Raw genomic sequence first — 115,343 nt, forward strand, 5'->3', positions numbered from 1 at the left:
TGGTCGGTGCGCTGGCGCGCGTGGCCGGCGGCGTGATTTCCGACAAACTGGGCGGCGCCCGTGTCACGTTATGGTCGTTCCTGCTGATGATAGGCGCCGTGCTGGGCGTGCTGTACTTCATGCCGCAAAGTGGCGCGGGTGGCAGCTTCAGCGGCTTCTTCTGGATGTTCATGCTGCTGTTTGCCGGCACGGGTATCGGCAATGCGTCGACCTTCCGCATGATCCCCGTGATCTTCTTGACGGAACACCAGCGTGCGGCGGCCGGCAAGGGCAAGGCGGCGCAGGAGCAGGCCATCGTTGACGCCAACAAGGAAGGAGCGGCTGTCCTGGGCTTCACCTCGGCCGTGGCCGCGTATGGCGCCTTCTTCATCCCGAAAAGCTATGGCACGTCGATTGCGCTGACGGGCAGCCCCGACGCGGCCCTGTGGTGCTTCATCGGCTTCTATGTCAGCTGCATCGCCATCACCTGGTGGTGCTATGCGCGCAAGAATGCGCCGATGCCTTGCTAGTTAGAACGCCTGGCAAGTCGTTCTTGCCAGGCGTTCAGGAAATGAGAGTATGTGATGGAAGAACTGGAAAAATTCGTCAACGGCTTCAGCCTGTTTCAGCAGCAGTATTTCAGCGAGCCGCAAACCTTGTACGACAGCCTGCGCGACGGACAGCGTCCCTCGACCTTGCTGATCGGCTGCTGCGATTCGCGCGTCGACCCCATGCTGCTGACGGGCAGCGACCCGGGCGACATGTTCGTCGTGCGCAATATCGCCAACCTGGTGCCGCCGTGCACGCCCGATGCGCCGCCCGGCGTCAGCTCGGCCATCGAGTTTGCCGTCTGCAAGCTCGAAGTGGCCAGGGTCATCGTGCTAGGACATGCGCGCTGCGGCGGCATCCGCGCGCTGCTGGAACCGCAGCCGCGCGCGGAAGGCCAGGAAACGGACTTCGTGGGACAGTGGATGCGCATCGCCGAACCGGTGGCGCAGCGTGTGCGGCGCGAGCTGGCGCACCGCTCGTCGGCAGAGCAGCACCACGCGTGCGAGCTGGCCAGCATCCTGCAGTCGCTGGACAACCTGCTCACCTACCCATGGCTCAAGCGCAGGGTGGAGCAGGGGGTGTTGAAATTGCACGGATGGTATTTCGACATCGACAGCGGGGCGCTGATGGCGTATTCGGCGCGCCAGCAGCAGTTTTTGCCGCTGGTCTGTCCGATCGAACGGGCGCGCCATTTGCATGAGCGCCCGTGGCCGGATTCAGCTAAAACGTAACAAATCCCCGCTGCGGTCAAACGCCAGCAGGCTGTCGATGCGGCCTTGCTCGATGGCCGTCACCATGGCGCGCAGGGGCGCCTCGCATTCCTGCGCGGCGGGCGGTTGGCCGTCCTGGCCAGCCAGTCCTGCCACGAAGACCACGTCCCAGTGCGTCTGCATCTGTTTCGATTCCTCTTTCAATGTCTCGAAGCTGTCCAGTTCCTCGGGCAGCTTGTCGGCGCACATCACGGGCGTGAGGGACTTGCCCTGGCCGCCAGGCTGGGCCTGCGCCTGGGTAAAGGTGAACAGCAGGCGTTGCGGCTGCTCCTGGTCGCGGGCGCTGCGCAGCAGGCTGGCGTAATCGGTAATCGACATGGTGCTCTTTCTCTGTGTTGAACGATGACGACAGGTATACCGCAGCACGGTCGCGGCGCCCATAGGCAATAGTGACTATCCGGGTGACTACGCGTCTATGCATTCCTGGTGCCGGAAACCGACTTCTTGCCAATACCGCCGGGCAGGGCGCATCGATAGACTGTTTGTATCGACGCTTGAGCCATCCTGCTTGCAGCGTTTTTATGACCTGGCGCCGCTCCTGCGGCGCATGTGTGGAGGTAGCATGAGTCACTTTCTGGACCGTCTTAAATTTTTTAGCAAGCCCGCCGAGCCGTTCTCGAACGGCCATGGCACCGTGGTCGATGAAGACCGCACCTGGGAAAACGCCTACCGCCAGCGCTGGCAGCACGACAAGATCGTGCGTTCCACGCATGGCGTGAACTGTACCGGCTCGTGCAGCTGGAAGGTGTATGTCAAGAATGGCCTGATCACCTGGGAAACCCAGCAAACCGATTACCCGCGCACGCGGCCCGACCTGCCCAACCACGAGCCGCGCGGCTGTCCGCGCGGCGCCAGCTATTCCTGGTACGTGTATTCGGCGCAGCGCGTGAAATACCCGATGGTGCGCGGCCGCCTGATGGAAATGTGGCGCGAAGCGCGCAAGACCATGGATCCCGTCACGGCCTGGGACTGGATCAGCCAGGACCCCGTGCGCTCGCAGCAGTACAAGTCCATCCGTGGCCTGGGCGGCTTCGTGCGCGCCACCTGGGAAGAATCGAATGAAATCATCGCCGCCGCGAATGCGCTGACGATCAAGAAATACGGCCCGGACCGCATCGTCGGCTTCTCGCCGATTCCCGCCATGTCCATGGTCAGCTATGCCTCCGGCACGCGCTACCTGTCGCTGATCGGCGGCGTGGCCCTGAGTTTCTATGACTGGTACTGCGATTTGCCGCCAGCCAGTCCGCAAGTGTGGGGCGAGCAGACGGACGTGCCGGAATCGGCCGACTGGTACAACTCGACCTATCTGATGGTGTGGGGCTCGAACGTGCCGATGACGCGCACGCCGGATGCCCACTTCTACACGGAAGTGCGCTACAAGGGCACGAAAACCGTGGCCATCTCGCCCGATTACGGCGAAATGGTGAAGTTCGGCGACATCTGGCTGGCGCCGAAACAGGGCACGGACGCCGCGCTGGCGCTGGCCATGGGCCACGTGATCCTCAAGGAATTCCACTCGGAAGGGCAGAGCGCCTACTTCCGCGAGTATGCGCGCCAGTACACGGACTTCCCCATGCTGGTCCTGCTCAAGGAGCATAACGGCACCCTGGTGCCCGATTACTTCCTGCGCGCTTCGCACCTGGACAACAACCTCGACGAAACCAACAATCCGGAATGGAAAACCCTGGTCATCGACGAAACCACGGGTGCGATTACCGCGCCGGCCGGCTCCATCGGCTTCCGCTGGGGCGAATCGGGCAAGTGGAACCTGGAACAGAAGGCCGGCGGCAGCGGCGTGCCCATCGTGCCGATGCTGTCCATGATCAACGACAGCGACGCCGTCACGGAGGTGGGTTTCGCCTACTTCGGCGGCAAGGATGCGTCCGACATGCTGCTGCGCAAGGTGCCGGTGAAAACCATCCGCCTGGCCGACGGCACGACGGGCCTGGTCACCACCGTGTTCGACCTGACCCTGGCCAACTACGGCATTGACCGCGGCCTGGGCGGCGAGAACGTGGCGGAAAGCTATGACGACGACGTGCCCTACACGCCGGCATGGCAGGAAAAGCACACGGGTGTGAAACGCGCCGACGTCATCACCGTGGCGCGTCAGTTCGCGCAAAACGCGGACCAGACGCGCGGCAAGAGCATGGTCATCGTGGGCGCCGGCCTGAATCACTGGTACCACATGGACATGACCTACCGCGGCATCATCAACATGCTGATGATGTGCGGCTGTATCGGCCAGTCGGGCGGCGGCTGGGCGCATTACGTGGGCCAGGAAAAACTGCGTCCGCAAACTGGCTGGACGCCTTTGGCCTTCGCCCAGGACTGGGTGCGCCCGATGCGCCAGATGAACGGCACCTCGTTCTTCTATGCCCACACGAGCCAATGGCGCCATGAAAAGCTGGAAACGGGCGACATCGCCTCGCCATCGGCGGCCGGCGGCACGGGCGACCTGACCCTGCTCGACTACAACGCCAAGGCCGAGCGCATGGGCTGGCTGCCATCGGCGCCGCAGCTGCAAACCAATCCGCTGGAAGTGGCCAAGGCCGCGAAGGCGGCAGGGCAGGCGCCGGCCGCGTATGCGCTCGACCAGATCAAGGCGGGCCAGCTGCAGTTCTCGTGCGACGATCCGGACAATCCGGCCAACTTCCCGCGCAATATGTTCGTCTGGCGCTCGAACATCCTCGGCAGCTCGGGCAAGGGCCATGAGTACTTCCTGAAATACCTGCTCGGCACGCAGAATGGCTTGCTCAGCGACGAAGACGACTGCATCACGCCGAAACAGGTGAAAGTGCGTCCCGCCGCCGAAGGCAAGCTCGATCTGCTGGTGGTGCTGGACTTCCGCATGTCGACCACCTGCCTGTATGGCGACGTGGTGCTGCCGACGGCCACCTGGTATGAAAAAGATGACTTGAACACGTCGGACATGCATCCGTTCATCCACCCGCTGTCCGAAGCCGTGCAGCCCTTGTGGCAATCGAAGTCGGACTGGGAGATATACAAGGGCATCGCCGAGAAATTCTCGGAAATCGGCGGCGAACTGCTGGGCACCCAGCAAGACATCATCCTCACGCCGCTGATGCACGACACGCCGGGCGAACTGGGCCAGCCTTTCGATCCCAAGGACTGGCGTGCCGGCGAATGCGACGCCATCCCCGGCAAGACCATGCCGAACATGACGGTGGTCGAGCGCAATTACCGCGACGTCTACAAGAAATTCACCTCGATCGGCCCGCTGCTGGAAAGCATCGGCAATGGAGGCAAGGGCATTTCCTGGAAAACGGGCCATGAAGTCGACGTGCTGCGCGGCATCAACCGCACGGTGCTCGAAGAGGGCGTGTCGAAGGGCCAGCCGCGCCTCGATACGGCCATCGATGCGGCCGAGATGATCCTGTCGCTGGCGCCCGAGACGAATGGCCACGTGGCCGTGAAAGCCTGGGCCGCGCTGTCGGCCATCACGGGACGCGAGCATACGCACCTGGCGCTGCCGCGCGAGCATGACAGCATCCGCTTCCGCGACGTGCAGGCGCAGCCGCGCAAGATCATTTCCTCGCCCACCTGGTCGGGCCTGGAAAGCGAAGAAGTCAGCTACACGGCCGGCTATACCAACGTGCATGAACTGATCCCATGGCGCACTCTGACGGGCCGCCAGCAGTTCTACCAGGATCACCTTTGGATGCGCGACTTCGGCGAAGGGCTGTGCGTGTACAAGCCGGCCATCAACACGAAGACGACGGAAGCGCTGCTGGGCACCAAGCCGAACGGCAACAAGGAACTGGCGCTGAACTTTTTGACGCCGCACCAGAAGTGGGGCATCCACTCCACGTATTCGGACAACCTGCGCATGCTGACCCTGTCGCGCGGCGGACCGCACGTGTGGCTGTCCGAGACCGACGCGAAGACGGCCGGCATCGTCGACAACGACTGGATCGAAGTGTTCAACGTGAACGGCAGCCTGACGGCGCGTGCCATCGTCAGCCAGCGCATTCCGGCCGGCATGACGATGATGTACCACGCCCAGGAAAAGATCATCAATGTGCCGGGCGCGGAGATGACGGGCAAGCGGGGCGGCATCCATAACTCGGTGACGCGCGCCGTGCCCAAGCCGACGCACATGATCGGCGGCTACGCCCAGCTGGCGTACGGCTTCAATTACTACGGCACGGTGGGCTCCAACCGCGATGAATTCGTATTGGTGCGCAAGATGAACAAGGTTGACTGGCTCGAAGGCCCGTTGCAGGAAGAAGGAGCATAGTATGAAAATCAGAGCGCAAATCGGCATGGTGCTGAACCTGGACAAGTGCATCGGCTGCCACACCTGTTCCGTCACGTGCAAGAACGTGTGGACCAGCCGCGACGGCGTCGAGTACGCATGGTTCAACAACGTCGAAACCAAGCCAGGCATCGGCTATCCGAAGCAGTGGGAAAACCAGGACAAGTGGAACGGCGGCTGGCGCCGCACGGACTCTGGCAAGATCGAGCCGCGCCAGGGCAGCCGTTTAAAGATTCTGGCGAATATCTTCGCCAATCCGAACCTGCCCGCCATCGACGAGTACTACGAGCCGTTCACCTACGACTACGAGCACCTGCAAAGCGCGCCGCTGTCGCAGACGCCGCCGACGGCCCGTCCGATCTCCGTGCTGACCGGGAAAAAGATGGAGAAAATCGAGTGGGGTCCGAACTGGGAAGATGACCTGGGCGGCGAGTTCGCGCAGCGCAGCAAGGACAAACTGTTCGACAACATGCAGAAGGAGATGTACGGTACCTTCGAAAACACTTTCATGATGTATCTGCCGCGCCTGTGCGAGCATTGCCTCAATCCGACGTGCGTGGCGTCTTGCCCGTCCGGCTCCGTGTACAAGCGCGAAGACGACGGTATCGTGCTGATCGACCAGGACAAGTGCCGCGGCTGGCGCATGTGCATCTCCGGTTGCCCGTACAAGAAGATTTACTACAACTGGTCGTCCGGCAAGGCGGAGAAGTGCACCTTCTGCTTCCCCCGCATCGAAGCGGGCCAGCCTACCGTGTGCTCGGAAACGTGCGTGGGCCGCATCCGCTACCTGGGCGTGCTGCTGTACGACGCCGACAAGATCGAGGCTGCCGCCTCCGTGCCGCAAGAGCAGGACCTGTACCAGGCGCAGCTCGACCTGTTCCTCGACCCGCACGACCCGGCCATCATCGCCGAGGCGCGCCGCCAGGGCATCCCTGACCTTTGGCTGGAAGCGGCCGTCAAGTCGCCCGTCTACAAGATGGCCGTCGAGTGGAAGGTGGCGTTCCCGCTGCATCCCGAGTACCGCACCTTGCCGATGGTGTGGTACGTGCCGCCGCTGTCGCCGATCCAGGCGGCCGCCGAATCGGGCAAGCTGGGCGTGAACGGCATGCTGCCGGACACGCAAAGCCTGCGCATTCCCGTGCAGTACCTGGCCAATCTGCTGACGGCCGGCGACCAGCCGCCCATCGTCTCGGCGCTGGACCGCATGCTGGCCATGCGTGCCTACATGCGCAGCAAGACGGTCGAGAAGGTGGAGAACCTCACGGTTCTGAAACAGGTGGGCCTCACCAAGGCGCAGGTGGAGGACATGTACCACATCATGGCCATCGCCAATTACGAAGACCGCTTCGTCATCCCCAGCAGCCACAAGGAAATGGCCGAGGACAGCTTCAACGAGAAGGGTTCGTGCGGCTTCAGCTTCGGCAATGGCTGCTCGGACGGCACCAGCGAACCGACCTTGTTCGGCAAGAAAAAACACGGTTCGGCCATCTTCATGCAGATGCCGAAGTCGCGCAAAACGGCGCCCGGCGCTTAAGGAGCTCATATGGAACACGCTATGCATCACTACCAAGTCCTTTCTCGCCTGCTGCTGTATCCCGAGCCAGAACTGATCGCGCACCTGCCGCAGCTCGACGCTGCGCTGGCGGGCGTGCCGGAGCAGCACGCGCTGCTGCGGCCCTTGCTGGCGCACCTGGAAAGCAGCAGCCTGATCGACCTGCAGCAGCAGTACGTGGCCACGTTCGACCGCAATCCCTCGCACTCGCTGCACCTGTTCGAGCATATCCACGGCGAATCGCGCGACCGGGGCCAGGCCATGGTCGACCTGATGGAGGAATACAAGCGCCACGGCCTGCAGATGGTGGGCGACGACTTGCCCGACTTCGTGCCGCTGTTCCTGGAATTTCTGGCGCAGCTCGACGAGGAAGCTTCGGCGCCGCTGCTGGGCGACGCCGTCCACGTGCTGGCGCACGTCGGCCGCAAGCTGACGGCCAATGGCAGTCCGTATGCGCCCGTCTTCACGGTGCTCGAACGCCTGAGCCCCGTGGCGGCCGAAATGCTGGCCGAGCCGCCCGTGCGCGACATGGATGAAGCGCTGGAAACCTTCGGGCCCGGTGCGGACGGCGTCGAGCCCTTGCTGCGCCAAGGTCTGGGCCAGGTTCCGGGCGGCGTCCATCCCGTGCATTTTCACCCGCAGCCGCGGCACGCCGCTTGAATCGCGTCCGCATGAGGAGAATACATCATGAGTAATTACTTGCATCAATTTGTGTATGGCATTTATCCATACATCGCGCTGGCCATCTTTTTCCTGGGCAGCCTGATCCGCTTCGACCGCGAGCAATACACGTGGAAGTCCGATTCCAGCCAGCTGCTGCACCGCGGCAGCCTGCGCCTGGGCAATATCCTGTTCCACATCGGCATCATCGGCCTGCTGTTCGGCCATGCTGCCGGCTTGCTGACCCCCGTCTGGGTGTGGGATACGCTGGGCGTGTCGCACAGCCTGAAGCAGGGCGTGGCCATGGCGGCCGGCGGCGTGATGGGCGGCCTGTGCCTGGCCGGCATCCTGATCCTGCTGGCGCGCCGCTTCGGCAATGCACGGCTGCGCGCCGTCACCACGGCCGGCGACAAGCTGGTGATGGTGTGGATCTTGCTGACCTTGCTGCTGGGCCTGTCGTCGATCTTCGTGTCGGCTTCGCACATGGATGGCCACATGATGGTCTTGCTGATGAACTGGGCGCAGCACATCGTGACCTTGCGCGGCGACGCCGCCAGCTTCATCGTCGATGCGCCGCTGGTGTTCAAGCTGCACCTGTTCATGGGCATGTCGCTGTTCGTCATCTTCCCGTTCACCCGCCTGGTGCACGTGTGGAGCGGCTTCGGCGCCATCGGGTACCTGGGCCGTGCTTACCAGCTGGTACGCCGCCGTTAATAAAGGAGCTAGATCATGGGAATTTCCGTCAATGGCATCGATATCGACGATGCCGACATCGCGCAGGAACTGCCGCATCACGACGGCGCCGGCAATCCGCTGAAACAGGCCGTGCATGAACTGGTGCTGCGCCGGCTGCTGCTGGACGAGGCCGAACGCCTCGGCGTGCAGGGCGGCAGTATGGACGACCGGGTCGAGGCGCTGTTTGCGCAGGAAGTGCGCGTGCCGCCCGCCGACGATGCGGCTTGCCGCACCTTTTATGCGCAGCGCCCGCAGCTGTTCCGCAGCGGGGCGCTGGTCGAGGCGCGCCACATCCTGTTCCAGGTGACGCCGGAGGCGCCGTTGGAGCTGGTGCGCACGACGGCGCAAGCCGTGCTCGAGGCCATCAAACTGGCGCCCGAGCGCTTCGGCGAACTGGCGGCGCAGTATTCGAACTGCCCGTCCGGCGCCTTGGGCGGCAACCTGGGCCAGCTGTCGCCGGGCCAGAGCGTACCGGAGTTCGACGCGCTGCTGTTCCGCCTGGAAGCGGGGGCGCTGGCCGCGCACTTGCTGGAAACGCGCTTCGGCTACCACATCGTGCAAGTGCTGCGCCGCGTCGAAGGCCAGGCCATCCCGTACGAAGCGGTGCAGGCGCAGATTGCCGACCGCCTGTCGCGGGCCGCGTGGCAGCGCGCCGTGCACCAGTACCTGCACTTGCTGGTGGGGCGCGCGGAGATTGCGGGCATCGAGCTCGAAGGCACAGCCAGTCCGTTGCTGCAATAGTCCGGAAGGCGTAGGCCGCTAGGCCTTCTGGGGCACAGCCAGATCGTGTCCCAGCCTTTACAATCACGAAAGAATCAGGAGTAGCGTCATGGGTAGCGTCAAGTTGCAGGACCGTTTTGGCCGTTCGATCGATTATGTGCGGCTGTCCGTCACCGACCGCTGCGATTTGCGCTGCAGTTATTGCATGCCCAAGGGCTTTCGCGGCTTCGAGGAGCCGAAGGACTGGCTGACGTTCGACGAGATCGAGCGCCTGCTGGGTATTTTTGTGCGCCTTGGCACGCGCCGCGTGCGCCTGACGGGCGGCGAACCCCTGTTGCGGCGCAACCTGCCGGAACTGGCGCAGCGGCTGACGGCGCTGCCTGGCCTGCAGGACTTGTCGCTGTCGACGAATGCCACCCAATTGGGCAAGCACGCCGTGGCCCTGCGTGCGGCGGGCGTGGACCGTATCAACGTCAGCCTCGATTCGCTGGACCGCGCCTGCATGCAGCAGATCACAGGGCGCGACAGCCTGCAGCCGATTTTAGATGGTCTGATGGCGGGCAAGGCGGCCGGCTTCGACCCGATCAAGATCAATATGGTGGCCATGCGCGGCGTCAATGACGGCCAGATCGAGGCCATGGCGGCCTTTTGCATCGAGCAGCAGTTCATCCTGCGCCTGATCGAAGCCATGCCGATGGGCAGCACGGGCCGCAATGCCAGCTACATGCCGCTGGGCCCTGTGCGCGAGCGCCTGGCGGCCCGCTTTGGCCTGGTGCCGCAGGCGCAAGAACTAGGTGGCGGGCCGGCGCGCTACATGGCGACAGCCGATGGACGCTCGAGCATCGGCTTCATCACGCCGATGTCGCAGCATTTCTGCGCCACCTGCAACCGGGTGCGCCTGTCCGTCGATGGTACCCTGTACCTGTGCCTGGGCCAGGAAGAGAAATTCGCCCTTGGCCCCATGCTGCGCGGCGGGGCCACGGATGCGGAGATCGAAGCGGCGATCCGCGCTGCCATTGAACTCAAGCCGCAGCAGCATGATTTCAATACGCAGCCGGACAAGATAGTGCGCTTCATGGCGCAGACCGGTGGATGAATGGCGGTGTCAATACTGGGGTCAGACCCGCCGGGGAAATACGTCCCAGTGGGCCGTATTTCGATCTGCGGGGACTGACCCCGGATCTTGGCTTGTGGGTGGAATGATGTCGCTGACTTGACGGCATAGGAGCCACAAACAGGCATTTATTAGGGGCGGTATGAAATTCAAGGCGATGTTTTCCTCCTGGCAGAAACTGTCGACCAAGATCGTCGGCGCGCTGCTGCTCATGCTGGTGCTGGCCCTGAGCGCCATCGGCTGCACCCTGTTCCTGTCGTGGCAGCTCGAAGGCAGTTCGGCCGCCATCAACGAGACGGGCCGGCTGCGCATGCAGACCTACCGCCTGACCCTCTTGCTTGCCAGCGACGCCCGCGAACAGGCGCGCCAGCAGGTGCTGCTGATCGACGAGACCCTGGCCAAGATCGGCCACGGCGACCCGCAGCGCCCCCTGTTCCTGCCCCCCAGTACGGCCATCAAGTCGGAATTCGAGCGCATCGGCACTGCCTGGCGCGGCGCCTTGCGTCCGGCCGCCCTGGCCGCCGATTCCAGCGCGCGCGCGCGCCAGTTCGAGCATGACGCCGACACCTTCGTCGGCCAGGTCGATCAATTGGTGCGCCTGATCGAGCACGATAGCGAACAGCGCACCTTCTGGCTGCGCGCCTCGCAGCTGATCCTCGTCGGCATGGCCGTCATCGGCACGGTCAGCATGATTTACCTGATGTTCATGCTCATCATCGAACCGGTCACGCGGCTGCGCCTGGGCATGCAGCGCATGAAGGAGCGCGATTTCAGCGTGCGCCTGGCGGTGGAAAGCAATGACGAATTCGGCCAGCTGGCCAGTGGCTTCAACCAGATGGCCGACCGCCTGCAGGCGCTGTACGGCAACCTGGAAGAGGGCGTGCGCAGCAAGACGGCCACCCTCGAATACCGCAACCGCGAACTGGCGCTGCTGTACGAAAGCGCCGCTTTCCTCCAGCGCCCGCAGCCTCTGGAAGACATTTGCGGCGGCTTCATGCAGCGCATCGTCGACTATTTCGAGGCCGATGGCTCCACCGTGCGCGTGCTCGACGCCGAGCGCGGCAACCTGCACATGGTGGTGCACCACGGCCTGTCCGAGGAACTGGTGGCGTCCGAGCATTGCCTGAAGGTGGGCGATTGCCTGTGCGGCACGGCTGTCGAAATGAAGGTGGCGAAGGTGCACGACATGCGCCGCATCGACAAGGCGCACGAACTGCGCTGCCACCGCGAGGGCTTTGCCACCGTCTCCGTCTTCCATATCCACGCGCATGAACAGCACCTGGGCTTCTTCAACCTGCATTTCCGCCACGCGCGCGTGTTTTCCGCTCGCGAACTGGCCTTGCTGGAAACCCTGGGCCAGCTGCTGGGCATCGCCCTGGAAAACCTGCGCCTGGCCGCGCGCGAACGCGAAATGGCCATCTCGGAAGAGCGCAACCTGGTGGCGCAAGGCCTGCACGACAGCATCGCGCAAAGCCTCAATTTCCTCAACCTGCAAGTGCAGATGCTCGACGACTCCGTGCGCAACGCCCGTTTCGACGAGGTGGCGGGCATCGTGCCGGCCCTGCATGCGGGCGTGAAGGAAAGCTACGAGGACGTGCGCGAATTGCTGGCCAACTTCCGCAGCCGCCTGATGGAAGACGATTTGATCGGCTCCCTGCGCGCTGCGATCGACAAGTTCCGCCGCCAGACGGGCATCGAGGCCGAGCTGCTGGCCGACGTCGACGGCGCGCCATTCCCCCGCGAGCAGCAATTGCAGTTATTATTCATCGTGCAGGAAGCGCTGTCGAACATCCGCAAGCACGCCCAGGCCAGCCACGTCGAGGTGCGCCTGGCCGATCACCAGGACTTTACCTTGACGATCAGCGACAATGGCGTCGGCTTCGATGCCGCCGCCGTACTGGAAAAGGGCGACAGCCATGTCGGCATCCATATCATGCGCGAGCGCGCGCAGCGCATCGACGCCACGTTCGACGTGCACGCCTGTCCCGGCGGCGGCACGACCGTCGAACTGCACCTGTCGCGCGCGCAGCGCCGCGCCGCCTGAGTAACTACCTGAAAGTATAAAAAAATGGAGACACCCGAGAAACCGATCACCGTCATGCTGGTGGACGACCACGCGCTGTTCCGCAGCGGCATACGCTCGCTGCTGCAGCGGCATACGGACTTTTCCGTCGTGGGCGAGGCGGCCGATGGCGTGGAAGGCATCAAGCGCGCCATCCAGCTGCAGCCCGACGTGGTGCTGCTGGACCTGAACATGGCCGGCATGTCCGGCGTGGAAGCGCTGCAGCTGATGCAGCACGACTGTCCCGACACGGCCATCGTCATGCTGACCGTGTCGGAAGACGCGGAAGACCTGGCCACGGCCCTGCGCGCGGGCGCCTGCGGCTACCTGATCAAGAATATCGACGCCGACTACCTGGTGCGCGCCATCCGCCGCGCTGCCGCCGGCGAAGTCGTCATCGCCGAAGCCATGACGGGCAAGCTGGTGGCGCAGCTGCAGGCGGGCACGCGGCGCCAGGAGCCCGTGTCGGAACTCGACAAGCTCACGCCGCGCGAAAAGGAAATCATCGACTGCCTGTCGCGCGGCGAGAGCAACAAGGGCATCGCCCGCACCCTCGACCTGGCCGAAAGCACGGTCAAGATCCACGTGCAGAACGTGCTGAAAAAACTCAACCTCACCAGCCGCGTGCAGGCGGCCGTGTACGCGGTCGAGCACCGCCAGGGCAAGTAGCCGGGCAGTTGGGGGCTGGCCCGCCGGGTCGGCCCCCATGCCCGCTTCCATCTATTTCGCTAGTTCTTTTTGCCGATAGGCGTTCTCGCGCTTTTAAAGTAGTATATTGAATATATCTTTAAAAGAGAGCCCATCATGGCCATCACCCCGATCAGCGAACCATCTTCTTCTCCCGCCGCCTCCGGCGCGGCGCCCTGGCATGCCGGCCACGCCGTCTGGCAGCTGGGTTTCCGCCCGTTCTACCTGCTGGCGGCCGTGTTTGCGGCCGTCAGCATTCCCCTGTGGCTGGCCAGCTATTTCGGCGTGCTTGCGGGCGGTCTGCAGGTGGGACTGGGCTGGCATATGCACGAGATGGTGTTCGGCTTCGCGCTGGCCGTCGTCGTTGGTTTCCTCTACACGGCGGGGCGCAACTGGACGGGCTTGCCCACGCCGCACGGCGCCCAGCTGATGGCGCTGGCGGCGTTGTGGCTGGCGGGGCGTATCGCCATGCTGTGCGGCCCCGGCGTGCTGCCGGCGCTGGTCGAGTGGCTGTTCCTGCCGCTGGCCGCCTGGCCCCTGTATCTGGTGCTGCGCCGCTCGGGCAATACGCGCAACCTGTTCCTGGTCGGCTTGCTGGCCTTGCTGGCGCTGGCCAATGGCCTGTTCCACGCGGCAGTGCTGGGCTGGCTGACGTTATCCGTATTCGTGCCCGTGCAGGCGGCCATTTTCATCATCGTGCTGATCGAATCGGTGATCGGCGCGCGCGTGATCCCCATGTTTACCCGCAATGGCGCACCCGGCAGTACGCCTGTGGCCAGTCCGCAGCGGGCCTTGATCGCCGTGGCCTGCATGGCGGCCGCCGCCATCGCCTGGCTGGCTGGCGCGTCCGCCTGGCTGACGGCGCCGCTGGCTTTCTGCGCTGCCGGCGTCTCGCTGGCCAATCTGCTGGCCTGGCAGCCGCAGCGCACGCTGCGCGTGCCCTTGCTATGGATTTTGCACCTGTCGTACGCGTGGATCGGCATCGGCTTCGCGCTGCTGGCGGCCGCCAGCCTGGGCCTGCTGCCGGCCAGCGCCGCGTTTCACGCGCTGGCGGTGGGCTCGATGGCGGGATTGATCATCGGCATGATGACGCGCACCACGCTGGGCCACACGGGCCGTCCTTTGAAGGGCGGCCGGGCGGAAGCGGCGATGTACTGGCTGATCCAGCTGGGCGCGCTGGCGCGCCTGCTGGCCGCCGTCGGCCCTGCCGCGCTGGCCCTGCCGCTGCTGCTGGCGGCCGGGGCGTGCTGGTCGCTGGCCTTTGGCCTGTATGCGTGCGTGTATGCGCCGTACCTGTGGCGCGCCAGGGTGGACGGCCGCGAAGGGTAGGCCGGTATCAGAAAGGACGCCAGAACAGCAGTTTTCTTATCCCCAGCAGCGGCTCCCCGCACGCGATTTCATGTTGACAGGTTTGTCATCGGCACGGGCGGCTGGCCGGGCGGCGTCTGTGCCGTGAATGCGGCGACGGCCTCGATGGCCTGCGCCAGCGCCTGTTCCAGTGCATCGAGGGCAGCGGCCGCATCGTCGCCCGCGTGCAGCATCTGTTCAGCTTGCTGGGCCGCATGCAGGGTGGCGGGCAGGGCCAGGCTGCCGGCCACGCCCGCCAGCTTGTGCGCCAGCGCGGCGGCGTCGCCGCGCGCATCGGCCGCCAGCAGCGCGCGCATGGCGCCCACCGTGTCGCTATAGGTGACGCCAAAGCGCGACAGGTGCTGGCGGTAGGGCGCTTCATCGCGCCACTGCGCCATCGCCTGCGCCACGTCGATCGCGGGCGCCGCGCCGCTCGCCTGCGACGGCGTCGCCTCCCCGGCCGCGGCCGGCGGCAGGGCTGGCAGCCCTTGCGCGTGGCGCCGGTGCGCGCGCGCGATCAGGGCGATGGTCTGCGGCACGTCGAACGGTTTGCTGATGAAATGGTTCACGCCCGCTTCCAGTGCCGCCGTGCGCTGTGTCTGGAACGCGCCGGCTGTCAGCGCCACCACGGGCAAGTCCTGGAACTGCGGCAACTGGCGCAGCGCGCGCGTCGCCTGCAAGCCATCCATGACGGGCATCTGCACATCCATCAGCACGATGTCGACGTCGGCGGGGTGGGCCAGCAGCCAGTCCAGCGCCTGCTGGCCATCGCAGGCGAACGAGGGCACGGCCCCCTGGTCGCACAGGATATGCTTGACCACGTCGCGGTTGATCTCGCTGTCGTCGACTACCAGCACGCGCACGCCGGCCAGCTGGCGTTCTTCCAGCGCAACAAGACTGGCGTCCAGGCCGGCGGCCCTGGCGCGCTGCTGGCGCGCTTCCATCGTCGCGTTGTACAGGCTGGACGCGGTCACCGGTTCGTTGAGGATGGCATCGGCGGCATGGACCGGGTCGGTACTTCGCCGCGCCGGCGCTGTCGCTGGCGCGCCGCTGGCTGCCAGGATGACGACGGGGCAGGCCTGCGGCGGCAAATACTCGCGCAGCGCGCGCGCCGTGGTTTCGCCATCCATGTCCGGCATGCGCGCTGCCAGCAGGATGACGCCGGGCCGCGCGTCCTCGGCGCAGGCCAGCGCATGATCGAGTGCCGCCTGGCCGCCGGATACGGCATGCACGCTCCAGCCCAGGCCTTGCGCCACGGCGGCCACGGCGGCGCGCGTGTCTGCCTTGCCGTCGGCCAGCAAGACGGACATTCCCTGCATGTCGGGCGGGGACGGGGCTTTGGTTGGCATCAGTTGCAGCGGCACCGTGAAACTGAACGCGCTGCCTTGGCCCAGGCCGCTTGTCAGGCGCAGGGAGCCGCCCATCAGGCGTACCAGCTGGCGGCAGATGGTCAGGCCCAGGCCGGTGCCGCCGAAGCGGCGCGTGGTGGAAGTGTCGGCCTGGGCGAAGGCGGAAAAGATCGCCTCCTGCACGTCGGGGGCGATGCCGATGCCCGTGTCGCGCACGCAAAAGCGCAGCACCGCGGCGTCGCCTTCGCGGCTTTCCAGTGCGCTCGTCAGCTCGACCGTGCCCTGCGTGGTGAACTTGATGGCATTGCTGGTCAGGTTGACCAGCACTTGCTCCAGCCGCAGCGCGTCGCCCATCACCTGGTCGACGCCATCGGGCAGCGGCCCGATCCGCACCTCGATCGGCTTGTCATGCGCGGCCACGCCCATGCTGGCGGCGATCTTCTCGATCACCTCGGCCAGGCGGAACGGCGCCTGTTCGATGGTCATGTGGCCCGCCTCGATTTTCGACACGTCGAGCACGTCGTTGATGATGCCCAGCAGGGACTGGCCGGCGGCGCGGATCTTGCGCGCCATCGGCAGCGCTTCGCCATCGAAGCCGTCCCTTTCCAGCAGCCAGGCCATGCCGAGGATGGCGTTGAGCGGCGAGCGGATTTCATGGCTCATGTTGGCGAGGAATTCCGCCTTGCTGCGGTTGGCCGCTTCGGCCGCGTCGCGCGCCAGCAGCATGGCCTCTTCGGCCTGCTTTTGCGCGGAAATATCCTGGGCAAAGATCAGGGTGGCCGGTCCATCCTTGAGCAGCACGCGCGTGGTGGTCTTGAACATGGGCACGGGCAGCCCCTGCTTGCCCAGGCCGACGGCCTCGAACACCTGTTCGCTGGGCGAGTCCGCCTCGATCAGCGCTTCGTTGGCGGCCAGCGCCGCCAGCGATGGCGCGGCAATCATGGCGGACCAGGGCAGGCCGTTCAGATTATCTTCCAGCGTGTAGCCGTGCAGCCTGCGGTAGCGGGGATTCGAGTAGATGAAGCGGCCGTGGCGCAGGATGGCGATGGCCACGGGCGCATCTTCGATCAAGGTGCGAAAGCGCGTTTCGCTGTCGGACACGGCCTGCATGGCCTGGCGCTCCCTTTCCTGTTCCGCATGCCAGGCGGCTTGCTGCCGCCGCCGCCGCTGGCTCCAGAACAGCAGGCTGGCACCGGCCAGCGCCAGCATGGCAAAGGAGAGAATGTAGCCGAGTGCCTGGCGCCGCAGCGGGGCGGCGATGGCCGCTTCTTCGCGGCTCAGGCCGATGAAGAGGGCGCGGTCCATGTGCAGGGCCGGCGGGGCGATGGTGGCCATCGCCATGACGCGGGGAGCGGTGCGGGCGCCGGCGCCGGCAATCTCGACGCCGCTCAGCACGCCCGCCTGATAGCCGCTGTCGCGAAAGCGCCGCAGGAAGCTGCCGGGGACGTCCATATTGCCGCCATTGGCAGTCCTGGCCGGATAGTTCAGGAACTGCCGGCCGTCGGCATGCAGCACCACGGCCCAGACGTCGGCGGCATACATGGCGGTGCGGAACTTGGCCGTGAAGTATTCGCGGTCGAAGGTGGCCACCACCACGCCGGCAAAGCGGCCTTGCCTGTCCTGTACCATGCGCGACGCCGTGATGACCAGGTCCCCCTTGAAGGAGTGGAAGGGCGCCGAGATGTACAGCATGCGCGCATCCGGGGCGTCGCGCGCCGTCTGGAAGTAGCCGCGGCGCGAAAAATCCTGGCCGGCCAGTTCCGGAATGTTGGTGGCGATCGGCTTGCCTTGCGCATCAATGACCAGCACGGTGCGCACGCCGGGCATGGCGTCGACCAGTGCGGCCAGGCGCCGGGGCAGGGCTTGCCCGGCATCGGGTGCGGCGCCGGCAGCCAGATAGTCGCGGATCACGCCGCCGAGCACCAGGTTGGTCGCCGCCAGGTCGACTTCGATATTTTTTGCCAGCAGCGCCGTCAGCACGCTGAGGCGCTCGCGTTCGGCCTCGTCATGGCGCGTGGCTTCGGCCAGATGCGCATAGGCGAGGGCGGCAGCGACGATGAGCAGCCCGAGAAGTAAAAACAGCCATTCGATCCATTGTCTGCGCACTGCCGCCGCATCTGTGTGATAGGTCATGTGGCGATGCTATACCCGATATGCACGGAGAACAACTTTTGCGCACAACTATGCATGCGATAGTGTGGTCAATTTGCCTTCGCCGCCATCGCGCGGGCCGTACCGCCCAGCGGCAAGCGCAGGCGGAAGACGGCGCCCTGGCCCGGCGCGGAGGTCACGCCGATGCTGCCGCCCATCAGCGTGACGAGCTGGCGCGCGATGGCCAGGCCCATGCCGGCGCCGTCATGGGCGCGGCTTGGCGAGTCGTCGGCCTGCGAGAATTTGTCGAAGATGATCCCCTGCTGCGCCAGGGCGATGCCGATGCCCGTATCGCGCACCTCGATCTGCAGGTCCGCGCCGCTGTGCATGACGTGCACGTCGACCCGCCCCGCGGCCGTGTAGCGGATGGCGTTATCTAACAGGATATCGAGCACGCGCACCAGACGGACGCGGTCGCAATCGATGCTGGGCGGCGTGGCGGGCGCGATCTGCGCGGCCAGCTGCAAGCCCTTGCGCGCCGCGCGCGGACGGTGCGGCGCCAGGGCCAGGTCCAGCAGCTGCTCCAACGGCGCGGCGCTTGACTCCAGCCGTACCTGGTCGTGCTCGAGCGCGCTCAATTCCATCGCCGCCTCGACCATGGCCAGCAGCTGGCGGCCGCTGTCCTGTATCGTTTGCGCGCAGGCGGCCTGTTCCGGCTCGCGCAGCTGCTCCAGCAGCAGCTCGGAGAAACCGAGGATGCCATTCAGGGGGGTGCGCAGTTCATGCGACATGTTCGACAGGAAGCGCGACTTGGCTTCGCTGGCGGCGATGGCCCTGGCGCGGCTGTCGACCAGGCGGCCGATCAGCAGCACCAGCGCGGCCCACGACAGCACGATCAGCGCGCTCGTGATGGCCGCCATCAGCAAAGCCTGGTTGCGGCGCGAGACGTAGTCGGCCAGTACCGTGTCGCGGTCCAGCCCGACCAGCATGTAGAGCGGGTAGCCGGCCAGTTTTTCGAACGCATACAGGCGCAGGGTGCCGTCGACGGGACTGCGCTCGGTGAAGCTGCCCCGCGCTTTACCTTGCATCAAGGAAAATACCTTGCTGTCGCCGATATCCTGGCCGATGCTGTTGACGGCGCCGACCCGGCGCGCGCGCACCACGCCGTCGCTGCCGACGAGCGTGAGGGAGCTGTTCTCTCCCAGGTCGACTTCGTCGTATAGGCGGGTAAAGTAATACGGGTCCATCGAGACCACCACCACGCCCTTGAATCGGCCATCGGCATGGTTGATGCGGCGGGTCATCTGGATCGACCATTTTTTCGACACGCGGCCCAGTACCGGCTTGCTGATATACAGTTCTCCGCTGTCGCGCTGCATGTGTACCCGGATGTGCTCGCGGTCGGCCAGGTTGGTCGGCTGGAAGGGGCGGCTCGACAGTACCGTGTCGCCCTGTTCGTCGACGATGGTAAACAGGTTGTACAGGGGGCCGGGATTGAGACCTTGCTGCAGATCCGCCACGATGTCGAGGCGGCCGCCCAGCGCCTGGTAGCGGCTGCGCAAATACGTGGCCGCCTGGTCCGCCGCTTCGATTGTGCGGATCGCGTGCTCGTCGAAGACGCGCGCCATGCTGCGCGCATCGCGCCCGGCGCCGGCGATGGCGGCGTCACTGGCATGCCGCAGTTGCAGCACGGTGATGCTCCACAGCCCCGCCAGCAGGAGCGCCATGAAGAGCGACAGCAGGGTGCGCGTATCCATGCGCTCCCAGGCCATCGCCTTCCAGTATCTGTGCTGTCGCATGTCGCCTCCGCAAGGTGTGCCAGGTGTGCCAGGTCTGCCGCCATGGGCGGACGTCAGGGGGCGCCGGCGCGTCGATTTATCAATTATAGTAACTATAATTGATTTTATCGAATAAATCGATTTTATGTGGAAAGTGTTGTATTTGGTTCCAGCCAGCGCTCGACCATCGCGCGCAGCTGGGCGGCCGTGAACGGTTTGGACAGATAATCGTCCATGCCGGCCGCCGCGCAGCGCTGCCGGTCATCTTCGGTGGCGCCGGCCGTGAGGGCGATGACGGGCAGGTGCGGCGCGCCGCTGGCCGCTTCGCGGGCGCGCAGGGCCTGGCACGCCTGGTAACCGTCCATGACGGGCATCATGCAGTCCATCAGGACCAGGTCGTATTGCTGTTCGGCCAGGGCTTGCAGGCCCAGCGCGCCGTTCTCCGCCGTGTCGATGCTGTAGCCGCGGCCGCCCAGCTGCAGGCACACCAGCTGGCGGTTCAGCGCCGTATCCTCGACCAGCAGGATACGCGCCCCTGGTGCCGATGCCTGCGCCGGCGCCGGGGCAGGCGCAGGCGCGGAGGGCGTCGCTATCTCTGGTGCCGGCGCCTGGGCCGCCATGCAGGGGATGCGCACGGTGAAGCGGGAACCGGCGCCAGGCGCGCTGCTGCAGAAAATCTCGCCGCCCAGCAGGGTCACCAGGTGCTTGCAGATGGACAGGCCCAGCCCCGTGCCGCCGTAGGCGCCGCTGATGCTGTCGTCGGCCTGGCAAAACGGCTCGAAGATGCGGCTCAGTTGCTGCCCCGTCATGCCGATGCCCTGGTCGCTGACCATGGCGACGAGGCAGGCGCTGGCGCCGTCCGGCGTGGCCGGTTCCAGCTGCAGGCGCACGGTGACGCTGCCGGAGGGAGTGAACTTGATGGCATTGCTGAGCAGGTTGCCGAGGATTTGCGCGAGGCGCGTGCGGTCCGAGCAAATCAGCTGCGGCAAGCTGTTGCCGACTTCGCTGGCAAGGCGCAACTGCTTGCCGTCCGCTTGCGGGCGGTGCAGCGCCAGCACGTCATCGAGCAGCAGGCGCGGGTCGAAGTCGCGCAGCTCGATGCCCATCTGGCCTGCCTCGACCTTGGACAGGTCGAGGATGTCGTTCAGGATGCGCATCAGATGCTGCACGCCATCGCCGATGTGCTGCGCATGCTGCCGCTGCGACGTGTCGAGCGCGGTGTCCTGCAGCAGTTCGGCCATGCCGGCGATGCCGGCCATCGGCGTGCGGATCTCGTGGCTCATGACGGCCAGGAAGCGCGACTTGGCGGCATTCGCCGCTTCTGCGCGCGTTTGCAGCGCCAGCGCCATGGCCGCGTCGCGCTCCTGGCGCCGCAGCAGGGCCATAATCAGCGCGATGGCCCCGGCCAGCACGAGCAGACTGACCACGGCCGCACCGCCCATGGTGCGCAGCATGCGCCGCCAGCCCGCCAGGTAGACCTCGTCCGTCACGGTCACGTTGATGGCCAGCGGATAGTCGCGCACCAGCCGTATGCCGGCCAGGCGATCGACCGCGCGTCCCTGCTCGGCCGCGCGCGGCGTGTCCACCTGCAGCACGCCGTCAGTCTTGCCCTGTTCCAGCAGGCGGTAGGTGCTGCCTGTCAGGTTGCGCTTGCCCATCATGGCGGGCACGGCCGGCCAGCGGGCCAGCAGCGTGTAGTCGCTGCGATACAGGGAAAAGGCCGTGTGTTCGCCGATGCTGGTGCTCTGGAAGAATTTGCTGAAGAAGTCGCACGACAGGCCGACCAGCACCACGCCCAGGAAGTGGCCGTCCGGCCCGCTGATGCGCCGGCTGATGTAGAAGGTCCAGGCGCCATTGCCCTTGTTCTGCACGGGCGCGCTGACATGCATGCCGCCGTGCGGGTGGCGCCGGTGATATTCGAAGTAGTCGCGCTCGTCGAGGCGGATGGACGGCGCGGGAAAGGCGCGGCTGAAGGCCAGTACCGTGGCATCGCTGCCGACGATGGACACCACATCGACTTGCGGCACGCCGCCGATCTTGTGCCGCAGCATCTGCTGCGTGGCCTGGGTGCCGACGGCGGCGGCCAGCGCTTGCGCGTCTGCGGGAGCGACGGCCTCGATCTCCTTGCTGACGCTGTCGAGTACCAGGCTGGCCGCCGTCATGCTCTGCGCCGTGTTTTCCGCCAGCAGCAGCGACAGGTTGGACAGGTCCTGTTTCCAGTCGTCGACGGCTTCGCGGTGCAGCAGCACGCCGGAGACGACGATGCGCAGCGCCAGCAGGCCCACCAGCACCAGACCCACGATAGCGGCCGTGGTGCGCGGCCGATAGCGGTGCACCAGGCGCAGGATGGCCTGGCGCGTGCTCATGCCTGCGCGCCCGTGTATTCCAGCATGCTGCGGCGTACTTCCTGCTCCACTGCGCCGACCAGCACCGCCGTTTCGGCCAGCCAGCCGGTTGCCGCCACGCCCTGGTGGCGCACCAGCTGCTCGAGTTCCGCCAGGCGCGCCACGAGGGCGCTGGCGCCCAGCAGGGCCACGGTGCCGCGCAAGGTATGGCAGCTATGCACGATGGCTTGCGCCGCGCCGCCGCGCACGGCCTGCTCGACGCGCGCAAACATGGCTGGCGCCGTGTCGAGGTAGGTCTGCGACAGGGCGCGGAACATCTCCAGGTCGTGGCCGGTGGCCTGGAACAGCACGGCGGGATCGATGTGGCGATAGGCTGGCAAGGCGGCTCCGGAGCGAGAAGGGAAGCGGTGGCGGGTCAGGCGGCCAGGCTGTTGCGCCGCGCATGGCCGGCGCAGCAGGCGCGCAGATAGCCGCGCAGCTCGTCGTAATTGACGGGCTTGGCAAAGAACACCACGCCGGGGGGCACGCCGCCCCGTTCTTCCAGTTCCTCCGGCGTCAGGCTCGACAGCATGGCGATATGCATGTCCGCCAGCAGCGGGTCGGCCAGGATAGTGCGGATCACCTCGTAGCCGTCGATGCCTTCCATGATGATGTCGGCCAGCAGGATGTCCGGCTGGTCGCGGGCGATTTCCATCAGCGCCTGATAGCCGTTCTCGCAGAAGCGCAGGTCCGCCTGCAAGCCCCATGAGCCGATCTGTTTTTCATACAGCGCGCGTTCGATCGGATTGTCTTCGATCACCAGGATGGAGGGCGGGCGGCCCGATGGGGCGGGGCGGCTGGCCCGTGCCGCGCGCTGGTCCTGGCCTGGCTGGCCGGGATTGCCCTTGTAAGCCTCGACGGCCGCAAGGGGAATGCGCCGGTGGCCGCCCTTGGTCTTCCAGGCTTCGATCACGCCGGCCTCGACCAGTTGTTGCACCGATGTGACCGAGATGCCGAGGATTTCGGCGGCCTTTTGGGTAGTGCAAACGTCTGCAGTGTGCATGATGGGCTTTATAGTCGCGGATGAAGTTGAAGGGAATGATACGCAATCGCGCTCAAAAAATCAATTTCAACGAATTAGATGAATTCACTAAAAACCTGGGCAGCGGCGGGACGGACTCGCGTGCGCGCGCGGCAAGTGGTGGCATGGGCTGGCGGTTCCAGTATCTCGCGCCATTCGCTCCACTCGGCGTTGCTGTGGCGTAGCAGGGTTTCCATGCGTTCCTCATCCAGGCCCAGTACCCGCGCGGCGGCCAGGGCCGGCCCGCGCGGTCCCACGCCGTTGCGCAGTATCAGGTCGCCGAAGCTGCTGGCCAGGTTCAGCAGCCAGGCCAGGTCCGTCATGCGCCCGGCCCGTCCGAAACCGGGCGGCGCGGCATGGCAGAGTACGGCGTCGCACAGGATGTCCGGCATGCCCCAGCCGCGCATGAGCATGGCCGACAGCGCCAGCTGGTGGTGGCCGAAGCGCCGCGACTCGGTGCACAGCAGCCGGGCCCTGGCGGCGTTGCCGTGCTGGCCCAGCAACTGTCCATATTCCTGCGGATGCAAGGTGGCCAGGGCCAGTTGGCCGCAGTTGGCCAGCAAGCCGCAACTGTACAGCTCATCGGCCGGCGCCAGCTGCAGCGCGTCGCCTGCCACGCGGGCCGCGCACGCCATGGCCAGCGAGTGCGACCAGTAGCGCTGCGCGTCGAAATGCGCGCACGTGGCCGCCGGCAGGACCGGGTTGGCGAATGCCTGGCGCAGGGCGGGCAAGCCGATGGCCGCCAGCATCGCCGCGTTGACTGCCGCATGCCTGCGCTCGCCCTGTGGCACGGACGCATTCGCCAGGCCGATGACCTTGCCGGTCAGGGCCGGATCGCAGCCCAGTTGTTCCGCCAGCTCATCGAGCGATACCCGCTGCTGGCACAGGGCCGCCAGCCAGTGGCACCGCCCGGCGGGCGAAGGCAGGATAGCGCCGCCGAGCAGGCGCGCCAGGTCGATGTGCGCGCTCATGGCCGGCTCCCGATGTCGCTGTGGTCATCGGCCTGCGCCACGCCGGCCGTTTGCAGGGCTGTGACCGCCTGCGACAGCGCATCGAGCGCCACCAGCAGTTCCGCATGCAGGCGGCGCAGCGCGCCGATATCGTTGCCAAAGCCCGCATGCACGGCCTGGCGTGCCAGCGCCTGCAAGGGGAGCAGGCCCATGGCGTGGCTGCCGTCGAGAATTTCCTGCGCCAGCACGCGCGCCGGGGCGGCCCGCTCGCAGCGCAGCGCATGGGCGATGCCGGCCAGGCGGTCGCGCGTCTCTGCCACGAACAGGGCCAGAATCTCGCCCTGCAGGCGCCGGTCATAGCCGAACATCGCATCCAGGCGGGCCGCGTCGAATGGCGGCGTGTCCGGCGCCTTGGGTGCTGGTGGCGGCGGTGCGCTGCCGGTTCCCTTGGCCGGTGGGGCCGCCTTGCGCACTTGCAGCAGCGCATGCAAATCGGCCGGCGCCGCGTGGCCAGCCTGGCGCCAGCGGGTGCGGCGCCAGAGCAGGGCGGCCAGCAGCAACAGCAGGCCTGCCAGCGCCAGCGCCGGGCGCATCAGCGTGAGGTCTTCGCAGCGAAGGAATGGGTGAATGGCGAGGAAGGCGTTCATGGCAATGCTCCAGTGCGGTCTATGCAAGTGATTCGGCGTGATGGCGGATCTAAAATGCTTGGCTTGGATGTTTTTTTCATTCTACGACAATAATTTGTTTTATTCGAGAAATTTGTTGTTTATTTATTTTATTTAATGTTCTTTATCAAAAGCCGTATGATTGTGGCGGGCTGGGCGGGCAGGTCGTGTATAAAAAGCCACACGGCATGTAGCGGACGTTCTGGCGTGTGGCACGCTTTGCCAATTAGTGAAAAAATGCAATTTCCTTGACCGCCATCAACTACGGTGCGCAGGCGCGTGCCGCCGACTGACTCTTGTAAAGGAGCATCATGACTGCCTCTGCCCGGCCTGGACCCTTGCTTGTCATCACCGCAGTCATCTTCATCTTGCTGGGCCTGGCGCTTGCCGGCGGCGGCGCCTGGCTCGTCAGCCTGGGCGGTTCCTGGTATTACGTCGTGGCCGGCATCGGCATGCTCATCGCGGGCGCGCTCGTGTGGAAGGGGCGGCGCAGCGCCCAGCTGTTTCTTGCGCTGCTGCTGTTCGCCACCCTGATCTGGTCCGTCATCGAAGTGAAGTTCGACTGGTGGCAATTGCTGCCGCGTCTCGACATCTGGTTCGCCGCCGCCGTCTGGCTGCTGCTGCCGTTCATTGACCGCCGCCTCGATCCGCCGTTGACGGCCGGGGCGAAACCGCGCGACGCGGGCAAGAGCGCCCTGGCCGCCGCCGTGGTGCTGACGGCCGCCGTGGGCGTGTTCTCGCTGTTCCAGGATTACACTACCTTGCACGGCGAAGTGCCGGCCGAAAACATGGCGGCCGCGCCGCAAGGCGATTTCGCGCCCGGCGTGGCGCCCAACGACTGGGCCGCGTATGGCCGCTCCGGCTATGGCGACCGCTACGCGCCGGCCGCGCAGATCACGCCGGCCAACGCCGCGCAGCTGAAACAGGCGTGGGTGTACCACACGGGCGACTTCAAGGGCCCGAACGACCCGCACGAGATCGCCAACGAAGTCACCCCCCTGAAAGTGAACGGCATGCTGTACCTGTGCACGCCGCATAGCATCGTCATCGCGCTGGACCCGGACACGGGCAAGGAGATCTGGCGCCACGATCCGAAGATCAACCGCGACGCGTCCAGCTACCAGCACATGATTTGCCGTGGCGTGGCGTACTGGGACGTCAACGCGGGCCGCGCCAAGGGCGACCCGGCCCCCGAAGCGGCCGGCATGGAATGCCCGCGCCGCATCCTGGCGCCCACCATGGATGCAACCCTGATCGCCGTGAATGCCGATACGGGGGCAGCCTGCAAGAGCTTTGGCGAAAACGGCGTGATTGGCCTGTACCACGGCATGGGCATGAAGAAGCGGGGCTTTTTGATGCCGACGTCGCCGCCGGCCGTGGCGCAAAACGTGGTGGTGATGGCTGCCAGCGTGACCGATAATTTTTCCACGGAAGAGCCGTCGGGCGTGATCCGCGGCTACCATCCCGTGACCGGCAAGCTGATGTGGAACTGGGATGCCTCGAACCCCGACGACACGGCGCCGATTGCCGACGGCAAGACCTACACCAACAATTCACCGAATTCCTGGGGCGTGTCCAGCGTGGATGAAAAGCTGGGCATGGTGTACATTCCGATGGGCAATGAAACGCCCGACACGTGGGGCGGCAACCGCAATCCCCATGGCGAGAAATACAATAGCGCCATCGTCGCGCTGGACCTGGCGACGGGCAAGGTGCGCTGGGTCTATCAGACCGTGCACCACGATATCTGGGACATGGATATCGGCGGCCAGCCCACCCTGGTCGACATCGACACGCCAAAAGGCAGAGTTCCGTCCGTGGTCGCCACGACCAAGCGGGGCGATATCTACGTGATCGACCGGCGCGATGGCAGCCTGGTCGTGCCGGCGCCGGAAAAACCCGTGCCGACGGCCAACGCGGCTCCCGGCGACCGTTTGTCGCCCACGCAGCCATTCTCGGCCCTCACTTTCTTGCCCGAGAAACACATCAGTGAAACGGATATGTGGGGCACGACGCCGTTCGATCAGCTGGCGTGCCGCATCATCTTCCGCCAGCACCGCTACGAAGGCCCGTTCACGCCGCAAACGGTGGCAGAAGGCAAGATCAAGGGCGCCATCATCTCGCCGGGCCCGCTCGGCATCTTCGAGTGGGGCGGGGCGGCCGTCGATCCGGGCCGGCAATTGCTGCTGGTGAACCCCGACTACATGGGCTTCCTGGAACGGCTGGTGCCGCGCGCGCAAGCCAATGCGAAGGGCGGCACGGGTTCGGAAATGGGTTTGCAACCGCAGACGGGCGTGCCGTTTGCCGTGGAAATCAAGCCCTTCCTGTCGCCGCTGGGCTTCCCATGCCAGGCGCCTCCGTGGGGCTATATCGCCGCCGTCGACTTGCGCACCATGAAAAAAGTGTGGATGCACAAGAACGGCACCACGCGCGACAGCGCTCCCGTGCCCATCGCCTTGCCGCTGGGCGTGCCGAGCCTGGGCGGCATCAGCACCACGGGCGGCGGCGTGGCCTTCCTCAGCAGCACGCTCGACTACTACATCCGCGGCTACGACGTGCGCAATGGCAAAACCGTGTGGAAAGCCCGCCTGCCGGCCGGCGGCCAGGCCACGCCAATGAGTTACGTGTCAGACAAGACGGGCAAGCAATATGTGGTGGTGATGGCCGGCGGCCACGGTTCGCTGGGCACGAAGATGGGCGATAGCCTGGTGGCGTTTGCCTTGCCGGAAGGAGCGCAAGAGAAGAAAAAGTAGGAAGGGCCGGGCAGATTAGCGGGCGTTAGCCCGCATTGTCCAACGAGGGGCTGCCGCCAGACCGGGGCAGCCCTTTCTTATTGCGCCGCCAATCCCAGCTTCAAGCCCACCAGCTTGCCCGGCGCAGCCTCCGTTTTTTCCGGCGCGCCGGCGCTGACCCTGGCCGCCGGCGTGCCGTCCTGTTGCAGGGCTGCCAGGATGGCCGCGCTGCGCTGGGTGCCCAGCTTGCTCAAGGCGTCGGCAGGCAAGGGCTGCTTGGCTTCCAGCTGCTCACGCAAGCCGTTGTAGAAAGCGCCCGTGTCGGCCACTTGCGGTTCTCCCTCGATCAGCTTGCCCAGGCGTTGCAAGACGGGGATTCTTGCCGGAGCCGGAGTGGAGGCGGCCGCCGCAGGCGCAGCCGACTCCGCCGCCTTCTTCTGCTTGTCCAGCTCGGCCTTGCCGAAGCGTTCGCCGTACAGCTCGCGCAGGGCGCCCCGTATCTTGCGTTCGCCCAGGTTCAACGGCCCCGGTTCTTCGCCCGCTTCGAGCTTGATGCCGGCCTTGGCGGCGACGGCGCGGCGCACGGCCTGGGCGCGCAGGGCGGCCGCATCCGTGTCGCTGTACTGGCCTGGCACGGCCAGTTTCAGCTGTTCGCGCTTGGCGAGGATTTGCGCCACCTGCTTGAGCTTTTCCCGCTCGGGCGGCAGCAGCACGGCGCTGCCCGGGTCAAAATCGATGGCTTCGAGCTTGTCGGCGCTGATGCCCAGCAAGTTGCCCAGCGCGCGGAACGGTGCCGTGACGATCTTCGTCAGCACATTGCCCACGGCTTTCCAGATCAGGGCGCCGTAGCTGAATTGCGGGTCGTTCATGTCGCCCGACACGGGCAAACCCAGGTCGATGCGTCCATCCGAGTCCTTGAGGATGGCCAGCGCCAGTTCCAGGGGCAGCTTCAAGGCGTCCGGACTGTCGATGCGCTCGCCCAAGGTCAGCTTGTCGAGCACGATCTGGTTGGTGCCGTCGAGCTGTCGGTTGCGCACCTTGTATTGCAAGTCCAGCGAAATCTTGCCTTCAGCCACCTTGTAGCCGGCGAATTTCATCGTGTACGGCGAGGCGGAGACCATGTCGACATTCTTGAAGACCACGTTCAAGTCCGTGTTGTCGGTCGGCGCAAACGGATTGAGTTGGCCACGCACGCGGGCCAGGCCGAATTCGTCGATGCGGCCATTGAGTTCGATCTGGCTGCGCGCATCGCGCTTCGTCGACAGGCCCGTGACGACGCCATTGAGTTCATAGATCTTGGCGGCGAACTGGGGCCGCAAGCTCAGGTCGGCAAAGTCCAGCTTGGCATTTTGCAGGCGCACGCGGCGCACGCGCACGGGAAAGGCGGCGTCGGCTGTTGTTGGCGTCGCCGTGGTCGCTGGTGCGGCAGCTGGCTCGGGCGCCTTGACCAGCAAGCGCTGGGCGTTCAGGCTGCGGTCGTTTTCGATGATCAGCTGGGCGTTCGGTTCCACCACGCGCAGTTCGGGAATGTCGACGAAGTCGGGACCCACGCTGGCCGTCAGCTTGTCGGCGCGCACGCTTTTCCACGAGGCGAAGCGCTTGCCATCCGTTTCATTGAGCACGAGGCCGGCGATATCCACGCCGCCCTCATAGCGTACCTTGGGCGCTTTCGGCGCGCCGCCACCCGTCGTCAGGCGGCCGCTGCCGGAGAGCGTGCCGCCCGCCAGCTTCAGCTTCACATGCTGCGCCAGCAAGGGTTGCACGGGGGCCAGGGTCAGCTGTTTCAAGTTCAGCTGCGCATCGACGGCGGCCGTGCCCGGCACGAACTTGCCATTCGCCGTCAATAGTCCACCTTCGCGCAGGCCCACGCCCAGCTCGAACGGCAGCGCCTGTTTCATGTCGTTGCTGACGTCGTGCAGGGACAATCTGGCATCCTGCAGATTGCCCTTGATGCCAGTGCCCGCATCGTCGAAACGGGCGTCGAACTTGCTCAGCTCCACCTTGTCTATCTTGGTGGACCAGGGCGCGGAAGGTGCTTCCCTGGCCGTGTCGGCCTTGTTGGAGGCAAACACGGGCAGCTTTTGCGCAATCGCAAACTCTCCCTGGCGGTTGCGCGCCAGGTCGATCTGCGCGCCGCTGGCCGTCACGGCGCCCAGGTGCACGGTATGCGCCGCCAGGTCGATCTTGCCGTCTGTAAATCCCAATTGGGCCAGCTTGAACGGCGTTTGCACACCCCGCTGCATGGCCAGGTCCGCCAGGCTGAAATGCGTGCCGTCGATCACGGTGGCCATGCCCGCTGGACCTTGCTGCAAGCCCAGTTGCAGCTGCAGTTGCAACTGTTTCGCGCTCAGTTGCAAAGCCGGCGAGACGGTTTCATCGATGGCGGACACGTCCACATTGGCCAGCGCCAGCTGATGCAAGTCCACTTTCCACTTGCCAGGCTTGGCTGGTGCGGATGCTGCCGGTGCTGCCGGTGCGGGCTTGCCCGGCAGCATCAGGTTCGCCACGTCGATCTCGCCGCGGCTGTCGCGGCGCACGGCCACCTTGCCGCCGTACAGATTGATTTTTTCCACCGTGACGCTCTGGCGCGCCAGGTCCACGTTCACGCCGGCGATGCCCAGCGTGTCTAGCGAGGTAAACGGTGCATCTTTGCCATCTTGCCCCAGCGCCAGGTCGCGCAAGGCCAGGCCCGCGCCTGTGACCGTGGCTTGCAGCGTGCCGTCGGCATAGGAAAAGGCGTAGGGCAGGCGCGCCGACAACTTGCCACTCGTCACCGTGGCGCGCGTATACGCTTTCAGATAGGCGGCCAGGCCGGGCAGGGACGCGTCGTTCAGTATCAGTTCGCCTTCGCCACGGATGGGGCTGAGCGAGGCCGTGCCGCGCCAGTGCAGCTTGCCGCCGCGCGCCGCGTCCGCGCTGAGGCTGTAGCTGCCGTTGGCGTCGGGCAGGGTCGAGATATTGTCGAGCGTAAAGTTGATCGGCGTGAAGTTGTCCGCATAGCCCGCTTTCTGGTCTTGCCAATCCACTTTGCCTTGTTCCAGCGCAAAGTGGGCAATGACGAGGCGCGGCATGCCGCCGTCGCTCTTTTCCGGGTGCTTGCGTTGCCAGGTGGCCAGCACTTCAGCCAGGTTGAACTTGCCGTCCGGCGTGATCGTCAGCTGCGCCTGCGGCGCCGTGATGCGGATTTCCGCCAGGCTCCAGGCGCGGCGCACGATGGATTTCCATTCCAGCTGCACGGCCAGGGCGCCGATCGACAGCAACGGCGCACCGCTCTTGCCATCCGCGCTGGCCGCTTCCTTGAAAGCGATCTGGTCCGCTTCCAGGCGCAGGGTAAACGGGTTGAAGCGCACGTCGGCGATGCTGGCCTGGCGCGCCAGTTCCTTTTCAGCAAATTTGGGTAGCTGGTGCTTGATGACGTAGGGCACCAGCCAGAAGCCGGCCGCGCTGTAGGCGGCCAGGGCGCAGCCTGTGCCAACGGCCCAGCGCTGCCAGCGTTTCCAGCGAAATGTTTTCGTCTGCACGCTTTTGTTGTCGATTGTGTTCACGAACTGACCTTTAATATCTTGTTGGGCGGCGCACTGTGCGCGCCGTGACTGTCAGTATGCCTCTTTGCGGCCTCGTCTGCAAAATCCAAACGTGTTCAAGTGATAACAGGCGCCCCGGTGACCTTGTTTCTTCTGCAAAACTCTCACAAAGTCACTTTTTCTTGATAATGATTCTCATTACCGGTATCATGGCCGCTAACCGTAAGTTCCCATCTGCACATATTGAAAGCCTGAATTCATGCCTGTCGTCTCTCCCCGCACCCGCTTGCTTCCCGTCGCCGCAGCCCTGTCGCTGGCCTTCGCTTCCCACGCCGCGCTGGCGGTCAATGCGGCCGGTGGCCAGGACGACCTGACGGCTGGCGATGAGAAAGTCATGCAAGCCGTGCAGGTAACGGGCGCGCGCGCGCAAGGTCTGGTGCCGCTCACCACGGAGGCGGGCAGCTTTCGTGGCGCCAGCATCATGGACGTGCCGTCGACCGTCAACGTGATCACGCGCGAATTGCTGGAGCAGCAAGCCGTGTCCGGCCTGTACGATGCCGTGCGCAATACGGCCGGCGTGACGCGCCAGCAAAACGGCGGCGAAACGTGGGATCAATTGGTGATACGCGGCATCGCCGTGGAAAACCGCACGAATTACCGGCTCAACGGTTCCATGCCCATCATGAACTTTTCGCAAGTGCCCATGGAAAACAAGGAGCGGGTGGAAGTGCTGAAGGGCGCCTCGGCCCTGTACTACGGTTTTACTTCGCCGGCTGGCGTCGTCAATTTCGTCACCAAGCGGGCCGGCAGCCAGCCTGTCAGCAGCATGGGCTTGAGTCTCGACGACCGTGGCAGTTTTGTTGCGAACGTCGACCTGGGCCGCCGCTTCGGCGCGCAGCAGGAGTTCGGCGTGCGCGTGAACGCGGCCGGCGGCACCCTGGGTTCCTATCTCGATAACGTGGGCAACGGCAACCGCCGCTTCCTCTCCACGGCGCTCGACTGGCGTGTGACGAACAAACTGCTGCTGAAGGCGGACCTGGAGTACGAGCGCCGCCGGGTGACGGAGCAGGCGGGCGTGGCCTTGCCCACCGCCGTGAAAGGCGTGATCAGCCTGCCGCGCGCCGTCGATCCGCGCCAGCTGATCGGCCCCGACTGGTCGGCTTTCGAAGCGCAAACGAAAAACGCGCAATTGCGCGCCGACTACGCCATCGCGGATGGCTGGGCCTTGACGCTGGAAGCGGGCCACGCGGAAACGGCGCGCGACCGCCGCCTGGCCATCTTTCGCCTGAACAACGCGGCCGCGCTGGCCACGGGCGCGGGCCGCATCACGGGCAATATCCAGCACAGCGTGATGGCGTCGGACTTGCTGCGCGCGGAACTGGCCGGCAATTTCAACACGGGTTTCATCGCCCACGAACTGACCCTGGGCGCGTCGCGCACGGACAAGTCGCAAGATGCTATTTATCAGAGCAACTATACGATTGCCTCGCAAAACCTGTACAACCCTGTGCCTGTGACGAATGTCGTGTTCGGTCCCAAGCCGAGCACGCCCACGACGGCCGCGCTCGACACGCGCGACACGGGCCTGTATGCGCTCGACCGCATGGTCTTCAGCCCGCAATGGCAAAGCGTCCTCGGCGTGCGCCGCAGCAGTTACCAGAGCGACCAGGGCGCCAGCCACTACGACGTCAGCAAGACCACGCCGATGGCGGCATTGATCTACAAGGCCACGCCCGAGCTGTCGTTCTACGCATCCACGGCGCGGGGGCTGGAAGAGGGCGAAACGGGCCCGACGGGCACGCTCAACCAGGGCGTCAAGATGGCGCCAGGTGTGAGCAAGCAGAAAGAATTGGGCGCGCGCTGGCTGACGCCGGGCGGCACCTTGCTCTCCGCCGCGCTGTTCGACATCACGCGCCCCGGCTATTACACCAACGCCAGCAATGTGTTCACGTCGGAGGGCGAGCAGCGCTACCGCGGCCTGGAACTGTCGACGCAGGGGACGCTGACGCGCCAGCTGACGTGGCAGACGTCGGCCCAGTTCCTCGATCCAAGCTTTGCGCACATCAACGCCGACTACAACGGCAAGGCGCCGGAAAACGCGTCGAAACGCACGGCCAGCGCCTTCCTCGCCTATGCCTTCGATGGCGTGCCGGGCCTGTCCGTCAACGGCGGCGCGTATTACTACAGCGCCCGTCCCGTCAACGACCTGAACCAGGCCTTCCTCGGCGGCGTGAGCCTGTTCAGCGCGGGCGCCCGCTATGCGAGCCGGGTGCTGGACAAGGCCGTCGTGTGGCAGCTGAACGTGGAAAATGCGGCCGACAAGCGCTATTGGGCTGGCGCCGGCACGCGCCTGGCTTCCGGCGCGCCGCGCGCCATCAAGCTGTCGATGAAGGTGGATTTGTAAGAACGCCTATCAAAACCTACTGCGCGTCGTAATTTGCGGCCTGCGATGCTCACTGGCTCGGCGCCCCCGTACCTTCGTACAGTTGCGCTTCTTGAGCCAACGGGGGCGCCGAGCCTTCCTTCCGCTCGCTACGGTTTTGTCAGGCGTTGTAAGTCAGGTTTGACCTGCGCCCTGTGCGCAGGGTGCTTGCCCTGATACAATGTTGCCATGTTCATCAGCAAAGGCAAGGCCGGCATCGTCCTGTGGATCGCGTGTATCGCCATCTTCCTGGCCGCGCTCGCCCCTACGGTGTCGCGCGCGCTGACGGTCGCCAGCGGCCTGGCCGTGCCCAGCCTGGAAATCTGTTCGGTGGCGGGCGGCATGACCATGCTGCCGGCAACACTCGCCACGGACGCGCCCGATACCTCCAAGGGCAGCATGCGCATGGGCGATTGCCCGTGCTGCAGCATGCATGCGGCCACCCTCGATATTCCCCCAACGACCCTCGTGCTCGCTTCCGGAGAAATCCTCACGGGCTTGCTGCCGCTGCTGTTCTACCAATCCGCCACGCCGCTGTTCGCCTGGACGCCCGTCCAGCCACGCGGGCCGCCCGTCACTTTCTGATCTGTCCCTTTGCCTGAACGGCCTTGCGCCGCGCGTCACTGTGCTGCGCTGGCGTCCGTTCGTCTTACCCATACAGAATCTGAAAGCAGCACCATGAAACATTTACCGTTATTGATTTCCCTCGCCATCGCCATGCCCGCCGTGGCGCAAACCCGTAGTGAAGAGGTTTTACCCGAGATGAAAGTCATCGTCGCGGGCCTCAAGCAAGGCTACCGGCCCGCCGCCGACACGGCACTGATGCTCAGCAGCACGCCCGGCTACAGCGTGGCGGCCGGTGGCGGCGTGTCCGGCTTGCCGGTAGTGAACGGTTTTGCCGATGACCGCATCAAGATTCGCATCGACGGCATGGAACTGACATCGGCCTGCGCCAATCACATGAATGCGCCGCTGTCCTATATTGATCCGCAACAAGTGCAGCGCATCAAGCTGATCGCGGGCGTGACACAAGTCAGCGCGGGCGGCGACAGCATCGGCGGCACCATCGAGGTGCAATCGAACGCGCCCGTGTTTGCCCAGCCCGGCGCGGGCTTGCTGACGCAAGGCAGCTTTGCCGTCTCGGGACGCAGCGTCAACAACAGCGTGGCGACCAGCGTGAACGCCTCGGCCGCCAGCGACACCTTGAGCGTCGGCTACAGCGGCGCCTACACGCGGGGCCACAGCTATGAAGATGGCCATGGCAACAAGGTGCTGGCCAGCATGGTTGAAAGCATCAACCAGTCCATCGTGCTGGCGGCCAGGCGCGATGGCCAGCAGCTGACCCTGCGCGCCGGCGTGCAGCACATCCCGTACCAGGGTTTTCCGAACCAGTACATGGACATGACGGACAACCACGGCCAGTTCGCCAATCTCGCTTATCAGGGCACATTTGCCTGGGGCGTGCTGGACGCGCGTGCCTACTGGCAACAGACGGACCACGAGATGGGCTTCTTCAGCAGCGAGCGGAAGGGCTCGATGCCGATGATTACGAATGGACGCAATACGGGCTATGCGCTGATGGCCAGCTTGCCGACCGCCGTGGGCGAGTTGCGCCTGGGCCAGGAGTGGCATGGTTTCCGTCTCGACGATTACTGGCCGGCCGTGCCCGGTTCCATGATGATGGGGCCGCGCACCTATCTGAACATCAATGACGGCAAGCGCGACCGCATGGTGCTGTTTGGCGAGCTGGAAACGCGCCATGATGCGCGCTGGACGAGCGTGCTGGGCGTGCGCGGCGAATCCGTGCGCATGGAGACGGGCGACGTGCAATCGTACGGCACCAACATGATGAACATGCCGGACCTGATGGCCGCCAGGACCTTCAATGCGCGCAGCCGCAACCAGCGCGACACGAACATCGATGCCTCGGCGCAAGCGACCTTCACGCCGGATGCGGCCAGCAGCTATGAATTTGCGCTGGCGCGCAAGGTGCGTTCGCCCAACCTGTACGAGCGCTATTCGTGGGGCCGCGGCTCGATGGCCATGACCATGACCAACTGGTTTGGCGACGGCAACGGCTATGTGGGCGATATCGACTTGAAACCCGAGACGGCTTACACGGCGGCCTTCACGGCCGACTGGCATGGCGGCGGCGAGGAGGGCTGGTTCGTGCGCGTCAATCCCTACTACAGCAAGGTCGACAATTACATCGATGTCGATGTGCTGGCGCCTTTCCACCCGTACATGAAAATGGGCGCGAACGGCAACTTGCTGCGCTTTGCCAACCACGACGCCAAGCTGTATGGCGCCAATCTGGCGTGGCAGTTGCCTTTGGTGCGCAGCGCGCGCTGGGGGCGCTTCATGGCCATGGGCAACGCGGCATACACGCGGGGCAAGCGCAGCGACGGCGGCGACCTGTACCGCATGATGCCGTTCAACGCCTTGCTGGCCGTCGAGCACAAGCTGGGCGCCTGGAGCAGCCGCATCGAAACGAAGATTGTTGCCCGCAAGGACAAGGTCGATGCGCGCCGCTTCGAACCCGAGACGGGCGGCTATGCCCTCGTCAACCTGCGCAGCAGTGTAGCGCTGGGCAAGATGGCCAGCCTGAGCGCGGGCGTGAGCAACCTGTTCAACCGCGCATATGCGGACCCGCTCGGTGGCGTGTACCTGTCGGGCTTGAAATCGAACGGCGGGACGCTGCAAGCCTTGCCGGCCGAGGGCAGGTCGATTGATCTGGGGCTGCAGCTGACATTCTAAGGCTGGCGGTCAGACATGGCGCCTTTCAGCTGCCGCTGCGGGAGGTGGAAGGCGCCTGCTGGAAACACAGCATCGGCGATAGCCATGTGCTTGCGACGATGTGCGCATGTTTCTTCGAGTATCCAGCCCCCAGGTAATCCGGCACAAAGCCTTCAGTTTCCGCCTCCACTCTTTTTTCGCCGTGCCCCCGTCAGGACGCGCAGCGCGGTGTCGATCGGCACCTTGTTCTTGGCCAGATAGGCGGCGGCCGTGGCGGTATCGAGCATTTCCTGAAAAATAATGCCGACCTCGACCTTTTGGGCCGTCAAATCGTCCTGTCTTGCACAGTCGACGATGTCCATATCCACAGCAGTGACCTTCTCATTCTTGGAGCGCATTTTTACCTCAGTAGAAAAGAGAAAAAATGTCTCCTTTTATTTGCCTTAAAGATAACTTATTTTTGTGACTTTGTGGAAATTTTTCTTTAATCGATAGTGCATTCAAGAATTAAATTTAGCTATGGGCCAAGGTCAGTGCCTGGAGATGAATACGGCATACATGACTTGCCGTCATGCAGTGCCTGATCAACCATCCTTTGCCAGCGGCGCCCGGATGCGGTCTAATCATGGCTTGTTCCTTGACGAGGTTGCCATGCTGCCCACTCCCGCCATCGCCGCGCTGCGCGAAAAATTTCCCCTGATTACAGAACTGATGGCCTTGCAGCCCTTGAGCTGGTTCAATCCCCGCATCGCGCCAGCGGCCGAGGCCTTGAACGACGTGGGCTTGACGGCGGACGACGTGGCGGACGCCGGCGCGCGCCTGGCGCGTTTTGCCCCATATCTGGCCAAGGCTTTCCCGGAAACGCAGGCCAGCGGCGGCGTCATCGAGTCGCCCGTCGTGCCGCTGCCGGCCATGCAGGCGGCGCTGGGTTTGGCGTCAGGCATGACGAGCGGTCAGCTGTGGCTCAAGCAGGACAGCCATTTGCCCATTTCCGGCTCGATCAAGGCGCGCGGCGGCATCTATGAAGTGCTGAAACACGCGGAAATGCTGGCATTGGATGCCGGTCTGCTGAAGGCGGGCGATGATTACAGCCTGCTGGCCAGCGACGCCGTGCGGGCCTTCTTTGGCCAGTATGCGATCGCCGTCGGCTCTACGGGCAATCTGGGCTTGTCGATCGGCATCATGAGCGCGCGCCTGGGCTTTCGCGCCACCGTGCATATGTCGGCTGATGCGCGGCAGTGGAAGAAGGACACATTGCGCAGCCACGGCGTGACGGTGGTCGAGTACGCGACCGACTACAGCGTGGCCGTGGAAGCGGGGCGCAGGCAGGCGCAGAGCGACCCCACTTGCCACTTCGTCGACGATGAAAACTCGCACGATCTGTTTCTCGGCTACGCGGTGGCGGGCCAGCGCCTGCAAGCCCAGTTCAAGGCAAACGGCGTCAAGGTGGATGCGGATCATCCCTTGTTCGTGTACTTGCCGTGCGGCGTCGGTGGCGGCCCAGGCGGCGTGGCCTTCGGCCTGAAACTGGCCTTTGGCGACCATGTCCACTGCGTCTTTGTCGAGCCGACCCATTCGCCATGCATGCTGCTGGGCGTGTACACGGGCTTGCATGATGGCATCAGCGTGCAGGAAATCGGCATCGACAACCTCACGGCCGCCGATGGCCTGGCCGTGGGACGCCCGTCCGGCTTTGTCGGGCGCGCCATGCAGCGGCTGATCGACGGCTACGCTACCGTCAGCGATGAAGAACTGTACCGTTTGCTGGCAATGCTGGAGCAAACGGAGCAGTTGCGCCTGGAACCGTCCGCCGTGGCCGGTTTCGCGGGCATCGCCCCCGTGCTGGCCGCGCCGCAATATCAGCCGCACCTGGATACGGCCACGCACCTGGTGTGGGGCACGGGCGGCAGCATGGTTCCCGAGGCGGAAATGGCCGCCTACGTGGCGCGTGGCCGCGCGCTGCTGGCAGCCGGAGCCGTTTGATGCCGGCCGGCGCGCCGATCAGGGCTACGCTGACGGCCAGCCAGTTCGCCAATCTGCACACTTTTCTCGTGGCGGCGCGCCACGCCAGTTTCGCGCTGGCGGCGCAGGAACTGGCGCTCACGCCCAGCGCCGTCAGCCACCGCATCGCCCGGCTGGAGTCGAGCCTGGGCCGGCGCCTGTTCGAACGATTGACACGGCAAGTCAAGCTGACGGCCGACGGCGAACGCATCTTCGCCGCCCTGCAAATTGGCTGGGATGGCTTGCACGCGGCCATAGCCGTTGGAGACACGCTGGCGGGCGGCGTCAGCGTACATGCGCGGCCCTCGGTGGCGCAATGCTGGCTGGTGCCGCGCCTGGCAGGCTTCGCTGCGCAGTATCCGGACGTGTCGATCGATTTGCGCGTAGGCAATGATAGCGTGGACTTTCGCGCCGGCCAGGTCGAGCTGGCCTTGCACTATGGCGATGGCAACTTTCCCGGCCTGGCCTCGCGCAAGCTGATGGATGAATGGCTGGCGCCCGTCTGCAGCCGGCAATATGCACGCGACCACGGCTTGCTGGAGATGCCACACAATTTGTCAGGCGCGACGCTGCTGCACGACACGCTGGCCTGGCCCGCCTGCGCGCCCGATGCCGAGTGGCGACTGTGGCTGGACGGGCAGGTGCCAGAGGTGAGTCTGCCCGCGCGCAGCCTGCGTTTCGACCGCGCCGACCTGTGCGCGCAGGCCGCCATCCACCACGCGGGCGTGGCCATGGGCCGGCGCCAGCTGGTGCAGCCGTGGGTCGACAGCGGCCAGCTGGTCTTGCCGTTTGGCGGGTTTGCGCTGGCCAGCCCACAGGCGTATTACCTCGTGCATGCCGCCCGGCCACTGCCGGCGAGAGTGCAGGCGCTGCTGGACTGGCTGATGGGGCAGGCAATTTGATACACTGCGCCCCTTATTCAAGAACGCGCACGAAGGAAGCATCATGCACGCACCATCCCCACTGACCTTCACCGCGCCGCAGGAATTGCGCACGGCTGCGCTCGCCTGCCTGCTGGAACCGGACCCGGCGACCAAGGTGGCGATGGTGGCGGCCATGGCCGAGGCGCAGCTTTCTCTCGATGCGCAAGCGCCTTTGGCGCCGACCGGCGCCGTGCCGGGGCGTCCCGAGCGCCCGGAACTGGTGCCGCCGCGCCTGGTGGGACGGCGGTCGATGATCACGCTGGAAGGGCGCGCCATGCTGGTCCACGCGCTCGCGCATATCGAGTTCAATGCCATGAATCTGGCGCTCGACGCCCTGTGGCGCTTCCCGGACCTGCCGGCCGAGTACTACACGGACTGGCTGCGCGTGGCGAAAGAGGAAGCCACGCACTTCGCCATGCTGCAGGCGCACCTGCAGGTGCTGGGCCACACGTATGGCGACTTCCCCGGCCACGACAGCCTGTGGGAAATGGTCGACAAGACGCGCGGCGACGTGCTGGCGCGCATGGCGCTGGTGCCGCGCACGCTGGAAGCGCGGGGGCTGGACGCGATTCCGCCGCTGCGCGCCAAGCTGGCGCAGGCGGGAGACATGGCCGCCGCCGCCATTCTCGACATCATCCTGCGCGATGAAGTGGGGCATGTGGAAATCGGCAACCGCTGGTATGGCTATCTGTGCGATCAGAGGGGCCTGGAATTGCGCGCCACCTATGCCGAGCTGGCGCTGCGCTACGAAGCGCCCACCTTGCGCGGCCCGTTCAACCTGGAAGCGCGGCGCCGGGCGGGGTTTTCGGAGCTGGAACTGGCCGATTTGCCCGCCTGAATCTGTCGCGGCGTCACGGATGGGCCGTGATGCTGATGTGCCAGTGGCTCAGGTGTCCCGTTTCGATATGCACTTTGATCGGCTTGGTCCAGGCCCCCGCGCCGGGGATCTTGTCGGCAGGATCGGCGGAAAAACGCCCGTCGACGAGGGCCAGCTTGATGAAGCTGGGGCCGATGTAGATGACGCGCGTGCTGGCCAGCGCCGCTTCCTGGGCCAGCATGGCCCGGTTCGCCGTGATCCACGCCTGCAGGGCCGCCAGTTTCGGCTTTTGCGCGGGGTTGGCCACCACTTCCGCCTTCGCGTCGTTGATCAGCTTGTGAATGGCGGCGCCATCGTTCTGGCCGCCCAGCGCGTCCGTGTAGCCGCCCGCGCCGTCCGCGTAGCGCAAGTCGATCTGCTGGCCATCGCTGTGGCCGCTGTGGCCGAGGATGGAGCGGCCCGTTGCCGTCTGCGTCACGTGCTGGCCGCTGATGTCGTCGAAACGATAAGCCTTGCCCGCCAGCCAGGCGATGGCCAGGCGCGTGGCCCACGAATCGCCGCCCGCGTCGCGCGTGCCGTAGCGCCGCGCCGCCAGCGCCGCCTCATTGTTGGCCAGATACAGGGGGATGTAGGCCGTGCTGCCCTTGAACTCCACTTGCCCCCCTTCGGCCGGATCGGAGCTGGCGTCGGCATTGTCGACGCGGCCTTTCAGGCGCACCGCGACGACGGCCTTCTGGTCGATGGCGCCGGCAAGGGCGGGCAGCACCAGGCTGGGGAATTTCACTGTGCCGGCAGTCTTGGTATTGGTCTGGGACAATAGATTCTCCGTGCTGAAGGCGGGATCGCCGCCGCCCGACGAAATGCCGATGTTGACTTCCGTAATGGTCGCCGCCGCCGGCGTGTAGTGCAGTTCCAGCGGCAAGGTGTGCGTGGCCGTGGCCGTTCCTTGCGACACGGACACATACGGCCCCGGCACATTGCCCGTCAGCTTGATCGGCTGCAGCACGGGATGGGCGGCTTTGTTCGGCGAGAGGAATTTTGCCAGTGTCACCTTCAAGCCTTTGCACGCGAGGCTCAGCTCCACCGTCGTCAAGGTCGCCAGGGCGCTGTCGCCGATATTCGTGGCGCTGACATTGCCACCCAGACTCAACGCCCCAGCCTGGGTTTGCTTGCTGACGTCGACGCACTCTGTCCTGACGATGGTGCCCTGCGTGAAGTGCGTCTGGTTGACGGCGCCCGTGGCGGCCAGGTTGACCCCGGGCAATCCGGTCACGGCATACGACCAGGTATCGTTGTACTGGCTTTGCGCCGTCGTATAGGTGGGATACTCGGCTGTGCTGACGGTGATTTTCACGCCCACGTTGTTCGTGCCTTTGGGCACCATGAAGGCGACGGGCGACGTGATGGTCTGGTTTTGCGCGGCCGCCATGGCCGTGAAAGTCTTGCTGCCCTCGTCATCGTGCGGCGTGACGTCGCCCGAGTCGATGCCATGGCGCACGCCATCGGCATCCACATACTGAAACAGTTCCTGGCCCGGCAGTTCGCGCATGCGCTGCAGCACCCTGGCAAGGCGCCGGTCGCTCAGGCGGATGTCGTGGCGCACGCCGCTCTTGCCCTTGAAGTGAAAGGCCACGGCGCTGCCGTCGACCTGCACGTGGCGCGTGCGCAGGGTGGTCAGGCCGAACGACTTGTTCGTGCGCGCGTATTCCTCGTTGCCGATGCGCATCATCGTCAATTCCAGCAGGTGCACGATGGTGGCCAGCACTTTTTCACGCGGCAAGCCCGGCAACTGCATGCCGCGCGCGACGGCGGCGCGGATGGCGGGCAGGGCGCGGCCAAAGCTGAGCATGCGCTCATATTTCACGTCGTCGCGCACCAGGCGCCAGCGCGCATGGTAGCGGTATTGCTTGCGTCCGCGCGCGTCGCGTCCCGTCGCCTGCAGGTGGCCGTTGGCGTGCGGACAAATCCACACGTCCGTCCAGGCCGGCGGAATGGCCAGTGCCTTGATGCGCGTCAAGGCACTGGCATCGCGCAGGATCAGCCCGTCGGCGTCGCGGTAGCGGAACTTGCCGGGCCGGCCCAGGCGGGCGATGCCGCTTTGATGGTCGCCCGTGTAGCGCAGGCCGGCGGCGCGGGCCGTGGTGGTGGCAGATATTTCCATGGTGATAGCTTACCTTGCAGGCCGCGCACCCGGCGCGCCGTTATGCTAAGGTGCGCATTCGTAACGCCGCGCGCGGCAGACAGGAGCAGCAGATGTTTGGCAGAAAAAAGAATCTGGAACAAGACCACGCCCCCCAGACCGACAAGCAGTATGAAAAGAAATACACGGAAGACAGCTTCTGGGACAAGGTCGTCAAGTTCGCCAAGACGGCGGGACGCGAAGTCATCGAAAAAGCCCTGTGGCTGTACTACGCGGCGCAGCAGCCGAACACCCCGCTGTGGGCCAAGACGGCCATCTATGGCGCGCTCGGCTATTTCATTTCACCCATCGATGCCGTGCCCGACATCACGCCCGTGATCGGCTATGCGGACGACCTGGCCGTGCTGGCGGCAGCCGTCGCCACGGTCGCCACCTACATCACGGCCGAGGTCAAGGAACGCGCCGCCGAGAAACTGCGCGGCTGGTTCGGCGCCTAGCCCTGCTTGACAGCGGGTGCGCCGCTGCCGCCATGGGCCAGCAGGCGCCGCACGACTTCTTTCTGGAATGAACGAAATTCCTTGTCGGCGCTGACGTTGGCGAAGGCCAGCACGGCCGTCCTGCTGGCGCGGTCGACGCAGACGACGGACGCGGCGCCCGGGTCGCCGCCGCCGTGCGTGGCCAGCGGCTTGCCGTCGACGTCGCGCAGCAGCCAGACCAGGGCCTGGCGCACGGACGCATCGGCGGGCGAAACGGGAGCCGCTTGCGGGGCGAAAAACAATTGCAAGGTGGCGTCTTGCAGGTAGCGGTGGCCCTCGACCCGGCCGCCATTGCTGAAGATGGCCAGGAAACGGGCAAAGTCATGTGCCGAGCTGCGCAGCAGGCCGGCCGGCCAGTCCGGATAACCGACGGGCGGCAGCGCTTGCAGGCCCGGCTCCTTGTGCGCATACGGCTGGGCCACGACGGCGCGCCGCGGCAAGCCGGCCAGGCTCCAGGCCGTGCTGTCCATGCCCAGCGGTTCGAACAGGTGCTCGTGCGTGTAGGCGTCGAGGCCATCGGGGTTCAAGCGGCCCACCAGATAGCCGAGCAGGGCGATGCCCACATTGCTGTAGCGCCATTCCGTGCCGGGCCGGGATGCAAACGACAGGTCCGCGTCATACCAGGCGCCGCCGCGCGACAGGTAACCCTTGACGAAGTCGCGCAGCGGTAATCGCGGGTCGCCCTGCACGGCAAATGCCGTCGTCTTTTCGTACACGGCATCGGAAATGCCCGAGGTGTGGCTGAGCAAATGGCGAAAGGTGATGGGCACGTCGGGAAACTTCGGATGCATGAGAGGGAAGTCCAGGTAGGCCGCCACCTTGTCGTCGAGCTGGAAGGCGCCCTGTTCCAGCAGCATCATGACGGCCGTGGCCGTGACGAGCTTGCTGACGGAGGCGACATGGAACACCGTGCCGGCATCGGCTTTCTTGCCAGCCTGGATGTCGGCCCAGCCATAGCCGCGCGCGAAAATGGTTTGCTCGCCGCGCACCACGGCCACGCTCATGCCCGGCGTTTCCGTGCGGGCCAGGCCTTCGCGCATGAAGCCGTCAAATGCCGTTTCCCACGCCAGCCTGGCAGGATCGGTGGCGCAGCCCGTTTGCAGCAGGGCCAGTGAGACGCCCAGTCCCAGCACGCTTCTTCGTTTCATTGCTTCTCTCTTTTGCCATTTTTAATGATCTTAACAATATTTTCGTCCGCCATCGGGGCAATTGACAAAACATTGCTGTGTAGCAATGATAAAAGGGGCTGGCCGGCCTATTTGCGCCAGTAGCGTTCCAGCAAGGGTTTGACTGTCAGGCCGTGCGCGACGATGGAGAGGATGACGACGACCACGGTGATGTCGGCCAGTTCGCGCGCCAGGCCGCGCGGCAATCCATGCGCGATGGCATAGCTGAGGTAGTACAGCGAGCCGATGCCGCGCACGCCGAACCAGGCGGCCAGTCCCCGCAGGCGCACGCTGGTGCCCGACGCCAGCAAACCGAGCATCACGCTGGCCGGACGCGCCACCAGCAGCAGGAACAGCGCCACGCTCCACGCCTGCCAGCGCCAGGCGGCTGCCGTGACGGCGCCGCCCAGCAACAGCACCAGGGTCAGTTCGGACAGGCGTTCCAGGTGTTCCTTGAAGACGAGCGATTCGCCGCTGACGGTCAGCGGCACCTCGCTGTCGTGCGGCTTGGCGGCGGAAACGGCATGGGTTTCCTCAGCCTGCAGCAAGCCTTGCCGGTCTTTTGGCGCACCGGCCAGCCGCAGTTCCGTCTGGCGCAAGGCCACGCCGGCAAAGAACACGGCCAGGAAGCCCCACGCGTGCAGCCAGGTGGCCACGCCATACACGAGGGCGATCAAGCCCAGGGCCGCCAGGTCGTCCAGCATGGCGTGTTTCGGCTCCTTGGCGCGCACTTGCCAGCCCAGCCACGCCAGCAGCGCACCGCCGGCCGCGCCCAAGGCGATGGCGCCCGCGCTGGCCCAAAGTAAATCGCGCCACAGCCAGGTGGCGCCATGCGGCCCCAGTTCATGCAGACCCAGCAAGCCCAGGCCCAGCATGACGAAAGGAAAGCCGCTGCCATCGTTCATGCCCGCTTCGCTGGTCAACATGAAGCGCAATGGCTCGCTGTCGCCCGCATGGCGCAGCTGCACGTCGGTGGCCAGCACGGGGTCGGTGGGCGCGAGGATGGCGCCCAGCAGCACGCCCGCGCCCAGGGGCAGGCCCAGCACCCAGTAGGCGAAGGCGGCCACCAGGGCCACGGAAATGGCCATCGACAGCCACGCCAGGCGCAGCGACGGCAGCCAGCGCGCCAGGCTGAAGGGCACGGGCATCTTGACGCCGGCGGAAAACAGGGAGATGAGGACGGCGATTTCCGTCAGGGTTTCCAGCAGCGGCGCCTGCCGCACCAGGTCGAAAGCAAACAGGCCGAGGAACATGGGCCCCAGCAGCAGGCCCACGCCCAGGTAAGCCATGGCCGACGTCAAGGGCAGGCGCGCGATGCGGTCGGCGCCCAGGCCGCGCGCCAGCATCAGGCAGCCGATCAGGATGAACCAGGCGGTGGTGTTCATGCGGCCCATTGTAGCGGCGCGCGGACAAGGGCAGCGCGCCGCAGGTTTTATGCCTTCTCGAACGCCACGCTGTCGTTCTGCGCCTGCATGGCGCGCACTTCGATCGGGTCGTGCGTGGAGCGCAAGCGGGGCAGGCTGTGCGGGTAGTGGGCGGTGATGAAGGCCAGCATCTGCTCGCGCACGATGCAGCGCAGCTCGAAGGCCGTGCCGGAATCCTGCGCACTGATGAGAAAGCGCACGCGCACGGCCCGCTCGTTCGAATCCGTCGCCTGCACCGTGCAGACGCGGCCATCCCATTGGGTGGCGGATGCGCAGATACGCGTCAGTTCCGCGCGCAGCGGCTCGATCGGGATGCTGAAGTCCAGCCACAGAAAGACCGTGCCCAGGATGTCCGAGGAGGTATGCGTCCAGTTCTCGAACGGATTTTCAATGAACCACTGCAACGGCACGATCAGGCGCCGCTCATCCCACACGCGCACGACCACGTAGGTGCCCTTGATTTCCTCGACCGTGCCCCATTCCCCATTGACGATCAGCACGTCGTCGATGCGGATGGGTTGAGAAAACGCAATTTGCAGCCCTGCAATGAAATTGCCGAGCACGGGGCGGGCGGCGATACCGGCCACCAGGCCCGCCACGCCGGCCGAAGCGAGCAGGCTGGCGCCGATCTGCCGCGCGCCGGGCAAGGTCAGCAGCACGAAGGACAGGCCCAGGATGACGACGATGGCGTGCGCGCTGCGCGTCAGCACGCGTGCCTGGGTGATGCGGCGCCGCGCGCGCAGGTTGTCGGCCGCGTCGACGGGATTGATCTGGGAAATCGTGATGGAAAGCGACTCGATGCATTGCATGGACAGCCAGGTCAGCGCGATGATCAGCGCCACGCTGGTGACATGCGACATGGCAACGAGGCCCGGCGTGTCGTCGGGCGCGCCAGCCAGCACCATGCGCAGGCCGAAGACGATCAGGCACAGCTGGCTGGCGCGGAAGGCCACGCGCGCGAGGTTGCTGGTGAACGGGTGGCCATTGGCCAGTTTTTTCAGCAAGCTGATGCCGACCCGGTGTACGACGATGGCGACCACGGTGACGAGCAGGGCGGAAACGAGCACGGTCAGCGCCGAGCGCAGCGGGCCTCCCATCAGCGAGTGAAACGTGCTGAGATCCATAGGCGAAAACTCCTTGAAATGGGTGAGATGGATGTTGGAAGCGGCTATTTTACGGGTAGATGGCGTCGCGGGGACGTGCGTTGCCGAACGGATAAGACCTGCATCGAGGTAGATACTGGCGTAAATTGCTGCGCCGCGTCATGCCACGTTGACGTTTCACTACGAAAAGCAAACGCGCGTCGCCGCATTGGAAACATAGCCATACTTGCCATGCTTTTTGTTTTTGCAAAGGAAACCGATGATAGTACGATCACTGCGAATGTCCTTGCGCTTCATCCTGCCACTGGCCCTCATGCTGGGATTGTTTGCCTATATTGTGGTACCCCTGTTGGACAATATTACCTTGCGCTGGTATGTGCGCGACCTCGACAGCCGGGCGGAATTGCTCGCTGGAACCCTCCGGCCCTCGCTCACCGACTACCTGCCCGAAAAAGATGCCACCCGCATCGGCGAACTGTTCCAGGGCGCCACGCGCGACGAACGCCTGATCGCCATCGGCTTTTGCGACAACGCGGGCCACTTGCTCTACCAGTCCGCGCAATACCCGGCCTCCATCGGCTGCTGGAGCACGCCTTCCACGGGTGGCTTGTACAAATCGCTGGCGCAATTGCCGCAAGGGCAAGTCCACATCAGCGAAACGCCCGTCATGCAGGATGCGTCCCAGCTGGGCCGGCTGGTGCTGGTGCAGGACATGAGCTTTGTCGAACGCCGCAATACCGATACCAAGCGCTTCATCTTTGCCTTCCTGGCCGTGCTGGCCGTGCTGATTTCCCTGATGACCGTGTTCGTGGCCCACCTGAGCTGGCGCGGCTGGCTGTCGGCCGTGAAAGATATCTTGCGCGGCGAATTGCTGCCCCGCAGCGTCACGGCCGTCCAGGCTGCGGATGCGCCGGCCGCCGCGCCCGCGCCGCCGCCGGAAATGCAGCCGCTGATCGGCGACTTGCGCGAATTGCTGCAGGAATATCACCTGGAGCGCCAAAGCGATAGCGGCTGGTCGTCCGACTGGACGCCGGACAAGCTGCGCGCCTTGCTCGAAGCGGACTTGCAGGGCGACCAGGTGCTGGTGGTGTCGAACCGCGAACCGTATATCCACACCAGAACGGAAGATGGGATCACGGTGCAGCGCCCGGCCAGCGGCCTGGTGACGGCCGTGGAAGCGGTGATGCGCGCCTGCTCCGGCACGTGGATCGCGCATGGGGCCGGTTCCGCCGACCGCGAAACGGTGGATAAACTCGACCATGTTCCCGTGCCGCCCGACAACCCCAGCTACACCTTGCGCCGCGTATGGCTGACGCAAGAGGAAGAGCAGGGCTACTATTATGGCTTCGCCAATGAAGGCATGTGGCCGCTGTGCCATATCGCCCACGTGCGCCCCGTCTTCCGCTCGTCCGACTGGGAGCAGTATGTAAAAGTCAATCGCCGCTTCGCCGACGCCGTGATCGCCGAGGCGAAGACGGACAATCCCGTCGTGCTGGTGCAGGATTACCACTTTGCCTTGCTGCCGCGCATGGTGCGCGAAGCGTTGCCGAAGGCGACCATTATCACTTTCTGGCATATCCCCTGGCCGAACTCGGAATCGTTCGGCATTTGCCCCTGGCGCGAAGAAATCCTCGACGGCTTGCTGGGCAGCACGATTCTGGGCTTCCACACGCCGTTCCACCGCAAGAATTTTCTGGAAACGGTGGACCGCTACCTGGAAACCCGTATCGAGCCAGAGGCTTCCACGATTTCGTATGGCGGCGAGATGACGCAGGTCGAGGATTACCCGATTTCCATCGCCTGGCCCGAGGATAATCCCGAGCAGCCCGACGTGGCGACGTGCCGCGCGCAAATCCGTGCCGAGCTGGGCGTGGCGCCCGACCACTTGCTGGGCATTGGCGTCGACCGCCTCGACTACACGAAAGGCATCGTCGAGCGCTTCCAGGCAGTCGAGCGCATGCTGGAACAGCAGCCTGGCATGGTCGGCAGTTTTACCTTCGTGCAAATTGCCGCCCCCAGCCGCGCGTCGCTGGATGAATATCAAAGTTTTGACGCCAGGGTGCGTAAGATGGTCGAGCGCATCAACCGCCGCTTCGGCAGCGGCAGCTATGTGCCCATCCTGCTGAAAGCGGAACACCATGGACAGGACGATTTGCAGCGCTATTTCCGCGCCTCCGAAGTGTGTATGGTGACAAGCTTGCATGACGGCATGAATCTGGTGGCCAAGGAATTCATTGCCGCCCGCGACGACGAGCTGGGCGTGCTGGTGCTGTCACAGTTCACGGGCGCCGCGCGCGAACTGCACGAAGCGCTGATCATCAATCCGTACCACATCGAGCAGGGCGCCGACGCCCTGTACCGCGCCCTCGTGATGCCGCCCGTGGAGCAGCGCGAGCGCATGAAGAGCATGCGCGCCCGTGTGAAACATTTCAATGTCTACCGCTGGGCCGGGCGCATGCTGCTGGACGCGGCTCGCTTGCGCCAGCGCGACAAGGTCATGACCAAGATCGACGCCCACAGCCGCATCAAGCGGCGCAAGGGGATCTGATGACAGATATGCCTGACGATAGCGCGGCCCTGTTGCAACTGCTGAGTACGCCCGGCAGCGCCGTTTTCCTCGACTTCGACGGCACCCTGGTCGACCTGGCGCCCACGCCCGATGGCGTGCGCCTGGAACCGGGCGTGATCGAAGCGCTGGCGCTGCTGGCCGAGCGCCACGGCGGCGCGCTGGCCCTCATTTCCGGCCGTCCCGTGGCCCAGATCGACGCCATGCTGGCGCCCTTGAGCCTGCCGGTTGCTGGCGTGCATGGCGTGGAGCGGCGCGGCGCCGATGGCAGTTTCAGCGTGGCGGCCACGCCCGACGTGTCACCCGTGCTGGCGCGCGCCAGGGCGCTGGCGGCGATGCACCCCGGTTTGCTGGTGGAGCAGAAGCGGGGCGCCGTGGCCCTGCATTACCGGCTGGCGCCCGAACTTGAGCAATTGTGCTTGCAGGAAATGACGGCAGCCGTGCAAGCGTGCCCGGGGGTGTTGCTGTTGCATGGAAAAATGGTGCTGGAAGCCAAGCCAGCCGCCACGGACAAGGGTGGCGCCATCGCCGCCTTCATGCGCGAAAGCCCGTTTGCCGGCCGCCGGCCCGTGTTCGCGGGCGACGATACCACCGACGAGGCAGGCTTTGCCTTTGTACAACAAGTTGGCGGGCAGGGCGTGAAAGTGGGCAAGGGCCCCAGCGCCGCCACCCTGCGCCTGGCCAGCCCGGACGCCTTGCGCGCCGCGCTGCTGGCCGCTTCCGTATCCCCCTTCAAGGAGTAGCCGATGAGCATATCCAAGGAACAAGCCTATGACACGCCCAGCGGCGCCGCCGCTTCGCTGGCCGCTTCCGCCACCGCGGCGGCCAGTGCATCGGCACCCGCCACGCCCATCCAGGCTAGCCTCAACTGCGGCGTGGTGGGCAATTGCGCCTTCAGCGCCCTGATCGACCAGGCAGGCCAGGTCGTCTGGTCTTGCCTGCCCCGTTTCGATGGCGATCCCGTCTTCAACAGCCTGCTGGACGCGACGGAAAACGGTAGCGTGTGGGGCATCGACATCGAAAACCATGCGCGCAGCGAGCAATTCTACGAGCCGAACACGGCCGTACTGCGCACGCGCCTGTATGACACCGAAGGGCGCGGCGTGGAAATCACGGATTTCGCGCCCCGTTTCCTCAGCCGCGACCGCATGTTCCGCCCGCTGATGCTGATCCGCCGGGTGCGGCCGCTCGATCACGCCGTGCGCATCCGCGTGCGCCTGCGTCCCCGCTACGACTGGGGCAGGCTGGCGCCGCAGATCACGCAGGGCAGCCACCACATCCGCTACGTGGGGCCGGAACAGACCTTGCGCCTGAACACGGATGTGTCACTCAACCATGTGCTGAGCGAAACGTACTTCGTGCTGGGCGGCACGGCCAACTTCCTGCTGGGCCCCGATGAAACCCTGGCCGGCGGCATCGACGAGACGGCGCGCATCTTCGAAAAGGAAACCATCAACTATTGGCGCACCTACACGCGCCGCCTGGCCGTGCCGCTGGAATGGCAGGACGTGGTGATCCGCGCGGCCATCACCCTGAAACTGTCGCTGTATGAAGACACGGGCGCCATCATCGCCGCCATGACCACCAGCATCCCGGAAGCGCCCGGTAGCAGCCGCAACTGGGATTACCGCTATTGCTGGCTGCGCGACGCCTTCTTCGTCGTGCGGGCATTGAACAGCCTGTCGGAAGTGGGCACGATGGAAGAGTATCTGCGCTGGCTGACGAACATCGTCGCCCGCTCGAAAGGCGGCCACATCCAGCCCCTGTACGGCATCGGCCTGGAAGAGCAGTTGCCGGAATCGACGCTCGACCATCTGCCCGGCTACCGGGGCAACGGCCCCGTGCGCGTCGGCAACCAGGCGCAGGAACACTTCCAGCACGATGTGTACGGCAACATTGTATTAGGCGCCGCGCAGGCTTTCCTCGACCACCGCCTGTTCCACCGGGCGGGAAAAGCCGAGTTTGCCGCGCTGGAAGCCGTGGGCGACCAGGCCTTCAGGCTGCACGCGGAGCCGGACGCGGGCATGTGGGAGCTGCGCACGCGGGCGCGTGTCCACACCTCGTCCATGCTGATGAGCTGGGCCGCCTGCGACCGCCTGGCCAAGGTCGCGCATAAGCTGGGCTTGCCGGACCGGGCCGACCACTGGAACAGCCGCGCCGTGCTGATCCGCGAGAGATTGCTGCGCGAAGCGTGGAGCGAGGAGCGCCAGGCCTTCGCGGAAAGCCTGGGCGGGCGCGACCTCGATGCGTCCGTCTTGCTGATGGCGGAAGTCAACTTCATCGACCCCATGGACCCGCGTTTCATCGCCACCGTCGATGCGCTCGAAGCATCGCTGTGCGACGGCCCCTACATGCGCCGCTACGAAGCCCCCGACGATTTCGGCAAGCCGGAAACAGCCTTCAACATCTGCACCTTCTGGCGCATCGACGCCCTGGCGCGCATTGGCAGGAAGGACGAAGCGCGCAAGATCTTCGAAACGATGTTGATGGCGCGCAACCACCTGGGCTTGCTGTCGGAAGACACGCACCCCGTGACGGGGGAGATGTGGGGCAATTTTCCGCAGACTTACTCTATGGTCGGCTTGATCAACTGTGCTGTGCGGTTGTCGGCGCCTTGGGATAGTGCTATTTAAGTGCGGGCCTGGATCGCGGGCCTGAGAAAATGTCCATGGCTGCGTTGCTTGGGCTTGCCGTACATTCGTACTGTCTGCGCCCGCGCGCCTTGCCCTGGGCATTTTTCAGGCCCGCTGGGCCCGGGGAGCCCGGGTTTCTGACTCGGGCCTTGGTTTGCTTTGCCATTGTTTAGATATCAAGTCGAAATTTTTGGTAAAGCAGGCTCGCGGCGCCCATACAGCCTGCACTCCGCCGCCAGCGCCAGCAGGGTGATTTGCTGGTGCGAGCCGTTGTGGGCGTCCAGCGGCAGCAGTTCGATGCGCGAGCTGAAGGCACGGACCCGGCCGGGCAGCAGGCTGAGAACTGCTCGCAAGAACAATCTAAGTTTTCTGCTACACCACGTTACAGTGCTGACCAAGCAGGCTAATACTCCTCTAGATCACATGGGTGCTGTATACTTTGCCTTAGATCGAGCTAGTTCAACACTGTAACAAACTGATTGTATGAACCATGAAAACTAGATCCACACCTTTGCGCACGAGCGTTAAGCAAGTTGGCTCTCAGCCAATTTTCGCTTTATCTCCAAACACGACAGATGCCCTCGACATATATGCGCGCACAAAAAGAAAACAGCGCGATACGACAACTTGGTTCTCAATGTGCATGAGGGCACCAGCGGCTGCTGTATTTTTTAAAGGTTCGTGCGACAGTGTAGTTTTCAGGCTCACGGCCTGTGACGTAATTGCGGAGGCATACCACGAGCTGCGAACTGGGATTGAAGTTGAAATAATTAGCCCTTCCATGGTCTACAAAGTGCGAGAGCGAGCTAACTCGTTGCTTAACGAACTTCCTACGGCGCAATATCTTCCCCCAACCGCAGCGACATCTGATTTTCTGTCAGGATTGCAAGCATTATGTATCTACGCGCCGCCGATCTTCGTTCCGACCAATCGATCAGGAGACCCTACCAGACGTTCTCTCACGCTCACACTAGCAAAAAAATTCGCGAAAGCTTTTAGTTCAGTACCGGTCGATTACGTGCACTATCTTATTACCATAGCTTGGCCCACGGTAAGCCTTAGTGCAACGCGACGTGTACTTACGTCCGAGGTAACAGAGAAGATAAAGCGGCAGTGCGAGATTGATAGAAAGGCTGAGAGTACTGCTCGTACGCACACGCACTTGACCCTACTGGCTGCGAGTAGTACAAGGCGAATCATTTTCCCTGAGAATGCAGATGAAATCGAGAACCTCGAAGAGCAAATTGGTCGAATTAAGCGAGGGCTGCGGCGCTTTTCAACAGATGCGTCGTCCCTCAGGGCAATGCTTGAAATCGTCAGCGACATCCAAGACCCAAGTTTGGCCTCAGGACTTAAGGCAGTTTTAAGTACCCAACTCAAAGAGTATGTGGCGTAAGGGTTGGACTAGCGCAAATCATGTGTTTTCAATGATTTTGCGCTAGAGCGCGAATTCATTCAAACGTTATGTAACTGCGCTAGGGCCTGCTGCAGCATAAAATCTATCGGTATTCTCCATTCAACTGCCCACATAGCATAGATTGGAGAATAGTCATGAGCATCATAGTCAAGCGTAGTACCTCATCTGATTTTACAAAACCGAGAAGCAACATGCGCGCCATTACAGTCATTGGCCGCAGTGCTTTGAAACGGATCACCATGTGGGCTTACAACCATGGATGGTTGTCATTGTCTTTAACTCAATGGATATTTGATAATTTTTCGATTCATTCTACCTAATCGATGAACAATTGTATGCCGATTTCGCTACATACCCGCGATTTTGGTGTGATCATGAATGTGGCGACGGTGGTAAGCGTTCTCCCAACACCGTCTGTACGTAGCAATTTCAATCCAAAAAGTATTACCCATTACTTTTTGGTGGGAGCTAATATGAGTGCTGTTGGCGGGCCAAAACCCCGCCAGATGTGGAAGGCGACCATTTAAGTGGTCACGATGCACGATGCACGATGAGCGTCCCTGCGCTGGTCTATACCGAAAAAAAGCGGCCTTGGTTCGTGAGACGTACGTTGCCGACGATGGCAGTTTCAACGTACGGTCCGTTGGAGCGTAAAGCAGACTGCTGAGCCGTTTGGCTTTTCGAACGGTATAGTTTAAGCTGGTCGCGTGGGTGGAAGCCGTCCCGATCGAAGCCATCGCCAGCGCCATCAATTTTGCGGTTGGCCTGACGACGATTGTCGATGTCCATTCCAATCGCCGTCAGGCCAACCGCGCGTGCTTAATGAATGCGACAATTGTCGGCTTCTGACGTGCAGTCACCTAATTCATGATCTTCCGGAACTTGACGCCGATGACGCGCACATTATCGGGAATGAATCCGGTGATTTGACCAGTGTCGTTGCGGACGAATCGCAATAGTTCGGTATCGGCTCTAAATGCATCGGCAAACAGCGGCACCATTTGTGATTCCGGGGAGCGCTCGGGCTGCGTGAACAGGGCGCCGTCCTTGACCACAATCTTCCAAGTGGTGCCGATTTCGTCGCTTACATAAGTTCCCGTAAAGTCGGCAAATTTGTCGCGATTGGCGATTACAGGCGATACCTTGATAAATTCACCAGGTTCGCCGACTTCCGTCACAAACTGCATGCGTTGGCCGTCGTCGGCGAAGCGGAGTTGGGTAGAGCTGTCCTTAAACTGGAATAGATTAATTCCAAGTGCGCTTATTTCGCTGCGGCTGCGCTCGCTTCGGACATACCAGAACTTTCCGTCCTTCTCTTCAATTCGCCGAATATTCTGGTTAAACCGTTCCACATATGTGCCGACGAACCTGTCGCTAGCGGCATGTGTGACAGGCATTGCAGGCGTAGTTGATATAGCCGTCTTGCGGGGCGTGAAGTCGAGTTGTTCGCCCAGGTACAAGTGCGTCACTTTGCGTGATAAATCGGGTGTCTCGGGATTGGTGTTATTGCATAAGACAATAACCGAAAACATCTTCTGAGGAACACGGAAGAATTCGGCGCTGTAGCCGGCAGTGTTGCCACCGTGAAATACAACGTTTTGCCCGCCAAAACGGTTCACGAACAGTCCGGCCGCATAGTCAAGTTCAGTGCCGTCATTACGCTTGCCCTTGCTCTGCAACTGATCGACCATCCATTTTCCACCCACCACCGGCTGATAGAAATTACGGTCCCACTTGGCCAAGTCGGCGACCGTGGACAGGACGCTCGACGACCCAACAAATTCCCAGTTCGTCATGAAGACGGAAGAGCCACGTTCTGGAGTGGTTTTATACGCCGTGGCCAGATGCGGCACAACGGCATCAAAATGATCTGCAATACGGGTCTGATCCATGCCAAGCGGCGCGAAGATCCTCTCTTGCGCGAATTGCGCGAATGACTTGCCGCTGATCCGTTCGACGATACGGGCTAGGAGAAAATAGTTGGTGTTGCTATACATGAAGTGACTACCGGGAGCGAAATTGAGCGCGCGCTGGCGGATAATGAGTGCCAAGGCATCGTCTTCCGATCGGTAGTCGACTTCTCGTATGCCAGTGCCCATCGTCATCAGCACCGTAAAATCACGCAAACCGCTGGTTTGATGCAGCAGATCACGTAGCGTGATTTTCTGGCCGTAGTCTGGAATCTCGGGCAATATCGTGCGCAGATCATCGTCCATGCTTAGCTTTCCATCCTTCACCAGCAGTAGTATTGCTGCTGCTGTGAACTGTTTGGACGTCGACCCGATGTCGAAGACAGTGCGCTGCGGGTCGATCGCGATCTCGTGTTCGAGGTTGGCCAATCCATAGCCGCGCATGTAGACAGTTTCGCCTTCGCGAACGACGCCCAGCGCACAACCGGGCGAACCGGGCTTTGTGTAGGCATCAAAAAGCGCATCAACTTTATTTTCTAGCGTCGTCTGATTGGCTTGCAAGTGCATGCCGGCGTTCGCTGAGCCTAGCAAAATTGAAGCAGCAATAAAACCGGAAACGGCTCTGCGCATTGTATCTTCCTAAAATGGCAAGCCCTACTTAGTGGCCGGGCTTGATGGCTACTCCATTATGCACGGGCCTGCGCCAGCAATGCGCATCCGGGCGATCATCTAAGTGATGGGCCACCACCGCCTTAAGCAGCGTGCGGACTTCTTTGATGATGGCACCACCTCGCCGGGAAGCGACATGTTGTTCAAGCAGGCTTAATCTGCTGGAGGCAATTCCAGGGCAGTAGCTCGCCAACCCGGTTGACGGGGTAGTCGGCGATATGCGTCAGCACATGGCGCAACCAAGCTTCGGGGTCGACCCCGTTCAGCTTGGCTGTACCAATCAGCGAGTAGATGGTGGCCGCACGTTCGCCGCCGCTGTCGGCGCCGGCGAACAGGTAGTTGCGCCGGCCGATGGCGATACCGCGCAACGCCCGTTCGGCGGCCGAGTTATCGATCTCGATGGCGCCGTTGTCGCAGTAGCGCGTCAGCGCCGGCCACAGGTTCAGCGCATACAGGATGGCCGCCGCCGTGTCCGACTTGCGGGACAGCTTTTCCAGAGACGTGCGTAGCCAGCGCTCCAGGTCATCGAGCAAGGGGCATGCTTCTGTCTGCCGCACTGACTTGCGCTGGTCCGGCGGTTTGCCACGGATTTCGGCTTCGATCAGATACAGCTCGGCGATGCGCCGCAGCGCTTCGGTTGTCAGCGGCGATGGCCGTGCTGCATGCAGGTCGTGGAACTTGCGCCGCGCGTGCGCCCAGCAGGCTGCCTCGTGGATATCGCCGTTTTCGTACAGCGCGTTGAAGCCGGCGTAGGCATCGGCTTGCAACACGCCCTTGAACTGGGCCAAGTGGCTTTGCGGGTGGATGCCCTTGCGATCCGGCGAGTAGGCGAACCACACCGCCGGCGGCGTGTTGTCGCCAGCTGGCCGATCATCACGCACGTAGGTCCACAGCCGCCCGGTTTTGGTTTTGCCGTTGCCAGGCGCGAGCACTGGTACTGGCGTGTCATCGGCATGCAGTTTGGCGCCAGCCAGTACGTGTTGACGGATCGCTTCGACCAGCGGGCGCAGCAGCGCACTGGCAGCGCCGACCCAGCTGGCCAGCAGAGCCCGGTCCAGCTCGACACCCTCGCGTGCGTAGATCACCGACTGCCGGTACAACGGCAGGTGATCCGCGAACTTGGCCACCAGTACGTGCGCCAGCAGGCCGGGAGCGGCGATGCCGCGCGCAATCGGCCGGCTTGGGGCAGGCGCCTGCACGATGGCGTCGCAGCAGCCGCAGGCCAGTTTCGGGCGCACGTGGCGGATCACGCGGAAGCTGGCCGGCACGAACTCGAGTTGCTCAGCCACGTCCTCGCCCAGTTGATGCAGCTTGCCGCCGCAGGACGGGCAGGCTTCATCGGGAGGCAGGTAGCGCTGTTCATCACGCGGCAGATGCTCGGGCAAAGGCTTGCGTGCCGCCCGTTTGCGCGGCGCCTGGTCTGCTGCCGGCATCTCCCGTTCGGCCTCGGCGTCGTCGGCCTGCAAGTCTTCAAGCTGCAACTCCAGTTGTTCGATCTGGTGATCGAGTTTTTCGGACTTGCGGCCGAATTGCATACGCCGCAGCTTGGCAATTTGCAGTTTCAGATGCTCGATCTCGGCGGCGCGGGTATTCAACTGCGCTTTCAAGCCCGCCACTTCGACCTCACGCGCCCACAGCAATGCCTTCAGGGCATCAATGTCGTTGGGCAGATCGGCAGGGTTGAGCATGGACCGAGTTTACGCGAGGTACGCGACGTTTACAAGGCCGCTGTCGGGCGCCAGGTGCGTTCTGGCCGACGCCAGTCTATGCCTTCGAGCAGCATCGACAGCTGTGCCTGCGTCAGTGCGACACTGCCATCGGCAGCCTGCGGCCAGACGAAGCGGCCGCGCTCAAGCCGCTTGGACAGCAGGCACAGGCCATCACCACTCCACCATAGCATCTTGAGCATGTCGCCGCGCCGCCCCCGAAACACGAACACGTGGCCGCTGAACGGGTCTTCGGCCAGCGCCGCCTGCACCTTGACGGCCAGTCCGTTCATGCCTGCACGCATATCGGTGACGCCGGCTGCCAGCCATATCCTGGTACCTGCTGGCAAGCCGATCATGGCAGCAGTCGCGCCAGCAACAGTGTCAGCGTCGCCGCGTCGACCTGGCCCTCCAGGCGCAGCTGGGCGTGGCCCACGCTGAGCACGATAACGCCGGGTACGGTGCTGGCGACCGGTGCACTTGCGGGCAAGGTGTCGAGCACTGTGACGGCCACCAGCTGGCTTGGCGCATTGCCACCGGCAAGCGCCCCGTCACCGAAACGCTTGCGCCAACTGAACAACTGATTGGTATTGATCTTGAGCTCACGGGCGATCAGCGAAACGGAGGCGCCATCGACCTGCGTACGTGCCACAGCGGCACGCTTGAATTCATCGCTGTGACGGCGATACGGCCCGCGTTTCGCCCTGGTTGTAACTGGTTGAATTATTGTGTCCATAAATAAATTTGTGGACACAATCAATTTGTGTCCCAAATTCAATCATGACATCGTGCGGTGCCCAAGGGTAGACGGCGGTGGGCCGACGCTTACCGACGGTGTCAGGTCCGGCATTCTGACACGACCTCGGCTTTAACTATACCGAATAAGTTGCTCAGTCACTGCGCGATCCTTCCGGCTGCGGGGTAGACTGCAACTGCCATGCTTGCTTCGCTTGGGGGCTAAGGTGCGCGCCTAAGTATACAGATGAAATTATTGTGAATACAGTTCCAAAACCCTTCATCAGCGATTTGACCTCGTTCAGCCACTCACTTGGCTGGCTCCCTGCGCCCATACAACCTGCACTCCGCCGCCAGCGCCAGCAAATTCGGGTCGCGCTCGCGGCTGCTGAGCATCAGCAGGGTGATCTGCTGGTGCGAGCCGTAGCGCGCGTCGAGCGGAATCAGTTCGATGCGCGAGCTGAAGGCGCGCACGCGGCCGGGCAGCAGGCTGTAGCCGATGCCGCCGCTCACCAGGTTGATCAGCGAGAAGATGTCGCCCACGCGCATGGCCGTGTCGGGCACGAAGCCGGCCAGCTCAAACGCATGGTTGAAGCTTTGCGAGGTGACGAATCCTTCGTTGAGGGTGACGAATTTGTCGTTGCGCAACTGCTGCAAGTCCACTGATGCCGCGCCCGCATAGGGCGAGGACAGCGGCGCGGCCAGGTAGATGTCGTCCTGGAACAGGGGCACGGCCACCAGCCCGGCATGCTGTTCTTCCTCCTGCACGCCGGCGATGATGGCGTCCAGTCTGCCATCAGCCAGGCTTTGCAGCAGTTCGCGGTTCGATCCCAGCGTCAGGTCGATGTCGAGACCCGGCCGGCGCAGCTTCAGGGCGATCACCAGTTGCGGGATGCAGTGCAGGGTCAATGAATACAGCGAGCCGATCTTCAGCCGCGCGGGGTTGATGCCCGACATTTCGCGCACCTTGCGCACGCCTTCCTCGCACTCGGCCAGCGCGCGCCGGGCCGATTCGGCAAAGGTATAGGCCGCATGCAGGGGGATCAGGCTGCGTCCTTCTCGCTTGAACAGGGGGCAGCGCAAGCCGTCTTCCAGCGAGTGCAGGGCGCGGTGCACGCTGACCGTGCTCTGGCCCAGCGCATCGGCCACCCGCGCCAGGTTGTTCAATTCCATAAAGCTGAGAAACACTTCCAGCTTTTTCAGGGTAATTTCTTCGTTGATGGCCATGATCACCGTGATTATCGTGAGTTCATTAACTTCAGAGTAATGAACATGTTAGCAGCTTGATTGTCGCGGCTGCGTTTTCGCTCTATCGTCTGGCTTCGATAGCTCACTTCGGAGGCAGGATGTCAACCGTCACAGACGCGCAGCCGCAGCGGAAACAATGGGACACGCGGCGCACCGAAAAGCGCCGCCGGCTCGACGCCGTGCGCCAGTACGCCAGCGGCCCCGTGCTGCAACAGCGCGACATGGTCGCCGTGCTCGAAGCCTTGCTCGCGCCGGGCGACCGCGTCGTCCTCGAAGGCAACAACCAGAAGCAGGCGGATTTCCTCGCCCGTATGCTGACCCAGGTTAACCCTGACAAGATCAATCATTTGCACCTGATCATGCCCAGCGTCAGCCTGCCCGAACACCTGGACCTGTTCGAGCGGGGCATCGCCCGCAAGCTCGATTTTTCGTTTGCCGGCACGCAAAGCCTGCGCATCGCGCAGTTCCTGCAGGATGGCTTGCTGGAAGTGGGCGCCATCCACACGTATATCGAACTGTATGCGCGCCTGTTCGTCGACCTCACGCCCAACGTCGTCATGGTGGCCGGCTACATGGCCGACCGCCACGGCAATCTATACACGGGCCCCAGCACCGAGGACACGCCCACTTTGGTCGAATCGGCCGCCTTCCGCGACGGCATCGTCATCGCGCAGGTGAACCAGATCGTCGACGACGTCAGCGACTTGCCACGCGTCGACGTGCCCGGCTCGTGGATCGATTTCGTGGTGCAGTCCGACAAACCGTTCTTCATCGAGCCGCTGTTTACCCGCGACCCGCGCGTGATCAAGCCCGTGCACGTGCTGATGGCCATGATGGCGATCCGCGGCGTGTATGAAAAACACCAGGTGCAGTCGCTCAATCACGGCATCGGCTTTAATACGGCCGCCATCGAGCTGATTTTGCCCACCTATGGCGAGCAGCTGGGCTTGAAGGGCAAGATTTGCCGCAACTGGGTGCTCAACCCCCATCCGACCCTGATACCGGCCATCGAGACGGGCTGGGTCGAGAGCGTGCACTGCTTCGGCGCGGAGCTGGGCATGGAGGGCTATGCGGCCGCGCGGCCCGACGTGTTTTTCACGGGCCGCGACGGCTCGATGCGCTCGAACCGCGCCCTGTGCCAGCTGGCGGGCCAGTATGCTGTCGACCTGTTCATCGGCGCCACCTTGCAGATGGATGGCCTGGGCAATTCGTCGACCGTGACGAATGGCCGCCTGGCCGGTTTCGGCGGCGCGCCCAACATGGGCCACGATCCGCACGGCCGGCGCCACCCGACGCCGGCCTGGCTGGACCTGATCGAGACGGACGACCCGTTGGCGCGCGGTAGAAAACTGGTGGTGCAGATGGTCGAGACGTTCCAGGACGGCGGCCAGCCGACCATCGTCGAATCGCTCGACGCCGTGGCCGTGGGGCAGGCCAGCGGCATGCCGCTGGCGCCCGTGATGATCTACGGCGACGACGTCACGCACGTGCTGACGGAGGAGGGCATCGCCTATCTGTACAAGGCCCGTTCGTTTGAGGAGCGCAAGGCCATGCTGGCGGCGGTGGCGGGCGTGACGCCCATCGGCCTGCGCCACGACCCGAAAACGACGGCCAAGCTGCGCGCCGATGGCCTGATCGCGCTGCCCGAGGATATCGGCGTGCAGCGGGGCGCGGCGAACCGCTCGCTGCTGGCGGCGAAAAGCATTGCCGACCTGGTCGAATGGTCCGACGGCCTGTATCAACCCCCCGCCAAATTCAGGAGCTGGTAATGACGACAATGATGATGACGACAGTGCCGGTGCGGCAGCGCTGCGCCGCGCTGGCGCGGCAAGTGCTGCAGGCCCTGCTCGATGAAGTGACCCTGACGCCGAAACCGGGCCTGGTCGATTTGCGCAGCCGTGGCGCCCACGCGGACTTGAACTGGGCCCTGATGTGCCATTCGGCCTGCGTGCTGGAGCCTGCGTTTCAAGCCATGGCCGACGCTGGCGCGCAGAGTGAAGATGACGACCTGCTGCGCCAGCGCATCGGCGCCATCGGCCGCGATGGCGAGGCGCGGATGCTGGCAGCCACGGGCGGCGTGAACACGCACCGTGGTGCCATCTGGGCGCTGGGCCTGCTGGTGACGGCGGCGGCGCAGCAGGACGCGCGCGGCGCATCGCTGGCGCCGCAAGCCGTGGCGGGCCGGGCCGGCGCGCTGGCCCGTTTGCACGACCGGGGCGCGCCTGGCGTCACCGGCAACAAGGGCGAGCTGGCGTGCCGCCAGTATCAGGTCGATGGCGCACGGGGCCAGGCCCGCGCCGGCTTTCCCCTTGTGACGGGAGCCGGCTTGCCCGCTTTGCACGCCTCGCGGGCGCGCGGCGACAAGGAAACGACGGCGCGCCTGAACGCCTTGCTGGCGATTGTCAGCCGGCTGGACGACACCTGCGTGCTGTCGCGAGGCGGCGAGGCGGCTTTGCTGGCGCTGCAAACGGGGGCGGCGCGGGTGCTGGCGGCCGGCGGCGCGGCCACTTCCGCCGGGTCGCAGGCGCTGCTGGCGTTGGAAGCGGTGGCGCTGGCGCGCGGCGTGTCGCCGGGCGGCGCGGCCGACCTGCTGGCGGCCACCCTGTTCCTCGATCGATTGACAGAAGGAGAATCGCATGGAAACGCGTGACTATACATTCCCGGCCGGGCCGCCGGCGTCTAGGCGCGCCCTGGCCGGCGTGGTCGGCTCGGGCGACCTGGAAGTGCTGCTGCAGCCGGGCGACGATGGCGTGACCCGCATTGTCGTGAACACGTCCGTCGACGGCAAGGGCGCCGTGTGGGATGCGCTGTTGCAGCGCGTGTTCGGCGGCGCGCCGCTGCCGGCGGCGACCATCGTCATCAACGATTGCGGCGCCACGCCGGGCGTGGTGCGCATGCGCATCGAGCAAGCCTACGAAGAATTACAAGCGGGGAGGGCGGCATGAGTACCTTGACGGAATTACTCGAGCGCGACAGCTTCATCGAACGGGGGGCGCGCAGCCGGGCCAGGGCCTTGCTGGACGCAGGCAGCATGCGCGAACTGCTCGACCCGTTCTGCGGCATCGCTTCGCCCTGGCTGCCGCAGCAGGGCGTCACGGCGCAGGCTGACGACGGCGTGGTCGTGGCTAAGGGCCTGTTCGACGGCCAGCCGACCGTGGTGCTGGCCATCGAGGGTGCCTACCAGGGCGGCAGCATGGGCGAAGTGGGCGGCGCGAAGATCGCCGGCGCGCTGGAACTGGCGGCGCGCGATAACCGCCAGGGCGTGCCGACACGGGCCGTGATCCTGTTCGAGACGGGCGGCGTGCGTCTGCAGGAAGCCAACCTGGGTCTGGCAGCGATTGCCGACATCCATGCCGCCATCGTCGATCTGCGCCGCTACCAGCCCGTGATCGGCATCACCGCCGGCACGGTCGGCTGCTATGGCGGCATGTCGATCGCGGCAGGCTTGTGCAGCTATTTTGTCGTCACGCGCGAGGCACGATTGGGCCTCAACGGCCCCGCCGTGATCGAGCAGGAAGCCGGCGTGGACGAATTCGACTCGCGCAACAAACCGTTCATCTGGAGCCTGACGGGCGGCGAACAGCGTTTTAAGAGCGGCCTGGCCGACGCCTATGTGGCAGACGACACGGCGCAGATGCGCGCCGCCGTGGCCGCATTGTTCGCACGCGGCGTGCCGGCGCAGCACCGCAGCAGCCAGGCAGACGTCTTCCTTGCCCGCCTGGCGCAAGTGGACGCCGGCCCGCAAGCCACGCCGGAAGCCGTGCGCGCCATCTACAGCAAAGGAACCGCAGCATGAACGCCATCACCGAGACGAGCCGCGGCGCCATCTGGCTGGCGGCCCTGACGAACCACACCACACCATTGGACGGCTATCCCGTTTCCGTGCGCGTGGTGGACGCGCCATTGGCGGGCGAAGCGGCGCGCTACCTGGCCGTGCTGCCCGACCCGGACAACCGTTTTGCGCGCGCCCGCACGGGCGAAATCGGCCTGGTCGAGGCATGGCAACTGGCGCGCGCCGTGCAGCAGGTGGTTCTCGACGACCGTGACTTGGCGGTGAAACGGCCCATCGTCGCCGTCATCGATGTGGCCAGCCAGGCGTATGGCCGGCGCGAAGAAGCGTACGGCATCCACCAGGCGCTGGCCGGCGCGGCGGGGGCCTATGCCGAGGCTCGGCTGGCCGGCCATCCCGTCATCGGCCTGATCGTCGGCAAGGCCATGTCGGGCGCATTTCTCGCCCACGGCTACCAGGCCAACCGCCTGATCGCGCTCGACGATCCGCAAGTGATGGTGCATGCGATGGGCAAGGCGTCGGCGGCGCGCATTACCGTGCGCACGGTGGCAGCGCTCGAAGCGCTGGCGGCGACGATTCCACCGATGGCTTATGACATCGGTAATTACGCGACCCTGGGCTTGCTGTGGCAGACCTTGACGGTGGCACGGGCCGATGCGCCGTCAAACGAGGACGTGATGCAGGTGGCGGCCAGCCTGGGGGCGGCGTTGAACGATATCCGCGCCGATCCTGAACAGGGTCTGGCTAGCCGCCTGGGCGCGCCGCATCGCCAGGCGTCGGCCAGGGTCAGGGAAGTGCTGGCGCAGCAGTGGTAACTGAAACACAAGCGATGAAAGAGCGCCGTCATGCCGGACATCTTTGAGAAAATCGCCATTCACCACGGCCTCGCGGCCTGGGTGCCGGGCGTGGTGGTGGCCTGATGCACGGTCCCCGCGCGCATGATTTGCTGTGGGCGTCCGGTCTGCCGGGAGAGAGTCCCATGCCCGCCTGGCTTGACGCGGCCTGGCTGCAAGCGGCGCCATTGGTGGTGCGGCGCGCCAGCACGGCGCCCGGGCGCATCCCCGTGGGCTTGCGCGGCCTGCTGCGCAGCGAGCGGCATGGGTTTGACATAGATGCTGCCGCCGTCGTGCGCTACGTGACGCCGGAAATGCTGGCGCACGCGCCGCTGTCTGGATTCTCCTGCGCCGCGCTCGACGCGCTGCGGCAGGTGGCGCCCCTGCTTGACGCCACGGGCTGGGCCTGGGGCCCGACGGGCGGCGTGGGTTTCGCCCTGGCCAGCGGCTTGCCCGTGCTGCGCGCCGACAGCGACCTCGATCTGGTGCTGCGCATCGCCGCGCCACCGGACGCCGCGCAGGCGGAAGCCTTGTGTGCCATCGCTGCGAGCGTCACGGCGTGCCGGCTGGACTTGCAGATCGACACGGGCCTCGGCGGCTTTGCGTATGCCGAGTGGGCGGCGTGCCGGGGCAGGGTCTTGCTGAAGACGGATCACGGCCCCGTGCTGGCGGCCACGCCATGGGAGCGTGCATGAGCGTGCTATTTACCTTCCCCGGCCAGGGCGCCCAGACTCCGGGCATGCTGCATGCGCTGCCGGACGACGCGGCTGTGGCGGCGGCTTTGGCCGAAGCGGCGGGCGTGCTGGGCCACGATCCTTTGGCGCTGGACACGGCTTGCGCGCTGGCGTCGACACGGGCCGTGCAACTGTGCTTGCTGATCGCCGGCGTGGCGATGGCGCGCTCGCTGGCGGCGCGCGGCGCGACCCCCGACATGGTGGCCGGCTTTTCCATCGGCGAGTATGCGGCTGCCGTCGTCGCCGGCGCGCTCGATTATGCGGATGCCGTGCGCCTCGTGGCGCGCCGCGGGCAATTGATGGAACAGGCGTATCCCACCGGTTACGGCATGGCGGCCATCGTCGGGCTTGATCTGGCGCAACTCGAACCGCTGCTGGCGCAAGTGCACGGCGCCGCCACGCCTGTGTACATCGCCAACCTGAACGCGCCGCGTCAGTTTGCCATTGCCGGCAGCGAGCCCGCCCTGCAAGCCGTGATGGCCCTGGCCCTGGCGCACGGCGCCAGCAAGGCCAGGCGCCTGGCCGTCAGCGTGCCATCGCATTGCCCATTGATGGAGGCTGCCGCGGGCGGCATGGCCGCCGCTTTCGAGGGCGTGGCCCTACGCCGGCCATCGCTCGTCTATCTGAGCAGCAGCGCGGCGCGCGCGCTGTTCGACCCGGCCCGCATCCGCGACAGCCTGGCTGCCAACATGGCCCAGCGCGTACAGTGGAGCAGTACCGTGCGCCTGGCGTGGGAGCGGGGCGCCCGCCTGGCGCTGGAAATGCCGCCCGGCAGCGTCCTCACGCGGCTGACGGCGCCCGACTTCACGGACGGCGTGGCCATCTGCTGCGACGGCAGCCGGGGAGACAGCCTGTTGGCGCTGGTACAGCGCGAGCGAAACGGCGCCGTGCCTTAAAGCCTGGCGCTCAAGCCAATCTGGAATCCACGGCCCGGCAAGGGCGCGATGTATTTGAGTGGGGAATTGTGCGGCCTGGCATCGTCATCGAGCAGGTTGGTGCCGCTGATGAACACGTCGATGCCTGCGAACGGCGAGTTCGGCACCTGCAGTGCGCGACTCACTTGGAAGTTCAGCATGGTGTAGCCGTCGAGCGGCACTTCCTCGCTGACGCTTTTGCCCAGATATTTCTGCTTGGCGTACCAGGTGCTGGACAGCCTGGCCTTCCACCCCATGTTTTCCCACAGCACATTTGCGCCATAGCGGTTGGTGGGCATGTTGGGCAGATACGCGCCATCGTTGTGCGCGCGCAGCTTGTCGGGATGGTCCGCCTTGTTCTTGACCAGGTCGGCAAATGCGGAGAGGTTCAGCTTGCCGTAATTGCCAAGCTGGACGACCTGGGAGGCGTCGATCTCGAATCCCTTGACCGTCGTATCGGTCTGCTTCCAATATTTCAAGGGCAGGCGATTGGCCATCTGGGCCCCAGAGTGGCCAAGGTAGAGATAGTTCTCGTACTGCATGACATAACCCGTCGCCGACATGGTAAAGCCGCGATGGCCGAACAGGGCGGTGAGTTCGGTATTCCTGGCACGCTCGGCCTTCAAGTCCTGGTTGCCTTCTTCCTGGGTCATGATCGAATAGTGGCGGTTGCTCGCATACAACTCATTGACGTCGGGTGCCCTTTCCGAGGAGGCATAGCGCAGCTTCGCACCGAAAAGCTGGCCCAGTTTGGCCGAGGCCCCCAGGCTATAGCTGTTCAGGCTGAACGATTTGTCCTCGAGTTTGGAATTGCTCGCATTGCGCGACGTCTTGAATCCGCTCTTGCGGATCTCGTGCTCCACTTTTTCATGGCGAAAGCCGGCATCGAAGGTGGCCCAGTCGAAGTCGAGGCTCTCCTTGACGAACAGTGCGCGGCTGGCCGTGCTCGCATCAGGCAGGTACAGCTGCGAGCCGCTGCCAGCGATATCCCTGGCTTTATGGCTGAGGCCAAGCAAGCCGCTCAATGGCCCTGCGCGCCGGTGTGCCAGCAGGAGCTCGGCTTGATTGGTGTCGAATTGGTAGTCATTCGCCTTGGCCGCACCGAGGCGCTCTCCCGACGCATTGCTCAAGCGGGACACGCGCAGTTGCGCGCTTTCAAGATAGGCAAGGGGATCGCGAAGATGGGCTTCCAGCGCATATTTATCCTGCTGTATCACCACGCCGACGGGCAGTCCCGCGTCATAATTCGAACCGAAAGACTTGTTTTCCATGGAAAAACCCGGCACGCCATACTCGCTATTCTTGCTATCGAGGCTGACGGCCACGTAGCCGCGATCGAAAAAGTAGGTGCTGCCGACGGCAAAGTGGGAATTGCTGGCATAGCTGTTGCCCAGAGTGCCGTGGTAATCGGGGGTCACGTCCTTGTTGATCTTGTTCTGGGTCGTCGATGGCGTACCGGGCACGTAAGCGGGGTTGGCCGGATTGACGTAGGTCTTGCGCTGCCAGACGGAGGTCGGCTGATTGGTATAGAAGGAAAAATCACCGTCCGCCCAGTCCGGATTTTCCTTCATGAACTGGTCGATAAATGGTTGCGAAGCCTTGTTGTAGACTTGCTGGATCCTCGCTTCTTTCTGGCAACTGTCGGCCAGGAAGGTATTCACGCCGCCCTTCAAGGGGAACAGCTGGCTGTTGCACACGCCGGCCTTGCTGTTGCCGGGAATGTCGTAATGCCCGATCTTCTGGAAGGACATTTGCAGATTCGTCGAGAAGTGCTGGCCATCGTTGAAGTTCATGCGCAAGCCTTGCGCATTGGCATCGTTGAAGCCCTTGCGCAGGATCAGTTCCAGGTACTTCTCCTTGGCCTCCATCTTCCTGGAAATGAGGCCGGAATCGACGTCGACGCTGCCGCCAATCGCATTGCCGCCGAAACGCACGGCGTCCGACGATTTGTTGACGGTGACGCTGCGCGCAAACAGGGGATCGAACGGGATATTGATGTCGCCGCTGAGCGCATTCATGCCGAGGATGGACTGACCATCTTCGAGGATCTGCACGCGGCTGCCGCTCAGGCTGCGAATCACCGGGGCACCCGCATTCGGACCAAAGGCGCTGCTTTGCACGCCCGAAACATGTTCGAGCATGCCGCCCAAGGTCCTGTTCTGGGCTTGCGTATTTTCGACCAGCACGACGCTGTCGATGGTTGCTGGCTTGTCTGCCCGGATGTTGATGGTCTGCAAGGTGACGTCGTCTGCCGCGTAAGCGAGCGGGGCAGTGGACAGCATGGCAGCTGCGAATACGTGAAGGCGCATGGGACTCTCTAAAAAGGCGGAAGGTGGGGCTGGTGCTGGACGCAGGCGCAGCGCGACGGTGCAAATGCAAATAACTTGCAATAATAACTTGCGCGCCTTGCTATTGCAAGTAAACTGCATTTGATGGCGCTGGCCGGGCCGGCGCACAAAAAGCGCGCAGTGCAGACAGCCGGCATGTGCCGGCTATTGGGTAGCAAAGTGTGGAAGTGCGATGGCGGCTATGCGTTGTGAAGTCGCGCGTTCAGGTGACTATCAATGGCTCTTCGCCTGCAGCCGGCGCGCACGGCGCTTTCTTTCCCAGATGACGATGCCCGTCACCGACAGCATGGCCACCATGATGCCCATGAAGGACATCAAAATGCGTCCCGGCAAGCCGAGGATGCGGCCCGAGTGCAGGGGGAATTGCAGTTGCACGAAGACGTCGGCGGCCGTGCCTTCCCATGGCTTGTGCTGGCCGATGATGCTGCCGTCCATGCCGTCGATGTACAGGTTCGACAGGCCCATGCCGGCCGCGCCGAATTCGTCGGCCGGGTCGAAGAACGAGACGTTGTAGAACGAATAATTGCCGCCATAATAAATGCCGCCGATGGGGGAGGTAATGCCGCGCTGCACGGCCTGCTTTTTGGCAATGTCTACCGCCTGTTCGAAGCCGATCACGGGCGTGATGTAGGTGCCGTAGGGTGCCGGCGTCTGCGTTTCGTACGGTCCCGGCGTGGTGGTGGAAACGAGCGACATGACGGGGTAGAACACTTCGCGGTACAGGTTCAGCGAGAACGACGTAAATGCCACGACGATGATGATGGCCCACACCCACAGGCCGCCCGCCCGGTGCAGATCGAAGTTGAGCTTGTAGCCGCCGGCCGCCCAGCGCACCACCCACGACGGTTTCCAGCGTTGCCACCAGCTGGCGGCGTCGCGGTGGCGCGGTGCCTCGTCCTGCGCGCGCGGGCGCAAACGGCGCGGCGTGGTCAGGTAGAAGGCCACCATGCTGTCGAGCAGCCAGATCAGGGCAACCGTCCCCATCAGCCAGTAACCCCAGCGGTCCGTGCCCCAGAAAGCGGGCACGTGCAGGCTGTAGTGCAGGTGGCGCAAAAATGGCATCAGGCTGCGGCGCGACAGGGAAATGGCCGTCGAATCGCGGGTGCCCGTGATCTGCGCCGTGACGGGGTCGATGTAGACGGTGTTGTAGTCGAGCACGAACGGCTGGTTCGTGGCCGGATCGGTCAATGGGCGCACCATGAAGGCGGCCGCATGGCCTTCTTCCAGGCCCAGGGTCAGGTAATTGACTTCCACGCGCGGGTCGGCGGCAGCGACTTTTTGCGCCAGCGCAAAAGGTGGCTGCAGGGGGCCGCGGCCTGGCGTGTCCATGATGTCGGCGTTGAGCCATTCATCCAGTTCATGGTCCCACGACGTCACGGCGCCCGTGAGGCCAGCAACGATGAGGAAGAGGGCGATGGTCAGGCCAGCCCAGCGGTGTATGACAGTCCAGAAAGCGCGCATGCGGTACAAACCTTCAACATAAAACCGGCTTGTTGCCGCCAGCAGGCGCCATGGCGGCGCACAGGAAGAGCCAAATATGGGCCTGGTACAGGCCTGACATTTTTGATAATGGGAATCGTTCTCATTATCTGCTGTGGGCGGACGTTTGTCCAGCGCCAATGGTGTTGCCCAGGGGCAAATCACGCATGCTAAGATGCTGGCAAGAAGTTAATTTACATTCCGCATGGAAATATTCAGGGTTGAGGCGGCATGCGCATAGAAGATCGGAACAATATCCGCGTGAACGAACGCTGTGGTGCGCCACAGGCGGGCGCGGCAGCCACCATGGTGTTCATGCATGGCTTTGGCTGCGACCAGACCATGTGGCGCTACCTGGAGCCGCTGTTTCGTCCGCACTACCGCACCGTGCTGTTCGACCTGGTCGGCAGCGGCGCTTCGGACCTCAGTGCCTATGATGTCGATAGCTATGCGCGGCTCGACGCGCATGGCGCCGATTTGCGGCAAGTTATCCATGCCGCCGGCGGCGGCCCTGTCATTTGCATCGCTCATTCCGTCAGCGCCATGAGCGCCTTGCTGGCGACCATTGCCGAGCCGGAGCTGTTTGCCGCGCAAGCCATGCTGGCGCCGTCGCCGTGTTATATCGATGACGAGGCGGCCGGCTACCGGGGCGGCTTCAGCCGTGCCGACATCGACGACTTGCTGAGTGCCATGGACAGCAATTACCTGGGCTGGTCCGCCAGCATGGCGCCCGCCATCATGGGCGCGCCCGGGCAACCGGCGCTGGGCGACGACCTGGCCAGCAGCTTTTGCCGCACGGACCCCGCCATCGCCCGGCATTTCGCGCAAGCCACGTTTCTGTCCGACCACCGCGCCGTCTTGCCGCACAACCGCACACCGGCCCTGATCGTGCAATGCAGCGACGACTTCATCGCGCCGCCGTCCGTGGGCGAGTATTTGCGCGACATGCTGCCGCACAGCAGCCTGCACGTGGTCGAGAACGTGGGCCATTGCCCGCACATGAGCGCGCCCGATGCCAGCTACCGCGCCATCCGCCACTTTCTCGACGGCTTGCATCTGTAATGCGCGACATGCTGCCTTCCTTGCCTGACGCCAATACCTTGTTCCAGCATGCGGCCTGCGGCTTGCTGCTGTGCACGGCCGACGGCACCATCGTGCAGGCGAACGCCACCTTTTGCGGCTGGCTCGGCTATGGAGCCGCGGAGTTGATCGGCAATAAGAAATTGCAGGACTTGCTGACCATCGGCGGGCGCGTGTTCCACCAGACGCACTGGCTGCCGCTGATGCAGGTGCAGGGCAGCGTGTCGGAAATATTGCTCGACATGCGCCAGCGCCAGGGGCAAGCGATTCCCATGCTGTTCAATGCCGTGCGGCGCGAACATGACGGCGTGCGCTACGACGAGATTGCCGCCTTTGTCGCCAGCGACCGGCGCAAATACGAGCAGCAACTGCAGCTGGCGCGCAAGGAGGCCGGCGCGCTCAACGAGCAGCTGGCGGCCGCCGACCGGCGCAAGGACGAGTTCCTGGCCACCCTGGCGCACGAGCTGCGCAACCCGCTGGCGCCGATGCGCAATGTGCTGGAAGTGTTGCGCCTGGCGCAGCTGGACGACCCGCAGCTGCGCTGGGCGCGCGACGTGCTGGGCCGGCAAGTGGGCCACATGACGCACCTGGTCGACGACTTGACGGAAGTGTCGCGCATCACGCGCGGCCGCCTGGAATTGCGCCGCGCCAGCGTGGAACTGGCGCCCGTGGTGGAAGCGGCCCTGCACAGCGTGGCGGAGCTGGCCGCGCAAGCGGGTCACCAGGTGGTCGTGGAGCAATGGCCGCAGCCCATCTGGCTCGACGCCGACGCCACGCGCCTGGGACAGATGATCGCCAACCTGCTGACCAACGCCGTCAAGTACACGCCGGCCAGCGGCGTCATCGTGCTGGAAGTGGCCTGCACGCAAGACGAAGTGCACATTACCGTGCGCGATTCGGGTATCGGCATCGCGCCCGAGCACCTGGACAAGGTATTCGACCTGTTTTCGCAGCTGGAACCGGCCCTGTCGCGGGCCCAGGGCGGCCTGGGCATCGGCCTGTCGCTGGTGCGTGGCCTGGCCGAGTTGCATGGCGGCAGCATCAGCGCGCACAGCGACGGCGTGGGGCAGGGCAGCACCTTTGCGCTGCGCCTGCCGCTGCCGGCCGTGCCTTTGGAGGCGCCGGCCGAGCCCAACCGCCGCCTGCTGGCCGGCACGCGCGAAGGCAAGGTGCTGGTGATCGATGACAGCGCCGACGCGGCCGAAAGCCTGGCGCTGGCGCTCGACATCCTCGGCTACGACGTGCGCACGGCCTACGATGGCCCGGCCGGCATGGCGGCAGCGCACACTTTCATGCCACGCGTGATTCTGCTCGACATCGGCTTGCCGCACATGAACGGCTACGAGGTGGCACGGCTGTTGCGCAGCGAACCCTGCGGCAAGGATGCCATCCTCGTGGCCGTCACGGGCTGGGGCCAGGACAAGGATCGCCAGATGGCGTCCGGTGCGGGTTTTGATTTGCACCTGACCAAGCCCGTGGACTTTTATGAGCTCGATGCGGTGCTGCAAAAAATGCTGCAAACGCGCTGAGTTGCCGTAGGGTCATTCGCTCCCCCATGCGGCACCCGTTGCCTGCGCCTCGTTTCACTCCTCCCATCATCTTTTTCCGTCGGTATACCGATATTGTTTGCGGTAAATCAAACACGGAATACCGATATTCAATATATAAGAAATTTCATCTAAAAATCAAATGTTATTAATGGATAGATTCTAAATAATATAAGAAATAATTTGACTTGAAAAATAATTAAAATATCCTCTCATCGTGGTTGCGGTAATGAGGATCGAGAAAGTCTTATTGATCACCGTGTGCATGGTGTTATTGATAGATTTTGTGATCTATTGATGTATTCTGTGTATTTTTAATTGATACATTTCGCGTATTTTTATGTGCCAGTGATAGGTTCCGATTGCGCCGAAAGTGCTGCCGGCAATTTGACTGGGTCTTCATTATTTCATCGCACAAAGGATAGTTGTAATGTTTAATTCCATTCCAAAGAGGGGTAAAACCATGGCAACAATTAATGTACTGGTAGCGGTCAATGTTGGTCAGGCAGTGGCACAAAGCAATCTGAGCAGGTATGTCTTCATGGTCGACACGACCGGCTACTCGTGCAACGGCAACGAAGGTGGCAATGAACTGGTGACAACGTGCAAGAACGGCGACACCATCGTCTGGAACGTCGAATCGCTGGATCCGGCCGAGCAGGTTTCCATTCACAGCTTCGGCGGCACTGCCATCAGTAACGGCATGGTCAATCCGGCGCCTTACCCGCAATAGGACAACACCGTATGGGGCGGCCGCGTGAATGCCAAAGGCAGCAATGTGCAATATACGATGACCTTGTTGCTGGCGGGTAATACGCTGCTGACCTTCGATCCGTTCATCGTGGCGTCGAATCCGCAATAAGCGATGTGATGGTCATGTTCGGCATGCCGCGCGCGTGGCCTGTTTTGATGTTTCTTTAAAATAATAACTTCCCGACAAACCTTGGGTTTATATTTCTAATTGGTTTATTGTTTCCCTTGTTTTGATTGAATGCTGCGCTGCGCGGCAATATTATCTGTTTCCCTCTCTTCCATCTCGAAGCGTGCCCCCATTCTTTCAGTCCTTATCCCCTGCGCGGGCTGTTTACTGTCTGTCGTATAATATGCCCGCAACAACCATCCTTTCAGGTGCCGGGCACCGTGTATAGCTACGCGCTTGCGAAGAATAACAATGGAACAATTGATGGAACTTGAGCTGGAATGCTTCCGGCTGCGCCATGGCGACGGCCGGGCGGACCGCTGCGTGGACTGGGCCGTGGAACGCTTGCGCCTGGATCAGGAGGGCGACGACTTGAATATCGTGCTGCTGGCCAGTGCCCGCGGTGTCGACGAGGTGCTGCCGCTGGCCGAAGCCATCATCGAACGCTACCGTGGCGACGCGCGCCTGGAGGAGCAATTCCTCGCCGGCAAATACATCGTCGCACTGCGCGCCGCCTACCTGGCAGGCCGCGAAAGCGTGTCGTCGCTTGACGCCATCTTTACCCGCTTGTACCCGGCGCTCGATTACCCGGACTGGCTGGTCATGCTGAGCCGCAATTGCGAGTATGCGATCGACGTGGCCGATTTTGCGCAGCCGTTCGAGCGGGAGTTCGACTACATCGCCCGTTTGTGGGCCGAGGCGGGCAGTGCCGCCGATTTTGAAAAACTATATTCCCGCGTGACGTCGAACGGGCACGACGTGAGCTGATGCCTGGATGCACTATGAAGAAGATCGATATCTTTGTCTGTTCCGACGCCGAGATGCGCGCATGTGCCAGCTGGGAAGAGGCCTTCGATGCGTTTCCCGTTACCGGCATCACCTTGCCAGGGGAACTGGACTTTGCGTCGCTGGGGCAATTGCTGACCACGTCGTCAGAACCTGCGCTGCGGCCCCTGCGGATCGAGGGGCGCGACATTTACGTATTTAATGATGCGCTTGCGCAAGCGACCGGCCGGATGGCCGATGACGACCTGCTGGAGCTTGCCGTGGCATGGTCCAAAACGGCGCCGTGGGCTGACCTGGATGTCCAGCCATTCGACCTGGCCGGATTTCTCATGGAATTGAAAGCGAACTGGCATCGGTCTGCCACGCCGGACAAGGCGCTGTTTGCGTGGGTGGACGGCTAGGGCCGCCGGACGCTGATGCGCGGCGCCCGCAGGGGGGTGGCCGCTCATTTCACACCATCAAGCCGGCTGCGCGCCGCCCACATTGCGGCTGCGGTTTTCCACCAGCACGGAAATGCCGAGCACGACGATGCCGCCGCAGGCCAGCATGGCGCCCACCCAGCCGGTCGAGCGCAAGCCCATGCCCATGGCGATGGCGATGCCGCCGGCCCAGGCGCCCAGGGCGTTGGCGATGTTGAAGGCGGAGTGGTTGAGGGCGGCGGCCACGGTTTGCGCGTCGCCGGCCACGTCCATCAGACGCGTCTGCACGGCCGGGGCGACGGCGATGCCGGCGCCAATGGCGAACAGGTTGATCGCCGTCAGCCAGACATTGCTGCTGGTATAAGTAAACGCGGCCAGGGCGGCCACGTTCCACAGCAGCACGCCGAAGATGGTCCACAGGCGCGAGCGGTCGGCCAGCCAGCCGCCGATCAGATTCCCCACCGTCATGCCGATACCGATAATGGCCAGCAAGATCGAGATGACCAGCGGAGAGACTTTCGTGATTTCCAGCAAGGTTGGCGTGATGAAGGTGTAGACGGCGAACATGCCGCCGAAGCCGATTGCCACCATCAGCAGGGTCAGCCACACTTGCAGGCGGCGGAAGACGCCCAGTTCGCGGCGCGGGCTCGAATCGCCGGCAGCGACCATGGGCACGAAGATGCGCACCATCAGCATGGTCAATAAGCCCAGCGCGGCGACCAGCAGGAAGGCCGAGCGCCAGCCCAGGGTCTGGCCGATATACGTGGCCAGCGGCACACCGAAGATATTCGCCACGGTCAAGCCCATCAGGACACGCGCCACGGCTTGTCCCCGCTTGTCCGGTTCGGCCAGGGCGGCCGCCACCAGGGCGGCCACGCCAAAATACGCGCCGTGCGGGATGCCGGCCACGAAGCGTGCCACCACCAGCAAGCCATAATTGGGCGCGATGGCGCTGAGCAAGTTGCCGCCAGCAAACATCAGCATCAGACAGATCAGCATCAGCCGGCGCGGCATGCGCGCCAGAAAGATCGTGATCAGGGGCGCGCCGACGACTACGCCCAGCGCGTAGGCGCTGATCATGTGGCTCATCTGCGGCAAGGTCGTGCCCAGGTCGTCGGCTACCACGGGCAGGATGCTCATGGAGGCGAATTCGCCCGTGCCGATGGCGAGGCCGCCGAGGGCCAGGGCCAGGTCGGCATAGCCAGCGCCAAAAGGCGCGGTGACGCGCGGAATCAGGGGATCTACGGATGCGTGCATGTTCTTGTTAGTTGGGTAAGGAATGACAGGGTGAAGAGGCGTGCTGTGGCTCAGCCGCAGTGGCAGCAATGCGCTGCCGGATGCGAAGTGGAAAAAGGCAAGGCGGAGTAGCAGCCCCGGCATTTCGGGCCAGAAGAGCTGCCCACAATCAACATTGTAAGAGATTCGGGCAAGTTCTGCCGGGAGGCGGCCAAAATATGCTGCACCGCACATGACAGCGCTTGCGCTATTTGTTAACGATAACACGGAATGCGCCGGATACCACCGCGGGCAATCGGGGAATGCGCGGCTGTGGCGGAATTGGTCCTTGCCTGCCGTTCAATATCCGCCCGGAAGCGAGCGCGCCGCTGGCGCGTACAGCCGGCCTAGATTTTCCTGGCGTGCTTCAAGTGCAAGGGCAGCCACCACCACATGCAAATGATGAGTGAACCCATCAGCGTGCAGGCGATGATGCCGGCGATGTGGCCGAACACTTCCGACATCACCAGATTGGTGCCGAGGATGAACGCCAGTGCCAGCGCCCCCGCCCCCGCCATCATGATGCGGTCGGCCACGCGCTTGAAACGTTCGCGGTCTTGCAAGGGGCGCATCACGCGGTGCTGGATGGCTGGCGCGCTGAGCAGCACCAGGCTGGTCATGGAAAGGAAAAATGTCAGCAGGAAGACGATTTTTTCCGCCTGCACGATTTTCGCGAAGCCGCCATTGAAGGGCAGGATGATGAGGAAGGCCGTCAGCATCTGCGCGCCCGGCAAGAGGATGCGCAATTCGCTGAGCAGGTCGGACAAGTCGCCTGCGTCGCCTTGCTGATCATTTTCATCCTGGTGTGGCGCTGGTGGCATGGGACTGTCCTCGTGATGGTGATGGGGCAAGTCTACCCGGCAGTGCCTTGCCTGACTGTGGGCGGGCGCACCTTCAGAAGCATTGCATGCGGCGCCCGGGCAGGCGCGCGGCATATTCGCGCAGCCGCCACAGGGGCGTTGAAACGATGGCCGTGGCGCTGTGCGAGGCGTCGTGGCCGCAATGGCCGCAGCTGTGGCGCCGGTGCGAAGCTGTCCAGGTCCAGGTGCGGGTGGCCGCAGCGGGTGCAGTCGCTGCAGTCCAGCGGCGCGCCGGCCTGCAGTGCGGCGGCGAATGCCTGCGCGGCGGGCGGCGTGATATTCAGTTGCACTATGTCGGGAGGAAACAGGCCGGGCAGGGCACGGCAGTCGATGGCCAGCGCGGCCGCGTCGCGCGCCAGCAGGGCGCCGCTGGCGCTGGCGCGGGCGCGCAGTTGCAGCAAGCCATCCGTGCCCAGGCGCAAGGTGGCGGCGTGGAACTGCATGGGGTCGAACCGCTCCGGATACAGCATATAGCCCATGCGGCTGGCGTGCTGGCGGCAACGCATCTGCCGCGTCGCTTGCCAGCCGGCCAGGTCGGCGTGCGTGCCCCAGTAGCGCTGGTGCGTGCGGCACCAGTGGCGCGCCGCGCCATTGCGAAATTTTCCAGCGGGCAGCAGATCGCACAGGACGATGGCGTCTGTGCCTGCACCGGCGCGAAAGTGGCCCGTGATGTGGGAGCTGGTGACGGCAAGATGGCCCATGCTCGCTTGCAAGGGCCAGCAGATGCCGGGCAGGGTCAGTGCAGTGGCCAACGGCGCCTCCGTGCGGCTATCGGCTTGCCAGCCGATAGTGGGCCGGCATGAAAAAGCCCGCCGATTGGGGCGGGCTGTGCTGACGCGGAGGCCAGGGGCATGGCCCGGTCTATTCTTCCGTATCGGCCAGTGTGACGATGGCGCGCGCCCACTTCGAGTATTTCAGGTTCGCCAGGTCGCGCACGGTCTTGATATTGAATGCCTGCTTGAGCAGCTCCGCGTCTTTCTCGCTGACGCCTTGCAGCGCATCGACGGGGGCATCAGCGATTTCCTTGAACGTCTTTTTTTCGTAAGCCTTGTCTACCGCTTTATTGATGTTCATATGTTGATACTCCTCAGTAAGTAGGAAAATTAATTCTACACGTTTTTGTGAAGCGTCAATTTGCGCTTGCAAGTTGTGCCGAACTAAATATGATGGAGGTGGGCACAGCTACGGCCGGGTCTGTTTTTGAGTCGCTCGTTAAATTGCAAATATGGCATTCAAATTATATATAGTATAATTGTTGTGTGTGTCGGCGACTTTGCGCCGACCTTACCGGACGCCGCTGTACGCGGCACTAATTGACAGCGTTCAGGAGAATACGATGAGTTTGCTAGACCAACTTGCAGGACAGGCGATGAGCGCTTTGGGCAACAAGGGTGCGGATGGGGACGCGCCATCGGGATTGATGGCCAGTGTGATGGACCTGGTCAACCAGCATGGCGGCTTGCCCGGCCTGCTGCAGAAATTCCAGGAAAGCGGCCTGGGCGACCAGGTGGCCAGCTGGATCGGCACCGGCGCCAATGCACCCGTATCCGGCGACCAGATCAAGGATGCGCTGGGCGCCGACACGATCACCCAGATCGCTGAAAAAGCGGGCGTCGCACCGGACGCGGCCTCGGGCGGCCTGGCAGCCTTGCTGCCGCAGCTGATCGACAAGCTGACGCCGAATGGTCAGGTACCGGAAGGCAATGACCTCGTCAGCCAGGGTTTGAATATGCTCAAGGGCAAGATCTTCGGTTGATACGTCGATGCCGCAACAAACAACCTCGCAGCGATGCGAGGTTTTTTATGTGCAAGGTTTTGTGTGCGAACTTTGAACGTCTGAAAAACGCCTGTGGCTAGGCGCCGCCCCGAAGACAGTACGCAAGTACGGCGAGGGGCCGGCAACAAGGCCACGGGTGTTTTTCAGGCGGCGGCCATCATGCCGAAACGCTGAGGCGCGCCAGTCAGCCGCGCCGTGCTTCCCTCGACCAGATACGAGCAATACCGTCTCCGCTCGGCGCTGCCGCCGCGCCGTTCCATCAGTTCGCCCAGCATGGCGACGGCATCGGTGGCCATCTTTTGCACGGGCTGGCGCAAGGTGGTGATGTCGTAGCTGAGCCAGCCCGATGCTTCCAGCGCATCGAAACCGGCCACCGACATTTGCAGCGGCACCTGGATGCCCATCTGGTGGCGCGCCGTGTCCAGGCAGCCGATGGCCATGATGTCGTTGCCGCAAATGACGGCGTCCGGCACGCGGCCCAGGCGGTCGATGACCTTGCGCAAGCCCCGTCCGCCGCTGGCGTAATCGTAGTTGCCGCTGACGACAATGGGCGCGGGCAAGCCCAGGGTCAGCAAACGGTCCAGCATGCCGGCCTTGCGTTCCTGCGCGACGGCCGAATCACCGGGGCCGTCGATGATGGCAAACTGGCGGTGGCCCGCCTCGGCCAGGCGCGAGACGAGCAGGCGCGCCGCTTCGCCCTGGTCGCACAGCACGGCATGCACGGCGTGCTCGCGGGGACTGCGGTTGAACAGCACCAGTGGCACGTCGCGCCGGCCGAATTCGGCCATCTGCTCGTCCGACAGGCCGGCGGCCACGATGGCGCCATCGACCTGGTATTGCCACACGTCGCTCAAGACTTTGCCGATGTCCGCTTCGCGCTCCAGGGTAAATAGCAATAAGCGCTTGCCCTGGCGGGCGATTTGCTGGCTTAGGTCGGACAACACTTGCGGATAGTACAGATTGGCCAGGTTGGAAATGATGACGGCCACCAGGTTCGAGCGGCGCGTGATCAGGCTGCGCGCGGCCGCGTTGGGGATGTAGTCGAGGCTGATGGCCGCCTGCATGACCTTGGCGTGGGTGGCGGGCGAGATGCTGGCGCCGGGCTTGAAGCAGCGCGACACGGCCGATTGCGACACGCCGGCCAGCAGGGCCACGTCATATGAGGTCACGCGCCGTCCGGCACCGGCATCGGTTGCGGGGCGGGTGGCGGTGCTGGGTGTCCGGGCTACAGTATTCTTTTTTCGCATATTGGTCTGGCAAGCAATCTGTCTCAAAGTATTCCTGCAGGCCCGGCCGCTTGTGGCGGCCTGGGCGGGAAAAATGAGCATAGCGAAAATATTTCCATGTGGCAAGACTGTTTTCTTATCCATGTTGCAAATAATTTGATTTAATGGCAAGTGGTATGCTTGCCCCTCAGTCGGGGCTGTCGCAGGGGCCGCTGCCGTAGGGGCTGAGGCGTCCCGGCGGGTCCACGCGGCGCGCGCTGAAATCGCTGGCCAGGGTAGGTAAAGGCAATTCCGCCGTGGCGCTCGCTTCCGTGCCGCTGACGCTGCCCCGCACAGTCAGGGCCACGGCCACCCAGGAACCGTAGTTGCGCGGATAGCTGACGGTGACGGTCGCCATGCCCAGCGCGTCGGTCAGGCCGCTGGCGCTGACGGACAGGGGAATGCCCGGGTCGAGCACGCCATTGCCGTTGCGGTCGTAGGCGGCATCAAAAATGCCGTTGCGCAAGACGTCTTCGTTGGCGCAGCTGTAGTGGGGCAGAGCCGGGCGCCAGACGCCCGTGTCGGGGAACTCGGGCTTGTCCGCTTGCCACACATAATACCCCTTGGCATAGCGGCTGGGCCAGGCGGCGGCCGTGATGGCGACGCCGGACACGCCATTGCCGGCGCTGTCGGACACGAACACGGTAAAGTCCTTTTGCAGCACGCTGGCCGAATACTCGCGCAGCAGGCTGCCCGTGCCCAGCTTGATCGACAGCGCTTGCCGCGCCACCGTCAGGCGCACGAGGGCCGTGGCCGCCGCTTGCGGAGCGCCTTCGATGCGGGCCTGGATCAGCACGCCGTCGCGGCCGCTGTCGGCCGGCCCCGCCACATACACGACGCGCGCCAGGCCATCGCTGCCCGTCAACACCCGGCCCGCCTGCCGCAGGTAGCCACCGCTGGGGTCGTTCAAGATGGAAAACAGCACGGGCGCGTTCTTGACCAGGTTGTTGACCGGGCCATCGCGCACCACGGCGCTGATGGCGCTCATACTGCTGCTGGCGTTGTCGGCCGATGCCGCCGAGGTGGGCGAGGTGGCCGTATTGGCGCGCAGCACGGCCGGCTCCGCCTGCACGGCCAGCTTGCTGGCGCCGCTCAATGGCGCGACGAATTCCAGCCGCGTTTGCGCCGAGGGGCCACCGGTCACGGCGGCCGTGATGGTGGCCACGCCCGCGTTGGCCGACTGTACATAGCTGCGCGGCAAGTTGCCATTGCTGAAAATCAAGCTGGCGGGCAAGGCCTGGCTGCAGGCGCTATCCGCAAACAGGCTGCCGCGAGAGGTCGACAGGCTGGCGCTGCCCGTTTGCGCCACGCCCGCCTTGTCATAGCGCGCGTCGATCGGCTGGCAGGCCAGGGTAGCGATTTCCGGCAGCACGTCCGCGCCGCTGGCATCCTGGCCCACGGCCGGGCTCAGGCGCAGCTCGCTGCCCGCCACGGCATACGCTTGCGTGGCGGCGGCGCCCAGTGCGCTGACGGACACGGCATCCTTGCCCAGGCTGCCTGCCGTCAGGCGCAGGACCAGCTGGCCTTGCGCATTGCTGAGCGCCGCACCACCATCCTTGACGCGCGCACTGTTGCCGGCGCCCGTGCTGTAGGCGATGGCGGCGCCGGCCACGGGCCGCTTTGCCGAGTCGCGCACGGTGACGGTGAGGTCGGCGCCCTGGCCCAGGATCAGGGCGGCCGGCCCCAGCACTTCCACGCTGCTGCCCGTGACCGCCACCGTGCCCTTGCCGCTGCGCGTGCCCACGTTCGCCGTCACGGTGATGCTGCGGTTGCTGTTGACGCCACCCGTGCCCAGCAGGGCGCGCGCCTGGCCGTTCCTGTCCGTCACGGCGTCCACGCTGCCAAGGATGCCGGAATCGGCGGCAAAGGTAATCTTTGCGTTTGGCAAGGCCAGGTTGGCGCCATCCTTGACGAGGGCCGTGACGGCCACTTCGCTGCCGGCCTGGCCCGCCGAAGCCAGTTCCGTGCTGGAAAAGACCAGGTTGACGGCGCTGGCCAGGCTGGCCGGCTCGGGCGGCGTGACGGGCGGAATTACGGGCGGCGTCACCGGCGGGGTGACGGGCGGATTGATGGGTGGATTGATGGGCGGTGGCGGGCTGCCGCCGCAACCCGCCGTGCTGTGCAGCGCGCAGCCGGCGCCGGTCTGGGTATCGGCCGAGCCCCCGCCGCAGCCGGCCAGGGACACGAGCAAGGTCGCCAGCAAAGTGGCAGGCAGCAAAGCGGCGGGCAGGTGGCGTGGGCGGCGCAGCGGGGCGAGGGGCACGATGGGTCTCCGGGAGCTTGCCGAGTTGCTCGGCATCAATTGCCCAAGAGTAGCTTTTGCGTGCGGCGAGTACTTGATGCAAAGCAAGCTTGTGTTGTTGACCCCGCCGAACGGGTTTTGCTGGTGCAATGGCCTGCCTTCTGATAACATAACGCCCCTTTATTCAGGGAAGGGTCGACATGGCCAATGCTTGCGGCGTCGATTTCGGCACGTCAAATTCCACGGTAGGCTGGGCGCGTCCCGGGCAGAGCACGATGCTCGGCCTGGAAGATGGCAAGACGACCTTACCGTCCGTCGTCTTCTTCAATGCGGAAGACGAGGAAGTCAGTTTTGGCCGCGCGGCGCTGGCCGGCTACCTGGCCGGTTACGAGGGACGTTTGATGCGCTCGCTGAAAAGCTTGCTGGGCACCAGCCTCATCGATGGCCAGACGGAAGTGGGCGGCCGCGCGCTGCCATTTCGCATGTTGCTGGCGCAATTCATTGGCGAAGTGAAACGCCGCGCCGAGCAGTCCGCCGGCCGCGAGTTCTCGTCCGCCGTGTTCGGCCGTCCCGTCTTCTTTATCGACGACAATGCGCAGGCTGACCAGCTGGCGCAAGACACGCTGGCCGAAGTGGCCCGTTCCGTCGGCTTCAAGGACGTCGCCTTCCAGTTCGAGCCGATTGCCGCCGCGTTCGACTACGAGTCGCAGATTGACAAGGAAGAGCTGGTACTGATCGCCGACATTGGCGGCGGTACTTCCGACTTTTCGCTGGTGCGCCTGTCGCCCGAGCGGGCGAAAAAAACCGAGCGCCGTGACGACATCCTCGCCACCGGCGGCGTGCACATCGGTGGCACGGACTTCGATAAATACCTGAGCCTGTCATCCGTCATGCCCTTGCTCGGCTACGGCAGCCGCCTGCACAACAATAGCGAAGTGCCGTCCAGCTATTATTTCAACCTGGCCACCTGGCACACGATCAACCTGGCCTACACGAAGAAGATCTGGGTGCAGCTGGCCGATGTGTGCCGCGATGCGCGTGAGCAAGACAAGATGGGGCGTCTGCAAAAGCTGATCGACGAGCGCGCCGGCCACTGGCTGGCCATGAAGGTGGAAGAGGGCAAGATCGCCCTGTCCGACGCGGCCGAAGTGCAGCTCGAGCTGGATCGCTTGTCGCCCGCGCAAAGTCTGTTGCTCAAACGTACGCAATTCGACGATGCCATCGGCCACCTGTGCGGTTCCGTGGAAGAAACCGTGCTGCGCCTGCTGCGCGACGCGGGCGTGGCGCCAGAAGCCGTCGACACCGTGTTCTTCACGGGCGGCTCGTCCGGCGTGCGCCTGCTGCGCGAAAAGATCGCCGCCCTGGTGCCGGCCGCGCGCAAGGTCGAGGGTGACCTGTTCGGCAGTATTGGTGCGGGTTTGGCGCTGGACGCCGTGCGTAAATTTGGTTGATAATCATCACCCTTAGCCGCACCCACGAAAGAGCGCCCCATGAATGTGTTTGACAAACCGATCGTCATGATCGACTTCGAGACGACCGGTCTGTCTCCCGACATGGGAGACCGCATCACGGAAGTGGCGGCGCTGCGCATCGAGGGCGGGCAGATCACGGACCGCTACGTGACCCTGATCAACTGCAATGCGCGCATCCCCTCGTTCATCACGGGCTTGACGGGCATCACGCAGGCGATGGTCGACAAGGCGCCGCCCGTGGCCGAAGTGGTGCCGCAGCTGCTGGATTTTATTGGCAGCGATGCCTTGTCGGCGCACAATGCCAGCTTCGATGAAAAATTCCTGCGCGCGGAAAGCGCCAGGCTGAACCTGACGCCCGCGCACCAGTCGCTCGTGTGCTCCCTGAAACTGTCGCGCCGCGTGTTTCCCGGCATGGCCAGCTACAAGCTGGGCTTGCTGTCCAGCCAGCTGGGCATTGCCTTCAAGAGCGCCGCCCACAGGGCCGAGTCCGATGCAGAAGTGGCGGCGCAAGTGCTGATCCATATCGGCCGCCATTTGCGCAGCAACTACGGCATCGCCGATGTCGACGCGGACTTGCTCGTGTCGCTGAACAAGCTGGCTGCCGCCAAGGTGCCGCAATTCCTGCAAAAGCATCCGTCACGCCGCTGATCCCCGTTTCCCCTCGAAGCAGGCTCATCAAAACGATATGATTTTGTTATTTCGTTTGAGCCTGCTCAAGTCCTTTCCCCGCATCGAATTTAAAATTTAAGCAACACACGATTTCGCCGCCCTGGGCCGCCGTTTTGCGCGTGCTGCCGGCAAGCGCAATGTGGATGGGGGCGCACATGGACAAGCACCATACTGCCAGAGATAGCCACCAGGCGTATATCTGGTTCCGCACGGCTGCCGAGCAGGGCAATGCCTACGCCCAATTCAACCTGGGCCTGATGTACAAGAAGGGCGAAGGCGTGGCGCAGGACGACGCGCGCGCCTTTGTCTGGCTACGCCTGGCCGCGCTGCAAGGGCTGGCGTTCGCGCAGAACCACCTGGGCGCCCTGTATTACCACGGCCGCGGCGTGGCGCAGAGCGACGAGGACGCCGTGCTGTGGTTTCGCCGCTCGGCCGCCCAGGGCGATGCCTCGGCCCAGCAAAACCTGGGGCAGATGTACCGCAAGGGACGCGGCGTGCTGCAGAGCGACGAGCTGGCCCTGGCGTGGTTTTACCGCGCCTCCGAACAGGGCGTGGCCAGCGCGCAATCGCTGCTGGGCGAAGCCTATGCCCAGGGGCTGGGGGCGAAGAAGAACGATGCGCTGGCCCTGGCCTGGTTCCGCAAGGCGGCCTTGCAGGGCGATGCGCAGGCGCAGCTGAACCTGGGACTCGTCTACAAGCGGGGACAGGGCGTGGCGCAGAGCGATGCGCAGGCGCTGGCCTGGTTCCGCCAAGCCGCCGCCCAGGGCCTGGCCGTGGCGCAGCGGCAACTTGGCGTGGCGTATGCGGAAGGCCTCGGCGTGGCGCCCGATCAGTTGCGCGCGTATGCCTGGCTGCAGCGGGCGGCCGAGCAGGATGACGCCGACGCCCAGTTCAACCTGGGCCTGATGCTGGCGCGCGGCCAGGGTGTGGACAAGGACGAGGCGCGTGCCGTCGTCTGGTACCGGCGTGCCGCCATGCAAGGCCATTGCATGGCGCAATACAATCTGGGCGGCATGTTTGCGGGCGGCCGCGGCGTCGGCCGCGATTTGCGCCAGGCACTGGACTGGTATGCCAGGGCTGCGGATCAGGGGGCGTCGAATGCGCAGTTCAACCTGGGCGTGATGTATGCCAATGGCCAGGGCGTCGAGCGCGACGAGGTGCGCGCCGTGCGCTGGTACCGCACGGCCGCCGAGCAGGGCGATGCCAGTGCGCAGAACAACCTGGGTGTCATGTATGCGAACGGCCATGGCGTGCCGCAAGACGATGGTCAGGCTGTGCAATGGTATGCGCGCGCGGCCGGCCAGGGCCATGCGCTGGCGCAGTACAACCTGGGCGGCATGTACAACAGCGGGCGCGGCGTGGAGAAAGATCCCGTCTGTGGCTACATGTGGCTGGCGCTGGCGGCCGAGGGCGGCGATAGCGGGGCGGCCAGGGCCCGGGAGGCGGCTGGTGCCAGGCTGGAGCCGGCACAGCTGCAAGAGGCGCAGCAGCGCATGCGGCAATGGCATCAGCTACGCTTCCCGCCGCTGCCGCCGCGCGACTGAAGCGCCGGCACCGTGCGCGCATGGACGCGCGCTGCATGCGATAATTGCCGGCAGGCATGTCGCGAAGGCGGCGCGGTTTTGGGCACAGTGAAAGGTAGACTATGGTAAGGCAGGCAGGCGAGGATGCATCCGAGCAAAAAGTCATCGACGACATCGCCACGCATGGCTGGCATGGCGTGCATATCAGTGCGGATGAAGAAGGTCCCGGCTATGCCTTCACGATAGGTGCCTGCCACAGCTTCGGCCAGCCTGAATTTCTCATCATGGGTTTGCCGCGCGCCATGGCCCACCAGATACTCGACGTGGCGCTGGACGCTGCGCGCAGCGGCGCCATCACGGATTTCACTGCCAGCACGGATGTCTTGCTGGAAGGCCATCAGTGCGCCTTCGTGCGCGTGCCCGTCGAGCAATACCGCCACTATGTCGGCTATGCGCGCTGGTATTACCAGGGCGATGATTTTACCTTGTACCAGATCGTCTGGCCATCGCGCGACGGTCATTTCCCATGGGATGCCAGTGCCAGCGCACAGTACGTGGAGAGCCAGCCTCTGCTGGGACCGGCGCCGCTGGCCGCATGACGGCAGGCTCCTCCGTCACCATTGTGACCGGCACGGCCACCGTGTGCGTGTTCGACCCGGCGCTGGTGCGCCACAATCTGGAAGACGATTGCGACTGGTGGAGCCTTCCCAGCGCGGAACTGGCGGCCGTGAATGCGGGGCAGGTGGCATTTTTCAACGTGGGCGGCGATGGCGCGTATGAACTTGCCTTGCACGCCGAACTTGCCGAGCCGCAGGTGGTCGTGCATCTGGCTGTCGTCTCGGGCCGCGTCTTTATCGGTGCAGGGGAGGATGTCACGGGTGGCGGCCTTGAACCGGACACGGCATACGGCGGCCTCTTCGTGGACGTGCCGGCGGGCAGCTACCGCGTGCAGGCCCGCCGCGATGGCGTGCACATCAGTCTGGCATTCGTGCCCGATACCTGCAGCAGCAATGCGTTTGGCGACCTCGTGCGTATTTGAGCGTGCGTCACCGATACCCGTTCAGCTTCTGACTATTGGCCCTGGCTAGGCATCCATGCGCGCCATGCCCGTGCCTTGCCGCCGGTCCAGGAACAGGCTGTTGCCGTGGATTTTCTTCGCCTGCTTCTTCGCTTCGGCCGCCTGCGTGGCGATCTGATGGTGCGTGTAGTACTGGTGCGCCTCGACCTTGATGACGCCCAGCGACAGGCTGATCAACGAATAAAACACCTTCTTGCCTTGCCGGTCTTCGCTGATGTAGCCACCCCGTTCGCAGTCGCTGGTGCTGTAGTAGGCGAGGATGGCGGCTGCGAAGTCGTCCAGCATGGCCTGGCAGCGCGTTTCCCAGTCTTCGCTCTGAAACAAAATCATGAAATCGTCGCCGCCGATGTGGCCGATGAAGTCGCGGTTCGGGTCGCAGTGGCCGCTGAGGATTTCTCCCGTCAGCTGGATCACGTCGTCGCCCTTGCGGTAGCCGTACACATCGTTGAAAGGCTTGAAGTGGTCGAGGTCGCAATAGCAGACCCAGAAGCGGCTGCCGCTGTGCAACAAACGGTCGATATGCTCGTTGATGGGCACGTTGCCGGGCAGTTGCGTCAGCGGGTTGGCATAGCGGGCCGCATTGATCTGCATCTGCGTGATTTCGCGCATCAGGTCGTGTCCCGTGCCCATGCCCAGGTAGCGGCCGTGTTCGGTAATGATGAAGCCGTTGAACAGGTGGTGGGCATCCGACTGCACCATGGTGTAGCTGAGTTCCTGCAAGCTCGTCTCGTGGTCGGCAATCAGGGGCGTGGCATCCATGAACAGGCTACATGATTTCTTGCCATACAGTTCACGCTGGTAGGGGCGGGCGAAGTGGTCGATCATTTCGAAGCGGCTGATCAGGCCCAGCGGTACGCCGTCGTCGACGACGGGGATGATCATCAGTTTCGGTTCCTTGAGGAAGATATCGTACACCTCGTTATTGTTGAATTGCGGCGAGACGGCCGCCACGCGGTGCAGCAGCTTGCGGATGCTGGCGCCATTCTTTTCCAGGCTGCTGCGCTGCGGATACACGGCCACGCCGTTGCGTCCCAGCGCCTGCACCACTTCGGCCGGCAGGGCGCGCGCCGGCACGGCGTTGGGCCGGCCCAGGTGATAGCCTTGTCCGAACGCCACGCCCAGGTCGCGCAACACCAGCAATTCCGTCTGCGCCTCGATGCCTTCGGCGATCACCAGCGTGCCCGATTTCTCCGCGATTTCCTGGATCGAGCGCACGAACTGCAGTTTCACCGGGTCGTTATTGATGCCCTGGATGAAATGCATGTCGATTTTCACGTATTCCGGGCGCAGTTCCGACCACAGGCGCAGGCTGGAAAAGCCTTCGCCCAGGTCGTCGATGGCGATCTGGAAACCCATGTTGCGGTAATGCAGCACCGCTTCGCGCATCAGCTCGTAGTCATACGTGGGCTGGTTTTCCGTCAGCTCGATGATGACGCGGTCCGGGTTGATGCCGATGTGCTCGATGTATTCCAGGGTTTCGCCATGCCGCGCATTGCGCAGCAACAAACACTCGGGGCTGACATTGAGAAACAGCTTGCCCGGCAACTGCAGTTCGGCAAAGCGCTCGAGCACCACTTGCCGGCACAGGTGCTCCACTTCCAGGGTCAGGTCATGCGCGCGCGCCACCTTGAACAGATTCATGGGCGCGTGCAGGGGGCTGTCCGACGGCCCCCGTATCAAGCCTTCGTAGCCGATGATGTCGCCGCTGTGCATGTGGATGATCGGTTGAAACAGCGCGCTGAGCTTGCGGCCCGCCAGGATCTCGTGCAAGGCATCCGTCCCTTCGATGCTCATGGATGCCGGGGGCGGCTTCAGGTAAGCCACATTCGATGGCGTCGGGCCGGGCGGCGCGGCGGTGGCGGAGGGGAGGGCGAGAGTGTGCATAGGCGGATGTGGCGGCACGGCCTCTGGACGGGCCATGAACATGTTGCCGATAGTAAAGAAGATTTATGACAGCTTGATGAAACGACTTCGCTTTTGATAATGTTTCTTGTATGAACGTCAGTTTGCCGATTCCGGCGAATGCGAGATTTATCATGGTGATTCATGTTTGTTGCCCAAACAAAAGACGGCAAATCCACCAGATAACTGTGCTTTAAAAGTGGCAATCCGCGCTATGATTTCTCTTGGCGAAAGTCAACATGGGCAGCCGCAGCACGTGTTTGAGCGGCCTGCTTTCCTCGACATCCAACAATGAGACAAACAACCCATGCAATTACGTAGTGCAACCCTCATATTCAGCTTGCTGGCCGCCTTCGGTAGCAATGCCATGGCACAGTCCGCACCAGCATGCCCCGCCGGCGATGGCGCTGCCGTGACGTATCCGCTCAGCAAGAAGGTCGATCAGCAAGACAGCTATTTCGGCACCACCATCGCCGACCCTTACCGCTGGCTGGAAGACGCCAACAGTGCCGAGACGGGCGAATGGGTGGCGGCGCAAAACAAGCTGACGCAGTCGTACCTGGGCACCATTCCCGAGCGCGCCGCGATCAAGCAGCGCCTGACCAAGCTGTGGAACTATGAGCGTTTCTCTACGCCAACGAAGCAGGGCGGCCGCTACTTCTACAGCCGCAATGACGGCTTGCAAAACCAGGCCGTGCTGTACACGGTGAAAAAACTGACGGACGAGCCCCGTCTGCTGCTGGACCCGAACACCCTATCCACGGATGGCACGGTGGCGCTGGCCGGCACCTCGATCAGCCCGAACGGCAAGTACCTGGCGTATGCCACGTCCGCTTCCGGTTCCGATTGGAACGAGTGGAAAGTGCGCGACATCGAATCGGGCAAGGATTTGACGGACCACATCAAGTGGGCCAAGTTCTCGGGCGCCTCGTGGACCAAGGACAACACCGGTTTCTTCTACAGCCGCTATGACGCGCCGAACGAAGCGACCAAGCTGGCCGATATCAATTACTTCCAGAAATTGTATTTCCACAAGATCGGCACGCCGCAAAGCGACGACGTGCTCGTCTTCGACCGTCCCGACCAGAAGGAATGGGCATTCGGCGGCAGCGTCGTCAGCGACGACGGCAATTATCTGATCATCACGGCCACGCAAGGCACGGAACGCAAGAACCGCGTCTTCTACAAGGACTTGCGCCAGAAGAATGCCAAGGTCGTCGGCTTGCTGGAAGCGTTCGACGCTTCCTACTCCTTCATCGACAATGACGGCCCCGTGTTCTTCTTCAAGACGGACAACAAGGCGCCAAAATCGCGCGTGATCGCCATCGATACGCGCAAGCCTGCGCCCGCCGACTGGAAAGAGATCGTGCCGCAAAGCGTGGAAACCCTCGTTGCCGTCAACCTGATCAACAACCAGCTGGTGCTCGACTACCTGAAAGATGCGCAAACGCAAATCAAGATCGTCGACCTGAACGGCAAGCTGGTGCGCGAAGTGGCCTTGCCGGGCATCGGTTCGGCCGGCGGTTTCGCGGGCAAGCGTGGCGACACGGAAACGTTCTACTCGTTTACCAGTTTCACGACGCCAGCGACCATCTACCGCTACGACATGAAATCGGGCAAGAGCAGCGTGTACCGCCAGCCGAAGGTCGATTTCGACCCGAACGCCTTCGAAACGCGCCAGCAATTCTTCACCAGCCGCGACGGCACCAAGGTGCCGATGTTCATCGTCTCGAAAAAAGGCATGAAGCTCGATGGCACGAACCCGACCTATCTGTACGGCTATGGCGGCTTCAATATTTCCCTCACGCCTAGCTTCTCCGTGGCCAATCTTGCCTGGGTGGAAATGGGCGGCGTCTACGTGATGGCCAACCTGCGCGGCGGCGGCGAGTATGGCGAAGCCTGGCACCAGGCTGGCACCAAGCTGAACAAGCAAAACGTCTTCGACGATTTTATCGGCGCGGCGCAGTGGCTGGTGGACAACAAGGTCACCTCGCCATCGAAGCTGGCGATCGGCGGCGGCAGCAATGGCGGCCTGCTGGTGGGCGCGGCCATGACGCAGCGTCCCGACCTGTTCGCCGCAGCGATTCCGCAAGTGGGCGTGCTCGACATGTTGCGCTTCCATAAGTTTACCGTGGGCTGGGGCTGGGTGCCTGACTACGGTTCGTCGGACGATGCCGAGCAGTTCAAGGCGCTGGTGAAATACTCGCCGCTGCACAACCTGAAGGCGGGCGGCTGCTATCCGGCCACCATGATCACGACGGCCGACCACGACGACCGCGTCGTGCCTGCCCACAGCTTCAAGTTCGCCGCCGCCGCCCAGGCAGCGCAAGGCGGCGCGGCACCCGTGCTGATCCGCATCGACAGCAAGGCGGGCCATGGCGCCGGCAAGCCGACGACCAAGCAGATCGAAGAAGTGGCCGATCGCTGGGGCTTCCTCAGCCGTTCGTTGAAGATGACGCCAGTCGCGGCGCCGGAACCGGCGAAAGTGGCGGCGCAGTAATCAGGTAGTTGCCGTACCGGGGTCAGTCGCATCTCGATCGGAATGTGTCCCATTGGGACACATTCCCCCGCCGGGTCTGACCCCAGCATTTAGCGCGGCCCTTGCATTGGGGGGTATCCTCGCCAGCACCCCCTCCCCAAACACCGTTTGAAACGGCAAATCCTTGCGCTGCGCATAGCCGATATAGCAGTCGCACTTGAAGCGCGGGCAGGCGCGTTCCTGCAGCATGTCCGCCAGTGTATCCACGTACAGATTCCCCAGCCGTTCGGGCACGAAGTGGCAGCGCGCCAGTTCGCCGTCGCCATCGACGGACAGCGACGCTTCGCCCGCCAGGCACGGTTTGCCGCGCGAGGGCGACGGGCGGCGGTTTTGCGCGAACCACGGGTCGATGGCATCGAGCCAGACCAGCTCTTCCACGCTGTAGTAGTGGGGGCCACGGCGGTCGTAGGCATTCAGCCACAGGTAGACGTGCGCGGGCAGGGCCGCGCGCAGGGCGCGGATGGCGTCCAGGTGTTCGTGCATGGCGACGACGCCCACGCAATAGCGCACGCCCATCGTGTCCAGGCGCGCGCAGCGTGCGAGAAAGCGGGCCAGCGTCGTCTGGCCCGGGTGGTAGGTGCACCACAGGCCGATCTTTTCCAGTCCTGGCATGTCATGCAGCCAGTCCAGGGGGCCGGACAGATTCGTCTGCAGCGCCACCTGGCGCACGTGAGGCAAAGCAGCCAGGGTTTGCATGGCCGCGCGGTAGTGGCGGCGTACCAGCGCTTCGCCCCAGGGCGTGAACAGGACGCTGATACCGCGCTTTTGTGCCACTACCCAGCTGGTAAAACGCGCCACTTCGCGCGCATCGCGGGCCAGCACGGCGCGGCTGTCGCGCTTCTTGGCGAACGGGCAGTAGCCGCAGGCGTAGTTGCAGCTCGAGAGCGTGCCCCGGTACAGCAGCGACAAAGTGCCGGGCTCAGTGGTCAGCACGCCTGGCCCTCTTGCGCCATCAGCGCGCGCACCGTCTCGGAGGCCAGCCACGGGCCGATGGTGTCGGCGTAGCTGTAGCCCCGGTCATTCAGGCGCAGCAGCGGGCCATCTTCCTCTACCAACTCCAGCGCGTGCAGCTCGGCCAGCTGCGGCAAGTCTGCTTCGCAGCGGCTGCCGAAGCGCGCCGTGTAGGCGTCGCGGTCCAGGCCCGGTTCCGTCAGCAGCGACTGGATCACGTAGCGCCGGCGTTGCTCCGCCTCGTCGAGCTGGTAACCGTGTTCGGCCTGCGCGAAGCGTGCTTCATCGAGTGCCAGATACTGTTCGATGATGTTGATGGTATCAAGCCGCGCCACCGCGTACTCGCTCGAATAATGGAGGTTGGCCGTGTACGAGCGGGCGCCCGCGCCCAGGCCCACCATGCCATCGTTCTGGCAGCAGTAGGACGGGCCGGCATCGTCGGGCGCATGCGGCGCGCGGAACATGCGCATCGAGACCTGCTCATAGCCCTGGGCGCGCAAATGGTCGCGCGCCGCCGCGTACAGGGCCAGGCGGCTGTCGCCACCCTGCGCCAGCATGATGGGGTTGAGAGACTGCGCGCCCCGGCGGCGCGCTACCTTGCCCAGACCCGTCTGTTCGCGCACGTACAGCGGATACAGATAGATTTCCTCGGGCCGGAAGGCCAGCGCGCTGTCGATGGAGGCGAGCAGGCTGGCGACGGTTTGCCCGGCGATGCCGTAGATCAGGTCCAGGTTCAGGGTAGGAAAGCCTGCGTCGCGTATCAGGCCGATGGCGTGCTGCACGGTGGCGTTTTGCTGGGGCCGGGCCAGCGCGCGCATCTCGCCGGCGGCAAAGCTCTGGATGCCCAGGCTGACCCGGTCGATGCCGTGCGCGCGGCAGACGGCAAGCCGGTCCGCCGTGATGGTTTCGGGCGACGCTTCGATGCCGGCCGGCGTGTGCTGCAGGTCGATGCCGAGGATATCGCGCGCGCCGCACAGCAGGGTATCGAGCTGCGCCGGCGACAGGTAGGTGGGCGTGCCGCCGCCCAGCGCGAAGCGGGCAAAGCGCCGTTCGCCCAGCGCGCCGTCGAGTGCGCGCATCTGCACCAGCACTTGCTGCATGTAGCGTTCGACCATGTCGGCGCTGGGGCGGGCCATGGCGAACAGGTTGCAGAAACCGCAGCGCATCTCGCAAAACGGGATGTGGATATACGCGAACAGGGCGGAGCGGTCTTGCCGCGCCCACAGGGGCGCCAGCGGCGCCGCCTGCGGCAAGGCGCGGTAGGCCGCCTTGTGCGGATACGAGTATGAATACGCCTGGTAGGGCGTGTGGCGCATGCGCTGCGCCAGGGTGCCCGGTTGTTCGGCTGGATTCATGGTGGGGACTCCTTGGGAGATATATCGGTATCGGGGGCGATGAAGAAATGCGCATACGGCACGTTCCATACGCTGTCGTGGGCGATGCGGTGGCCGCGGTAGCCGTCTTCGCCATATGCGCTGCCGTGATCCGAGCAGACGATGGCAAAGGTGGGCGCGCGCGCGGCGCAGGCGGCAAACAGCGGCGCCAGCGCGCCATCCACGTAGCGCAGGGCTGCCGCATGGCTTTCCAGGCAGTCGGCGCGGCAGCCGGGCAGGTAGGCGCGGTTCGGCGTGTGCAGGGCGGCCACGTTGATGAACAAAAAGGTGCGTTGTGCGCCGTCTGCCAGGCGGGCTATGGCCAGCGCCACCTGCTTTTGCGTCGAATGGCGGCTGGCCACGCCCATGCCCGCGCTCCAGTGGCTTTCCTGGAACAGCGACGGCAGCACCGTGCCCAGCGCCGTTTGTTTATTGAAGAAACCCACGCCGCCGATGCAGATGGTGCGGTAGCCGCGCGCGGCCAGCGCGGCGGGAAGGTCCGCTTCCTCGAACGCAAACGTGTGCTTTGACGTCGTTTCGCTGCCAGCGAATGCGCTGGCAAACAGGCGCGGATGGCGTCCCGGCGCGGCCGGCGTGGGCAGAAAGCCGGCAAAAAAGGCCTGGTGTGCCGCATACGTGAACGTGGCGGGCGAGTGGCGCCGTTCCCAGCCGCCCGGTGGCAAAAAGCGTCCCAGCACGGGCAGTTCGCCCGCCGCATACAGCGCTTGCGCCACGTCGTAGCGCAGGGTGTCGAGCGTGAGGAAGACGAGGTCGTGGCTGCCCACGATGGCGCGCATGTCGGGGATGGTCGGTGGTTCTTTAAGCATGGGCCAGTTGCGCCGTGTAAGTATCGATGCCCTGCCAGAGAAGGCCGGGCAGCAGGTCGCCGAAGGCGTTCGCTTCCAGCACGTGGGCCTGGCCCTGGCGCACCACCAGGTCGTAGCCTGTCACGTGGCTGGCGGGGAAGGCGCGCGCGGCGTGGGCGCTTGCCGCTTCCAGCGCCGCCAGGTCGGCTGCGTTCAACAGGCCGGCCGCGTCGCCGCGCCGGTTGTCGAGGTGCAGATTGGTCATCATCTGCTGTCCCATGCGCACCACGCGGTGCGCAGGCTGGCCCGCCAGGGTCACGACGCGCAAGTCGTAATGGCTGTCGCCGCAGCGCGGCTTGTTCAGCCACGCTTCCGCATACAGCTGTTGCGCGGCCAGCGCATCGACGAGGGCGGCGATGTCGGTGGGCCTCTCATAGCGCGCCATGCGCTTGACGTTGAACAAACGTATCTGGCCGTCCGTCCGCGACAAGGCGGCGGAAGTGGTGGCTTGCTGGCGGCCTGCCTTGTTCCGGCGGTAGGCGACGACGCCGGATGCGGAGGAGCCGTAGCGCGGTTTTAAGTAGACGCGGTCAAGCTGGTGTTCGTGCAGCAGCGACTGCAGGTGCTCGTAGCTGTGCACGGGGCCGAGCAGGGGGGGAATGGCGACGCCCTGCGCGGCCAGGTGGCGCTGGCAGGCCAGCTTGTCCGTCATGAGGGTGATTTCGGCTGGCGCATTGACCACACGCGTTTGCGGCAAGCCAGCCAGTTGTGTCGCCAGTGCCTGCATGGCGGCGTTGAAACCGGCAAACCACGCGTCCATGGCCAGCAGCTCGCCATGTTCGGGCGCAGGCACGGGGGCGCGGTCCTGCAGCCGGCAGCCCGCCTGCAGCAATAACAAATGGGCGGCAGGATCGTCGCCGGGCGGTTCGATTTTGAATAGGCAGGGGTGCGCCAGCGCAGCATGGAGCAAGGCGGGCTGACGCAGCCAGTCGCGCCACTCCAGCACGCGCGCGGGCGGCAGGCGCAGTTGCGCGCGCGCCGCCTGCATCAGGCGCACGCGCTTGCTGCCGGCGGCGGCCAGCAGGGTGAGGTGCGTTGGCAAAGGATGAAACTCCGCTTATTGGACCACGACTACTCGCCGACAGCCACGTAGCGGTAGGTCTCGCCGTCGTCCTCGTCCTCTTCCTGCGGATCGTCCAGCACCACCTCGAAGGGCAGCGCCTTCAGTTTCGCCTGGTTTTCTTCCGAGATGTAATGGTGCGACAGGTCCAGGCGCTTCAGCTTGCCCAGCTGCGTGTGATTGAGCACGGCCACGGCGCCCAGGTCGCCGATGGTGCCCAGCGACAGGTCCAGGGTGTCGAGCTGCGCCACCAGCGGTTCTTCCGCCAGCCAGACGGCCAGGTCGTCGGCGATTTCCGCGTCGCGCAGGCCCAGGTAGCGCAGGGTCGGCACCGTCAGCTGCGCCAACAACTTGCGGTACAGGTCGACGTCGCCCGAGAAGCCATAGTCGTCCGTGCCCAGCCACAGTTCCAGGTGTTCCAGCTGCGGCATGCTCGATTGCGCCAGCGCCTCGGCGATCTTTTGATCGAGGCCGCCCGCTTCGATGGTGAAGCGGCGCAGGTGCTGGTGGGCGAACGGTTCGATGACGAGCTCATTGCCGCCGCGGATGCGCAATTCTTCCAGCAGCGGGAAGGCGTCGAGCAGGGGCTTGTAGCTGCCTTGCACGATCCACGAGATTTCGCATTCTTCGTACGTCATGTCGCCGATGAACAGGGCGCGCAAGTTGGGCAGCTGCGGCGCGTGGGCGATCAGCGCGGCGATCACCTCGTCGGCGCCCGCTTCGTACGGATCGCCCCACATGCCGATGATCAGCGCCTCAAGTGCGTTCTTGTCGGTTTTTTCCAGGAAGCCGGCGATCAGGTCCGGCATCTTGCGCTTGTCGTCGTAGTCGAGCGACAGGCGGTAGACGATATCCTGCCCGGATTGCAGCGCAATATCAGGATCGTACTGGACGACCTTTTTTTGGTGGAAGAGGGTGGTACTTTCGGAAATCGTCATTGCTAAGGCTCCATGAAAGACAGTGGAAATCTTGTCTAATCCAAAATCTTAGCATGGGCGAAAGAGCTTATTGCACACCGCTGAAAAGCAACTATCTATGGATTACCACCAATAAGGCCTTGCCTTCCGTCTTGCCCAGGTTGCGGATCGTATGCGGCTGGTCCGCCGGATAGCGCGCCGTGCCGCCATTCTTGACCTTTTTCTTTGCCGCGCCCACTTCCAGCTCCAGGTTGCCGTGAATCACCGTCAAATGCTCGGTGGTGCCAGGGTCGTGCGGCTGCGAGGCCAGTTCGCCGCCTGGCGCCAGGGTCACTTCATACCATTCATATTTGCCGGCCAGTTCCATCGGTCCCAGGATGCGCAGCACGTAGCCCGCGTGGTCGCCGGGCAGGGTGGGGGTTTCGTGGGCATCCGTGATGCGGATGGTTTCCACGGCTTTTTCTGCGCTGGAGAGCAATTCGCCGATCTGCACGCCCAGGGCGTTGGCCAGGCGCCACGTGATGGCGATGGTGGGATTGGCTTTTTCGCGCTCGATTTGCGACAGCATGGACTTCGAGACGCCCGCGATGCGCGACAAATCCTCGAGTGTCAGGCCGCGCGCCAGGCGCAGCCGTTGCAGGGTGGCACCCACTTCAGGGGGAGAATTGGTCGAAACGCTGGTTTTCATCGGCAGGTGGCTTGCAAAGTTCAATAGGCTTGGGTAATATCCACTATATTGAATTTCAGTTCGACATAGTGGATTTTGAGGGGAAACACGGAAACGTGTAGACTTCAAACAGCGCTTCACGGTACAGCATACCGCGCGCACCGGTCAAGCGGCCGATCCCCCTATGGCGGCTGAGGTCACCCGGATACCACCCATACAACAGGGACATACAAGGATCATCATGAGCGAGCAAGCGAAGAACACCTTTTTCAGCGGTCTGCAACAGAATCTCGATCAATTGCGCCAGCAGGGCTTGTACAAGCCCGAGCGCGTGATCGCCTCGCGCCAGGGCGCCGAAGTGGTGTGCGACGATGGCCGTACCCTGATCAATATGTGTGCGAACAACTACCTGGGCCTGTCCGGCGACCTGCAGACGCAGGAAGCGTCTATTGCCGCCACGCAAAAATACGGCTACGGCCTGTCGTCCGTGCGCTTCATCTGCGGCACGCAAACCGTGCATAAAGAACTGGAACAGGCCATCTCCAGCTTCCTGGGCACCGAGGACACGATTTTGTATGCGGCCGCATTCGACGCCAACGGCGGCGTGTTCGAGCCCCTGTTCGACGAAAACGACGCCATCATCTCGGACGCGCTGAACCACGCTTCCATCATCGACGGCATCCGCCTGTGCAAGGCTGGCCGCTACCGCTATGCGCACAATGACATGGCCGACCTGGAAGTGCAGCTGCAAGCGGCGATTGCCGCCGGCAAGCGCCATAAAGTCATCGTCACGGACGGGGTGTTCTCGATGGACGGCACGATCGCGCAGCTGGACAAGATCTGCGACCTGGCCGACAAGTATGGCGCGCTGGTGATGATCGACGAATGCCACGCTTCCGGCTTCATGGGCGCGACGGGCCGCGGCACGCACGAGCATCACAATGTGATGGGCCGCATCGACATCATCACGGGCACCCTGGGCAAGGCCCTGGGCGGTGCCATGGGCGGTTTCACGTCGGCGCGCAAGGAAGTCATCGACACCCTGCGCCAGAAATCGCGCCCGTATCTGTTCTCCAACACCCTGGCGCCATCGATCGCCGGCGCCTCGCTGTCGGTGCTCGAGCGCCTGGCCAAGTCGACGGAACTGCGCGACCGCCTGCATGACAACACGGCATTCTTCCGCAGCGAGATCGAGCGCATCGGCTTTACCATCAAGCCGGGCACCCATCCGGTGGTTCCCGTGATGCTGTTCGACGCGCCCGTGGCGCAGAAGTTCGCCGCCCGCCTGTATGAACTGGGCGTGCTGGTGACGGGCTTCTTCTACCCGGTCGTGCCGATGGGTCAGGCGCGTGTCCGCGTGCAGCTGTCGGCCGCGCACACGCGCGAACAGCTGGTGCAAGTGCTGGCTGCCTTCGAGCAGGCGGGCAAGGAACTCGGCTTGCTGACCACCACTACCACTACCAACTAACAAGAATTCAGGAACATAGCATGGAACGCATCTTAGTCATTGGCGCAAACGGCCAAATCGGTAGTGAACTGGTGGGCGCGCTGGCGCAGCAGCACGGGGCGGACAACGTCATCGCCAGCGACATCGGCACGAACAATCTGTACCAGGCCAAGCGCTACGCGCAATTGAATGTGCTGGACAAGGACGGCCTGGCGGCCATCATCGCCGATGAAGGCATCACCCAGGTGTACCAGCTGGCGGCCATGCTGTCGGCCACGGGCGAAGCGGCGCCGCTGAAGGCGTGGAGCCTGAACATGGATGGCTTGCTGAATATCCTGGAACTGGCGCGCGAACGGGGCGAAGCGGGCAAGCCTTTGCGCATCTTCTGGCCGTCGTCGATTGCCGCCTTCGGCCCGAACACGCCGCAAGTCAACACCCCGCAAATGACGGTGATGGACCCGACCTCGATGTACGGCATCAGCAAGCTGGCCGGCGAGCGCCTGTGCGAGTATTACTTCAACAAGTATGGCGTGGACGTGCGCAGCATCCGCTACCCGGGCATCATCAGCTACAAATCGCCTCCGGGCGGCGGCACCACCGATTACGCCATCGCCATCTTCCATGCGGCCTTGCGCGGCGAACGCTATGACTGCTTCCTCGATGCGAACACCACCTTGCCGATGATTTACATGCCCGACGCCATCCGCGCCACCATCGAACTGATGGACGCGCCGGCGGCATCGGTCAGGATCCGTTCTTCGTACAACGTGGCCGGCGTGTCGTTCAACCCGGAGCAGCTGGCCAAAGCCATCGTGCACATGGTGCCGGACTTCAAGATCAGCTATAAGCCGGACAGCCGCCAGGCCATCGCCGACAGCTGGCCGCAAAGCCTGGACGACAGCAAGGCCAGCGCCGACTGGGGCTGGAAGGCGCAGATTGGCGTCGAGCAGATGGTCACGGACATGCTGGCCAATGTCGACGTGGGGCATGCCGCAAAGGCAGCTTGACTTCAGTACCGGCATTCATAAAAACATACTAATATAAAGAGACACTACATGGATATGAGCGTATTTGACCTGTTCAAGATCGGCATCGGGCCGTCGAGTTCCCATACGGTGGGGCCGATGGCGGCGGCGCGGCGTTTTCTGGTCGAATACGGTCCGCTGGACCAGGTAGTGGGCGTCGAAGCGGCCCTGTACGGCTCGCTGGCGCTGACGGGGGTGGGCCATGCCACGGACAAGGCCGTCATTCTGGGTCTGATGGGCGAAACGCCGCAGGACGTGGCACCCGATGCCGTCGACAGCAAGCTGGCCGCCATCGAGGCGGCCGGTGAAATCGCGCTGCTGGGCACGCGCGTGGTGCCATTCACGGCCGCCACGGGCCTGGTCTGGCACAAGAGCGAATCCCTGCCCGAACACCCGAACGGCATGCGCTTCACCCTCAAACTGGCCGATGGCAGCCGGGTCGACAAGGTGTATTACTCGATCGGCGGCGGTTTTATCCGCGAAGCGGAAGAAGTTCAAACTGCGGCGCAGGCCGAAGCGGCCGTGGAGTCGGCCGCCAGCGCGCGGGTCGTCTTCCCTTTTGATACCATGGAGCAGTTGCTGGCGCATGGCGTGGAAAGCGGCCTGTCGATCCCGGAAATGCTGCGCGCGAATGAGTGCGTCAAGCGCAGCGAGACGGAACTCGATGAAGGACTGGACCGTATCTGGCACGTCATGCGCGACTGCATCGCGCACGGCCTGGAAACGACGGGCAACCTGCCGGGCGGCTTGAACGTGAAGCGCCGCGCCGCCAAATTATGGCGTTTGGCGCAGGAGGCGAAGGCGTCGGACAACCGCGCCAACGACTTGCCGCACGACGCCGTGCACCTGGTCAGCCTGTACGCGATGGCCGTCAACGAGGAAAATGCGGCCGGCGGGCGCGTGGTGACGGCGCCGACCAACGGCGCCGCCGGCATCATCCCGGCCGTGCTGCGCTACTACGCGCAGGATTGCCGCCCCAGCGACCCGGTCGGCGGCGTGCGCCGCTTCATGCTGACGGCTGCCGCCATCGGCATGCTGTGCAAGCGCAATGCCTCGATCTCGGGCGCCGAAGTGGGTTGCCAGGGCGAAGTGGGCGTGGCCTGCGCCATGGCGGCGGCGGGCCTGGTGGCGGCACTGGGCGGCACGAACGAGCAGATCGAGAACGCGGCCGAAATCGGCATCGAGCACCACCTGGGCATGACGTGCGACCCCATCGGCGGCCTGGTGCAGATCCCCTGCATCGAGCGCAATGGCATGGGTGCCGTGAAAGCCATCACGGCCGCCTCGCTGGCGCTGAAGGGCGACGGCACGCACTTCGTCAGCCTCGACGAAGTCATCGAAACCATGCGCCAGACGGGCGCGGACATGCAGGACAAGTACAAGGAAACATCCTTGGGCGGGCTGGCCGTGCACGTGATTACGGTGAACCACGCCGCTTGCTGAGGGCGACGCGATATACCTACTGCGCAGCCCACTTTCGCGTCGGCGTTGCTCGCCGTACCCTGGTACGGCTGCGCTACTCAACGCGACATTGGGCTTGCTCGCTACGGTTTCTTGCGCCGCCGTGACGTCCCGGGCGCGGATATAAAGACGGAATCGCCTTAATCTTCCTCAAACAACTGCTCCAGCCTTCTTGGGTAGTTATTCAGAAAATCGCGCGTGACGGCGTAGTGTTCCGTGTCTTCATACGCCACTTCGTGGATGCCGCCGCCCGTAAAGCTGAGGATTTTTGCGTTCGGGTAGGCCAGCAGGATGGGCGAATGGGTGGCGATGATCAGCTGCGAGTCGTCCTGCACCAGCTGGTGGATCACGGACAGCGCCGCCATCTGGCGGCTCGGCGACAGGGCCGCCTCGGGTTCGTCCAGCAGATACAAGCCTTTGCCCCGCAGCTTGTTGACCAGGGTGGCCATGAACGCTTCGCCGTGCGATTGCGCGTGCAGCGACTTGCCGCCATAGCTGCCCAGGTACTCGGGCATGTCGTCCATATAGGTGGCGACGTTGAAAAAGCTCTCGGCGCGCAAAAAATAACTGTCATCGGGCTTCTTGTAGCTCTTGCTCAAACGCAAATGCGCGTGCAAGCCCGATTCCTCGTCCGATGGCAGGGCGATGCGCACGCTGCGCGTGCCGCCATCCTTGCCGAAGCCCAGCGCCACGGCCAGGGCTTCTAGCATGGTCGACTTGCCGCTGCCATTCTCGCCCACGAAGAACGTCACATCGCGGTGGAAATCCATGTGCACGAAATCGCGGATGGCAGGGATGGTGAACGGATAGTGATCCAGGTCGACGACGGCGTCGGGGCGCAGCGCGGCGCTTTGCAGATACGGTTTTTTACTCAGCGACATGGCCGGTTCCATGAATGGCCCGGAAGCGGGCCGACAAACACCAGTGTGGCGCAAATGAGGCGCCCGCGCCAGTATGCGGATGCATCTTTGTACGGAGCGTTGATCTCGTCATAAAAAATTTCCAAAATGCAACGCTTTATGTCTGCCGGACGCTGCTGTCTGACAACACGCGCGCCAGCCAGGACGGCAGCGTACGCACGCGATTCGCCTTGGACGGCGGCTGGCACTATAATATCCGCTGCCATTCATGATCAACCGCACTCAGCTCAACTGGACTCTTCAAATTTATGCACTACGTGTCTACCCGCGCTGATAAAGCGCCATTGAATCTGCAGCAATTTTCCGACATCCTCCTGGGCGGCCTGGCCCCCGATGGCGGACTGTATCTCCCTGAACACTACCCGCAAGTCACTGGTGCCGAGCTCAACGCCTGGCGCACATTGTCGTATGCCGACCTGGCATTCGAAATCCTGAAGAAGTTCGCCACCGATATCCCGGCCGCGGACCTGAAGGCACTGACGGCGAAAACCTATACCAAGGCAGTCTACAAGAACGCCCGCGCCGGCGAAAACGCGGCCGACATCACGCCGCTGCGCGTGCTCGAAGAAAACGTCGTCAAGGGCGGCCAGACTACCCTGATGCTGCAGGCGCTGTCGAACGGCCCGACCCTGGCCTTCAAGGACATGGCCATGCAGCTGCTGGGCAACCTGTTCGAATACACGCTGGCCAAGCACGACGCCGAACTCAATATCTTCGGCGCCACGTCGGGCGACACGGGCAGCGCGGCCGAATACGCGATGCGCGGCAAGAAGGGCATCCGCGTCTTCATGCTGTCGCCGCACAAGAAAATGAGCGCCTTCCAGACGGCGCAGATGTTCAGCCTGCAAGACCCGAACATCTATAACATCGCCGTCGAAGGCGTGTTCGACGACTGCCAGGATATGGTGAAAGCCGTGTCGAACGACTTGCCGTTCAAGGCGAAACAGAAGATCGGCACCGTCAATTCCATCAACTGGGCAAGAGTCGTGGCGCAGGTCGTGTACTACTTCCGCGGCTACCTGGCGGCCACCACCAGCAACGAGCAGAAGGTGTCGTTCACGGTGCCGTCTGGTAACTTTGGCAATATCTGCGCCGGCCATATCGCCCGCATGATGGGTTTACCCATCTCGAAACTGGTGGCGGCGACGAATGAGAACGACGTGCTCGACGAATTCTTCCGCACGGGCGTCTACCGCGTGCGCAAGTCGGCCGAAACGTATCACACGAGCAGCCCGTCGATGGATATCTCGAAAGCGTCGAACTTCGAGCGCTTCGTCTACGACCTGGTGGGCCGCGACAGCAACCGCGTGCGCGCCCTGTTCACGAAAGTGGAAACGCACGGCGGCTTTGATTTGTCCGGCAAGCCTGGCAGCGATGGCGACGAATTCAAGCTGGTGGCCAAATATGGCTTCAAGTCCGGCAAGTCCACGCACCAGGACCGCCTTGACACCATCCGCGACGTGGCCGACGACTACGGCATCACCATCGACACGCACACGGCCGACGGCATCAAGGTGGCGCGCGAGCACCTGGAGCCGAACGTGCCGATGATCGTGCTGGAAACGGCGCTGGCGGCCAAGTTCAACGAAACCATCCTCGAAGCGCTGGGCGTGGACGCGGAGCGGCCAGCCGGTTTCGAAAACATCGAAGACTTGCCGCAGAAGTTTGTCGTGATGGATGCGGATGTGGAAAAGATGAAGGCGTACATCGCCTCGAACACGGGACTGTGATGACAGACGCCAGCACTGTACGCAAACCGATGCTGTCGGTGGCCGAGGCGCAAGCCTTCATGCTGGGCGCGGCGCGTCCGGTGGCCGACGTGGAGCTGGTCGACACCATGCGCGCCAATGGCCGCGTGCTGGCGGCCGCGCAAACGTCGACCCTGAACGTGCCCGAGCGCGACAACACGCAGATGGATGGCTATGCCGTGCGCGCGCGCGATTGCGCCAGCGGCGCGGCCAGCCTGCCCGTGTCGCAGCGCATCGCGGCCGGCCACGTGGGCCAGCCCTTGCAGCCGGGGACGGCGGCGCGCATCTTCACGGGCGCCTTGCTCCCGGACGGCGCCGATTGCGTGGTGATGCAGGAGCAGTGCACCGTGGCGGACGGTGTGGTGACGGTCAATCACGTGCCGCACGCGGGCGAATGGGTGCGGCGCCAGGGCGAGGATATCCGCGCCGGCGGCCAGATTCTGGATGCCGGCCGGCGCCTGCGCAGCCAGGAAATGGGCCTGGCCGCCTCGGTGGGACTGGCGCAAGTCCCGGTGCTGCGCAAGCTGCGCGTGGCCGTCTTTTTCACGGGCGACGAGCTGGCCATGCCCGGCCAGCCTTTGGCGCCGGGCGCCGTCTACAATTCGAACCGTTTTACCCTGCGCGGCCTGCTGGAAAATCTGGGTTGCGAGATCACGGACCTGGGCATCGTGCCCGACAGCCTGGCAGCGACGCGCGCCGTGCTGTGCCAGGCGGCCCAGGGCAATGATCTGATCATCACCTCGGGCGGCGTGTCCGTGGGCGAGGAAGACCATATCAAGCCGGCCGTGGAAGCGGAAGGGCGGCTGAATATGTGGCAAATCGCCGTCAAGCCGGGCAAACCGCTGGCGTTTGGGGAAGTGCAGGAGGCGTTCTTTGTCGGCTTGCCCGGCAATCCCGTCTCCAGCTTCGTCACCTTCCTGCTGTTCGTGCGCCCGTTCATTTTGCGCCTGCAGGGCGTGGCGGGCAATCTGGCGCCGCGCAGCTACAAGCTGCCGGCCAATTTCGAACGCCTGAAGGCGGACAAGCGCAACGAGTTCTTGCGCGCCAAGGTCAATGACGAAGGCGAGCTGGAACTGTTTGCCAACCAGAGCTCGGGCGTGCTGACGTCCACCGTGTGGGGCGACGGCTTGATCGATTGCCCGCCGGGGCTGTCGATCGCGCGCGGCGACATGCTGCGCTTTATCCCGTTTAACGAATTGCTGTACTGAGGAAGTATCGATGAAGATCAATCTGCGTTTTTTCGCCAGCGTGCGCGAGCTGGTGGGCACGGGCCAGGAAGTCCTGGAAGTGGCCGGGCCGCTGACGGTGGGCGAGGTGAGAGCCCTGCTGATCGCCCGCGGCGGCAACTGGGAATATGCGCTGGCCCAGGGCCGCGCGCTGCGCATGGCGCAGAATCAGGTGATGTGCGATGCCGATACCGTGATTGCTGACGGCGATGAAGTGGCATTCTTTCCGCCCGTGACGGGCGGCTGATCCTGCTAGCCAAATGCGACGGCCACTTCATCGAAGTGGCCGTTTTTTCATGACGACTTGGTTTTTGGTTTGCTGGCCGTGCTATCGCTGCAGGTGGCGCAGGCGACGGCTTTACGGTAGCGCCAGTACTTCGAGCCAATAAAAATGGCCGATGCCACCAGCGACCAGGCCAGCGCGCTGAGGATATCAGCCTGGCTTGTGGTGCCCTTGCTGTACTCGACCACTGTCAGGATGATGAATAAAATCGAACTGGCCAGCAAATAACGGGAAATCCAGTATCCTGCGCCCATATGTTTCTCCTCTTGTCGTCTCGTTGTCTCGTGAAGTCAAAGTGCCGATCGCCGCAGCATGTCCGCGCAGTATGCATCATTTTTCGGCATTCTTGCCATCCCCGGGCCTGATCTCGACTAAAATGCCGGGGTTTTCACCGTCTCCCCAGCTTGCCATGACCCATTCCAGCCTTCCTCCGTTTCACATCGCCGTCATCGGCGGCGGCCCCGCCGGCCTGATGGCCGCGCAGGCGGCCAGCGAGCAGGGAGCCAGGGTGGAGCTGTTTGACGCCATGCCGTCCGTCGGCCGCAAATTCCTGCTGGCCGGGCGCGGCGGCATGAATATCACGCATGCGGAAGGCTACCAGGCCTTTGTCTCGCGCTACGCCAGGCAGGCCAGCCGCGTGAAACCGGCGCTCGACCAGTTCGGCCCGCAAAAGGTGCGCGACTGGGTGCACGGCCTGGGCGTGGAGACCTTTGTCGGCTCCTCGAACCGCGTCTTCCCGACGGACATGAAGGCCGCGCCCTTGCTGCGCGCCTGGCTGCACCGCTTGCGCGAAGCGGGCGTGCAATTTCACATGCGGCACCGCTGGACGGGCTGGCGCGACGGCCAGCTGGCCTTTGCCACGCCGGACGGCGAACGCCGCTTCACTTTTGATGCCGTGATCCTGGCGCTCGGTGGCGGCAGCTGGGCACGGCTTGGTTCCGATGGCGCCTGGGTGCCGCTGCTGCAAGGGCAGGGCGTGGCGGTGCAAGCGCTGGCGCCGGCCAATTGCGGCTTCGACGTGGACTGGAGCGAGCATTTCAGCAGCCGTTACGCGGGCGAGCACCTGGCCACGGTGGCCATCACGGCGCATGACATCGACGGTTTGACGGTCAAGCGCCAGGGGCAGTGCGTCATCACGGCGGGCGGCGTCGAAGGCGGCCTGATTTATGCGCTGTCGGCCGCGCTGCGCGAGCAGATCGCGGTTGAGGGCCACACCACCATCTGGCTCGACCTGGCGCCCGATCACAGTCATGCACGCGTGTTCGAGGAAGTGACGCGCCCCCGTGGCGCCCGTTCCATGTCCAGCCACCTGCAAAGCCGGCTGGGGCTAAAAGGCGTGAAATCGGGCTTGCTGCGCGAATGCCTGAGCGCGGCCGACTTCGCCGACGAAGCCAAACTGGCGGACGCCATCAAGCTGCTGCCCGTCACGCTCAAGCGCCCGCGCCCCATCGATGAAGCCATCAGCAGCGCCGGCGGCGTGGATTTCGACGGCGTCGACGGCAGCATGCTGCGCGCCATGCCGGGCGTGTTCGTGGCAGGCGAAATGCTGGACTGGGAAGCGCCGACCGGCGGCTACCTGCTGACGGCCTGCCTGGCGCAAGGCAAGGCGGCCGGGGAGCAGGCGGTCAGCTGGCTGGAGGCGAAAGTGAATGCCGAAAGTTAATGCCAGGTAATCTCGCCTGATCCGCTTTTCTGGGTTTCGCGCTGGCGCGGGTTGCCGTGGACGTGGATGTCGCCGCTGCCGCGCAGGGTCAGGTTGGTGGCATCGCGCACGAAGACGGTGCTCTGGCCCGAGCCTTGCAGGCTGACGCTGGCCTTGTCGGCCGCCAGGTGCTCGGCATCGATGTCGCCAGAACCGCTCAGGTCGGCGCGCAGGAATTTCGTGTTGCCGCTGGCGGCGATGCGCCCGGAGCCCACCATTTCCAGCACCACGCTGTCGCTGTTGCCGGCATTGATATCGAGGTCGCCGCTGCCGTTGACGGTGGCGGCAACCTGCTTGTAGCGGCCCGTGAAGCTGACGTCGCCCGATCCCGTCAATTCCAGGATGAAACTGTCGCCGGAAAATCCCGTGATCTTGCTGTCGCCATTGCCGTGCACCTCCATGCGCACGAGGGCGGGCAGCACCAGTTCCACCTGCAGCGGCTGGCGATGGTGGAACAGCATGCCTTTCGGCCCGATATGCAGGGTCGTGCCATCGGCCGTGGTATCGACGTTGGCCAGCAAGCGCTGCTCGCCGCTGACCTTCAGCGATGGCGTGGCGCCGCGGCGCAGCACCAGGTCGATGGGGCCAGCCAGGTCGATGCTGTTGATATTGGCGGAAACCGGGCGCGTTTCGCTGCGCACGGCGCGGCCGGCGGCGCTGCTGGGATTGCTGATCCCCTTGGCGCGCAGCGCCGCATACGACATGGCGATCAGGACCAGTGCCAGCAAGAGCATGGACAGGCCAACTTTGAGCAAGCGTTTCATGACAGCCTTTCTATTCTAGTGACCTTTGAGCAGGGAGACATTCATGGCGACGTAGCGCTTGATGCCGATCAAGGTATAGCGCGTGACGACCAGACTGAGCAGGAAGATGGCGATGCCGCCGAGCAGCATGCCCACGCCGAAGACGGTTTGCGTGGTGCGCGCATCGCGGTCCATGTCGGTGGAGATGCGGATGCCGCCACCGGCCAGCGCTTCGGCCCGCTCCATCATGCGCGAGGAAGCGCCGGGCGCCCCGGGCTCGGACTCGGCTGGGTCACTCTGCAAGGGGCCGGGCAGGTGATCGATTTCGATGCCCGTGTCGCCGATGGTGATGCGCGTTTCGCGCCGTTCGCCGCCTTCATCGTCCTGGATGAAGACGTGGCGCAGCGGGCCATCGAGCACCAGTTCGTTTGCGCCGGACAAGCCGCTGGCCGTGATGGCGATGCCGGCCAGGTAAAAGCTCAGGCCGACGGCATACAGGGTGGCCAGCAAGGCCGCGTAGACGGCGGCAGGCACGACCATGAACAGGTTGAAGATGGCCAGGCCCACCAGCGAGACGAGCAGGCGCAGCAGGTTGACGGGGGTTTTCTTCTGTTCGAAGGCCTGGCGGTGGGTGCTGCTGCGCAAGGTGAGGGCGATTTTTTTCGGGTCGCCCAGGTCGTCGGCGATCTCGTGCTCGCTGCGGCCGGCCGCAGCGCCTTCGATGAAGGTCTGTTCGTAATAATCGAGGGTCTTGGCCACCAGGTCCGGTGGCAAGCCGGCCAGCGCGCGCCGCAGAGAGTCGAGATAATCTTGCTTGTTCATCATATTCTTCCTGTGCGTCCGTTTTTCCGCTTCAGCCCATGGCCGGCAGCAGCATGCTTGCCTGGCTCAGCATCAATGGCGCTGGAGGCGTTTGCTGACCGTGAATCACGATCAAGGTGGCCAGCACCACGCCAGCCAGCAGCGCCAGGGCTTTCAAGCTGTTTTTCAAGTGCAAGGTGGTGTGCATGGTATTCCCCGTGGCATGGCCGTTGTCGATGATCAGACTGTACCCAAGCGCACGCGGGCGCACCAGCGCGGTGCGACAGAATGCAATTTCGCGGGGGCGAGCGACACCAGGGGAGGATGCACCGTCAAGTTTATTTTGACGCCTTGCCCGTGTTCACCATCTTGGCCGCCGCCACGCCGCTGCGCACGGCCGCCTCGATGGTGGCCGGATAGTCTTGCGTGCGGTCATCATTGGCCGTGTAGTCGCCCGCCAGCAGCAAGCCCGGCACGCCGCTGGCGTTGCCGGGGCGCAATAAATCCGGCATGCAGGCAAAGGTGGCGCGCTTTTCCGTGATCAGCTGTGTCCAGGCGGGCTGGGCCAGGGCTGGGCGCTGCAATACCTGCGCCAGCTGCGCCGCGATGGCTTGCGCCAATGGTCCGTGGCCTTGCTCGGCGGCAAGGCCGGAGGCGCTGATGACGACGGCCAGCAAGCCCGCCTGGTTGCTGTCGAGCTGGCCCCGGTCGAAGACGAACTGGCCCCAGTGCTGTTGTTCTGGCGCATCGACGAGCGCGTAAAACGGCAAGTCCAGGCGCACGCTGGCGTTGTATTGCAGGTAGCAGGTGCTGATGGCTTCCGGCGTAAACGCCTGCATGCGATTGATGACGTCGGCCAGGCGTGTGTCGTGCAAGCCTTGCAGCAGGCTGGCGGCCTGCACGGATGAGGTGGCGACGATCACGCCATCAAAGCTTTCCCCATCATCGAGCCGCCAGAGGCCATCGGGCAAGGCGTGCAAGGCGGCAACCTTGGCGCCCGTGCGTACTGCGCCGCCATGCTGTTCCACATAGCGGGCCGCCGCGTCGGGGAGCAGGGCACTCAGGTTTGCCTTCGGGATCAGCATGTCGGAAGCGCGGCGGCGGGACGCCCCCAGGCTGTCGCGCAGCACGTTGATGAAGACGCGGGCCGAGGCCCGCTCGGGCGGGGTATTCAGCGCGGCCAGGCACAGCGGATGCCACATCAGCCGGTTCAAGCGGTCCGTCTGGTCGAAGCGCTGCAGCAATTCGCTGACCGTGCAATCGTTGTACAGTTGCCAGCCCATCGTCCGCATGGCGGTGGAAAAGCGCATCAGGGCCAGCTTGTCGGCGCGCTGCAAACCTTTGGCGCGCAGCAGGGCCCATGCCAGGTGCAGCGGCGCGGGCAGGCGCGGCGCGATGAAGTCCATGCCTTTAGTGCCGGCCGGGTAGCGCATCTGCAGGGGCAGGGTGAGGATCAGGTCTGCAGGGTCTTGCCCCGCCAGCTTGATCAGGCGCAAGGTTTCCGTGTACGCGCCCAGCAGGATGTGCTGGCCGTTGTCGAGCACAGTACTTTCGCGTTCGACACGCCGCGCGCGTCCGCCCAGGGTGCGCGCCGCCTCGAATACGCTCACCGCGTGACCGGCGCGCGCCAGTTCCATGGCCGCCGCGCAGCCAGCCCAGCCGGCGCCGATGACGGCGTAGCGCTGCTTCACGATATGCTTAGCCACGAACCCAGGTCTTCCAGGCCAGCCACAGTTTGCGGATCGGCGTGAGCGAGATGCGCTGTTGCAGCACGTGGTAGCCGTCGCGCTCGACTTCATTGAGCAGGGTGCGGTAGATGGCGGCCATGATCAGGCCGGGGCGCTGGGCGCGGCGGTCCTCGGCTGGCAAGAGCGCGAAGGCGTCGTCGTACGCCGTTTGCGCGCGCGCCACCTGGAAACGCATGAGGTTTTCGAAGTGCTCGCTGTGGCGCGCGTTCAGCAGGTCCGCTGCCGTGACATTGAATTGCTGCAATTCGCTGATCGGCAGGTAGATGCGCCCCTTGCGCGCATCTTCGCCCACGTCGCGGATGATGTTGGTCAGCTGGAAGGCGTGGCCCAGTTTTTCCGCGTACAGCAGGGTTTCCGGGCGGGTCGCGCCAAAGATGCTGGCCGACAAGATGCCCACCACGCTGGCCACGTGCCAGCAATAGCGGCTCATGGCCTGGTAATCGAGGTAGCGGGTCTGGTTCAAGTCCATTTCCATGCCGTCGATGATGGCCTGCAAATGCTTTTCTTCCAGTGTATAGATGGCCAGGTGCGGCTGCAGCGCGCGCATCACGGGATGCGTGGGATTGCCCTCGTACATGGCCTTGACTTCCTTGCGCCACCAGACCAGCTTGGTGCGTGCCACGGCTTCGTCCGTGCATTCATCGACCGTGTCATCGACTTCGCGGCAGAAAGCGTACAGGGCCGTAATGGCCTTGCGGCGTTCGGCAGGCAGGAACAGGAAGCTGTAGTAGAAGCTGGAGCCGCTCTGGGCGGCCTTTTGTTGGCAGTATTCGTCGGGAGACATAGTCAAAAGAGCAAGGGTTGCAGATCGAAGCCGCTATTCTATCGTCTTACAGAGTGGGCGACGGGGGAAAAGCCGTTTTTACTTGTGTCTCTTGATGCAGGCTTTTGCGCGACATGCGCAGGGCGCGCCAGAAAATGATCAGCCAGTCGCGCTTCTCCAGCTTGGGCCGGCGCCGGAACACGTCGTAATTGACGGCTTCGATGGCTTCGAGAATGCGCAAGCCCCCTTGCACCACCAGGCGCAGTTCCCAGCCGATGCGCCCGCGCAGGCGCAGGGCCAGCGGCGCGCCGGACAGCATCAGGGCGCGCGTGCGGGCCACTTCGAAGCGCATCAGGGCGCTCCACTTGCCGTGCGCTTCGGGCCGCTCGAAGGCGGCGGCGGAGACGGCAAAGCGGGTCAGGTCTTCCATCGGCAGGTAGATGCGCTCTTTTTGCTGGTCGATGGCAACGTCTTGCAAGAAATTAATTAGTTGCAAAGCTGAACATATCGCATCGGAATCGCGTACATTCTGTTCATCGGCTGCGCCATACAAATGCAGCATCAGCAGCCCCACGGGGTTGGCCGAGCGGGCGCAGTAATCGAGCACGTCGTCATAGCTGGCGTAGCGCGTCGTTTCCACATCCTGCTTGAAGGCCGACAACAGATCGTAAAACGGCTTCAGCGGCAACTGGTGTTTGGCGATGACAGCGGCCAGGCGTTCGAACATGGCGGCGTTCTCGCCGGCATGGCCTTCGTGGCGGGCTATGCGGCCCAGCGCCTCTTCGTAGGCGTGCAGGGCTGCCAGGCGCTCGGCCGGCGTGGCGTCGCCTTCGTCGGCCAGGTCGTCGGCGCTGCGGGCGAAGGCATAGATGGCTTCGACGGCGGGCACCAGGCGGCGCGGCAGTAAAAATGATGCAACAGGAAAATTTTCGTAATGGTCTACAGGCATGAACACACTTCTCTAGTCTTGCGCTTGTCCGGCCCCCCCTCAAACGCTGGAATGTGGCCGGGCGTTGTACGCCTCAAGATTAATGACGCATAAGTCACTAAAAACTTTTACGCACGATTATAATTAATAACCAGAAAGTCATTAGGCGAAGAGGAATCCCCGCCACGACCAAGCTGATATTGTCACAAATTTAAGGATATCGCGTGCGAAAAAGTTTGGCTTGGCCCAAAGGACAAGCAAAAAGTTTCTCCGCATAAAAATATTACAGCCCGCATAGTAAAGGAAAATACCTTGTTTGCCCTGAAAACCCTGCGCCGCGAGACCGGCGCTTCCGCACTTCCTGCCCTGCGGCTGATCGCCGCCGCCGCCCTGGCGACGACCCTGGCGGCCTGTTCCAAGCCTGCCGTCAAAGTGGAAGACGTGCGCCCCGTGCGCGCGATCGTGTTGTCTAGCAGCAATGTTGATGTGAGTGCCGAGCTGTCGGGCGAGGTCGTGCCCCGCGTCGTATCGCAGCTGGGCTTTCGCGTGGGCGGCAAGATCGTCGCGCGCAAGGTCGACGTGGGCGCCAGCGTCAAGAAGGGGCAAGTGTTGATGCAGCTCGATCCTGTCGACTTGCAACTGTCGCAGGCGCAGGCCAAGGCGTCACTGGTCAGCGCGGAAACGAGCCGCGACCTGGCGCGCGCGGAATTGAAGCGCTACCAGGATTTGCGCGAGAAAAATTTCGTCAGCCAGGCCGTGCTCGATGGCAAGGATGCCACCTACAAGGCGGCGCAGGCGAACGTGGAAGCGGCGCAAGCCCTGTACCGGGGCCAGGCCAACCAGTCCGGTTATGCCAGCTTGCTGGCCGACGTCGATGGCGTCGTCACGCGCATCGAGGCCGAGGTGGGGCAGGTGGTGGCGCCAGGCGCGCCTGTGGTGCAAGTGGCCAAAAGTGGCGAGAAGGAAGTCGTGATCGGCATTCCCGAAGACAAGGTGGAAACCTTGCGCGGCGTCAAGGATGTGGTGGTGCGCCTGTGGGCCGACCCGAAGCAGGCGCTGCCGGGCAAGATACGCGAAGTGTCGCCCGTGGCCGATGCGGCCACGCGCACCTATATCGCCAAAGTCAGCATCCCGGACGCGCCGCAGGCACGCCTGGGCATGACGGCCGTGGTGCAGTTCGCCTCGCAAACGGCCACGCCGCAGATCAAGGTGCCGTTGACGGCCCTGTTCAACGAGAAATCGCAAAGCTCCGTGTGGGTGGTGGAAAACGGCGCCGTGAAGCTCGTGCCGGTGACGGTGGGTGGCGTGGCGGGCAATGAGTTGCTGCTGACCTCGGGCGTGAAAGCGGGGCAGACCGTGGTCACGGCCGGCGTGAACCTGCTCAAGCCGGGCCAGAAAGTGACCATTCTCGGCGCCGAACTGGCCAGCAAGCCTGATGTGGCCGCTGCCCCCGTCAGCGTGGGTGCGGCCAAATGAAGGGCGGCTTCAATCTGTCGCGCTGGGCGCTCGAACACATCCCGCTGACGCGCTACCTGATGGCCGTGCTGCTGATCGGCGGCATGCTCAGCTACGCCAGCCTGGGCCAGGATGAAGATCCCCCGTTCACCTTCCGCGCCATGGTGCTGCAAGCCTATTGGCCCGGCGCCACGGCCTTGCAGATGGCCGAGCAGGTGACGGACAAGCTGGAAAAGAAACTGCAGGAAACGCCGTATATCGACGAGATCACCAGCTATTCGAAGCCGGGCGAAACCTTGATCCTGCTGGAGCTGCGCGAATCGGCGCCGCCCAAGGAAACGGCGGCCGCCTGGTACCAGGTGCGCAAGAAGATCGGCGACATCCAGGGCACCTTGCCGGCCGGCGTCGTGGGCCCGTTCTTCAATGACGAGTTCGGCGACACGTATGGTTCCATCTTTGCCCTGTCCGGCGACGGTTTTACGTACGCGGAAATGAAGGATTACGCGGACAAGGTACGCCAGGAACTGCTGGCCGTGGGACAGGTATCGAAGGTGGAACTGTTCGGCGTGCAGGATGAAAAGATCAATATCATCTTTTCGCACAAGAAATTTGCCCAGTTGGGCATTCCTTTCGACGCCATCGTGCAGCAACTGTCCGCGCAAAACAGCATCAGCGCCACCGGCGTGCTGGTGACGCCGACGGACAATCTGCAAGTACGCGTGACGGGCGCCATGGTGACCGTCAAGGACCTGGAAAACCTGGAGCTGCGCGCCAACGGCACCACCTTCCGCCTCGGCGATTTTGCCACCGTGAAACGCGAATTCGTCGATCCGCCCAAGGACAAGATGCGTTTCAACGGCAAGGAAGTAATTGGCCTGGGCGTGTCGATGGAAAAGGGCGGCAACATCATCGACATGGGCAAGGCCTTGCAGGCGACCGTCACGCGCATGAAGAGTGAATTGCCGGTCGGCATAGAACTGCAGCGCGTGTCGAACCAGCCGGAAGCCGTGTCCGCCTCCGTGGGCGAGTTCGTGCATACCTTGATCGAAGCCATCCTGATCGTGCTGGCCGTCAGCTTCGTCGCGCTGGGCTTGCACACGAAGCCGCTGCGCATCGACGTGCGCCCGGGCCTGGTGGTGGCGCTGACCATCCCCCTGGTGCTGGCCGTCACCTTCCTGTTCATGCGCCTGCTCGACATCGACTTGCACAAGATTTCGCTGGGCGCCCTGATCATCGCGCTGGGCTTGCTCGTCGATGACGCCATCATTGCCGTCGAGATGATGGTGCGCAAGATGGAAGAGGGCATGTCGCGCTTCGACGCGGCCACCTTCGCCTACACGTCGACGGCCATGCCCATGCTGACGGGCACCCTGATCACGGTGGCGGGCTTCCTGCCCATCGGCCTGGCCAAGTCGGCCGCCGGTGAATACACGTTTTCCCTGTTCTCCGTCAATGCGCTGGCCCTGATCATCTCGTGGGTGGTGGCCGTCGTCTTCACGCCCTACATCGGCTACGTCTTGCTGAAAGTGAAACCGCACGCGCACAACGACCATGAATTGTTCGATACGCCAAACTTCCGCCGCTTCCGCCGCGCCGTCACCTGGTGCGTGGAATGGCGCAAGACGACGATCGCCGCCACCATGGCCATCTTTGCGCTGGGTATCTACGGCTTTAACTTTATCGAAAAGCAATTCTTCCCCGATTCCAGCCGTCCCGAGCTGATGGTGGAGCTGTGGTCGCCCGAAGGCACGACCTTTGCGGCGAACGAACAACAGGTGAAGAAATTCGAAGCCTTCGTCGGCAAGCTCGACGGTGTGGAAAGCGTTACCAGCTATGTGGGCACGGGCAGCCCCCGTTTCTATCTGCCGCTGGACCAGATCTTCCCGCAGACGAATGTGTCGCAAGTGGTGGTCTTGCCGAAGAGCCTGGCCGACCGTGAACGCTTGCGCCAGCAAATCGTCGATGTCTTCAAGAAGGATTTCCCGGAAGTACGAGGCCGCGTAAAACTGTTGCCGAACGGACCGCCCGTGCCGTATCCCGTGCAATTTCGCGTCACGGGACCGGAAGTGGCCGGTGTGCGGGCCATCGCCGACCAGGTCAAGGATATCCTGCGCGCCAATCCGAACACGCTGGGCGTCAACGACAACTGGAATGAATCGGTGAAAGTATTGCGTCTGGACCTGGACCAGGACAAGATGCGCGCGCTGGGCGTCACTTCGAAAACGGTGATGCAGGCGGCCAATACGATTCTGTCGGGCACGGTCATCGGCCAGTTCCGCGAAGACAATAAGCTGATCGATATCCAGGTGCGCCAGCCCCTGGAAGAGCGGGCGACGATTTCCGTGCTGAATGATACGAATATCCCGACGGCCACGGGCAAGTCCGTGCCCATCTCGCAGCTGGCCCGCGCGCATTTCGTGTGGGAACCGGGTGTCGTCTGGCGCGACAAGCGCGAATGGGCCATTACCGTGCAGTCGGACGTGGTCGACGGCATCCAGGGTGCTACCGTCTCGACGCAGCTGGCGCCGCAGCTCGACGCCTTGCGGGCCAAGATGCCGGACGGCTACCGCATCACCGTGAAAGGTGTCGCGGCCGACAGCGGCGAGGCGGAGGCGTCGATTGCGACCAATCTGCCGCTGGCCATCTTCATTATCTTCACCTTGCTGATGCTGCAGCTGCACAGTTTCTCGCGTTCCCTGCTGGTGTTC

96 protein-coding genes (2 of these 96 running past the window's edge) are annotated in these 115,343 nt (G+C 63.9%); 52 read left to right on the forward strand and 44 right to left on the reverse strand.

Annotation, left to right across the window (positions count from 1 at the left end):
* Both AC54AF_RS00445 and AC54AF_RS00450 read left to right on the forward strand, forming a co-directional pair.
* On the forward strand, positions 1–509 hold the final stretch of the coding sequence (locus AC54AF_RS00445) for a NarK family nitrate/nitrite MFS transporter (protein ID WP_496634496.1). 877 nt of this gene lie to the left of the window's left edge; 509 of the gene's 1,386 nt are visible here — the last part of the coding sequence; its start codon lies beyond the left edge, outside the window; its stop codon occupies positions 507–509.
* Positions 510–563: 54 nt separating this feature from the next.
* On the forward strand, positions 564–1,259 hold the full coding sequence (locus AC54AF_RS00450) for a carbonic anhydrase (RefSeq protein ID WP_034781617.1): 696 nt from the start codon (positions 564–566) through the stop codon (positions 1,257–1,259).
* On the opposite strand, the gene AC54AF_RS00455 is transcribed toward AC54AF_RS00450, so the two are convergent.
* Positions 1,245–1,616, reverse strand: a complete 372-nt coding sequence (locus AC54AF_RS00455; protein WP_496634498.1) for a ribonucleotide reductase subunit alpha — start codon at positions 1,614–1,616, stop codon at positions 1,245–1,247. The two genes, AC54AF_RS00450 and AC54AF_RS00455, sit on opposite strands and share 15 nt — an antisense overlap.
* Positions 1,617–1,860: 244 nt before the next feature.
* On the opposite strand from AC54AF_RS00455, the gene AC54AF_RS00460 reads away from it, so the two are divergent.
* The 9 genes from AC54AF_RS00460 (at position 1,861) to AC54AF_RS00500 (ending at position 14,436) form a co-directional block, all read left to right on the forward strand.
* Positions 1,861–5,559, forward strand: a complete 3,699-nt coding sequence (locus tag AC54AF_RS00460) for a nitrate reductase subunit alpha (protein ID WP_496634500.1) — start codon at positions 1,861–1,863, stop codon at positions 5,557–5,559.
* A gap of 1 nt (position 5,560) precedes the next feature.
* Entirely contained in the window at positions 5,561–7,111 is a 1,551-nt protein-coding gene (gene narH, locus AC54AF_RS00465; protein ID WP_496634502.1) for a nitrate reductase subunit beta, read from the forward strand.
* 9 nt (positions 7,112–7,120) lie between these two features.
* Positions 7,121–7,789, forward strand: coding sequence for a nitrate reductase molybdenum cofactor assembly chaperone (narJ, locus tag AC54AF_RS00470; RefSeq protein ID WP_496634503.1), 669 nt, complete (start codon positions 7,121–7,123; stop codon positions 7,787–7,789).
* 27 nt (positions 7,790–7,816) lie between these two features.
* The gene (gene narI, locus AC54AF_RS00475; RefSeq protein WP_121669281.1) at positions 7,817–8,503 is read left to right on the forward strand and encodes a respiratory nitrate reductase subunit gamma; all 687 of its coding nucleotides are present in this window, start codon (positions 7,817–7,819) and stop codon (positions 8,501–8,503) included.
* A gap of 15 nt (positions 8,504–8,518) precedes the next feature.
* Positions 8,519–9,265, forward strand: coding sequence for a peptidylprolyl isomerase (locus AC54AF_RS00480; RefSeq protein WP_496634506.1), 747 nt, complete (start codon positions 8,519–8,521; stop codon positions 9,263–9,265).
* An 88-nt stretch (positions 9,266–9,353) separates the two neighbouring features.
* Complete coding sequence (moaA, locus tag AC54AF_RS00485; RefSeq protein ID WP_496634508.1) at positions 9,354–10,340, forward strand: GTP 3',8-cyclase MoaA; 987 nt, start codon at positions 9,354–9,356, stop codon at positions 10,338–10,340.
* A gap of 160 nt (positions 10,341–10,500) precedes the next feature.
* Positions 10,501–12,402, forward strand: coding sequence for a type IV pili methyl-accepting chemotaxis transducer N-terminal domain-containing protein (locus tag AC54AF_RS00490; protein ID WP_496634510.1), 1,902 nt, complete (start codon positions 10,501–10,503; stop codon positions 12,400–12,402).
* A 24-nt stretch (positions 12,403–12,426) separates the two neighbouring features.
* Positions 12,427–13,089, forward strand: a complete 663-nt coding sequence (locus tag AC54AF_RS00495; RefSeq protein WP_496634512.1) for a response regulator — start codon at positions 12,427–12,429, stop codon at positions 13,087–13,089.
* A 135-nt stretch (positions 13,090–13,224) separates the two neighbouring features.
* The gene (locus AC54AF_RS00500) at positions 13,225–14,436 is read left to right on the forward strand and encodes an NnrS family protein (protein ID WP_496634514.1); all 1,212 of its coding nucleotides are present in this window, start codon (positions 13,225–13,227) and stop codon (positions 14,434–14,436) included.
* A gap of 68 nt (positions 14,437–14,504) precedes the next feature.
* Here AC54AF_RS00500 and AC54AF_RS00505 read toward each other — a convergent pair whose 3' ends face one another.
* The 7 genes from AC54AF_RS00505 to AC54AF_RS00535 form a co-directional block, all read right to left on the reverse strand.
* On the reverse strand, positions 14,505–17,936 hold the full coding sequence (locus AC54AF_RS00505; protein ID WP_496634516.1) for a response regulator: 3,432 nt from the start codon (positions 17,934–17,936) through the stop codon (positions 14,505–14,507).
* Positions 17,937–18,004: 68 nt separating this feature from the next.
* Positions 18,005–19,693 (reverse strand): sensor histidine kinase, encoded by a 1,689-nt coding sequence (locus AC54AF_RS00510; RefSeq protein ID WP_496634518.1) that lies wholly within the window; start codon positions 19,691–19,693, stop codon positions 18,005–18,007.
* A gap of 122 nt (positions 19,694–19,815) precedes the next feature.
* Positions 19,816–22,038 (reverse strand): hybrid sensor histidine kinase/response regulator, encoded by a 2,223-nt coding sequence (locus AC54AF_RS00515; RefSeq protein ID WP_496634520.1) that lies wholly within the window; start codon positions 22,036–22,038, stop codon positions 19,816–19,818.
* Complete coding sequence (locus AC54AF_RS00520) at positions 22,035–22,397, reverse strand: Hpt domain-containing protein (RefSeq protein WP_496634521.1); 363 nt, start codon at positions 22,395–22,397, stop codon at positions 22,035–22,037. The genes AC54AF_RS00515 and AC54AF_RS00520 overlap by 4 nt, the downstream gene beginning before the upstream one ends.
* 35 nt (positions 22,398–22,432) lie before the next feature.
* Complete coding sequence (locus AC54AF_RS00525) at positions 22,433–23,059, reverse strand: response regulator (RefSeq protein WP_131686156.1); 627 nt, start codon at positions 23,057–23,059, stop codon at positions 22,433–22,435.
* A gap of 74 nt (positions 23,060–23,133) precedes the next feature.
* The gene (locus AC54AF_RS00530; RefSeq protein WP_496634523.1) at positions 23,134–24,048 is read right to left on the reverse strand and encodes an HDOD domain-containing protein; all 915 of its coding nucleotides are present in this window, start codon (positions 24,046–24,048) and stop codon (positions 23,134–23,136) included.
* Positions 24,045–24,674 (reverse strand): hypothetical protein, encoded by a 630-nt coding sequence (locus AC54AF_RS00535; RefSeq protein WP_496634525.1) that lies wholly within the window; start codon positions 24,672–24,674, stop codon positions 24,045–24,047. Before AC54AF_RS00535 ends, AC54AF_RS00530 begins: the two co-directional genes overlap by 4 nt.
* Before the next feature lie 329 nt (positions 24,675–25,003).
* Between AC54AF_RS00535 and AC54AF_RS00540 the strand changes: the two genes are divergently transcribed.
* On the forward strand, positions 25,004–27,445 hold the full coding sequence (locus AC54AF_RS00540; RefSeq protein ID WP_496634527.1) for a membrane-bound PQQ-dependent dehydrogenase, glucose/quinate/shikimate family: 2,442 nt from the start codon (positions 25,004–25,006) through the stop codon (positions 27,443–27,445).
* A 77-nt stretch (positions 27,446–27,522) separates the two neighbouring features.
* Here the strand turns inward: AC54AF_RS00540 and AC54AF_RS00545 are convergent, their stop codons facing one another.
* The gene (locus AC54AF_RS00545) at positions 27,523–30,969 is read right to left on the reverse strand and encodes a DUF748 domain-containing protein (RefSeq protein WP_496634529.1); all 3,447 of its coding nucleotides are present in this window, start codon (positions 30,967–30,969) and stop codon (positions 27,523–27,525) included.
* 238 nt (positions 30,970–31,207) lie between these two features.
* Between AC54AF_RS00545 and AC54AF_RS00550 the strand changes: the two genes are divergently transcribed.
* The 3 genes from AC54AF_RS00550 to AC54AF_RS00560 all read left to right on the forward strand — a co-directional run bounded on the left by AC54AF_RS00550 (position 31,208) and on the right by AC54AF_RS00560 (position 36,127).
* Positions 31,208–33,352, forward strand: a complete 2,145-nt coding sequence (locus AC54AF_RS00550) for a TonB-dependent siderophore receptor (RefSeq protein WP_496634531.1) — start codon at positions 31,208–31,210, stop codon at positions 33,350–33,352.
* Between the two features lie 207 nt (positions 33,353–33,559).
* On the forward strand, positions 33,560–33,955 hold the full coding sequence (locus AC54AF_RS00555; protein WP_496634533.1) for a DUF2946 domain-containing protein: 396 nt from the start codon (positions 33,560–33,562) through the stop codon (positions 33,953–33,955).
* A 93-nt stretch (positions 33,956–34,048) separates the two neighbouring features.
* Positions 34,049–36,127, forward strand: a complete 2,079-nt coding sequence (locus tag AC54AF_RS00560; protein WP_496634535.1) for a TonB-dependent receptor — start codon at positions 34,049–34,051, stop codon at positions 36,125–36,127.
* A 152-nt stretch (positions 36,128–36,279) separates the two neighbouring features.
* On the opposite strand, the gene AC54AF_RS00565 is transcribed toward AC54AF_RS00560, so the two are convergent.
* The gene (locus AC54AF_RS00565; protein ID WP_496634537.1) at positions 36,280–36,504 is read right to left on the reverse strand and encodes a hypothetical protein; all 225 of its coding nucleotides are present in this window, start codon (positions 36,502–36,504) and stop codon (positions 36,280–36,282) included.
* Positions 36,505–36,757: 253 nt separating this feature from the next.
* On the opposite strand from AC54AF_RS00565, the gene dsdA reads away from it, so the two are divergent.
* Genes dsdA through AC54AF_RS00580 form a run of 3 tightly spaced genes read left to right on the forward strand, consistent with a single transcriptional unit; the run spans position 36,758 to position 39,868 of the window.
* Complete coding sequence (gene dsdA, locus AC54AF_RS00570) at positions 36,758–38,089, forward strand: D-serine ammonia-lyase (protein ID WP_496634538.1); 1,332 nt, start codon at positions 36,758–36,760, stop codon at positions 38,087–38,089.
* Positions 38,089–39,009, forward strand: coding sequence for a DNA-binding transcriptional regulator DsdC (gene dsdC, locus AC54AF_RS00575; protein ID WP_496634539.1), 921 nt, complete (start codon positions 38,089–38,091; stop codon positions 39,007–39,009). Before dsdA ends, dsdC begins: the two co-directional genes overlap by 1 nt.
* 43 nt (positions 39,010–39,052) lie before the next feature.
* Positions 39,053–39,868: a ferritin-like domain-containing protein gene (locus AC54AF_RS00580; protein WP_496634541.1), complete on the forward strand. Its 816-nt coding sequence runs from the start codon at positions 39,053–39,055 to the stop codon at positions 39,866–39,868.
* 13 nt (positions 39,869–39,881) lie between these two features.
* On the opposite strand, the gene AC54AF_RS00585 is transcribed toward AC54AF_RS00580, so the two are convergent.
* Complete coding sequence (locus tag AC54AF_RS00585) at positions 39,882–42,008, reverse strand: DNA topoisomerase IB (RefSeq protein WP_496634543.1); 2,127 nt, start codon at positions 42,006–42,008, stop codon at positions 39,882–39,884.
* 92 nt (positions 42,009–42,100) lie between these two features.
* On the opposite strand from AC54AF_RS00585, the gene AC54AF_RS00590 reads away from it, so the two are divergent.
* Positions 42,101–42,484: a YkvA family protein gene (locus AC54AF_RS00590; protein WP_496634545.1), complete on the forward strand. Its 384-nt coding sequence runs from the start codon at positions 42,101–42,103 to the stop codon at positions 42,482–42,484.
* On the opposite strand, the gene AC54AF_RS00595 is transcribed toward AC54AF_RS00590, so the two are convergent.
* The 3 genes from AC54AF_RS00595 to AC54AF_RS00605 form a co-directional block, all read right to left on the reverse strand.
* Entirely contained in the window at positions 42,481–43,671 is a 1,191-nt protein-coding gene (locus AC54AF_RS00595; protein ID WP_131686141.1) for a serine hydrolase, read from the reverse strand. The genes AC54AF_RS00590 and AC54AF_RS00595 overlap by 4 nt on opposite strands.
* 107 nt (positions 43,672–43,778) lie before the next feature.
* The gene (locus tag AC54AF_RS00600; RefSeq protein WP_496634547.1) at positions 43,779–45,074 is read right to left on the reverse strand and encodes a cation:proton antiporter; all 1,296 of its coding nucleotides are present in this window, start codon (positions 45,072–45,074) and stop codon (positions 43,779–43,781) included.
* Between the two features lie 47 nt (positions 45,075–45,121).
* Positions 45,122–46,237: a mechanosensitive ion channel family protein gene (locus tag AC54AF_RS00605; RefSeq protein WP_496634549.1), complete on the reverse strand. Its 1,116-nt coding sequence runs from the start codon at positions 46,235–46,237 to the stop codon at positions 45,122–45,124.
* A gap of 259 nt (positions 46,238–46,496) precedes the next feature.
* Here AC54AF_RS00605 and AC54AF_RS00610 point away from each other — a divergent pair, with 259 nt between their 5' ends.
* The 3 genes from AC54AF_RS00610 to AC54AF_RS00620 are packed head-to-tail and all read left to right on the forward strand — an operon-like array spanning position 46,497 to position 51,415.
* A complete protein-coding gene (locus AC54AF_RS00610) occupies positions 46,497–48,764 on the forward strand; it encodes an alpha,alpha-trehalose-phosphate synthase (UDP-forming) (protein WP_496634551.1) in 2,268 nt (755 codons plus the stop codon).
* Positions 48,764–49,525: a trehalose-phosphatase gene (otsB, locus tag AC54AF_RS00615; RefSeq protein WP_496634553.1), complete on the forward strand. Its 762-nt coding sequence runs from the start codon at positions 48,764–48,766 to the stop codon at positions 49,523–49,525. Before AC54AF_RS00610 ends, otsB begins: the two co-directional genes overlap by 1 nt.
* 3 nt (positions 49,526–49,528) lie before the next feature.
* Positions 49,529–51,415 carry a glycoside hydrolase family 15 protein gene (locus AC54AF_RS00620; RefSeq protein ID WP_496634555.1) on the forward strand — a complete coding sequence of 629 codons (1,887 nt, stop codon included), beginning with the start codon at positions 49,529–49,531 and terminating at the stop codon, positions 51,413–51,415.
* A 176-nt stretch (positions 51,416–51,591) separates the two neighbouring features.
* Here the strand turns inward: AC54AF_RS00620 and AC54AF_RS00625 are convergent, their stop codons facing one another.
* On the reverse strand, positions 51,592–51,768 hold the full coding sequence (locus AC54AF_RS00625) for a hypothetical protein (RefSeq protein ID WP_496634557.1): 177 nt from the start codon (positions 51,766–51,768) through the stop codon (positions 51,592–51,594).
* A 137-nt stretch (positions 51,769–51,905) separates the two neighbouring features.
* Here AC54AF_RS00625 and AC54AF_RS00630 point away from each other — a divergent pair, with 137 nt between their 5' ends.
* Positions 51,906–52,811: a hypothetical protein gene (locus AC54AF_RS00630; protein WP_496634558.1), complete on the forward strand. Its 906-nt coding sequence runs from the start codon at positions 51,906–51,908 to the stop codon at positions 52,809–52,811.
* A gap of 591 nt (positions 52,812–53,402) precedes the next feature.
* Here the strand turns inward: AC54AF_RS00630 and AC54AF_RS00635 are convergent.
* The 6 genes from AC54AF_RS00635 to AC54AF_RS00660 all read right to left on the reverse strand — a co-directional run bounded on the left by AC54AF_RS00635 (position 53,403) and on the right by AC54AF_RS00660 (position 59,079).
* On the reverse strand, positions 53,403–53,621 hold the full coding sequence (locus AC54AF_RS00635) for a hypothetical protein (RefSeq protein ID WP_496634560.1): 219 nt from the start codon (positions 53,619–53,621) through the stop codon (positions 53,403–53,405).
* A gap of 71 nt (positions 53,622–53,692) precedes the next feature.
* The gene (locus AC54AF_RS00640; protein WP_496634562.1) at positions 53,693–55,372 is read right to left on the reverse strand and encodes a serine hydrolase domain-containing protein; all 1,680 of its coding nucleotides are present in this window, start codon (positions 55,370–55,372) and stop codon (positions 53,693–53,695) included.
* A gap of 182 nt (positions 55,373–55,554) precedes the next feature.
* Positions 55,555–57,099: an IS66 family transposase gene (tnpC, locus tag AC54AF_RS00645; protein ID WP_496634564.1), complete on the reverse strand. Its 1,545-nt coding sequence runs from the start codon at positions 57,097–57,099 to the stop codon at positions 55,555–55,557.
* A gap of 29 nt (positions 57,100–57,128) precedes the next feature.
* Complete coding sequence (tnpB, locus tag AC54AF_RS00650) at positions 57,129–57,476, reverse strand: IS66 family insertion sequence element accessory protein TnpB (RefSeq protein WP_496634566.1); 348 nt, start codon at positions 57,474–57,476, stop codon at positions 57,129–57,131.
* Positions 57,473–57,853 (reverse strand): transposase, encoded by a 381-nt coding sequence (locus AC54AF_RS00655; RefSeq protein WP_426075126.1) that lies wholly within the window; start codon positions 57,851–57,853, stop codon positions 57,473–57,475. Before AC54AF_RS00655 ends, tnpB begins: the two co-directional genes overlap by 4 nt.
* Positions 57,854–58,161: 308 nt before the next feature.
* Positions 58,162–59,079 (reverse strand): LysR family transcriptional regulator, encoded by a 918-nt coding sequence (locus AC54AF_RS00660; RefSeq protein ID WP_496634569.1) that lies wholly within the window; start codon positions 59,077–59,079, stop codon positions 58,162–58,164.
* 119 nt (positions 59,080–59,198) lie between these two features.
* Here AC54AF_RS00660 and mdcA point away from each other — a divergent pair, with 119 nt between their 5' ends.
* From mdcA to mdcH, 7 genes are all read left to right on the forward strand, one after another.
* Entirely contained in the window at positions 59,199–60,869 is a 1,671-nt protein-coding gene (gene mdcA / locus AC54AF_RS00665; RefSeq protein WP_496634571.1) for a malonate decarboxylase subunit alpha, read from the forward strand.
* Positions 60,869–61,750 (forward strand): triphosphoribosyl-dephospho-CoA synthase, encoded by an 882-nt coding sequence (locus AC54AF_RS00670; RefSeq protein ID WP_496634573.1) that lies wholly within the window; start codon positions 60,869–60,871, stop codon positions 61,748–61,750. Before mdcA ends, AC54AF_RS00670 begins: the two co-directional genes overlap by 1 nt.
* On the forward strand, positions 61,737–62,045 hold the full coding sequence (locus tag AC54AF_RS00675) for a malonate decarboxylase subunit delta (protein ID WP_496634575.1): 309 nt from the start codon (positions 61,737–61,739) through the stop codon (positions 62,043–62,045). The genes AC54AF_RS00670 and AC54AF_RS00675 overlap by 14 nt, the downstream gene beginning before the upstream one ends.
* Positions 62,042–62,896 (forward strand): biotin-independent malonate decarboxylase subunit beta, encoded by an 855-nt coding sequence (locus tag AC54AF_RS00680; protein WP_496634577.1) that lies wholly within the window; start codon positions 62,042–62,044, stop codon positions 62,894–62,896. Before AC54AF_RS00675 ends, AC54AF_RS00680 begins: the two co-directional genes overlap by 4 nt.
* On the forward strand, positions 62,893–63,705 hold the full coding sequence (gene mdcE / locus AC54AF_RS00685) for a biotin-independent malonate decarboxylase subunit gamma (protein ID WP_496634579.1): 813 nt from the start codon (positions 62,893–62,895) through the stop codon (positions 63,703–63,705). The genes AC54AF_RS00680 and mdcE overlap by 4 nt, the downstream gene beginning before the upstream one ends.
* Positions 63,706–63,809: 104 nt before the next feature.
* Complete coding sequence (locus AC54AF_RS00690; protein ID WP_496634580.1) at positions 63,810–64,418, forward strand: malonate decarboxylase holo-ACP synthase; 609 nt, start codon at positions 63,810–63,812, stop codon at positions 64,416–64,418.
* A complete protein-coding gene (gene mdcH, locus AC54AF_RS00695; RefSeq protein ID WP_496634582.1) occupies positions 64,415–65,353 on the forward strand; it encodes a malonate decarboxylase subunit epsilon in 939 nt (312 codons plus the stop codon). Before AC54AF_RS00690 ends, mdcH begins: the two co-directional genes overlap by 4 nt.
* Here the strand turns inward: mdcH and AC54AF_RS00700 are convergent.
* Together AC54AF_RS00700 and AC54AF_RS00705 are read right to left on the reverse strand one after the other, a co-directional pair.
* On the reverse strand, positions 65,350–67,653 hold the full coding sequence (locus AC54AF_RS00700; RefSeq protein ID WP_496634584.1) for a TonB-dependent receptor: 2,304 nt from the start codon (positions 67,651–67,653) through the stop codon (positions 65,350–65,352). The genes mdcH and AC54AF_RS00700 overlap by 4 nt on opposite strands.
* A gap of 279 nt (positions 67,654–67,932) precedes the next feature.
* On the reverse strand, positions 67,933–69,180 hold the full coding sequence (locus AC54AF_RS00705) for a PepSY-associated TM helix domain-containing protein (protein WP_496634586.1): 1,248 nt from the start codon (positions 69,178–69,180) through the stop codon (positions 67,933–67,935).
* Positions 69,181–69,429: 249 nt separating this feature from the next.
* Between AC54AF_RS00705 and AC54AF_RS00710 the strand changes: the two genes are divergently transcribed.
* From AC54AF_RS00710 to AC54AF_RS00730, 5 genes are all read left to right on the forward strand, one after another.
* Complete coding sequence (locus AC54AF_RS00710; protein ID WP_496634588.1) at positions 69,430–70,260, forward strand: alpha/beta fold hydrolase; 831 nt, start codon at positions 69,430–69,432, stop codon at positions 70,258–70,260.
* Positions 70,260–71,807 carry a hybrid sensor histidine kinase/response regulator gene (locus AC54AF_RS00715; protein WP_496634590.1) on the forward strand — a complete coding sequence of 516 codons (1,548 nt, stop codon included), beginning with the start codon at positions 70,260–70,262 and terminating at the stop codon, positions 71,805–71,807. The genes AC54AF_RS00710 and AC54AF_RS00715 overlap by 1 nt, the downstream gene beginning before the upstream one ends.
* Positions 71,808–72,255: 448 nt before the next feature.
* Positions 72,256–72,558, forward strand: a complete 303-nt coding sequence (locus AC54AF_RS00720) for a DUF8788 domain-containing protein (protein ID WP_496634592.1) — start codon at positions 72,256–72,258, stop codon at positions 72,556–72,558.
* Positions 72,559–72,996: 438 nt separating this feature from the next.
* On the forward strand, positions 72,997–73,512 hold the full coding sequence (locus AC54AF_RS00725) for a hypothetical protein (RefSeq protein ID WP_496634594.1): 516 nt from the start codon (positions 72,997–72,999) through the stop codon (positions 73,510–73,512).
* A 14-nt stretch (positions 73,513–73,526) separates the two neighbouring features.
* Positions 73,527–73,931: a hypothetical protein gene (locus AC54AF_RS00730; protein WP_496634596.1), complete on the forward strand. Its 405-nt coding sequence runs from the start codon at positions 73,527–73,529 to the stop codon at positions 73,929–73,931.
* Between the two features lie 57 nt (positions 73,932–73,988).
* Here AC54AF_RS00730 and AC54AF_RS00735 read toward each other — a convergent pair whose 3' ends face one another.
* The 4 genes from AC54AF_RS00735 to AC54AF_RS00750 all read right to left on the reverse strand — a co-directional run bounded on the left by AC54AF_RS00735 (position 73,989) and on the right by AC54AF_RS00750 (position 77,158).
* Complete coding sequence (locus AC54AF_RS00735) at positions 73,989–75,206, reverse strand: MFS transporter (RefSeq protein WP_131686131.1); 1,218 nt, start codon at positions 75,204–75,206, stop codon at positions 73,989–73,991.
* A gap of 365 nt (positions 75,207–75,571) precedes the next feature.
* The gene (locus tag AC54AF_RS00740; RefSeq protein ID WP_496634598.1) at positions 75,572–76,045 is read right to left on the reverse strand and encodes a DUF6328 family protein; all 474 of its coding nucleotides are present in this window, start codon (positions 76,043–76,045) and stop codon (positions 75,572–75,574) included.
* A gap of 32 nt (positions 76,046–76,077) precedes the next feature.
* A complete protein-coding gene (locus tag AC54AF_RS00745) occupies positions 76,078–76,836 on the reverse strand; it encodes a hypothetical protein (protein WP_496634600.1) in 759 nt (252 codons plus the stop codon).
* 109 nt (positions 76,837–76,945) lie between these two features.
* Positions 76,946–77,158 (reverse strand): hypothetical protein, encoded by a 213-nt coding sequence (locus AC54AF_RS00750; protein WP_034751103.1) that lies wholly within the window; start codon positions 77,156–77,158, stop codon positions 76,946–76,948.
* Positions 77,159–77,420: 262 nt separating this feature from the next.
* On the opposite strand from AC54AF_RS00750, the gene AC54AF_RS00755 reads away from it, so the two are divergent.
* On the forward strand, positions 77,421–77,840 hold the full coding sequence (locus tag AC54AF_RS00755) for a YidB family protein (protein WP_496634602.1): 420 nt from the start codon (positions 77,421–77,423) through the stop codon (positions 77,838–77,840).
* 164 nt (positions 77,841–78,004) lie between these two features.
* Here AC54AF_RS00755 and AC54AF_RS00760 read toward each other — a convergent pair whose 3' ends face one another.
* A complete protein-coding gene (locus tag AC54AF_RS00760; protein WP_496634604.1) occupies positions 78,005–79,030 on the reverse strand; it encodes a LacI family DNA-binding transcriptional regulator in 1,026 nt (341 codons plus the stop codon).
* 244 nt (positions 79,031–79,274) lie between these two features.
* Entirely contained in the window at positions 79,275–81,389 is a 2,115-nt protein-coding gene (locus AC54AF_RS00765; protein ID WP_496634606.1) for an Ig-like domain-containing protein, read from the reverse strand.
* Positions 81,390–81,568: 179 nt separating this feature from the next.
* Here AC54AF_RS00765 and AC54AF_RS00770 point away from each other — a divergent pair, with 179 nt between their 5' ends.
* From AC54AF_RS00770 to AC54AF_RS00790, 5 genes are all read left to right on the forward strand, one after another.
* Positions 81,569–82,819, forward strand: a complete 1,251-nt coding sequence (locus AC54AF_RS00770) for an Hsp70 family protein (RefSeq protein ID WP_092604774.1) — start codon at positions 81,569–81,571, stop codon at positions 82,817–82,819.
* Between the two features lie 39 nt (positions 82,820–82,858).
* Entirely contained in the window at positions 82,859–83,488 is a 630-nt protein-coding gene (locus tag AC54AF_RS00775) for a 3'-5' exonuclease (RefSeq protein ID WP_496634608.1), read from the forward strand.
* A gap of 176 nt (positions 83,489–83,664) precedes the next feature.
* On the forward strand, positions 83,665–85,053 hold the full coding sequence (locus AC54AF_RS00780) for a tetratricopeptide repeat protein (RefSeq protein WP_496634610.1): 1,389 nt from the start codon (positions 83,665–83,667) through the stop codon (positions 85,051–85,053).
* Between the two features lie 101 nt (positions 85,054–85,154).
* Positions 85,155–85,631 carry a DUF4262 domain-containing protein gene (locus AC54AF_RS00785; protein WP_496634612.1) on the forward strand — a complete coding sequence of 159 codons (477 nt, stop codon included), beginning with the start codon at positions 85,155–85,157 and terminating at the stop codon, positions 85,629–85,631.
* Positions 85,628–86,071: a DUF6386 family protein gene (locus AC54AF_RS00790; protein ID WP_496634614.1), complete on the forward strand. Its 444-nt coding sequence runs from the start codon at positions 85,628–85,630 to the stop codon at positions 86,069–86,071. The genes AC54AF_RS00785 and AC54AF_RS00790 overlap by 4 nt, the downstream gene beginning before the upstream one ends.
* Positions 86,072–86,116: 45 nt before the next feature.
* On the opposite strand, the gene AC54AF_RS00795 is transcribed toward AC54AF_RS00790, so the two are convergent.
* Positions 86,117–87,904, reverse strand: a complete 1,788-nt coding sequence (locus AC54AF_RS00795; protein WP_496634952.1) for a GGDEF domain-containing protein — start codon at positions 87,902–87,904, stop codon at positions 86,117–86,119.
* Positions 87,905–88,100: 196 nt separating this feature from the next.
* On the opposite strand from AC54AF_RS00795, the gene AC54AF_RS00800 reads away from it, so the two are divergent.
* Entirely contained in the window at positions 88,101–88,307 is a 207-nt protein-coding gene (locus AC54AF_RS00800) for a hypothetical protein (RefSeq protein WP_496634616.1), read from the forward strand.
* 12 nt (positions 88,308–88,319) lie between these two features.
* Positions 88,320–90,512, forward strand: a complete 2,193-nt coding sequence (locus tag AC54AF_RS00805) for a prolyl oligopeptidase family serine peptidase (RefSeq protein WP_496634618.1) — start codon at positions 88,320–88,322, stop codon at positions 90,510–90,512.
* Here AC54AF_RS00805 and AC54AF_RS00810 read toward each other — a convergent pair whose 3' ends face one another.
* The 6 genes from AC54AF_RS00810 to AC54AF_RS00835 form a co-directional block, all read right to left on the reverse strand.
* A complete protein-coding gene (locus tag AC54AF_RS00810) occupies positions 90,513–91,484 on the reverse strand; it encodes an STM4011 family radical SAM protein (RefSeq protein WP_496634619.1) in 972 nt (323 codons plus the stop codon).
* The gene (locus tag AC54AF_RS00815; protein ID WP_496634621.1) at positions 91,478–92,857 is read right to left on the reverse strand and encodes an STM4012 family radical SAM protein; all 1,380 of its coding nucleotides are present in this window, start codon (positions 92,855–92,857) and stop codon (positions 91,478–91,480) included. The genes AC54AF_RS00810 and AC54AF_RS00815 overlap by 7 nt, the downstream gene beginning before the upstream one ends.
* The gene (locus tag AC54AF_RS00820; protein ID WP_496634623.1) at positions 92,854–93,702 is read right to left on the reverse strand and encodes an STM4013/SEN3800 family hydrolase; all 849 of its coding nucleotides are present in this window, start codon (positions 93,700–93,702) and stop codon (positions 92,854–92,856) included. Before AC54AF_RS00820 ends, AC54AF_RS00815 begins: the two co-directional genes overlap by 4 nt.
* On the reverse strand, positions 93,695–94,783 hold the full coding sequence (locus AC54AF_RS00825) for an STM4014 family protein (protein ID WP_496634624.1): 1,089 nt from the start codon (positions 94,781–94,783) through the stop codon (positions 93,695–93,697). The genes AC54AF_RS00820 and AC54AF_RS00825 overlap by 8 nt, the downstream gene beginning before the upstream one ends.
* A 29-nt stretch (positions 94,784–94,812) precedes the next feature.
* The gene (locus AC54AF_RS00830) at positions 94,813–95,739 is read right to left on the reverse strand and encodes an STM4015 family protein (protein ID WP_496634626.1); all 927 of its coding nucleotides are present in this window, start codon (positions 95,737–95,739) and stop codon (positions 94,813–94,815) included.
* Positions 95,740–95,830: 91 nt separating this feature from the next.
* Positions 95,831–96,406 carry a helix-turn-helix domain-containing protein gene (locus AC54AF_RS00835; RefSeq protein WP_070218654.1) on the reverse strand — a complete coding sequence of 192 codons (576 nt, stop codon included), beginning with the start codon at positions 96,404–96,406 and terminating at the stop codon, positions 95,831–95,833.
* Between the two features lie 220 nt (positions 96,407–96,626).
* Here AC54AF_RS00835 and kbl point away from each other — a divergent pair, with 220 nt between their 5' ends.
* Genes kbl through AC54AF_RS00850 form a run of 3 tightly spaced genes read left to right on the forward strand, consistent with a single transcriptional unit; the run spans position 96,627 to position 100,300 of the window.
* Positions 96,627–97,853 (forward strand): glycine C-acetyltransferase, encoded by a 1,227-nt coding sequence (kbl, locus tag AC54AF_RS00840; protein ID WP_131686117.1) that lies wholly within the window; start codon positions 96,627–96,629, stop codon positions 97,851–97,853.
* A gap of 20 nt (positions 97,854–97,873) precedes the next feature.
* Entirely contained in the window at positions 97,874–98,839 is a 966-nt protein-coding gene (locus AC54AF_RS00845) for an NAD-dependent epimerase/dehydratase family protein (protein ID WP_496634628.1), read from the forward strand.
* Between the two features lie 48 nt (positions 98,840–98,887).
* On the forward strand, positions 98,888–100,300 hold the full coding sequence (locus AC54AF_RS00850; RefSeq protein WP_496634630.1) for an L-serine ammonia-lyase: 1,413 nt from the start codon (positions 98,888–98,890) through the stop codon (positions 100,298–100,300).
* Between the two features lie 158 nt (positions 100,301–100,458).
* Here AC54AF_RS00850 and AC54AF_RS00855 read toward each other — a convergent pair whose 3' ends face one another.
* Positions 100,459–101,199: an AAA family ATPase gene (locus AC54AF_RS00855; RefSeq protein ID WP_496634632.1), complete on the reverse strand. Its 741-nt coding sequence runs from the start codon at positions 101,197–101,199 to the stop codon at positions 100,459–100,461.
* A gap of 287 nt (positions 101,200–101,486) precedes the next feature.
* Here AC54AF_RS00855 and thrC point away from each other — a divergent pair, with 287 nt between their 5' ends.
* From thrC to moaD, 3 genes are read left to right on the forward strand one after another with little or no spacing between them, the layout of a single operon-like run.
* The gene (thrC, locus tag AC54AF_RS00860; RefSeq protein ID WP_496634634.1) at positions 101,487–102,968 is read left to right on the forward strand and encodes a threonine synthase; all 1,482 of its coding nucleotides are present in this window, start codon (positions 101,487–101,489) and stop codon (positions 102,966–102,968) included.
* Positions 102,968–104,194 carry a molybdopterin molybdotransferase MoeA gene (locus AC54AF_RS00865; protein WP_496634636.1) on the forward strand — a complete coding sequence of 409 codons (1,227 nt, stop codon included), beginning with the start codon at positions 102,968–102,970 and terminating at the stop codon, positions 104,192–104,194. The genes thrC and AC54AF_RS00865 overlap by 1 nt, the downstream gene beginning before the upstream one ends.
* 10 nt (positions 104,195–104,204) lie before the next feature.
* The gene (moaD, locus tag AC54AF_RS00870) at positions 104,205–104,459 is read left to right on the forward strand and encodes a molybdopterin converting factor subunit 1 (RefSeq protein WP_131686111.1); all 255 of its coding nucleotides are present in this window, start codon (positions 104,205–104,207) and stop codon (positions 104,457–104,459) included.
* A 47-nt stretch (positions 104,460–104,506) separates the two neighbouring features.
* Here the strand turns inward: moaD and AC54AF_RS00875 are convergent, their stop codons facing one another.
* Positions 104,507–104,749 (reverse strand): hypothetical protein, encoded by a 243-nt coding sequence (locus tag AC54AF_RS00875; RefSeq protein ID WP_496634637.1) that lies wholly within the window; start codon positions 104,747–104,749, stop codon positions 104,507–104,509.
* A 155-nt stretch (positions 104,750–104,904) separates the two neighbouring features.
* Between AC54AF_RS00875 and AC54AF_RS00880 the strand changes: the two genes are divergently transcribed.
* Positions 104,905–106,158, forward strand: a complete 1,254-nt coding sequence (locus AC54AF_RS00880) for a TIGR03862 family flavoprotein (protein ID WP_496634639.1) — start codon at positions 104,905–104,907, stop codon at positions 106,156–106,158.
* Here AC54AF_RS00880 and AC54AF_RS00885 read toward each other — a convergent pair.
* The 6 genes from AC54AF_RS00885 to hpnC all read right to left on the reverse strand — a co-directional run bounded on the left by AC54AF_RS00885 (position 106,155) and on the right by hpnC (position 111,201).
* Positions 106,155–106,961 carry a head GIN domain-containing protein gene (locus AC54AF_RS00885; RefSeq protein ID WP_496634641.1) on the reverse strand — a complete coding sequence of 269 codons (807 nt, stop codon included), beginning with the start codon at positions 106,959–106,961 and terminating at the stop codon, positions 106,155–106,157. The two genes, AC54AF_RS00880 and AC54AF_RS00885, sit on opposite strands and share 4 nt — an antisense overlap.
* Positions 106,962–106,976: 15 nt before the next feature.
* Complete coding sequence (locus AC54AF_RS00890) at positions 106,977–107,765, reverse strand: DUF1700 domain-containing protein (RefSeq protein WP_496634643.1); 789 nt, start codon at positions 107,763–107,765, stop codon at positions 106,977–106,979.
* Between the two features lie 28 nt (positions 107,766–107,793).
* The gene (locus AC54AF_RS00895) at positions 107,794–107,949 is read right to left on the reverse strand and encodes a hypothetical protein (RefSeq protein ID WP_496634645.1); all 156 of its coding nucleotides are present in this window, start codon (positions 107,947–107,949) and stop codon (positions 107,794–107,796) included.
* Positions 107,950–108,079: 130 nt separating this feature from the next.
* On the reverse strand, positions 108,080–109,447 hold the full coding sequence (gene hpnE / locus AC54AF_RS00900; RefSeq protein WP_496634647.1) for a hydroxysqualene dehydroxylase HpnE: 1,368 nt from the start codon (positions 109,445–109,447) through the stop codon (positions 108,080–108,082).
* The gene (gene hpnD / locus AC54AF_RS00905; RefSeq protein ID WP_496634954.1) at positions 109,440–110,273 is read right to left on the reverse strand and encodes a presqualene diphosphate synthase HpnD; all 834 of its coding nucleotides are present in this window, start codon (positions 110,271–110,273) and stop codon (positions 109,440–109,442) included. The genes hpnE and hpnD overlap by 8 nt, the downstream gene beginning before the upstream one ends.
* A 46-nt stretch (positions 110,274–110,319) precedes the next feature.
* Complete coding sequence (gene hpnC, locus AC54AF_RS00910; RefSeq protein ID WP_496634649.1) at positions 110,320–111,201, reverse strand: squalene synthase HpnC; 882 nt, start codon at positions 111,199–111,201, stop codon at positions 110,320–110,322.
* Positions 111,202–111,492: 291 nt separating this feature from the next.
* Here hpnC and AC54AF_RS00915 point away from each other — a divergent pair, with 291 nt between their 5' ends.
* Together AC54AF_RS00915 and AC54AF_RS00920 are read left to right on the forward strand one after the other, a co-directional pair.
* Entirely contained in the window at positions 111,493–112,656 is a 1,164-nt protein-coding gene (locus AC54AF_RS00915) for an efflux RND transporter periplasmic adaptor subunit (RefSeq protein WP_496634651.1), read from the forward strand.
* On the forward strand, positions 112,653–115,343 hold the 5' portion of the coding sequence (locus AC54AF_RS00920; RefSeq protein ID WP_496634653.1) for an efflux RND transporter permease subunit. The gene runs 408 nt beyond the window's last position; 2,691 of the gene's 3,099 nt are visible here — the first part of the coding sequence; it begins with the start codon at positions 112,653–112,655; its stop codon lies off the right edge, out of view. The genes AC54AF_RS00915 and AC54AF_RS00920 overlap by 4 nt, the downstream gene beginning before the upstream one ends.

It is taken from the genome of Janthinobacterium sp. JF4 (assembly GCF_059617925.1).

Coding starts and splice junctions, on each gene's coding strand:
- AC54AF_RS00755 (WP_496634602.1), top strand. CDS start 77,421: ATGAGTTTGCTAGACCAACTTGCAGGACAGGCGATGAGCGCTTTGGGC.
- AC54AF_RS00680 (WP_496634577.1), top strand. CDS start 62,042: ATGAGTACCTTGACGGAATTACTCGAGCGCGACAGCTTCATCGAACGG.
- mdcH (WP_496634582.1), top strand. CDS start 64,415: ATGAGCGTGCTATTTACCTTCCCCGGCCAGGGCGCCCAGACTCCGGGC.
- AC54AF_RS00715 (WP_496634590.1), top strand. CDS start 70,260: ATGCGCGACATGCTGCCTTCCTTGCCTGACGCCAATACCTTGTTCCAG.
- AC54AF_RS00555 (WP_496634533.1), top strand. CDS start 33,560: ATGTTCATCAGCAAAGGCAAGGCCGGCATCGTCCTGTGGATCGCGTGT.
- AC54AF_RS00875 (WP_496634637.1), bottom strand. CDS start 104,749: ATGGGCGCAGGATACTGGATTTCCCGTTATTTGCTGGCCAGTTCGATT.
- AC54AF_RS00590 (WP_496634545.1), top strand. CDS start 42,101: ATGTTTGGCAGAAAAAAGAATCTGGAACAAGACCACGCCCCCCAGACC.
- hpnC (WP_496634649.1), bottom strand. CDS start 111,201: ATGCCTGTAGACCATTACGAAAATTTTCCTGTTGCATCATTTTTACTG.
- narI (WP_121669281.1), top strand. CDS start 7,817: ATGAGTAATTACTTGCATCAATTTGTGTATGGCATTTATCCATACATC.
- AC54AF_RS00850 (WP_496634630.1), top strand. CDS start 98,888: ATGGATATGAGCGTATTTGACCTGTTCAAGATCGGCATCGGGCCGTCG.
- narH (WP_496634502.1), top strand. CDS start 5,561: ATGAAAATCAGAGCGCAAATCGGCATGGTGCTGAACCTGGACAAGTGC.
- AC54AF_RS00855 (WP_496634632.1), bottom strand. CDS start 101,199: ATGTCGCTGAGTAAAAAACCGTATCTGCAAAGCGCCGCGCTGCGCCCC.
- AC54AF_RS00600 (WP_496634547.1), bottom strand. CDS start 45,074: ATGAACACCACCGCCTGGTTCATCCTGATCGGCTGCCTGATGCTGGCG.
- AC54AF_RS00785 (WP_496634612.1), top strand. CDS start 85,155: ATGGTAAGGCAGGCAGGCGAGGATGCATCCGAGCAAAAAGTCATCGAC.
- AC54AF_RS00670 (WP_496634573.1), top strand. CDS start 60,869: ATGACGACAATGATGATGACGACAGTGCCGGTGCGGCAGCGCTGCGCC.
- AC54AF_RS00770 (WP_092604774.1), top strand. CDS start 81,569: ATGGCCAATGCTTGCGGCGTCGATTTCGGCACGTCAAATTCCACGGTA.
- AC54AF_RS00490 (WP_496634510.1), top strand. CDS start 10,501: ATGAAATTCAAGGCGATGTTTTCCTCCTGGCAGAAACTGTCGACCAAG.
- AC54AF_RS00790 (WP_496634614.1), top strand. CDS start 85,628: ATGACGGCAGGCTCCTCCGTCACCATTGTGACCGGCACGGCCACCGTG.
- AC54AF_RS00655 (WP_426075126.1), bottom strand. CDS start 57,853: ATGGACACAATAATTCAACCAGTTACAACCAGGGCGAAACGCGGGCCG.
- AC54AF_RS00505 (WP_496634516.1), bottom strand. CDS start 17,936: ATGACCTATCACACAGATGCGGCGGCAGTGCGCAGACAATGGATCGAA.
- AC54AF_RS00700 (WP_496634584.1), bottom strand. CDS start 67,653: ATGCTGTCCACTGCCCCGCTCGCTTACGCGGCAGACGACGTCACCTTG.
- AC54AF_RS00880 (WP_496634639.1), top strand. CDS start 104,905: ATGACCCATTCCAGCCTTCCTCCGTTTCACATCGCCGTCATCGGCGGC.
- AC54AF_RS00830 (WP_496634626.1), bottom strand. CDS start 95,739: ATGACGATTTCCGAAAGTACCACCCTCTTCCACCAAAAAAAGGTCGTC.
- AC54AF_RS00550 (WP_496634531.1), top strand. CDS start 31,208: ATGCCTGTCGTCTCTCCCCGCACCCGCTTGCTTCCCGTCGCCGCAGCC.
- AC54AF_RS00635 (WP_496634560.1), bottom strand. CDS start 53,621: ATGGACATCGACAATCGTCGTCAGGCCAACCGCAAAATTGATGGCGCT.
- otsB (WP_496634553.1), top strand. CDS start 48,764: ATGACAGATATGCCTGACGATAGCGCGGCCCTGTTGCAACTGCTGAGT.
- moaA (WP_496634508.1), top strand. CDS start 9,354: ATGGGTAGCGTCAAGTTGCAGGACCGTTTTGGCCGTTCGATCGATTAT.
- AC54AF_RS00730 (WP_496634596.1), top strand. CDS start 73,527: ATGAAGAAGATCGATATCTTTGTCTGTTCCGACGCCGAGATGCGCGCA.
- AC54AF_RS00510 (WP_496634518.1), bottom strand. CDS start 19,693: ATGCGACAGCACAGATACTGGAAGGCGATGGCCTGGGAGCGCATGGAT.
- AC54AF_RS00595 (WP_131686141.1), bottom strand. CDS start 43,671: ATGAAACGAAGAAGCGTGCTGGGACTGGGCGTCTCACTGGCCCTGCTG.
- AC54AF_RS00865 (WP_496634636.1), top strand. CDS start 102,968: ATGACAGACGCCAGCACTGTACGCAAACCGATGCTGTCGGTGGCCGAG.
- thrC (WP_496634634.1), top strand. CDS start 101,487: ATGCACTACGTGTCTACCCGCGCTGATAAAGCGCCATTGAATCTGCAG.
- AC54AF_RS00740 (WP_496634598.1), bottom strand. CDS start 76,045: ATGCCACCAGCGCCACACCAGGATGAAAATGATCAGCAAGGCGACGCA.
- dsdC (WP_496634539.1), top strand. CDS start 38,089: ATGCCGGCCGGCGCGCCGATCAGGGCTACGCTGACGGCCAGCCAGTTC.
- AC54AF_RS00525 (WP_131686156.1), bottom strand. CDS start 23,059: ATGCACACTGCAGACGTTTGCACTACCCAAAAGGCCGCCGAAATCCTC.
- AC54AF_RS00640 (WP_496634562.1), bottom strand. CDS start 55,372: ATGCGCAGAGCCGTTTCCGGTTTTATTGCTGCTTCAATTTTGCTAGGC.
- AC54AF_RS00725 (WP_496634594.1), top strand. CDS start 72,997: ATGGAACAATTGATGGAACTTGAGCTGGAATGCTTCCGGCTGCGCCAT.
- narJ (WP_496634503.1), top strand. CDS start 7,121: ATGGAACACGCTATGCATCACTACCAAGTCCTTTCTCGCCTGCTGCTG.
- AC54AF_RS00780 (WP_496634610.1), top strand. CDS start 83,665: ATGGACAAGCACCATACTGCCAGAGATAGCCACCAGGCGTATATCTGG.
- AC54AF_RS00480 (WP_496634506.1), top strand. CDS start 8,519: ATGGGAATTTCCGTCAATGGCATCGATATCGACGATGCCGACATCGCG.
- AC54AF_RS00530 (WP_496634523.1), bottom strand. CDS start 24,048: ATGAGCGCGCACATCGACCTGGCGCGCCTGCTCGGCGGCGCTATCCTG.
- AC54AF_RS00710 (WP_496634588.1), top strand. CDS start 69,430: ATGCGCATAGAAGATCGGAACAATATCCGCGTGAACGAACGCTGTGGT.
- AC54AF_RS00455 (WP_496634498.1), bottom strand. CDS start 1,616: ATGTCGATTACCGATTACGCCAGCCTGCTGCGCAGCGCCCGCGACCAG.
- AC54AF_RS00660 (WP_496634569.1), bottom strand. CDS start 59,079: ATGGCCATCAACGAAGAAATTACCCTGAAAAAGCTGGAAGTGTTTCTC.
- AC54AF_RS00560 (WP_496634535.1), top strand. CDS start 34,049: ATGAAACATTTACCGTTATTGATTTCCCTCGCCATCGCCATGCCCGCC.
- AC54AF_RS00620 (WP_496634555.1), top strand. CDS start 49,529: ATGAGCATATCCAAGGAACAAGCCTATGACACGCCCAGCGGCGCCGCC.
- AC54AF_RS00820 (WP_496634623.1), bottom strand. CDS start 93,702: ATGCTTAAAGAACCACCGACCATCCCCGACATGCGCGCCATCGTGGGC.
- AC54AF_RS00735 (WP_131686131.1), bottom strand. CDS start 75,206: ATGCACGCATCCGTAGATCCCCTGATTCCGCGCGTCACCGCGCCTTTT.
- AC54AF_RS00565 (WP_496634537.1), bottom strand. CDS start 36,504: ATGCGCTCCAAGAATGAGAAGGTCACTGCTGTGGATATGGACATCGTC.
- kbl (WP_131686117.1), top strand. CDS start 96,627: ATGAGCGAGCAAGCGAAGAACACCTTTTTCAGCGGTCTGCAACAGAAT.
- AC54AF_RS00895 (WP_496634645.1), bottom strand. CDS start 107,949: ATGCACACCACCTTGCACTTGAAAAACAGCTTGAAAGCCCTGGCGCTG.
- dsdA (WP_496634538.1), top strand. CDS start 36,758: ATGCTGCCCACTCCCGCCATCGCCGCGCTGCGCGAAAAATTTCCCCTG.
- AC54AF_RS00705 (WP_496634586.1), bottom strand. CDS start 69,180: ATGCGCGCTTTCTGGACTGTCATACACCGCTGGGCTGGCCTGACCATC.
- AC54AF_RS00845 (WP_496634628.1), top strand. CDS start 97,874: ATGGAACGCATCTTAGTCATTGGCGCAAACGGCCAAATCGGTAGTGAA.
- AC54AF_RS00610 (WP_496634551.1), top strand. CDS start 46,497: ATGTCCTTGCGCTTCATCCTGCCACTGGCCCTCATGCTGGGATTGTTT.
- tnpC (WP_496634564.1), bottom strand. CDS start 57,099: ATGCTCAACCCTGCCGATCTGCCCAACGACATTGATGCCCTGAAGGCA.
- AC54AF_RS00750 (WP_034751103.1), bottom strand. CDS start 77,158: ATGAACATCAATAAAGCGGTAGACAAGGCTTACGAAAAAAAGACGTTC.
- AC54AF_RS00495 (WP_496634512.1), top strand. CDS start 12,427: ATGGAGACACCCGAGAAACCGATCACCGTCATGCTGGTGGACGACCAC.
- AC54AF_RS00805 (WP_496634618.1), top strand. CDS start 88,320: ATGCAATTACGTAGTGCAACCCTCATATTCAGCTTGCTGGCCGCCTTC.
- AC54AF_RS00720 (WP_496634592.1), top strand. CDS start 72,256: ATGTTTAATTCCATTCCAAAGAGGGGTAAAACCATGGCAACAATTAAT.
- AC54AF_RS00500 (WP_496634514.1), top strand. CDS start 13,225: ATGGCCATCACCCCGATCAGCGAACCATCTTCTTCTCCCGCCGCCTCC.
- moaD (WP_131686111.1), top strand. CDS start 104,205: ATGAAGATCAATCTGCGTTTTTTCGCCAGCGTGCGCGAGCTGGTGGGC.
- AC54AF_RS00835 (WP_070218654.1), bottom strand. CDS start 96,406: ATGAAAACCAGCGTTTCGACCAATTCTCCCCCTGAAGTGGGTGCCACC.
- AC54AF_RS00885 (WP_496634641.1), bottom strand. CDS start 106,961: ATGAAACGCTTGCTCAAAGTTGGCCTGTCCATGCTCTTGCTGGCACTG.
- tnpB (WP_496634566.1), bottom strand. CDS start 57,476: ATGATCGGCTTGCCAGCAGGTACCAGGATATGGCTGGCAGCCGGCGTC.
- AC54AF_RS00675 (WP_496634575.1), top strand. CDS start 61,737: ATGGAAACGCGTGACTATACATTCCCGGCCGGGCCGCCGGCGTCTAGG.
- AC54AF_RS00535 (WP_496634525.1), bottom strand. CDS start 24,674: ATGAACGCCTTCCTCGCCATTCACCCATTCCTTCGCTGCGAAGACCTC.
- AC54AF_RS00515 (WP_496634520.1), bottom strand. CDS start 22,038: ATGAGCACGCGCCAGGCCATCCTGCGCCTGGTGCACCGCTATCGGCCG.
- AC54AF_RS00580 (WP_496634541.1), top strand. CDS start 39,053: ATGCACGCACCATCCCCACTGACCTTCACCGCGCCGCAGGAATTGCGC.
- mdcA (WP_496634571.1), top strand. CDS start 59,199: ATGTCAACCGTCACAGACGCGCAGCCGCAGCGGAAACAATGGGACACG.
- AC54AF_RS00890 (WP_496634643.1), bottom strand. CDS start 107,765: ATGATGAACAAGCAAGATTATCTCGACTCTCTGCGGCGCGCGCTGGCC.
- AC54AF_RS00585 (WP_496634543.1), bottom strand. CDS start 42,008: ATGGAAATATCTGCCACCACCACGGCCCGCGCCGCCGGCCTGCGCTAC.
- AC54AF_RS00460 (WP_496634500.1), top strand. CDS start 1,861: ATGAGTCACTTTCTGGACCGTCTTAAATTTTTTAGCAAGCCCGCCGAG.
- mdcE (WP_496634579.1), top strand. CDS start 62,893: ATGAACGCCATCACCGAGACGAGCCGCGGCGCCATCTGGCTGGCGGCC.
- hpnD (WP_496634954.1), bottom strand. CDS start 110,273: ATGTCTCCCGACGAATACTGCCAACAAAAGGCCGCCCAGAGCGGCTCC.
- AC54AF_RS00795 (WP_496634952.1), bottom strand. CDS start 87,904: ATGAGCATCGAAGGGACGGATGCCTTGCACGAGATCCTGGCGGGCCGC.
- AC54AF_RS00540 (WP_496634527.1), top strand. CDS start 25,004: ATGACTGCCTCTGCCCGGCCTGGACCCTTGCTTGTCATCACCGCAGTC.
- AC54AF_RS00605 (WP_496634549.1), bottom strand. CDS start 46,237: ATGGATCTCAGCACGTTTCACTCGCTGATGGGAGGCCCGCTGCGCTCG.
- AC54AF_RS00630 (WP_496634558.1), top strand. CDS start 51,906: ATGAAAACTAGATCCACACCTTTGCGCACGAGCGTTAAGCAAGTTGGC.
- AC54AF_RS00690 (WP_496634580.1), top strand. CDS start 63,810: ATGCACGGTCCCCGCGCGCATGATTTGCTGTGGGCGTCCGGTCTGCCG.
- AC54AF_RS00815 (WP_496634621.1), bottom strand. CDS start 92,857: ATGAATCCAGCCGAACAACCGGGCACCCTGGCGCAGCGCATGCGCCAC.
- AC54AF_RS00775 (WP_496634608.1), top strand. CDS start 82,859: ATGAATGTGTTTGACAAACCGATCGTCATGATCGACTTCGAGACGACC.
- AC54AF_RS00450 (WP_034781617.1), top strand. CDS start 564: ATGGAAGAACTGGAAAAATTCGTCAACGGCTTCAGCCTGTTTCAGCAG.